The organism is Quisquiliibacterium transsilvanicum, assembly GCF_014202215.1.
Classification (GTDB): Bacteria; Pseudomonadota; Gammaproteobacteria; order Burkholderiales; family Burkholderiaceae_E; genus Quisquiliibacterium; species Quisquiliibacterium transsilvanicum.
In genome coordinates, this window is record NZ_JACHGB010000001.1 from 569,944 (window position 1) to 684,844 (window position 114,901).

Here is a 114,901-nt window from a genome sequence, read left to right on the forward strand (position 1 = left end):
CCGCGCTGCCGGGTCGCCGAAAGCTCGATGGCCTGGCGAGTGGCCAGCGCCGTCGAGCGCGCCTCGTCGACCTCGTTGCGCCGCTCGCGCACCGCGGCCTCGACCTCGGGCAGCTGCTCGCCGAGAGCGAGCGCCTGCCGCGCGAGCTCCTCCGCGCGGTCCTCGGCGCCCGCCAGCGACGCGCGCGCGAGCCCGGCGTCGGCGCGTGCCTGCTCGCGGTCCTCGTGCGCCTGCCGGATCTGCGCATCGAGCGCGGCAATCCGCTCGCCGAGCTGCCCCTGAGACTCCACCACGTAGCGGATCTCGGACTCCAGGCGGGCGACCTCGGCGTTGGCGTCATAAAAGCGCCCCTGGGCGGCATGCACCTCGTCGCCGGCGGCGTAGTGGGCGGCGCGCATCGTCTCCAGCTGCGACTCCAGCGAGCGCTGCTCGGCCAGACGGGCGTCGAGCTCCAGCTGCGCCTGCGCGCCCTGCGCCGCGACCTTGCCCTGCAGCGCCAGCGCCTCGTCGCGCCGCACCAGCCAGAGCATCCGCTGGCGCGCCTCGCGGTCGGCCTCCAGGCTGCGGTAGCGCTGCGCAACTTCGGCCTGCCGCTCCAGCTTCTCGAGCTGTGCGTTGAGCTCGCGCAGGATGTCTTCGACGCGGATCAGGTTCTCGCGGGTATCGGAGAGACGATTCTCGGTCTCGCGGCGGCGCTCCTTGTAGCGCGAAATGCCGGCGGCCTCCTCGAGGAACACCCGCAGGTCCTCGGGGCGGGCCTCGATGATCCGCGAGATCATCCCCTGGCCGATGATCGCGTAGGCGCGCGGCCCCAGCCCGGTGCCGAGGAAGATGTCGTGGACGTCCTTGCGGCGCACCACCTGGTTGTTGATGAGGTAGCTGGACTGGCCCTCGCGGGTGAGCACCCGCTTGACCGAGAGTTCGGCGAAGCTGCCCCAGCTGCCGCCGATGCGCCCGAGGGAGTTGTCGAAGACGAGTTCGACCGAGGCGCGCGATGCCGGCTTGCGCTCGGACGAGCCGCTGAAGATCACGTCCTGCATCGACTCGCCGCGCAGCTCAGAGGCGCGCGACTCGCCAAGCACCCAGCGCACCGCGTCCATGATGTTGGACTTGCCGCAGCCGTTGGGGCCGACCACACCCACCAGCTGGCTCGGAACCTCGAACGAGGTCGGGTCGGCGAAGGACTTGAAGCCAGCGAGCTTGAACTGTTTGAGCCGCACGCGGGGAACCTCGGGACGACGATCGGGCAGGCAGAAACGCGAAAAGCCATGACCGAGGCCGCGTGGGCGCCCCGGTCAGGGCTTCGGGGTCCCTATAATATCACCCGCTCCCGAGCGCCCCGCCGGCCTGCCAGGCCCGAGACGCTTCCGATTCCAGGCCATGCCCGCCGGCCGGGCGCCGGCCCCCCGACTTCTGCCGCCCGCCATGCCTTCGCTTCCGTCAAAGACCATCGAAACCTTCCCGAATCCGAACCCGGAGCGGGACTATCGCGTCCACATCGAGGTGCCCGAGTTCACCTGCCTGTGCCCGCTGACCGGCCAGCCGGACTTCGCCACCATCACCATCGATTACATACCCGACAAGCGCAACCTCGAGCTCAAGAGCCTCAAGCTCTACATGTGGTCCTTCCGTGACGAGGGCGCTTTCCACGAGGCGGTCACCAACCGCATCCTGGGCGACCTGGCCGGAGCGACCAAGCCGCGCTTCATGAGGCTCACTGCGAAGTGGTACGTGCGCGGCGGCATCTTCACCACGGTCGTGGCCGAGCACCGCAAGCGCGGCTGGAAGCCTGCGCCCCGGGTCGAGCTCGACGCCATGGAAGGCGGTAGGAGCATTCGTGGCTGAGCGCTCGCGCCCCATCAAACCTCCGGTCGGAACCGCGCCTTGAACCCGCTCCTCGAAAAACTTCAGCCCTACCCCTTCGAGCGCATGGCAGCGCTGCTCGCGGGCGTGCAGCCCGATGCCGGCCATGCGCCGGTGAACCTCTCCATCGGCGAACCGAAGCACCCGACCCCGCCGGTGATCACCGACGCGATGGCCGCTGCCTTCGGGGGGCTGGCCAGCTACCCCGCCACCGCGGGCGGGCCCGAGCTGCGCGCGGCAATCGCCGGCTGGCTGCGCCGCCGCTATCGCCTCGATGCGTTCGACCCGCAGACCCAGGTGCTGCCGGTGAACGGCTCGCGCGAAGCGCTGTTCGCCTTTGCGCAGACGGTGATCGACCCGCGCGCGGGCGCAGTGGTCGTCTGCCCCAACCCCTTCTATCAGATCTACGAGGGCGCCGCGCTGCTGGCCGGCGCCAGCGTCCACTACGTCGAGCAGTCGCCCGAGAAGGGCCTGCGCTGCGACTGGGGCGCGGTCCCCGATGAGGTCTGGGCGCGCACCCAGCTGCTCTACGTGTGCTCGCCCGGCAATCCCACCGGGACGGTGATGCCGCTGGACGAATGGCGGCTGCTGTTCGCGCTCGCCGACCGTCACGGCTTCGCGATCGCCGCCGACGAGTGCTACTCGGAGATCTACCTCGACGAGAACGCTCCGCCGCTGGGCTCGCTGGAGGCTGCGCAGGCGCTGGGCCGGCACGACTACCGCGGACTGGTGGCCTTCTCCAGCCTCTCCAAGCGCTCGAACGCGCCCGGGATGCGCTCGGGCTTCGTCGCTGGCGACGCGCGCCTGATCGGCGCGTTCCGCCTGTATCGCACTTACCACGGCAGCGCGATGAGCCCCACGGTGCAGGCGGCCTCGCTGGCCGCCTGGAACGACGAGGCGCATGTCGCGGAGAACCGCAGGCTGTACTGCGAGAAATTCGATGCGCTCGCGCCGCTGCTCGAGGGCGTGCTGGACACCGCACGCCCGCAGGCGGGCTTCTACTTCTGGGCGAAAGTTCCGGGCGGCGACGACCAGGCCTTCGTGCGGGAGCTCTACCGCCGCTTCAACGTGCTGGCGCTGCCGGGCAGTTTCCTCGCGCGCGAGGTCGACGGGCGCAACCCGGGCAGCGGCTTCATCCGCCTCGCCCTCGTCGAGCCACTGGCCCGCTGCCTTGAGGCGGCCGGACGCATTCGCAGCTTCGTCCAGGCCACGGAGCGCGCCGGCGCATGAGCCCTCCCGACGCCACCGCACCCGGCCGCGCCCGTGGCGGATCGCGCGCCCTGGCGCCGACCGTTGCCCCGGCCCGCGCGTTCATCGGCCGCCGGGCCGCCGCGACGCGCGCGCGTGTGAACATCGGCGCCGACGACCTGCCGCGGGGCGGATGAGCCCGCGCGGGCTCATGCATACCCCGGGAGAGCGCACATGGTGATGGATCGGCTGTTTTCGTTGATGGCGGAGAAGAAGGCTTCGGACATCTTCCTTGCCCCCGGGTCCCCGATCCACATCAAGATCAACGGGATGAGCATCCCGGTGAACCAGCAGAAGCTGGACGCCGACGGAGTCGAGCGCCTGCTGCAGGAGATCCTCACCGAGCGCCAGTGGCAAGAGTTCCTCGAGCGGCGCGAGCTCAACGCCGGCTATGGCCTGCGCGGCGTGGGCAGCTTCCGGATCAACGTGTTCCGCCAGCGCGGCGCGCCGGCCTGCGTGGTGCGCTACATCCCGAGCGACATTCCGGCGCTGGAGAGCCTGAACCTGCCGCCGCTGCTCTCCGAGCTCGTGATGGAGAAGCGCGGCCTGATCCTGGTGGTGGGGTCCACCGGCTCGGGCAAGTCGACCACGCTCGCGTCGATGCTCGACCACCGCAACGAGAAGCGCTCCGGGCACATCCTCACTTTCGAGGATCCGATCGAGTTCGTCTTCCGCAACAAGCGCTCCATCGTCAACCAGCGCCAGATCGGCACGGACACCGACTCGCTCGGGGTCGGCCTGAAGAACGCGATGCGCCAGGCCCCCGACTGCATCCTGATCGGCGAGATCCGCGACGTCGAGACGATGTCCGCCGCGATCGCCTATGCGCAGTCCGGCCACCTGGTGCTGTCGACCCTGCATGCGAACAACGCGAACAACGCGCTCAACCGGATCATCAGCTTCTACCAGCCCGAGAACCGGCGGGTGATGATGTCCGACCTCGCCGCCACGCTGCGGGCGATCGTCTCGCAGCGGCTGGTGCGCAACGCTCAGGGCGCGCGCATCCCTGCGGTCGAACTGCTGCTGAACACCCGTCACGTTGCCGAACTGATCGAGCAGGGCCAGCTCACCGAAGTGAAGGACGCGATGGAGAAGAGCCTTGCGCCCGGCTCGCAGACTTTCGAACAGGCGCTGGTGAGGCTGGTGCGCGCGCGGGTGATCTCGCGCGAGGACGCCATCACGAACGCCGACTCCCCCACCAACCTGCTGTGGCTGCTCGAGAACGACGGCGGCAGCGACCCGGCCCCCGCGTCCGGCGCCGCGCCGGCAGCGCTTCCCACGCTGCCCGGTGCACGCCCCGAGCGCGAGCCGGACAGCGCAAGCTTCTCCGAGTTCCTGCTGAACATCTGATGGTCGACACCACCCTGTACGGAATCGAGAACTGCGACCAGGTCAGGCGCGCCCGCCAGTGGCTGCGCAAGCGCGGCGTGCAGGTGCGCTTCCATGATTTCCGCCGCGACGGCCTCGACCGCGCAACGCTCGAGCGCTGGCTGTCCCACCTGCCCTGGGACGCGCTGCTCAACCGGCGCGGACTCGCCTGGCGCAAGCTCGAGCCTGCGCGTCGCGCCCAGGTGGTCGACCAGCCCAGCGCCATCGAAGCGCTGCTCGCCGAGCCGCTGCTCGTCAAGCGCCCCGTCCTCGAGGCGGGTGAGCGGCTGCTGGTGGGCTTTTCCGATCCCGTCTACCTCAACACCTTCGGCGAACCGAACCCATGACCAGCGCAGTGCGCGACCTGACCGAAGCGCTGATCCGGCGCCCCTCCTTGACCCCGGACGACGCCGGCTGCCAGGCGCTGCTGATCCGGCGCCTCGAGCCGCTGGGCTTCGCCTGCGAGACGGTCGAGAGCGGCGGCGTCACCAACCTGTGGGCCATCCGCCGCGGCGGCGTCGCCGGGCCGACCGTGGTGTTCGCGGGCCATACCGACGTGGTCCCGACCGGTCCGCTGGAGCAGTGGACCTCGCCGCCCTTCGAGCCCGCCGAGCGCGACGGCCGCCTCTACGGCAGGGGCGCCGCCGACATGAAGAGTTCGATCGCGGCCTTCGTGGTGGCGGTCGAGGAGGCGATCGGCGCGTCAACGGTGCCCGCGGGCGCCATCGCGCTGCTGATCACCTCCGACGAGGAAGGCCCGGCCACCGACGGCACCGTCAGGCTGGTCGAACTGCTGCGCGCCCGCGGCGAGCGCCTGGACTGCTGCATCGTCGGTGAGCCCACCTCGGTCGCCACGCTGGGCGACACCATCAAGAACGGACGCCGCGGCTCGATGTCCGCGCGGCTCACGGTGCGCGGCGTCCAGGGGCATATCGCCTATCCGCACCTGGCGCGCAATCCGGTGCATCTGTTCGCACCGGCGCTCGCCGAGCTTGCGTCGATCGAATGGGACCGCGGCAACGAGTACTTCCCGCCAACCAGCTGGCAGGTGTCGAACCTTCATGCCGGAACCGGCGCCACCAACGTCATCCCCGGTGAGCTTGCGGTCGACTTCAACTTCCGCTTCTCCACCGCAAGCACCGTGGAGGGGCTGCAGCAGCGCGTGCACGAGCTGCTCGAGCGCCACGGCCTCGACTACGCGATCCAGTGGTCCGTGTCCGGGCTGCCCTTCCTCACCCCGCGCGGCAGCCTGTCCGACGCGCTGTGCGCAGCGATCGAGACCGAGACCGGAGTGAAGACCGAGCTGTCGACCACCGGCGGCACTTCGGACGGGCGCTTCATCGCGGCGGTCTGCCCGCAGGTCGTCGAGTTCGGACCGGTCAACGACACGATCCACAAGATCGACGAGAACATCCTGGTCGCTGCGCTGGAACCTCTGAAAAACGTCTACCGGCGCACCCTCGAGCGCCTGCTGGGGAGCTGACGATGGCCTTGCGAAAACCGCCCGCCCCCGAGCTTGGCGGCCCCGTGCCGCCGACGGTGCGCCTGGTGCCCGGCCCGCTGCAGGCGGCCCGCGAGCTGTTGACCATCCGCGACTGCCTGCGCTATGCGTGCACCCGCTTCGAGGCGGCCGGCATCGCCTACGGCCAGGGCACCGACAACGCCTGGGACGAAGCCGTCTGGCTGCTGCTGTGGTGCCTGCACCTGCCGCCCGACCGGCTCGAACCTTTCCTGGACGCGCGGCTGACGACGCGCGAGCGGCGGCTGGTGCTGGAGCTGATCGACCGGCGCTGCCGCGAGCGCGTGCCCACCGCCTACCTGATCGGCGAGGCCTGGCTGCGCGGGCTGCGCTTCCGCGCCGACCCGCGGGCCCTGGTGCCGCGTTCGCTGATCGCCGAGGCGCTCGAGGAGAGCCTCAACGACTGGCTGCCGCCCGAGGGCCCGTCCGCCGTGCTCGACCTCTGCACCGGCGGCGGCAGCATCGCGGTGTTCGCGGCGCTGCGCTTCCCGGAAGCCAGCATCGACGCTGCCGACCTGTCCGGAGACGCGCTCTCGCTGGCCGCCGAGAACCTGGAGCTGTACGGACTCGCCGGGCGCGTCGACCTGCTGAAGGGCGACCTCTTCGCACCGGCCGCGGGGCGCCGCTACGACCTGGTGCTGTGCAACCCGCCTTACGTAAACGCGCAATCGATGGACAGCCTGCCGCCCGAGTTCCTGGCCGAGCCCGGCGGTGCGCTGGCCGGCGGCGAGGACGGCATGGACCTGGTGCGGCGCATCGTCGCCGCCGCGCCCGGGCACCTGAATCCCGGCGGCCTGCTGCTGCTCGAGATCGGCCACGAGGCGGCGCACTTCGAGGCGGCGTTTCCCACGCTGGAATTCGCCTGGCTTCCAGTGACCGCGAGCGAGGACCAGCTGGTGCTGGTCTCGCGCGAGCAGATCGAAAGCGCGGGGATCGCCGCGCAGCCCGGTTCCGGAAGCGCGGCGCGACGCAGGCGCGGCTGAGCAGCAGGGCCGGAGGGCTCCATTACAATCGGCCGGATCGAATTCGATTCCGACAGGAGCCCTCCCCATGAATTCCCCCTTCAGCCGCATCGGCGTCGTCGGCGCAGGCGCCATGGGGCGCGGCATCGTCCAGCTGTACGCCCAATGCGGCCATGCGGTCGTGCTGTACGACGCGCACGAGCCGGCGGTGGACGCCGCCATCGCCCACCTGCGCGACACCTTCGGCAAGCTCGCCGAAAAGGGCCGCATCACGCCCGAGCAGGCGGCGGCCGCAATGGGTCACATCGCGCCGGCCGCATCGCTACAGGACTTTGCCGGCTGCGACCTGATCATCGAGGCGATCGTCGAGCGGCTCGACGTCAAGCGCGAGATGTTCATCGCGCTCGAGGAGATCGTCGGCCCGGACTGCGTGCTGGCGAGCAACACCTCGTCGCTGTCGATCACCGCGATCGCGGCGGCCTGCGAGCATCCGGGGCGCGTGGCCGGCTACCACTTCTTCAATCCGGTGCCGCTGATGAAGGTGGTCGAGGTGGTCCAGGGGCCGCGCACCGCCTCCGCGGTCGTCGATCGCCTGGTCGAATTGTCACGGATCGCCGGGCACACGCCGGTGGTCTGCCAGGACACCCCCGGCTTCATCGTCAACCACGCCGGCCGGGGCTTCGGCCCGGAGTCGCTGCGCGTGCTGCACGAGGGCGTCGCCGAGGTTCCGGTCGTCGACCGGCTGCTGCGCGAACAGGTCGACATCGGCGGCCAGGGCTTCAAGCTCGGCCCCTTCGAGCTGATGGACCTCACCGGGCTGGACATCTCCCATCCGGTGATGGAGTCGATCTACCACCAGTACTACGAGGAGCCGCGCTACAAGCCTTCGGTGATCGGCGCGCAGCGCGTCGCCGCCGGGATGTACGGCCGCAAGACCGGCGAAGGCTTCTACCGCCACGCCGGCGGTGCGCAGCAGACTCCGGCCGAGCCGCCCACCCCTGCGCTGCCCGCGGGCCTGCGGGTCTGGGTGGCGCCGGGCGGGATGCGCGATGCGGTGCGCGAACTGGTCTCGGGCCTGGGCGCTGCGCTCGATGACGGCACCGCGCCCGCCGCCGATTCGCTGATCCTGGTCACCCCGATGGGACTGGACGCCAGCACCGCTGCGCAGGGGCTGGATGCCACGCGCGTCGTCGCACTCGACACCCTGTTCCCGTTCGGCCTGCGCGCCTGCAAGCGGCGCGCCATCATGACCACTCCCGCCACGCTGGCCGCGGTGCGCGAGGCGGCGCATGCGCTGTTCGCGGCCGACGGCGCGAAGGTGGGCGTGCTGCGCGACAGCGCCGGCTTCGTCGCGCAGCGGGTGGTGGCGATGATCGTCGCGATCGGCTGCGACATCGCGCAGCAGCGCGTCGCCTCCCCCGCCGACATCGACGTCGCGGTGCGCCTCGGCCTGGGCTACCCGATGGGCCCGCTGGCCATGGGCGACGCGATCGGCCCGCGCCGCATTGTCGAGATCCTCGCCGGAATGCACCGCGTCACCGGCGAGCCGCGCTACCGCCCGGGGCTCTGGCTGCAGCGCCGCGCGCAGCTCGGCCTGTCGCTGCTGCACGAGGACTGAGCCGATGGCCGCCCGCCTGCTCGTCGAACGCCAGGGGCCGGTGCTGGTCCTGACGATCTCCAACCCCGAGGCACGCAACGCCCTGCACCCGGATATGTACGCCACCGGCGTGCGCGCATTGCAGGAAATCGAAGGCGAACCGTCGGTGCGCGCGGTGGTGATCGTCGGCGAAGGACGCTTCTTCTGCGCGGGCGGCAACCTCAACCGCCTGCTCGAGAACCGCCGGAAGGATCCTTCGGTCCAGTTCGACTCGATCGAGAATTTCCATGGCTTCGTGCGCGCGATCCGCGCCAGCGACCGCCCGGTGATCGCGGCGGTCGAGGGCGCTGCCGCCGGCGGCGGCTTCTCGCTTGCGCTCGCCTGCGACCAGATCGTCGCCGCCGAGGATGCGCGCTTCACGATGTCCTACGTGCGCATCGGGCTCACCCCCGACGGCGGCGGCTCCTTTTTCCTGGGCAGCCGCCTGCCCTACCCGCTGGCCTTCGAGCTGTTGTCCACCGCCGCCCCGATCGACGCCGCCCGCCTGCATTCGCTGGGCCTGGTCAACCGGGTGGTCGCGCCGGGGCAGGCGCTGGCCGCGGCGCTGGAGCATGCTCGCGCGCTGGCCACCGGCCCGGCGGGCGCGCTCGCCCGCATCAAGCGGCTGGCGGACTCCGCTCGCCTGAACCGGCTCGACACCCACCTGGAACACGAGCGCGACAACTTCGTCGAGAGCCTGTTCCATGCCGACGCTGCCGAAGGCATCACCGCATTCCTGGAGAAGCGCGCGCCCCGTTTCGGCGACACGCACTGATCCCAAGCCATACCAGTACAGGAGAGATCCCTTGTCCGAGAACACCCAGAATTTCGTCGGCTCGATGGAAGTGCCCGAGCGGCACCGCTTCGACACCGCCGCCCTCGAGCGCTTCCTCGGCGACAAGCTGCCCGGCTTCAAGGGCCCGCTGAGCGTCGAGCTGTTCAAGGGCGGCCAGTCCAACCCCACCTACCGACTGATCACCCCGGGGCGCAGCTACGTGATGCGCGCCAAGCCGGGCCCGGTGGCAAAGCTGCTGCCGTCGGCGCATGCGATCGAGCGCGAATTCAAGGTGCTCAAGGCCCTCGGCCCCACCGACGTTCCGGTGCCCGAGGTCTACTGCCTGTGCGAGGACGAGGAGGTGATCGGCCGCGCCTTCTACGTGATGCAGTGTCTGGAGGGCCGGGTGCTGTGGGATCAGGGCCTGCCCGACATGACGAAGCAGGAGCGCTTCGCGCACTACGACGAGATGAATCGCGTGATCTCGGCGCTGCACAACGTCGACTACAAGGCGGTGGGCCTCGAGGATTTCGGTCGCCCGGGCAACTACTTCGGCCGCCAGATCGGCCGCTGGAGCAAGCAGTACCAGATCTCCGAGACCGAGCCGATTCCGGAGATGCACCGCCTGATCGAATGGCTGCCCGCAAGCATCCCCCCGGGAGAGGACACCACGATCGTCCACGGCGACTATCGCCTGGACAACATGATGTTCGCGAAGGACCAGCCGAAGGTGATCGGCGTGCTCGACTGGGAGCTCTCGACGCTCGGCCATCCGCTGGCCGACTTCTCCTACCACTGCATGAGCTGGCACATTCCGCCCGAGCAGTTCCGCGGCATCGCCGGGCTCGACCTCGAGGCGCTGGGCATTCCGGACGAGCAGACCTACGTGCGCATGTACTGTGAGCGCACCGGCCGGAATCCGGACCGGATCCTCGAACACTGGAACTTCTATTTGGCGTACAACATGTTCCGGCTCGCGGCCATCCTGCAGGGCATCGTCAAGCGGGTGGTCGACGGCACCGCGTCCAACGCGGACGCGCCTGCCACGGCGGAGCGCGTGCGGCCGCTGGCCGAGCGGGCCTGGAGCTACGCGCAGCGCGCCGGCGCCAAGTGATCGCGGCGGTTCGGCACGGCAGTTGACACGGTTTCGATCAACGGACAACCAGAGAGCGAAGGAGACAAGGATGGATTTCGAATACACCCCAAAGGTCAGGCAGATGCGCGAGCGGCTGATCGGGTTCATGGACGAGTACATCGTCCCGAACGAAGACCGCTATCACCAGGAAATCGAGGACAACCGCGCCAAGGGCAACGCCTGGGTGCCGACCAAGGTCATCGAGGAGCTCAAGCCGAAGGCCCGCGCCGCCGGCCTGTGGAACCTGTTCCTGCCGCATTCCGCACGGGTGCCGGAAGGCCTGTCCAACCTCGAGTACGCGCCGCTGTGCGAGATCATGGGCCGCGTGCCCTTCGCCTCCGAAGTCTTCAACTGCTCGGCGCCCGACACCGGCAACATGGAGACCCTCGAGCGCTACGCCTCCGAGGAGATCAAGCGCAAGTGGCTCGACCCGCTGCTGGCCGGCGAGATCCGCTCCGCCTTCGCGATGACCGAGCCGCTGGTGGCCTCGTCGGACGCCACCAACATCGAGTCGAGCATCCGCCGAGAGGGTGACGAATACGTCCTCAACGGCCGCAAGTGGTGGACCTCCGGCGCGATGGACCCGCGCTGCAAGATCCACATCTTCATGGGCAAGACCAACCCCGAGGCCGGCCGCCACGAGCAGCAGTCGATGATCGCGCTGCCCGCGGACACCCCCGGGATCACGGTCAAGCGCTCGCTGAGCGTGTTCGGCTACGACGACGCGCCCCACGGCCACGCCGAGGTGATCTACGAGAACGTGCGCGTGCCGGTCGGCAACATCCTGCTCGGCGAGGGCCGCGGCTTCGAGATCGCCCAGGGCCGCCTCGGACCGGGCCGGATCCACCACTGCATGCGCTCGATCGGGGCCGCAGAGCGCGCGCTGGAGCTGATGTGCAAGCGGCTGTCCTCGCGGGTGGCCTTCGGCAAGGCGGTGTCGACGCAGTCGGTCTGGCACGAGCGCATCGCCGAGGCGCGCTGCATGATCGACCAGACCCGCCTGATGACGCTGAAGGCCGCCTACATGATGGACACCGTCGGCAACAAGGTGGCCAAGGCCGAGATCGCGATGATCAAGGTGATCGCCCCCAACATGGCGACGCAGATCATCGACTGGGCGATCCAGGCCCACGGCGGCGGCGGCGTCTGCCAGGACTTCCCGCTGGCCAGCCTGTACTGCCACCAGCGCACGCTGCGCATCGCCGACGGTCCGGACGAGGTGCATCGCAACGCGATCGCCAAGATCGAGCTGGCCAAGCATCTGGCCATCCCGGGCGGCGTCGACAAGGTCGAGATGCCGATCACGCGCGGCTCCTGAGCCTGCGCACCGGGGCGGCACGGATCACCGTGACGCCCCGGGGCCGCGCCGGACGCAGCTCCGGCGCGGCCCCTCTGCCCATTCCGGCCTGCCGTTCGAGCCGGCGCAAGCGTTCCGCCGCCGACGGTGCGGGAGTCCCTCGATGATCGATCTGTACACCTGGCCGACACCGAACGGGCACAAGGTCCACATCATGCTCGAGGAGTGCCGCCTGCCCTACGCGGTGCACCCGGTGGACATCGGCGCAGGCGGGCAGTTCGCGCCCGACTTCCTCGCGATCAGCCCCAACAACAAGATTCCGGCCCTCGTCGATGGCGACGGCCCCGGAGGCGCACCGATCGCGCTGTTCGAGTCCGGCGCCATCCTGCTCTACCTGGCGGGCAAGACCGGCCGCTTCCTGCCCCGCTCGGACCGGGGACGCTTCGAGGTCCTGCAGTGGCTGATGTGGCAGGTCGGCGGTTTCGGGCCCATGCTCGGCCAGGCGCATCATTTCCGCCTCTACGCCCCTGAGCGGGTGCAGTACGCCTACGACCGCTACACTAGCGAAGCCCGGCGCCTGTATGGGGTGCTCGAGCGGCAACTGGAGAAGACCGGCGCCTTCGTCGCCGGCAGGCAGTACACGATCGCCGACATGGCGATCTGGCCCTGGGCGCGCTCGCATGCCAGCCAGGGCATCGACCTGGCGGAGCATCCCGGCGTGCAGCGCTGGCACGATGCGATCGCGGCTCGCCCGGCGGTCCGGCGAGCAGTGGAGGTGCTGGCCGAGCGCCGCCGCGCCGCGATCGACGACCAGGCGCGCAACGCGCTGTTCGGCGCGGCGCAGTACGCGAAGCGCTGATCCGCCGATGCAGCCGGCCAGCTACGCCGCGCGGCGCACCCGCCTGGACGGCCTCGCGATCTCGCTGATCCTCGTCTGCTGCGCGATCTGGGGCGTCAACCAGGTGGTGGTGAAGCTCACGCTGCCGGACGTGCCGCCGCTGATGCAGGCCGGGCTGCGCTCGGCGATCGCCGCCGCGCTGCTCTGGGCCCTGGCGGCGCACCGGGGAATCGTGCTGCTCTCGCGTGACGGCACAGGCTGGCCCGGCATCGCCGCTGGCGTCTTGTTTGGCCTGGAATTCGTCTGCCTCTACATCGGGCTGCAGTACACCAGCGCCTCGCGCCTGGTGGTCTTCCTCTACCTGGCGCCCTTCGTTGTCGCGATCGGCATGCCGTTCATCTCGCCCGCCGAATGCCCCACCCGCCGGCAGGTCGTGGGGCTGTGCGCGGCCTTCGTCTCGGTGGCCTTCGCGTTCAGGGAGGGCCTGGCGGCGAGCGCCCCGCAGCAGTGGCTCGGCGACGGCCTGGCGATGCTCGCGGGCCTGCTCTGGGGCGCGACCACGCTGACGATCCGCGCGACCTCGCTTGCGCAGACGAGCCCAGAGCGCACCCTCTTCTACCAACTGGCGGTGTCCGCCCCGGTGCTGCTGGCGGGCGCCGGCCTCAGCGGCGAAACAATGGCGTGGCCACCCGGCACGCTCGCGCTGGGATCGATCGTCTTCCAGTCGGCGGTGGTCGCGTTTGCCAGCTACCTGGGCTGGTTCTGGCTGATCAGGCACTACCCGGCGACCCGGGTGTCGTCCTTCACCTTCCTGACCCCGGTGTTCGGGCTCGGCTTCGGCGTGCTGCTGCTGGGTGAGGAACTCACGCCCGGCCTGGCGGTGGCGCTGGCCGGCGTGGCGATCGGGATCTGGCTGGTGAACCGGCGCTGAGCCGCGCGCCGCTCAGATCAGGCGAAGGAGGAAACGCCGCTTCAGCGGGAATGGATCCGCTCGTGGGCCGTCACTGAAGCGGTTCGTTGGAGCCCTTGGGCATCGGGAATGAGAAGACCTCGATGCCTTCCTCGGAGAGCTCGGCGGCTTCCTCGCGGGTGGCCACGCCGCGGATGCCGCGGTTGGGGGCGTCGTGATGGTGGATGCGACGCGCTTCCTCGGCAAAGCGTTCGCCGACGTCATCAGTGTTCTCGCGGATGTGACGGGCCATCCGCAGCCACATCGCCTGCAGCTTCTCCGGGCTCAGCGCCGCCGCGGCGGGCGAGTCGGGCTCCGGCCTGGCGGCGGACGAGGAGAGGTTCAGCCGCGGCGCGCTGGGCAGGCGCCGCACCGACTGGTCGCCGCATACCGGGCACTCCACCAGCCCACGCTCGAGCTGCGATTCATAGGCCTCCGCGGACGCGAACCAGCCTTCGAAACGATGATCCTGCGCGCAGCTGAGATTGAATACTTTCATCGACACTTCCGGGACTCGAACGGTCGATTGTATCGGCTATCGCCTGCCCGCGCCGGCGCGGCACCGGCGCCGCGCGCCCAGGGGCTAGAATTGCCGGTTCCCAACCGCCACGATGCGCTGCGCCCGCGCCGCGCGCCCTCGCCCATGACTTCCCGCCTGCAGCCGGACCGCCGCCCCGGAGCGCCGCGTCGATGAAGGACGCCCGCCCGATTCCGATCGCGGAGGCCATCGCGCGGCTCGACGACTTCGACGCGATCCTCGACGCGCGCAGTCCAGGCGAGCACGCCGAGGACCACCTTCCTGGCGCCCTGAGCACGCCGGTGCTCTCCGACGACGAGCGGGTCCGGGTCGGAACGATGCACAAGCAGCAGGGAGCCTTCGAGGCCAAGCGGGTCGGCGCCGCGCTGGTGTCGCGCAACATCGCCGCCATCCTCGAGGGACCGCTGGCCGACGTCTCGCGCGCCTGGCGCCCGCTGATCTACTGCTGGCGGGGCGGCAATCGCTCCGGAGCGCTGGCCACGGTGCTGGCCCGCGTGGGCTGGCAGGTTTCGGTGCTCGAGGGGGGCTACCGCGAGTTCCGGCGCCAGGTGATTGCCGACCTGGCCGCCTGGCCCGCCGGGCTGCGCTTCGTGGTGGTTGCAGGCCGCACCGGCAGCGGCAAGAGCCTCTTGCTCGAGCGCCTCGCCGCTGATGGCGCCCAGGTGCTCGACCTGGAGCAGCTGGCCCGTCACCGCGGCTCGGTGCTGGGACATCTCCCCGACGAGCGGCAGCCTTCACAGAAGCGCTTCGAGACGCTGCTGTGGGAGCGGCTGCGCCGCTTCGACCCGCAACGTCCGGTGTTCGTGGAATCCGAGAGCCGCAAGGTCGGGCAGTGCCAGGTGCCGGAGCAGCTGATCCTGCGAATGCGCGCATCGTCCTGCGTGATCATCGAGGCGCAGGACGCGGTGCGCGCCCGGCTTCTGGTCCGGGAATACGGGCACTTCATCGCCGATCCGGCGCTGCTCGCCGCCCGCCTTGCCGCGCTGGCGACGCTGCACGGGAAGGCGCGGATCGAGGAATGGATGGCCCTGGCGCAGGCCGGCCAGTGGCCCGAGTTCGTGACCGCGCTGCTCCGCGAGCACTACGACCCCGCCTACGACCGCTCGATCAGGCGCAACTTCGCTCGGGTGGACGAAGCGCCCCGCGTGGTCCTGCCCGGCGCCGACGACGCCGCGCTGGGCGTCGCGGCGGCGGAGCTTGCCGCGCTGGGCGAGACCCTGCGCGGCGACTGACGCTGCGCCGGGCGGGAAGCTGCGCGAGGGCCGAGCCTGCGCTTCCGGGCGCCGGCACTCGTGCCGGCATTCGGCGCCGCGGCTCGGTCAGCGCACCGGGTCAGCGCACCGGGTCAGCGCGCCGGGCCAGCGCGCCGGGCCAGCGCTCGGTCAGCGCTCGGTCAGCGCTCGGTCAGCGCTCGGTCAGCGCTCGGTCAGCGCTCGGTCGGCGTCGCCCAGGCGCTCGGGATGCCGCTCGACCTTCGAGCGCGCCTTGACCGAGGCGATGTAGTCAGCCACGTCCTGCTGGCCCACCATCTGCTCGACCTGCTGCCCATACGCGGCGCGCCGCTGCGCGAGCAGTGCTTGCGAGGCTTCGGTCACCGCGGCGATCTGGTAGATCGCATGCCCTTCCGCGCCGAGCTCGGCGATCGCATAGGCCGGCAGCTTGTCCGTCGTGGCGCGGAAGACCGGGTCGAGCGCAGCAGGCGGCAGATCGCCCGGGGCCGCCCTCGACACCTTGATCGCCTGACCGAAGCCGGCAGCCGGCGCGCCCGCCCGAAGCTCTTCCAGGCGGGCCTTCGCCGCCGCCGCTGCGAGCGTGCGGGATTCCGCCGCAACGACGCGCGCGCGAACCTCCGCCTCCACTGCCTCGAAAGGCTTGCGACGGGCCGGACGGTGCTCGAGGATGCGCGCCGACACCAGGGTGCTCGCGCCAACGTCGACCGCCTCGGTGTTCTGCTTGCGCGCAACCGAATCCGCAGAGAAGACCGCAGCCAGCAACTTCGGGTTCGCGAGCAGCCGCGCCACCTCGGATGCGCCGCCCTTCCCTTCGTCGACCACGCCAACACGGGTGAGGCTTTCCACGGTACGGACCTGGAGCCCGTAGCGTGCGGCCGCCGGTTCCAGGCTGTCCGACTGCTCGTAGACCATGTTCGTGAAGCCCTCGGCAGCTTCGGCGAACAGACGGCCCGCCTGCTGACGACGCAGGTCGGACTCGATCTCTGCACGAACCTCTTCGAAAGGCTTCACCGCGCCCGGCCGGATGCCGGTCAGCTTGATCACGTGGAAGCCGAACTCGGACTCGACCACGTCGGAAAGCCCGCCCTCTGCCAGCACGAACGCCGCATCGGCGAAGGGCTTGACCATCATCTCGCGACCGAAGTAGCCGAGATCTCCACCCTCGCGCGCGGAGCCGGGATCCTGTGAGTGCTCGCGGGCCAGCGCAGCGAAGTCCGCGCCGGAACGCGCCTGCCGCAGCAGATCCTCCGCCCGGGACCGCGCGGCCTTGCGAGCCGCATCGTCCGCCCCCGGCGCCGTCTGCACCAGGATATGGCTGGCGCGCCGCTGCTCGGGCACGCCGTAGCGGGCCTTGTTCTGCTCGTAGTAGGTGCGGACGTCGTCGGCGCCAAGCTTCACCTGGGCCTCGACGTCGCGGGCGCTCAGCACCAGGAAGGCAACTTTGGCCGACTCGGGCGTCTCGAAGGCCTGTCCACTCTCCTCGTAGTGCTTGCGCAGCTGCTCCGGGGTCGGCGACACCTTCCCGGCGAAGTCCGCCGGACGGAAGCGCAGCTCGCGCACCTCGCGCACCTGCTCCTGCAGCGCGACCAGGCGATCGAGCACCGCCGAAGGCATGAAAGCCGAGCGGGCGGCCGCCTCGGGCATCGCCTGGACGGCAAGGTCGCGGCGCATTTCGGCCTCGAACGCCGCCTCGTTCATCCCCTGCGCGCGCAGCACCGAACGATAGCGCTCGATGTCGAAACTGCCGTCAGCCTGCACCAGACCCGGGATGCCGCGGATCGCCTCGCGCAGCCGCGCGTCGCCGACAGTGATGCGCTTGTCGACCGCGTCGGTCAGCAGCGCTCGCTGGGCGATCAGGCCGTCGAGGATCTCTTCGCGCACCTCGGGGGTTTCGAACATCTTCGGGTCGAGCTGCTCGCCGAGCGTGGCCCGCAACTGCTCGATCTGGCGGCGCATCGCGTCGTCATACTCGGCGCGGCTGATGCCGCTGCCCGCGACCGACGCGACCGAGTCGTCCTCAGCGAGGAACCGGTCGTATCCGGAAACGCCAAAGAAAGCGAATGCCGGGAAGATGAGCAGCAACAGGATGAACTGAAGTACGCGCTGGTGTTTTCGTATGGAATCGAACATGGCGTGGCCTAAAAAAAACCCCAAGCAGGCAGCCTGCTTGGGGTTTTTCGTTTTGGCGGAGTGGACGGGACTCGAACCCGCGACCCCCGGCGTGACAGGCCGGTATTCTAACCGACTGAACTACCACTCCTGAATCAACCGCATACGCTCGACAGCTTGGTGGGTGCTGAGAGGATCGAACTCCCGACCTACGCCTTGTAAGGGCGCCGCTCTACCGGCTGAGCTAAGCACCCGTAGAACTCACCGTCATGCGTTGTCACATGCGAGAAACGAAGTATACACACTTATTTATCGTTTACGCAAATCGACCGAAAATTTTTCAGCGGGCGTTGATCGCGTCCTTCAGGCCCTTGCCCGGACGGAACTTGGGCACCTTGGCGGCCTTGATCTTGATGGCGTCGCCAGTACGCGGATTGCGGCCGCTGCGGGCGGCGCGCTTGCCGACCACGAAGGTACCGAAACCGACGAGCGTGACCGAACCACCCTCCTTGAGCGTTGCCCGAACGGCGCCGACGAAGGCGTCCAGGGCACGGCCCGCGGCAGCCTTGGAGATCTCTGCCTCCTCGGCGATGTGGTCGATCAGATCGGTTTTGTTCACAAGAATCCCCTCAGATCAAGCAATTGAATAGTTGGAAGAATGACGCGGAGCGGATGCCGCGCATTTGGCGCCCAGGGCAGCGGAAAAACCCGGGCGGCCCGCTGGAAGCGGGGCCCGAACAAGGCTTGAAATAATCGCCGCCGGCGACCAAAGAAACATTTAATCGCCCGGAAAGCCTTGTGTCAAGCCGCTTTCCGGGCGCCGACCCCGCCCGGGTCAATGCGCTACGACGTCGCTCCCGCCCTCTGACGGCGCTGCAGCGACCGGCGCCGCAGCCGCGGCCGGGGCGACCTCGGGGAGCGGCGGCGGCAGGCGCTCGAGCGCGAGTTCGAGCACCCTGTCGATCCACTTGACCGGGACGATCTCCAGGCGGTTCTTCACGTTGTCGGGGATGTCCGCCAGGTCCTTGACGTTCTCCTCGGGGATCAGCACCGTCTTGATCCCGCCGCGGTGGGCCGCCAGCAGCTTCTCCTTGAGCCCACCGATGGCAAGTACCTCGCCGCGCAGCGTGATTTCGCCGGTCATCGCGACGTCGGCACGCACCGGCACGTCGGCGAGCACCGACACCAGCGCAGTGGTCATGGCGATGCCCGCGCTCGGCCCGTCCTTGGGCGTGGCGCCCTCGGGAACGTGAATGTGGATGTCACGCTTCTCGTGGAAGTCGGGCGGGATTCCGAGCCGGCTGGCGCGGCGGCGCACCACGGTCATCGCGGCCTTGATCGACTCCTGCATCACGTCGCCGAGCTTGCCGGTGAAGGTGGTCTTGCCCTTGCCGGGCACGGCCACCGCCTCGATCGTGAGGAGCTCGCCACCGACCTCGGTCCAGGCGAGGCCGGTGACCTGGCCGACCTGGTTCTCCTTTTCGGCAACACCGAAACTGAAGCGGCGAACCCCGAGGTACTTGTCCAGATTCTTCGAGGTGACCGAGACCTTCTTCTCCTGCTTGCCGAGCAGCAGGGTCTTGACCACCTTGCGGCAGATCTTGGAGAGCTCGCGCTCGAGCGCGCGCACGCCAGCCTCCCGCGTGTAGTAGCGGACGATGTCGCGGATCGCGCTCTCGGCCACCGACAGCTCCTCCGCCTTGAGTCCGTTGTTCTTGATCTGCTTGGGCAGCAGATAGCGCTGGGCGATGTTGAGCTTCTCGTCCTCGGTGTAGCCGGACAGGCGGATCACCTCCATCCGGTCGAGCAGCGCCGCCGGGATGTTCAGCGTGTTGGCCGTGGCCACGAACATCACGTCGGAGAGGTCGTACTCCACCTCGACGTAATGGTCGGTGAAGGTGGCGTTCTGCTCGGGATCGAGCACCTCGAGCAGCGCGCTGGCCGGGTCGCCGCGGAAGTCCGTCCCCATCTTGTCGACCTCGTCGAGCAGGAACAGGGGATTGCGCACGCCCACCTTGGCGAGGTTCTGCAGGATCTTGCCGGGCATCGAGCCGATATAGGTGCGCCGGTGGCCGCGGATCTCGGCCTCGTCACGCACCCCGCCCAGCGCCATGCGGATGAACTTGCGGTTCGTGGCCCGGGCGATCGACTGGCCGAGCGAGGTCTTGCCGACCCCGGGAGGCCCGACCAGGCAGAGGATGGGCGCCTTCAGCTTGTCGACGCGCTGCTGGACCGCAAGGTATTCGAGGATCCGCTCCTTGACCTTCTCCAGCCCGTAGTGGTCCTCGTCGAGCACCTGCTCGGCGTTGGCCAGGTCGTTGTTGATCTTGCTCTTCTTCTTCCAGGGCAGGTTGATCAGCGTATCGATGAAATTGCGCACCACCGTGGCCTCGGCGGACATCGGCGACATCAGCTTGAGCTTCTTCAGCTCGCCGTCGGCCTTCTTGCGCGCCTCCTTGGGCATGTGCGCAGCGGCGATGCGCTTCTCGAGCTCCTCGAGGTCGGCGCCCTCCTCGCCCTCGCCGAGCTCCTTCTGGATCGCCTTGACCTGTTCGTTCAGGTAGTACTCGCGCTGGCTCTTCTCCATCTGGCGCTTGACGCGCCCGCGGATGCGCTTCTCGACCTGGAGAATGTCCAGCTCGGTCTCGATCTGCCCGAGCAGCTTCTCGAGGCGCTCGCCGACGTCCTGCGTCTCGAGGATGTCCTGCTTCTGCTCGAGCTTGATCGGCAGGTGGGCGGCGATGGTATCGGCGAGCCGGCCGGCGTCTTCGATGCCGCCGAGCGAAGCCAGGATCTCGGGCGGGATCTTCTTGTTCAGCTTCACATACTGGTCGAACTGCGCCAGGATCGCGCGGCGCAGCGCCTCGGTCTCGGGCGAGGCTTCGCCGTCCGCCTCGAGCTCGACCAGTTCGCACGCGAAGTGGGTCTCGGTTTCGTCGATCCGGGAGATGCGGGCGCGGCGGCCGCCTTCGACCAGCACCTTGACGGTGCCGTCGGGCAGCTTGAGCATCTGGAGGATGTTGGAGACGCAGCCGATTTCGTAGATGTCGGTCGCCGAAGGCTCGTCCTTCGATGCGTTCTTCTGCGCGACCAGCATGATGCTCTTGCCTACTTCCATGGCGGCCTCGAGGGCTTTGATGGATTTCGGACGGCCGACGAACAGCGGGATCACCATGTGGGGGAACACCACCACGTCGCGCAGCGGAAGCAGGGGCAGCGTCTGGGTGGAGGGTGTCAGGACTTCAGGCATCGGGATCTCCGGGAGATGGTCCCTCGAAGATGCGGGCACGTGGCCCGCAATTCAAGCCGGGAACGGGACCGGGGGACGCTGGCATGTTCAGGATAACGCCGATCGCCAGGGATCGCCCGCCGGCCGAGAACGGCGCAGGGGCTTTCCGGACGGGCGGCGGGAATGAGGCTGCAGCGGCGGCGGCCGAGCCGCCAGTGCTGCGGCCGGCGCAGCGCGGCGGCGCCAGGAGGAACCGGGAGCCGCGCGGCCTCAGTTGCTGCCGGACACCTTGGGGGAGTCGGCGTAGATGATCAGGGGCTTGCCGTCGCCGAGGATGGCGTTCTCGTCGAGCACCACCTTCTGGACGTTCTTCAGGCCAGGCAGCTCGAACATGCTGTCGAGCAGCGCCTGCTCGAGGATGGAGCGCAGGCCGCGCGCGCCGGTCTTGCGCTTGAGCGCCTTGCGGGCGATGGCCTGGAGCGCTGCCGGACGGATCTCCAGGTCGACGCCTTCCATCGCAAACAGCTTGTGGTACTGCTTGATCAGCGCGTTCTTGGGCTCGACCAGGATCTCGACCAGCGCCACCTCGCTCAACTCGTCGAGCGTGGCCACCACAGGCAGGCGACCGACCAGTTCGGGGATGAGGCCGAACTTGATCAGGTCCTCGGGCTCGACCTCGCGCAAGACATCGCCCACCGGACGCTCGGAGGCCGACCGGACTTCGGCGCCAAAGCCGATTCCGGAGCGCTCCGAACGGCTGCGGATGACCTTGTCGAGGCCGTCGAAGGCGCCGCCGCAGATGAACAGGATGTTCGTGGTGTCGATCTGCACGAAGTCCTGGTTGGGATGCTTGCGCCCGCCCTGTGGCGGCACCGAGGCAACGGTGCCCTCGATCAGCTTGAGCAGCGCCTGCTGCACGCCCTCACCCGACACGTCGCGAGTGATGGACGGGTTGTCCGACTTGCGCGAGATCTTGTCGATCTCGTCGATGTAGACGATGCCGCTCTGCGCCCGCTCGACCTCGTAGTTGCAGCTCTGCAGCAGCTTCTGGATGATGTTCTCGACGTCCTCGCCCACGTAACCCGCTTCGGTGAGCGTGGTGGCGTCGGCGATCACGAAAGGAACGTTCAGCAGCCGTGCCAGCGTCTGGGCGAGCAGCGTCTTGCCGGAGCCCGTGGGGCCGACCAGCAGGATGTTGCTCTTCGAGAGCTCGACCTCGTCCTTGCCACTTTTGTGGCGCAGGCGCTTGTAGTGGTTGTAGACAGCGACGGCCAGGATCTTCTTGGCCTTGCCCTGGCCGATCACGTACTGATCGAGGATTGCGGCGATCTCGGCCGGCGACGGCAGACCGGCGTTGGGCGAAGCGCCCTCGGCATCGGACTGCTGCTCGTCGCGGATGATGTCGTTGCACAACTCGATGCATTCATCGCAGATGAACACCGACGGACCGGCGATGAGCTTGCGCACCTCATGCTGGCTCTTGCCGCAAAAGGAGCAGTACAGAAGCTTCTCGCTGGATCCCTTCTTCTCGGACATGCTTTCTCCGGAAACGGCGCGGGGCGCCGTGCGCCCCGCCCCGCTCGACGCCGTGCGCGTCAGGCGCCTTCAGTACGGCGGGTCAGGACCTTGTCTATCAGTCCGTAGCTTACCGCATCTTCCGGGGCCATGAAGTTGTCCCGGTCGGTGTCGGCGGCGATGCGCTCCACCGGCTGGCCGGTGTTCTCCGAGAGGATCTTGTTGAGCCGCTCGCGCAGGTACAGGATCTCGCGAGCCTGGATCTCGATGTCGGCGGCCTGGCCGTGGGCTCCACCGGAAGGCTGGTGGATCATGATCCGCGCGTTGGGCAGCGCGAAACGCTTGCCCTTGGCGCCGGCCGCCAGCAGAAAGGCGCCCATGCTGGCCGCCATGCCCATGCACAGCGTGCTGACGTCGGGCTTGATGAACTGCATGGTGTCGTACATGGCCAGACCTGACGACACCGACCCGCCGGGCGAGTTGATGTAGAAGGAGATGTCCTTGTCGGGATTCTCCGACTCCAGGAACAGCATCTGCGCGACCACCAGGTTGGCCACCTGGTCCATCACCGGGCCGACCAGGAACACCACCCGCTCGCGAAGCAGGCGCGAGTAGATGTCGTAGGCGCGCTCGCCGCGGCCGCTCTGCTCGATCACGATCGGCACCATGCCCAGGCCCTGCGGCTCCTGGCGCTGCGACAGGTGGGCGTTGACCATGTCCTCGACGATGCTGTTGAAGGTCATCGACTCGCTCCTTTAGGTTGGGTCGGCGGGGTTCAGCCCGCGCTCATCAGGTCGTCGAAGCTCAGGGTCTGGTCGGTGACCTTCGCGTTGGCCAGCGTCCAGTCGACCACGTTCTGCTCGACCACCAGCGCCTCGACTTCGGCGAGGCGGTTGCGATCGCTGAAGTAGTAGCGGATCACTTCGGCCGGGTTCTCGTAGGACTGGGCGAATTCCTCGATCTGCTTGCGGATCTGGTCGGGCTTGGCCTGCAGGCCCTGCGCCTTGACGATCTCGCTGACGATCAGACCCAGGCGCACGCGCTTCTCGGCCTGCTCCTTGAACGCGTCCGGCGGCACCGGGATGTTCTTGGTGTCGATGCCGCGCTGCTGGAGGTCGGCGATCGCGCGCTCGAGGAGCGCCTGGCCTTCGGATTCCACCAGCGCCTTGGGCAGCTCGATCGCGGCGATCGCGGGCAGCGCATCCATCACGGCCGACTTGGTGCGGGCGCGCAGGCGCTGCGCGACTTCGCGCTCGAGGTTGGCGCGCACGTCGGCCCGCATCTTCTCGACGCTGCCGTCGGCGATGCCGAACTGTTTGGCGAACTCCTCGTCGACCGCCGGCAGCACCTGCTGCTCGATCTTCTTGACGGTGACCTCGAACTGCGCGGTCTTGCCGGCGAGTTCTGCGGCGCCGTACTCGTCGGGGAACTTGACGTCGAAGCTGCGGCTCTCGCCGGCCTTCGCGCCGCGCACACCGGCCTCGAAGTCGGGGAGCATGCGGCCCTGGCCGATCTGGAACTGGAAGTCGGAGGCGGCGCCGCCTTCGAAGGGCACGCCGTCGACGCTGCCCTTGAAGTCGAGCGTCATCCGATCTTCGTCCTGCGCGGCACGATCGGCAGTCTCCCATCCGGCACGCTGCTTGCGCAGGATGTCGATGGTGCGGTCGACCTCGGCGTCGCCCACTTCGCAGGCCGAGCGCTCGACCTCGAGCGCGGCCACGTCGCCGAGCACCACGTCGGGGTAGACCTCGAAGGTGGCGGCGAAGCCGAGTTCGCCTTCGGCGGCGTCCTCGCGGCGCTCGATCGAGGGCTGGCCCGCGACGCGCAGCGAATGCTCGGCCACCGCGTCGGAGAAGGCACGCGAAACCGCGTCGCCCAGCACCTCGGCATGCACCTGCGGGCCGTAGGACTGCTCGATCATCTTCATCGGCACCTTGCCGGGGCGGAAGCCCGCCATCTTCACCGTGCGCGAGAGCTTGCGCAGGCGGTCTGCGACCTCCTTGTCGACGTCGGCCACGGCCACCGCCATGGCAAGACGTCGTTCGAGGGTGCCGGTCGTTTCGAGTTGGGTAGCCATCGTTGAAAGAAATCCGTTGTCGAGGGGTGTTCGTGTGCGATCCGTGCCGCTTCCCGCACCGAAAGCGCCACCCGCGTGGTGCGGCCGAAAGGACTCGAACCTTCACGCCTTGCAGCGCCAGGACCTAAACCTGGTGCGTCTACCAATTCCGCCACGGCCGCGAAACCCATCATTGTATCGGAACCGCGGGCCGTACCCGATACCAGGCCACGTAGAGCGCTGGCACGAAGAGCAGCGTGAGCACGGTGGCGACGATCAGCCCGCCCATGATGGCCACTGCCATCGGCCCCCAGAGCACGTCACTTGACAGCGGGATCATCGCCAGCACTGCGGCGGCGGCGGTCAGACAGATCGGCCGGAAGCGCCGGACCGCGGACTCGCGCACCGCATCCCACTGCGTGCTGCCCGCCTCGAGGTCCTGGCGGATCTGGTCGACCAGGATCACCGTGTTGCGCATGATCATCCCGCCCAGCGCGATGGTGCCGAGCATCGCGACGAAGCCGAAGGGACGCCCGGACAGCAGCAGCGCCGCGGCCACGCCGATGATGCCCAGCGGCGCGGTCAGCAGCACCATGATGGTCAGCGAGAAGCGGCGCAGCTGGATCATCAGCAGTGCCACCACCAGCGCCAGCATCAGCGGCATGCCTGCGGCGATCGAGCCCTGTGCCTTGGCGTTGTCCTCGGCGGGCCCGCCGACTTCGATCCGATAGCCGTCCGGGAGCCGCGCGCGGATCGGCGCCAGCGTGGGATCGATCCGTTTGGCAAGGTCGGGGGCCTGCGCGCCCTCCACCGCGTCGGCCCGCACCGTCAGCGTGGGCGTGCGGCTGCGCCGCCAGAGGATCGGCTCCTCCATCACTTCTGCGAGGGTGGCGACCTGCGACAGCGGCACCGTGCGGCCCGCCGCGGTGCGCAGCGGCAGGTTGGCCAGATCGGCCGGACTGCTGCGCTCGCCCTCGGGCGCGCGCAGCACCACTTCGATCAGCCGGTCGTCCTCGCGGAACACGCCGAGCGTGGTCCCCGACACCGCCGCGCCCAGCGTGCGCGCGACCTGCGCGCTGGACAGCCCGATCGCGCGCGCCTTCGCCTGGTCGATCTCGATCCGCAGCGCGGGGGCGCGCTCGCCCCAGTCGGCATGCGGATCGATGGTGTCCGGGTCTGCGCGGATCGCATCGGCCACCTGCGCGCCGATCCGCTTGAGTTCGGCGGGATCCGGACCCATCACCCGGAACTGCACCGGATAGGCGACCGGCGGACCCAGCGGCGTGCGGAAGGCGCGCGAGCGGACCTCCGGGAAGTCCTCCGCGAGCAGCGTGCGCAGCCTCGCCAGGGCCCGGTCGCGCCCGGCGACGTCATGCGTGAGGATGACGAACTGCGCGAAATTGGACCGGAACAGCTGCTGGTCCAGCGACAGGTAGTAGCGCGGCGAGCCATTGCCAACGTAGCCGACGTAGGTGGCGATGTCCTCGTCGTCGGCCAGCCGCGCCTCCAGGCGGCGCGCCACCGCCTCGGTGGCCCGGTAGCTCGAGCCCTCGGGCAGCCACATCTCGACCAGGAGCTCGGTGCGATTGGACGAGGGGAAGAACTGCTTCTCGGTGGCGGCCATTCCCGCCGCCCCGAGCGCCAGCGAGGCCACGGTTGCCGCGATCGTCAGCCAGCGGTGCCGCATGCACCACTCGATCGTCGCGCGCAGCCGCCGGTAGAAGCGGCTGTCGAAAAGCTCATGTCCGCCGCGCTGCTCCTTGAGCAGCCAGGTGCCGATGAAGGGCGTGGCGCCGACCGCAGCGACCCAGGAGACGAGCAGCGCGATGGTCACCACCGCGAAGATCGCGAAGGTGTACTCGCCAGTGTTGGAGCGCGCGGTGGCGATCGGCAGGAAGCCGGAGGCGGTGATCAGGGTGCCGGTCAGCATCGGGAAGGCGGTGCTGGTGTATGCGTAGGTGGCGGCGGAGAACTTGTCGAGGCCCTCCTCGATCTTGCGGGCCATCATCTCCACCGCGATCATCGCGTCGTCGACCAGCAGCCCGAGCGCGATCACCAGCGCTCCGGTGGACACGCGGTGCAGGGCGATGCCGGTCCAGGCCATGATCGCGAAGGTGGCCGCCAGCACCAGCGGGATGGTGAGCGCCACCACCGCCCCTGCGCGCAGCCCCAGGCTCAGGAAGCTCACCGCAAGCACGATCGCGACCGCCTCGAGCAGCACCTTCATGAACAGGTCGACCGCACTTTCGACGATCTTCGGCTGGTCCGAAACCTTGGCGAACTCGACGCCCAGCGGCAGCCGCGCCAGCATCCCCGCCATCGCCGCATCGAGGTTGCGGCCCAGCGCCAGCACGTCGCCGTCGGCGGTCATCGCGACGCCCAGGCCGATCGCCGGCCGGCCGCCGAAGCGCATCGTCTGGACCGGCGGATCCTGGTCGCCGCGCCACACCCGGGCGACGTCGCCCAGCGCCAGCGCGCGCCCGCCGACGTCCAGCCGCAGCGCGCGCACCTCCTCGACACTGTCGAACTGGCCGGTGACCCGCAGCGGCACCGCCCGGCTCTCGCCCTCGACGCTGCCCGCGGGCGCCACCAGGTTCTGCGCCTGCAGCTGCGCCGCGATGGCCGCGGCATCGATGCCCAGCCGGGCCAGCGACTGCGGCGAGATCTCGACGAAGATGCGCTCGTCCTGGAGGCCGAACAGCTCGATCTTCTGCACGTCGGCCACCCGCAGCAGCTCCTGGCGCACGTCCTCGACCAGCGTGCGCAGCTCGCTCAGAGGGATGCCGTCGCCGGTGAACGCGTAAATGGTGCCGAAGACGTCGCCGAACTCGTCGTTGAAGAAGGGCCCGACCACTTCCGCCGGCAGCGCGGCTCGGATGTCACCGACTTTCTTGCGCACCTGGTACCAGATCTGCGACACCTCCTTCGAGGGCGCGGTGTCCTGCAGCTCCAGGACGATCAGCGACTCACCGGCCTTGGAGTAGCTGCGGGTCCACTTGAAATGCGGCACCTCCTGCAGCTTCTTCTCGATGCGGTCGGTGACCTGGCGGTCGACCTGCTCGGCGGTGGCCCCCGGCCAGAGCGTGCGCACCACCATTGCGCGGAATGCGAAGTCCGGATCCTCGCGCCGGCCGAGCTCGAAGTACGACAGCGCCCCGGCGACGGCCACCACGAGCAGGAAGAACAGGGTCAGCTGCGGCTGCCGGATCGCGGCCGCGGAGAGGTTGAAGCCCTTCATTGCGCGGCCCGCGCGGCGGGCAGGCGAACCTTCTGGCCGGCCACCAGCAGGTTGGCGCCGGCCACCACCACCCGGTCGCCCGGCGCGAGGCCGTCGACGATGTGCACGGTGTCGCCGTCCAGCCCCGCGGTGGTCACCGGCACCTGGCGCACTGTCGAGGAGGCGGGATCGACCAGCCAGACGCGCGGCTGGCCGTCGAGCGTGTGCAGCGCCGACACCGGCAGCACGAAGACCCTGCCCTCCCCCTCGCGAACGCTGGCCGCGACCGCGCTCATTCCGAGCGCCAGGCCGGAGGTGTCGCCCTGCAGCTCGAGGCGCATCGGATAGGTGCGCGACGCGGGATCGGCCACCGGGGACAGCTCGCGAACCCGCGCGTTCAGGACAAGGTCGCCCGCTGCCGGCACGCGCACCTGCCAGCGCGCCGCGCCGCGCGCAGTGGCCAGGTCGCGCTCGGGCACGTCCACCCTGGCTTCGATCTCGCCTGCACGGGCGATCCGCAGCACCGGCTGGCCCGCGGCCACCACCTGGCCCGCCTCTGCGTCCACGGCGGCGACGACCCCCGCAGCCGACGCGCGCAGCAGCTCGTAGGACACCGCGTTCTGCGCCTGGCGCAACTGCGCCTGCGCGGCCTCGACCCGCGCCTGCGCCGAGTCCCGTCCGGCCAGGAAGCGCTCCAGCCCCGCCTGGCTGAGGTAGCCGCGGCCGTGCAGTTCCTGCTGGCGGTTCAGCTCGCCCTGCGCCAGGCGCGCGTCGGTGCGGGCCGCGGACAGTGCCGCCTGCGCGCCCGCGAGCGCCGGGGCAGTGTCGGAGGAGTCCAGGCGCGCGAGCGGCTGGCCGGCATCGACCCGGTCGCCCACCGAGACCAGGCGCTGCGCGATCTTGCCGCCGATCCGGAACGCGTGGACGACCTCCACGCGGGGACGCAGCTCGCCCGGCAGGCGCAGTTCCGCGCCGACCTGCTGCGGCTGCGCAATGCTCGTGCGCACCAGCCGCACCGGCTCCGCAGCCGGGGGTTCGGGTCGCTTGCAGGCGGCCAGCGCCAGAGGCAGGAGGAACAGGAGGAGGCGTGAAGGGCGCATGGGACGTCGCCCGCCTTGGCGGGCATTATTAATGACTTTCCGGTCATTAAAGCATGAATTCCTGCGCCGGGACGCGCCGGGCCCGCCCTTGCCTACAATCCGACGCATGCACGCCACGTCCGCGCCCGGCCTCGTCACCGGCATCGATCACTACGAGAATTTCCCGGTCGCTTCGGTGCTGGTGCCGCGCCCGCTGCGCCCCGCGCTGATCGCTCTCTACCGCTTCGCGCGCTTCGCGGACGACGTCGCCGACGAGGGGGAAGCGCCGCCGCTGGCGCGCCTCGCCGAACTCGACCGGCTCGAGGCTGCGCTGCGCGGCGCGGCCGACCCAGATCATCCGGTCGTCGCCGCCCTGCGGCCGCACCTCGAGGAACGCAGGCTGTCGGTCGACGACTGCCGCGCGCTGCTGTCGGCGTTCCGGCAGGACGTCACCGTCACCCGCTACCGCGACTTCGCCGAGCTGCTCGACTACTGCCGGCGCTCCGCGGATCCGGTCGGCCACCTGGTCCTCGAGCTTTTCGGCTGCCGAACGCCGCAGACCGAGCCGCAGTCGGATGCGATCTGCAGCGCGCTGCAGCTCGTCAATTTCCTGCAGGACGTGGGGCCGGACTGGCGGCGCGGCCGACTCTACCTGCCGCTGGAGTCGCTGGCGCGCGAAGGGCTGGACGCGCAGGACGTCGGCGCCGCAGTGGGCGCCGGCGCGGCCGGGCCCGCGCTGCGTCGCTGCATCGCTGCCGAGGCGCGGCGGGCCGGCGCGCTGCTAGAATCCGGCGCGCCGCTGCTGCGCCAGGTGCCCCGGCGCCTGGCCTGGGAGCTGCGCGCGACGCTGGCCGGCGCGCGCCGGATCCTCGAGCTGCTCGAGGCCGGCGGACACGACCCGATCGCCTGCCGGCCGCGGCTGCGCTGGCAGGATGCCCCCGCCCTCCTCCGCCTGATGCACAGCCCGCCCCGAGTCCGATGAGCCCAGACGAGTACTGCCAGGACAAGGCCGCGCGCAGCGGGTCCAGCTTCTACTACAGCTTCGTCTTCCTGCCCCGGCCAAGGCGCAGCGCGATCACCGCGCTGTACGCCTTCTGCCGCGAGGTGGACGACGTGGTCGACGAAAGCACCGACGCCGGCCTGGCCCGCACCCGCCTCGCCTGGTGGCGCCAGGAGCTGGCACGCCTCTATGCCGGCGCGCCCCAGCACCCGGTGACCCGGGCGCTGCAGCCGCACCTCCAGCGCTATTCGATCGACCGCGGCCGGCTGGAGGAGATCGTCGACGGGATGGAGATGGACCTCGAGCAGGACCGCTACCTGGACTTCGAGGGGCTGCGCCTGTACTGCCATCGCGTCGCCGGCGTGGTGGGCACGCTGTCGGCGGGCATCTTCGCCGACGGCGACCAGGGCTGCCGCGACTACGCCGAGTCCCTCGGCCTGGCGCTGCAGCTCACCAACATCATCCGCGACGTCGGCGACGACGCCCGGCGCGGGCGCATCTACCTGCCGATCGACGACCTGCGGCGCTTCGGCGTCGGCGCCCACGAAATCCTCGCGGCGCGCAGCAGCGAGGCCTTCGTCGAGCTGATGCGCTTCCAGTCACAGCGGGCGCGCTCGCACTACCGGGCGGCCTTCGATGCGCTGCCGCCCGCTGCGGTGCGCGCCCAGCGGCCCGGGCTGATCATGGCCGCGGTCTACGCAACGCTGCTCGACGAGATCGAGGACGACGGCTTCCAGGTGCTGCGGCACCGGGTCGCCCTGCCGCCGTCCCGTAAGCTGTGGATCGCCTGGCGGACCTGGCTGCGCCGCGGCCCGCCGAAGATCCGCGGCACATGAGGGTCGGCATCGTCGGCGCCGGCTGGGCGGGGCTCGCCGCGGCGCTGACGCTCGCCGAGCGGGGCGTCGAGGTGAGCCTCTACGACGCTGCGCCGGCGGCCGGGGGGCGCGCGCGCAGCGTGCCCCTGGACACCCGGCTTGGCCGCTTCACGGTCGACAACGGCCAGCACCTGATCGTCGGCGCCTACCGCGAGAGCCTGGCGCTCGCGGCATCGCTCGGCAGCGACCGCCTGTTGCGGCGCGTGCCGCTCGCGCTGTCCTCTCCCTCGGGACTGTCGCTGCGCGCCGCACGGCTGCCGGCGCCGCTGCACCTCGGCTGGGCGCTGCTGTGCGCCCGCGGCCTGGGCGCCGGCGGGCGCGTGGCCGCAGTGCGGCTGATGGCCGGCCTGCGCCAGGCCGACTGGCGCACCCGCCCCGGGGAGACGGTCGCAGGCCTGCTCGATCGTTTCCGCCAGCCGCCCGGGCTGGCCGGGCGGCTCTGGGCGCCGCTGTGCATCGGCGCGCTCAACACGCTGCCGGACGCGGCATGCGCGGCGGCCTTCGCTGCGGTGCTGCGCGACACGCTCGGGGGCGCGCGCCAGGACTCCGACTTCGTGATCGCGGATGCGCCACTGGGCCGGCTGCTGCCTGAGCCCGCCCTCGAGCGCCTCGCCGCGCAGGGCGCGACGATCAGCCTGCGCACGCCGGTGCGCAGGCTGGTCCGGGATGCCGGCGGCTGGCGGATTGGCGGCGAACGCTTCAGCCGGCTGCTGCTGGCGCTGCCTCCATGGTCGGCGGCCGCCCTGCTGGAGGCCTCCGGACTGCCCGCCGGCCGCCTGATCGAATTCGAGCCCGAGCCGATCGCCACCGCCTGGGCGCTGTGGCGCGCCGAAGCGGCCCCGCAGCTGCCGGGCTGGAGCCTGCTCGACGAGGACGCTTCGAGTGGTCACCATGGGCAATGGCTGTTCGACCGCGGCGTCGTGCAGGCTGAGGACGCAGCCCAGCGCGGCGACGGCCGCGCCCGTCTGGCAGGCATCGTCATCAGCGCCGCCAGCCGGCTCGACCGCCTGCCCTCCGCAACACTGGCGGAGGGTCTTGCCGCGCAGCTGCGCGCGGCCTTCGGCGGCCCGCCACCCGATGACATCAGGGTCGTGACCGAGCGCCGGGCGACCTTCCGCTGCACCCCGCAGCGCCCCCGGTTGGACCCCGGCTGCCTGCAGCACGCTGCTCCCGGCCTGTGGCTGGCCGGCGACTGGCTCTGGGACGACTACCCCGCGACGCTGGAAGCCGCGGTGCGCAGCGGCATCGAAACGGCCCGGCGGATTGCCGGATCGGCCGGACCCGCCCGCTGATTTCCGGCCCGCCGGTCGCTGCGAACGGTGCGCCCGGCGGCGCCGAGTCCCCGGCGCTGCCCGGCCTCAGCCCCAGGCAGCTTCGATCGCCTGGTCGACGCGATCGAGCGCCACGGTTTCCACCCCTTCCACCGGACGCTTGGGCGCGTTCGCCCTGGGGATCAGCAGCTTCGAGAAGCCCAGCTTCCCCGCCTCGCGCAGCCGCTCCTGGCCGCGCGGCGCCGGTCGGATCTCGCCGGCCAGGCCGACCTCTCCGAACACCGCCAGCCCGCGCGGCAGCGGCCGGCTCTTGAGCGACGAGACGATGGCGAGCAGCACCGCGAGGTCGGCCGCCGGCTCGCCGATCCGCACACCGCCCACGGCGTTGATGAAGACGTCGTGGTCGTAGAGGGCGACGCCCGCGTGGCGGTGCAGCACCGCCAGCAGCATTGCCAGCCGGTTCTGCTCCAGCCCCACTGAAAGCCTGCGCGGGTTCGGCACGTGGGCCGTGTCGACCAGCGCCTGCACCTCGACCAGCAGGGGCCGGCTGCCCTCCTGGGTGACCAGCACGCAGGCGCCCGGCACCTCCTGCGCATGCTGCGAAAGGAACAGCGCCGACGGATTGGAGACGCCGCGCAGCCCGCGGTCGGTCATTGCGAACACGCCCAGCTCGTTGACCGCGCCGAACCTGTTCTTGAAGGCCCGCACCAGCCGGAACGAGGAATGCGTGTCGCCCTCGAAGTAGAGCACCGTGTCGACCATGTGCTCCAGCACCCTCGGGCCGGCCAGCGTGCCTTCCTTGGTCACGTGGCCGATCATCACCACCGACACGCCGGTCTGCTTGGACAGGCGGGTGAGCTGCGCGGCGCACTCGCGCACCTGGGCCACCGAGCCCGGCGCGGACTGCAGCTGCTCCGAGTACAGGGTCTGGATCGAATCGACCACGACCACCGCCGGGCGCCGCGCCTCGATCGATGCGCAGATGCGCTCCAGCGAGATTTCGGCGAGCAGCGGCAGGCGCGCCACCTCCAGACCCAGCCGGCGGGCCCGCAGCGCCACCTGGGCTGCCGACTCCTCGCCGCTCACGTAGAGCACGTCATGGCTGGCGCTCAGGTGAGCGAGCGACTGCAGCAGCAGCGTCGACTTGCCGATCCCCGGATCGCCGCCGATCAGCACCACCGAGCCCTCGACCAGCCCGCCGCCCAAGGCGCGGTCGAACTCGTCGACGCCGGTCGACATCCGGTCCAGTTCCTCGGCCGCCACCTCGCCGAGCATCTGCACGTCCTGGGTGGGCGCCAGCGCGGCGTAGCGGTTGCGGGCCGGCGCGCGGTCCGGCTCGACGCCCTCGACCAGGGTGTTCCAGGCATGACAGGCCGGGCACTGGCCCAGCCACTTGGGGCTGATGCCGCCGCATTCGCTGCAGACGTAGCGGGAGCGAAGCTTCGCCATCAGGCCGCCGCCTCGACGCGCACCCGCGCAGCCAGCGCGCACATCAGCTCGTAGCCGATCGTTCCAGAGGCCTCTGCGACCTCGTCGATCGGCACCGTCGCGCCCCAGAGCTCCACCTCGGCGCCAATGTCGGCCCCGGGCACTGGCGTCAGGTCCACGGTAAGCATGTCCATCGCCACCCGGCCGACCAGCCTGGTGCGTACCCCGGCCACCGCCACCGGCGTGCCGTTGGGAGCGTGCCTTGGATAGCCATCGGCATAGCCGCAGGCGACCACGCCGATGCGCATCGGCCCGGGCGCGGTGAAAGTGGAGCCGTAGCCCACCGTGTCGCCGGCCTGCAGCCGCTGGACGCCGATCAGCCGCGAGGCGAGCGTCATCGCTGGACGCAGGCCCAGCGACGCCGCGCTGCGCCCGGCGAAGGGACTGGCGCCATAAAGGATGACGCCGGGCCGAACCCAGTCGCAGCGCGCGGCCGGGATGTCGATCAGCGCCGCGGAGTTGGCCAGCGAGCGCTCGCCCGCCAGGCCCCGCGACGCAGCGAGAAAGCATTGCAGCGCGCGCTCGGCGCCGCCGCGGACGTCGGCATCGGCGAAGTGCGCCATCGTCGCGACGGTGGGAACCGAGGCAAGCGCGCTCAGCCGCGCATGGGCCAGGCGGAACTCCGCTGGCGGAAAACCGAGGCGGTTCATTCCGCTGTTGAGCTTCAGGTGCACCGGAATCCTGCCCGCGCCGCGCCAGGCCTCCAGCCAGCGCAGCTGCGCTTCGGAGTGCACCGCAAGCGCCAGGCCAAGGGCCGCTGCCGCATCGAGGTCGGCTGGCTCGAAGGCCCCCTCGAGCATCAGGACCGGTCCGCGCCAGCCGGCGTCGCGCAGGCGCTGCGCGTGCTCGAACTCGATCAGCGCCAGACCGTCCGCGGCTGAAAACCCCCGCAGGGCGCTCTCGATGCCGTGGCCGTACGCGTTTGCCTTGACCACCGCCCAGACGCGGGCGCCTGCGGCCCAGCTGCGCGCCCGGGCAAGGTTATGCTGCATTGCAGCAGAAGAAATCGTGGCCTGGGTGGGTCGCGTCATGCCTGAGATCCGGATCGACGCAGAACTATACCCGGTCGGGACGCCACGCCCGCGGGTGCGGTTACGCGCATCGGAGCTCCAGCGCCGCGCGCCGGTGCGCCTCGGGAACACCCGCAGCCCGCGCCCGGATTCGCGTCGCTGCCTTCATGGTATAAACCGTGCGCCCCGGCATGCGTCGGGTCCGGCTGGGGACAGATGAAACGCGGCTTCTACACGATCATGGCGGCGCAGTTCTTTTCGTCGCTCGCCGACAACGCGCTGCTCATCGCCGCGATCGCGCTGCTCATCGAACTGGCGGCGCCGGAGTGGATGAAACCGCTCCTGAAGCTGTTCTTCACGATCTCCTACGTGCTCCTCGCGCCCTTCGTCGGCGCCTTCTCGGACGCGATGCCCAAAGGCAGGGTGATGTTCATCACCAACTCGATCAAGGTCGTCGGCTGCCTGCTGATGTTCTTCACGATCCACCCGCTGCTGGCCTATGCCGTGGTTGGCTTCGGCGCCGCCGCGTACTCACCGGCCAAGTACGGGATTCTCACCGAGCTGCTGCCGCCCGAGAAACTGGTGGCGGCGAACGGCTGGATCGAGGGGACCACGGTCGGGTCGATCATCCTCGGCACCGTCCTCGGCGGGGCGCTGATCAGCCCGACGGTCTCGGGCGCCCTCCTCGCCCTCGACCTGCCGCTGGTCGACACCGGGATCGACACTCCGGCCGAGGCCGCCATCCTGGTCATCTCGGTGTTCTACGTGGTGGCAGCGCTCTTCAACCTGCGCATCCCTGACACCGGGGCCCGCTACCCGGACCAGACTCGCAACCCGCTCGGGCTGCTGGTGGACTTCGCGCGCTGCTTCAAGGTGCTCTGGCGCGACCGCCTCGGGCAGATCTCGCTGGCGGTGACCACGCTGTTCTGGGGGGCGGGCGCCACGCTGCAGTTCATCGTCCTCGAATGGGCGAAGACCGCGCTCGGGATGCCCTTGAACAAGGCCGCGATCCTGCAGGGCGTGGTCGCGCTCGGCATCGCCCTGGGCGCGGTGGGCGCGGCCCGGCTGATCCCGCTCAAGGGTTCGCTGAGGGTGCTGCCGGTGGGCGTGGGGATGGGCCTGCTGGTGCCGCTGATGACCCTGGTGTCCACCGAGACCGCCGCCTGGCCGCTGCTGATCCTGATCGGCGCGCTGGCAGGGTTCTTCGTCGTGCCGATGAACGCGCTGCTGCAGCATCGCGGGCACGTGCTGATGAGCGCCGGCCACTCGATCGCGGTGCAGAACTTCAACGAGAACCTGATGATCCTGGCGATGCTCGGGCTCTACGCGCTGCTGATCCGGCTCGAGCTGCACATCAACTGGATCGTGCTGCTTTTCGGGCTGTTCGTCGCCGGGGCGATGCTGCTGGTGATCGGCCGCCACAACGCCAACCAGCGCGAGTTCGACTCGATCGCGCTGATCGGCAAGCCGCGCCACTGACTGCCGCCGGCGCTGACCGGCGCCCTGCGACGACCAGCAGCGGCTGGCGTCAGCCTTCGGCGGCGAAGACCGAGCGGGCCAGGCAGAGGTCCGCCCAGGCCAGCGCCTTGTCCTCCGGCTTTCGCAGCAGGTAGGACGGGTGCCAGGTGACCACCGCGGGGATTTCCCGCGCCCCGGCGCGCAGCGCATGGACCCGGCCGCGCAGGCTGCCGACCGCGGCATCGGTGTCCAGCAGGACATGCGCGGCGACCCGACCCAGCAGCAGGATCAGGTCGGGCTGGACCAGTTCGATCTGCCGGCGCAGGTAGGGCAGACAGCTCGCCGCTTCCTCGGGCGACGGATTGCGGTTGCCCGGCGGCCGGCACTTGACCACGTTGGCGATGAACACGTTGCGCGCGCGATTCAGCCCGACCGACGCCAGCATCACATCCAGCAGGCGGCCGGCCTGGCCCACGAAGGGTTCGCCGCTGGCGTCCTCCTCGGCCCCGGGCGCCTCGCCCACCACCAGCCAGCGGGCATCCTGCGGCCCCGCACCGAACACCGTCCGGGTGCGCGTCTCGCACAGCCCGCAGGCCCGGCACTGCTCGACGGCAGCCTGCAGCCCGGTCCAGTCGAGCGCAGCGACTTCCGCCGCGCCGGCGGACGGCGACAGCGCGGCGCCAGCCGGCCGGCCGGCGCCAGGAGAAGGCTGGCGCGCCGGATCGAGATGGGCAGCCGATTCAGCCGATCGCCGCGCCGCCACGGGCTCCATTGAAGCCTGGGGCGCGGCGGATCTCGGAATCGCCGGCGCGGGCAGCGCGCCGGCGCCCGCAGCGTCCGGCCGCGGATCGATCGCGCTGTGCGCGCCGCCCTCCACGCCCTCCACGCCCTCCACGCCCTCCACGCCCGCCACGCCCGCCGCGCCCGCTGCGCCCGGCGCCGCCCTTGGCAGCCAGAGCGGCCCCAGATCCAGCGCCTTCCAGGCGCGCAGCCGTGCCTCATCCACGGCCGAGCTCCCGGCGCAGCACCAGCGCGTCCTCGCGCGCGCCGTCGGCCGCGGGGTAGTAGCCGCGGCGCAGCCCGACCTGGGCGAAACCGCGCGCCGCGTAGAGCGCGCGCGCAGCGGCGTTGGACGGCCTGACTTCCAGCAGGATCGAGCGCGCCCCGCGCGCACGGGCATCGCCGCACAGCCAGTCGAGCATGGCCCGGCCGTGGCGGCGGCCCTGGAAAGCGGCGTCCACGCTGATGTTCAACAGGTGGATCTCGTCGGGCAGCCACATCACGATCGCGTAGCCGACGATGCCGGCAGGCGCTCCTGCGGCCGATTCGAACACCCAGGCGTCATGGCCGGCCTTCAGAGAGTCACTGAAATTGCCCCGGGTCCAGGGAAAGGGATAGACCGCGGTCTCGATCTCCATGACCCGCTCCAGGTCGACGACCGTCATCGCGCGCGCGCGCAGCGCGGCAGCGCTTGCCTGCAGCGCGCTCACCGGGAATCGCGCGCCTGCCTCAGGCGCTGCTGTTCGGCGACGTCCAGCGCCACCTTGTCGCGAACGTAGAGCGGCGCGGCCTCGCTGGCCGGCACCGCCCGGCCCTGGGCAAAGCGAAGCGCGGCGACCTCGGCGACCGCGTCCGCGCGCGGCCAGGCATCGTCGATCACCCGCAAGCCGCGGCCGCGCAGGGCTTCACCGAGCTCGGGATGACGACTGGCGGTATCGCCGATCGCAACCGCACCCCCGGGGTCCGCGCGTTCGCCGCCGCGCTCCAGGCAGTCGAGCAGGTGGCCGAGCGCTGCCGCCGGCGGCAGCACCCGGACCGGATCCAGGGGCCGGGGATCGCCGTCCACCATGCGGTACGCGCTGCAGTACACCTCGTTCATCCGGGCATCGATCGCAGCAAGCGCCAGGGACGCACCGGACTGCTGGGCAAGCGCCTCGAGCGAGGACACCGGAACCAGCGGCAGGTCGAGAGCGAAGCCCAGCCCCTGCGCAATTCCGCAGCCGATGCGCAGGCCGGTGAAGGTGCCGGGTCCGGAGTCGAAGCCGATCGCATCGAGGTCTGCGAAACCGAGCCCGGCCTCGCTGAGCAGGCGGCGCGCCATCACGAGCACGAGCCGGGAATGATCCTGGCCGGCGTGCTCGCCGAGGAACGCGCGGCGCACGCCACCCGGCGCCCGCTGGCGAAGCGCGACCGAACACCATGCGGTGGAAGTCGAGAGCGCGAGCAGGCAGCGCGGCTCGGCGCCGGGGGCGTGCTCGGGCGGCGCGCCGGCGCGCGGATCTTGGAAGGGCTGGTCGGACACCCCGGCATTCTAGTCCAGCGGGCCCGGCGGATAAGCCGTCCGCCGAGGGCTTGCCGGGCAGCCGAAGGGCAGCCACAGGGCAGCCACAGGGCAGACGTAGTGCGGCCGCGTGGCAGCCGCGGGGTAGTTGCCGGTCGCGCCACCGTTCGCGGAGCACGCCCGCCGGATCAGTCGCGCCGCTCGCGCCGATGCTCCCTGAGCATCCGCCGGAGCTGCTCACGGTCCTCCGGCGCCATCCGGCGACGCTCCTCGCGGTCGACCTGATCCGGCCCGCGCCGGTAGTCGTCGCGCGCGAAGCGGTCGGGCGCGCGCCGATAGTCATCGCGCTCGACGCGGTCCGGCCCGCGCCGGTAAGCGTCGCGTTCGAATGAACGCCCCGAACGTTCGCGATCCTCGCGGGCCTGCCGCCGCAACTCATGCCGCAACTCCTCGCGCTCGGCGCGATCCAGCCGCGGTCCTGCCTGGACCGGCGCCGGCGCCGCGGCGAACGCGGCCACAGCAACGAGACCGCAGGCCAGCGCCCGCGCCACGGCTGACTTGGAGAGGAGTCTGTAGCGGATGCCCATGCCCTGCATTCTAGGCAAGCCCCGGTCCCGGGTCGTGCCCGCGCGGGTAAATCCTGTAACAAAAGGTGACCCCGGCCACGCCGGCCGCGCGGCGCTCGCCCGCGCCTCGGTATCATCGCTGCATGTCCACGTCCGGCAAACACCTCCTGGTCGTCGACGACGACCCCAAGCTGCGCGAGCTGCTGCGCCGATATCTCGCCGAGAACCAGTTCGAGGTCAGCCTCGCGCAGGACGGTCCCGCAATGAACCGGCTGCTGCAGCGCCAGCCGGTCGACCTGATCGTCCTCGATCTGATGCTGCCCGGCGAGGACGGGCTGTCGATCGTCCGGCGCCTGCGCGGCGGCGGCGACACCACCCCGGTGATCATGCTGACCGCCAAGGGCGACGACGTCGACCGCATCGTCGGGCTGGAGATGGGCGCCGACGACTACATCGCCAAGCCCTTCAACCCGCGCGAGCTGCTCGCCCGGATCCACGCGGTGCTGCGCCGCCAGCCCGCCGCCGACCTGCCGGGCGCGCCCAGCGCGGACGCCGCCGAGGTCGAGTTCGGCGAGTTCAGGCTGAACCTTGCCCAGCGCACCCTGCATCGCAAGGACGAGCAGATGCCGCTGACCAGCGGCGAGTTCGCGGTGCTCAAGGTGTTCGCCCGGCACCCGAGGGTGCCGCTGTCGCGCGAGAAGCTGATGATGCTCGCGCGCGGCCGCGAGTACTCCGCGTTCGACCGCAGCCTCGACGTGCAGATCTCCCGGCTGCGCAAGCTGATCGAGGCCGATCCGCAGCATCCGCGCTACCTCCAGACGGTCTGGGGGGTGGGCTACGTGTTCATCCCGGACGAGCGCTGAGGCAGCGTCCGCCAAAGCCCGCGCAGATGCGGATCAGCCTCTTCTGGCGCACCTTCCTGCTGATCGGCGGGCTGATCGTCTTCAGCCTGGCCGCCAGCCTGCAATTTGTGCGCTCGTTCGAGCGGGTGCCGCCCGAGCAGCGGCTGGCCTGGGAGATCTCCTCGGTCGTCAACCTGACGCGCTCGGCGCTGATCAGCTCGCAGGGCGAGCGGCGCTGGCAGCTGCTCGACGAGCTGGCCCGGGAAGAGGACGTGCGCGTGGCTCCGCTGGAGCCGGGCGACCGCGTCGCCCCGCTCCCGGGGCAGGACGAAGCGGAACGGCTGCGCCTGCGGCTCCAGGGCATCCTCGGCCCCGGCACCCGGATCGCCGGCGCGGTCAACGACGAGCCTGGCCTGTGGGTGAGCTTCGACATCGACGACGATCGCTACTGGCTGGCGATGGGCCTGGAGCGCTGGACCCGGCAGTTCGGGCCGCCCTGGTGGCTGATCGCGTCGCTGGCCATCCTGGTGTCCATCCTGGGGGCGATGGCGATCAGCCGCCTGGTCAACCGGCCGCTGGCGGCCCTGGCCACGGCCATCGGCCGGATCAGCTCGGGTGCGCCCGCGCCGCCGCTGCCCGAGGACGGCCCCTCCGAGATCGCCTCGCTCAACCGCCACTTCAACCGGATGGCGAGCGACCTGGCCGAGCTCGAGGCGGACCGGGCGCTTGCGCTGGCCGGCATCTCGCACGACCTGCGCACTCCGCTCACGCGCCTGCGCATGGAGATCGAGCTGTCGCGAATGGAGGAGGCGGAGAAGCAGTCGATGAGCGGCGACATCGAGCGCATCGACGCGATCGTCGGCAAGTTCGTCGAGTACGCGCGCAGCGGTTCCGGCGATCGCGGTGCGGACGCAGTGGTCGAGGTGGACGTCGCAGCGGCGATCGACGGGCTGCGCAGCTCCTGGCTGCCGCGGATCGAGGCCGGCGAAATGGAGCTGGAGGTGCGCGTGCCGGCCGGACTGCGCTGGCGCGGCGACCCGCTCGACCTGGCCCGCATCGTCTCCAACCTGGTGGAGAACGCCGCGCGCCACGGCCGCAGCGGCGAGGAGACCGCACAGATCTCGATCGCCGCCCGCCGCGAGGCGCAGACGCTGCGCCTGGAGGTTGCCGACCACGGGCCAGGGGTGCCGCCCGACCAGCTCGAGCGCCTGCTGCGTCCCTTCGCCAGGATCGGCGACGAGCGCAGCGACCGCGGCGGCAGCGGACTGGGGCTGGCGATCGTCCAGCGGCTGGCCCATCGGCATGGCGGGCGCTGCATCCTGCGCAACCGTGACGGCGGCGGCCTGGCCGCCACCGTCCTGCTGCCCGATGCGCAATAGCGGAACTCAATCGCCCTGATTGCCTCCTTCAACTGTTCGACAGCGCCGTCGCTCACTAGAATGGACCGCACCCGGCCTGCGGCCGGTCGATTCCGGACCAAACGAGAGACAGGAGACACAGAGATGCCGAGCCTCAAGGGAACCAGGACCCACCAGAACCTCAAGGACGCGTTCGCCGGCGAGAGCCAGGCCAACCGGCGCTACCTCTACTTCGCGAACAAGGCGGACATCGAAGGCCAGCCCGAGGTGGCTGCGCTGTTCCGCTCCACCGCCGAAGGCGAGACCGGTCATGCGCACGGTCACCTGGACTACCTGGCGGAGGTCGGCGACCCCGCAACCGACCTGCCGATCGGCAGCTCGGAGAAGAACCTGAGGTCGGCGGTGGCCGGCGAGACCCACGAGTACACCGACATGTACCCGGGGATGGCCAAGTCGGCACGCGATGAAGGCTTCGACGAGATCGCCGACTGGTTCGAGACGCTGGCCAAGGCCGAGCGCTCACACGCGAACAAGTTCGCCAGGGCCCTCGAAACACTGGGCTGACGCGGCGGGCGGGCCGCCTGCCGCGCAGCGCTCCCGCCCTCACCGGCCGAGCGCAGGCGCGGTCCGCAGCGGCCGGCGCCGCTGCGCGGCGGCGTGCCGCCACGCTCGGCCCGCGCGGCGGGGCCGCCCAGCTCCCCAGCCCCCAGCCCCTCGCCACCGTTCGCCGAGACGCCGACATGACCGCAAGAGAAGGTTCGCTCGAAGCCCCCACCCGGCATCCGCTCGACTGGAAGAACCCCGAGTTCTACGACGAGAAGTCCTGCTTCGACGAGATGGAGCGGGTCTTCGACATCTGCCACGGCTGCCGCCGCTGCGTCAGCCTGTGCAACGCATTCCCCACGCTGTTCGACCTGGTCGACGAGAGCTCGACCATGGAGGTCGACGGCGTCGACCGCACGGACTACTGGAAGGTCGTCGACCAGTGCTACCTGTGCGACGTCTGCTACATGACGAAGTGCCCATACGTGCCTCCGCACCCGTGGAACCTCGACTTCCCGCACCTGATGCTGCGCGGCAAGGCGATCCAGTTCAGGCAGGGCACGCCCACGCAGTTCCGCGACAAGGCGCTCTCTTCCACCGACCGCAACGGCAAGCTGGCCACCATCCCGATCGTGGTCCAGGTGGTCAACAAGGCCAAGGAATCGCCCCCGCTGCGCAAGCTTGGCGAGCACATGGTGGGCGTTCACAGGACCGCCTGGCTGCCCGATTTCGCGAGCAGGCCGTTCCCGCGCAGCGCGGCCGCATCCAGCGCGCACCCGGTGGTGAACGGTGCGCGCTCCCCAGGCAAGGTGGCGGTGTTCGCAACCTGCTACGTCAACTACAACGAGCCCGGCATCGGCCACGACCTGCTCAAGGTGCTGGACCACAACGCGATCCCCTACGCACTGGTCGAGAAGGAGGCCTGCTGCGGCATGCCCAAGCTCGAGCTCGGCGACCTGGACTCGGTCGCCGCGCTCAAGGAAAAGAACATCCCGAAACTGGCGGCGCTGGCGCGCGACGGCTGGGCCATCGTCGCCCCCATCCCCTCGTGCAACCTGATGTTCAAGCAGGAGCTGCCGCTGATGTTCCCGGACGATCCGGATGTCCGGGCGGTGCGGGACGCGATGTTCGATCCCTTCGAGTACCTCGTGCTGCGCCTGAAGGACGGCCTGCTGAAGACCGATTTCGCCAGAGGGCTGGGCAAGGTCTCGTACCACGTCGCCTGCCACCTGCGCGTGCAGAACGTCGGGCAGAAGACCCGCGAGATGCTGGAGCTGGTGCCCGGCACGCAGGTCCACACGGTTGAGCGCTGCTCCGGCCATGCGGGCACCTGGGGCGTGAAGAAGGAATTCCACGAGACCGCGCTGAAGATCGGCCGGCCGGTGTTCCGGAAGATGGGCGAGCATGCTGCGGGCGGAGCGCCGGATTTCATCGCCTCGGACTGCCAGCTGGGCGGCCACCACATCCAGCAGGGAATGGGGCTCGCCGGCGCGGACGTCAAGGGCAGGCTGCAGCACCCGATCAGCCTGCTGCGAATGGCCTACGGAATCGACTGAACACGGAGACAGGCAGATGCCGCAGATCGAACGCGATTCACTGATGACCCTGGAGGCCTACGCCAGGGCGCGGTCCGAGTTCCGCAGGAAGGTGCTCGAACACAAGAAACACAGGGCCGTTCACGTCGGCCCGCACGTCACGCTGCTGTTCGAGGACGAGCTCACCGTGCGCTACCAGGTGCAGGAGATGCTGCGCATCGAAAAGATCTTCGAAGAGGACGGCATCCTCCAGGAACTCGAGGCCTACAACCCGCTGATTCCCGATGGCCGCAACTTCAAGGCCACGATGATGATCGAGTACGAGGACGCCGCGGTGCGCCGGACGGAGCTCGGCCGCCTGAAGGGCATCGAAGACCGCGTCTGGGTGCAGGTCGAGGGCGCGCCGAAGGTGTACGCAATCGCCGACGAGGACCTGGAGCGCGAGAACGAGGAGAAGACCTCGGCGGTGCACTTCCTGCGCTTCGAGCTCACCGAGGACATGGCCAGATCGCTGAAGTACGGCGTGTCACTGTCGATCGGGGTCGACCACCCCAACTACACCGCGGCGGTGGAGCCGGTGCCGGCCGCGACCCGCGCCGCGCTGGCCGCCGACCTCGGCTGAGCGATCGCGCCCCCTCCCCGCGCGCCAAAGCCGCCCCGGTGCCCGGCCTCTACGGCTTCGACGCGTACTCCCCGGGCGAGGTTGCCCGGCGGGTGGAGAACGTCGGCGTCGCCAAGGCGCGGCTGCCGCTGCTGCAGACCGCGCTGCTGGGTGTGCTCGCCGGCGCCTTCATCGGCCTGGGCGCGCTGGTCTTCACGCTGGTTGCGTCCGACGCCACCCTCGGCTTCGCCGCGTCGCGCCTGCTGGGCGGCCTGTGCTTCTCGCTGGGCCTGATCCTGGTCTCGGTGGCCGGCGCCGAACTCTTCACCGGCAACAACCTGCTCGCGATGGCCTGGGCGGACCGGCGCATCACCAGCTTCGAACTGCTGCGCAACTGGGCCGTGGTCTGCATCGCCAACTTCGCCGGCGCCGCGGGCCTGGCGGTGCTGGTCTGGCTGTCCGGCCACGCGGCGATGAACGCAGGCGCGGTCGGCGATACCGCGGTGCGGATCGCCGCGGCCAAGGCCGCCCTGCCCTGGCACCAGGCCTTCTTCCTCGGCGTGCTCTGCAACGTGCTGGTCTGCATGGCCGTGTGGATGGCAATGGCCGCACGCAGCGTCGCGGACAAGGTGCTGGCCATCGTGTTCCCGATCACCGCGTTCGTCGCTGCGGGCTTCGAGCACAGCATCGCCAACATGTACTTCATCCCGCTGGGGATGCTGTTGGTGGAGTCTGGCGCAGTGGCCACACCCGCGGCGAACGCGCCCGGCTGCGCGGGCCTGTTCGGCAACCTGGCGCCGGTGATCGCAGGCAACCTGGTCGGCGGCAGCGTGCTGGTGGCGCTGGTCTATCACCTGATCTACCGGAAGGCGGCGCCTTCCAGCGAGCTTCCGCAGCCACCCCGCTGACTGCGCCGGCTTACCAGCCGGCCGCAAGCAGCCCAGCCACCTCCGGATGCCGCCTCGCCCAGGCCCGCACGTAGGAACACATCGGCGCCACCTTCAGCCCCTCGCGCTGCGCATGCGCGAACACCTCGCGCACCAGCTCGCCCGCGATGCCCTGGCCCTCCAGGATCGGCGCCACCTCGGTATGGACGACGAGCATGGTGTCGCCGTCCATCCGGTAATCGGCGCGGCACAGGCGCCCCTCGACCTCCGCCTCGAAACGCGAGGCGGCGGGGTTGTGGACGACCCGCACCGTCACCGTCGCCTCGCCGGCTTCAGGCGGGTTCCGGCACGCTGGGCAGGCCCGACAGCGCCATCGCCAGCTCGCTCTCGTCGTAGGTCTGGTCGGTAAGCTTGCCGGCCGCGTAGTCGGTGTAGGCCTGCATGTCGAAGTGGCCGTGCCCGCAGAGGTTGAACAGGATGGTCTCGGCGCGGCCCTCGCGCTTGCAGCGCAGCGCCTCCTCGATCGCGCCCTTCACCGCATGGTTGGCCTCGGGCGCCGGCAGGATGCCTTCGCAGCGCGCGAACTGGATGCCCGCGGCGAAGCATTCCACCTGGTTGTAGGCGACTGCTTCGATCAGCCCGAGCTCCTTCAGGTGCGACACCAGCGGCGCCATGCCGTGATAGCGCAGACCGCCTGCGTGGAAGCCCGGCGGCGTGAAGGTGGAGCCCAGCGTGTGCATCTTGGTGAGCGGCGTCATGTGGCCGGTGTCGCCAAAGTCGTAGGCGTACCTGCCGCGGGTCAGCGACGGGCAGGCCGCCGGCTCGACAGCGACGATGCGGGGCTTCGCGCCGCCGCGCAGCCCTGCGCCGATGAAGGGGAAGGAGATGCCGGCGAAGTTGGAGCCGCCACCAGTGCAGCCCACCACCACGTCCGGCCAGGCATCGGCCATCTGCAGCTGCTCCATGGCCTCCAGGCCGACGATGCTCTGGTGCAGCAGCACGTGGTTGAGCACCGAGCCCAGCGCGTACTTGGTGTCGTCGCGCTGCGCGGCGATCTCCACGGCCTCGGAGATGGCGATGCCGAGGCTGCCCCGATGCGTCGGGTCCTTCGCCAGGACGGCGCGGCCGAACTCGGTCTCCATCGACGGCGACGCGATGCACCTGGCGCCGTAGGACTCCATCAGCGCCCGGCGGTAGGGCTTCTGGTCGTACGAGACGCGCACCTGGAACACGGTGACGTCGATACCCATCAGCGCGCCTGCGAAGGCCAGCGAGGACCCCCACTGACCGGCGCCGGTCTCGGTGGTGAGCCGCTTGATGCCGGCTTCCTTGTTGTAGAAGGCCTGGGGGATCGCGGTATTCGGCTTGTGGCTGCCGGCCGGGCTCACGCCCTCGTACTTGTAGAAGATGCGCGCCGGGGTGTCGAGCAGCTTCTCCAGCGCGCGCGCCCGGTACATCGGCGTGGGACGCCACAGACGGAAGATGTCACGCACCGGCTCGGGGATGTCGATCTCCCGCTCGGTGCTCACCTCCTGCATGATGAGCTCCATCGGAAACAGCGGCGCCAGGTCGGCCGGGCCCACCGGCTGCATGGTTCCCGGATGCAGCACGGGAGGCAGCGCCTTCGGAAGGTCGGCCTGGATGTTGTACCAGCGCCTGGGAATCCGGCTCTCGTCGAGCAGGTACTTCAGCTGTTCGCCCACTGGAAGTCTCCTCTGTGATGGGTCTGGTCGGATGCGCGCACGGCGGAGCGCAGACCGGGGTGCGGAGACTATAGCAAGCGGCGGCGGGGACGGCCGCCCCGCGCGGTCACTCGCCGTCACTCGCCGTCACTCACGGTCAATCGCCGTCGAAGTCCCAGAGCAGATGCGCATCCAGGCGCAGCCGCGCCAGCGCCTCCAGCGCGTCGATCCGCGCGGTCTGTTCCGCCAGCGCTGCATCGAGCACCGTCCGGCGCGCGAGCAGAAGATCGGTCAGCGTGCCCTCGCCCAGCTCGAAGGCGCGCGCGGAAACGCGCGCCGCGGCCTCGGAGCGCTCGCGCGCGTCGGCCAGCGCGCGCCAGGCGCGCCCGCCGGCCTCGGCCGCCTCGTACGAGGACAGCGCGGCGGCCAGCACGCGGCGCTCGGTCGCCGCCGCGCGGGCCTCGCCCTCGTCGGCAAGCGCGAGCGCCTCGCGTTCCGCCGCCGCCCGCCCCCCGCCGGCCAGCGGGATGCTGACGAAAACGCCCAGGATCCGGTCGGCACGGGCGCGATCGGTGGAACCGCGCAGCCCGATCGACGGGTCCGGCGTGCGCTCGGCGCGCGCCCGGCCTGCCTGCGCGCGGCGAATCCCGGCCTCGGCCCTCTGCAGCGCGATCTCGTGGTTCACCGACATGATCCGCTCGACCCACCAGGGACGCTCGTGCTCCGCTGGCGTCGGGCGCGTGTCGGCGGAGTCGATGGCGGGCATGGCCACGCGGGTCAGCTGCGGGAAGTTGCGCTCGAGCGAGATGCGCGCCGCATCCACCCGGTGGCGGGCCAGCTGGAGCTGCCCGTCGGCCAGCGCCAGCGCCGCCTGCGCCTGCAGCTCCTCCAGGCGGGCGGCATCGCCGGCGCGGATGCGCCGGCCCACCACGTCCACGATCTCGGCCAGCACCTCGGCCTGGCGGGCCGCCTGGGCCGCGCCCGCGCGCTGGCGCAGCAGGTCGAACCAGCCTGCCAGCAGCAGACGGCTCGTCTCGTGGCGCGCGTCGAGCGCAGACATGCGGCCGCGCTCGGCGAGGCGGTCGCCGAGCGCGAAATCCGCTTCACGCTTGGCGGGCAGGCGCAGCGGGCGGGCGATCGCAACCGACCAGTCCACCTCCGGCGCGCCGTCCGCCCCAGGCGCGCGGCGCTGCCCGCCGGCCTCGAGCTGCGTTTCGTAAGGGCCGACCCGAAGCCGCTCTCCGGTGGCGCGGTCGCGCTCGAAGCCCGCGTCGGACGCGCGCACCAGCGGGTGCGTCAGCACCGCATCGCGCACCACCGCCTCCGGCGGCATCAGCGCGCCCTGCCACACTGCCTCACCCGCCGCCCATGCCGCCGCAGGCGCGGCGGCGAGGGCGATCGAGAACATCAGGTTCATGCGTTTCATCAGGTTCTCCCCAGGCGTCGCTGCGCGAGCCATCGCCACGCCACCGGCAGCACGACCAGCGTCACCGCGGTGGCGCTCACCAGCCCGCCGACCACCACCACGGCCAGCGGCCGTTGCACCTCGGAACCCGGACCGGTGGCCAGCAGCAGGGGCACCAGTCCCGACCCCGTGATCGTGGCGGTCATCAGCACCGGGCGCAGACGCTCGAGCGCGCCCGCGCTAGCTGCTTCGCGCGGCGGCGCCCCTTCGGCGAGCCGCCGGTCGAAGGTCTCGACCATCACCACGCCATTGAGCACCGCGATGCCCAGCAGCGCGATGAAGCCGACCGAGGCCGGCACCGACAGGTACTCGCCGAAGCCCAGCAGCGAGAAGACCGCGCCGGCCACCGCGAAGGGCACCAGCCCGACGATCAGCACTGCCGTGGCCACGCTGCCGAAGGACAGCCAGAGCACGAAGAGCACCAGCGCCACCACGGCCGGCACCACCAGCGCCAGGCGCGCCGAGGCACGCTGCTGGTTCTCGAACTGCCCGCCCCAGACCAGCCGGTAGCCTTCGGGCAGCTTCACCGCGGCATCGACGGCGACCCGGGCGTCCGCGACAAAGCCGACCAGATCGCGCCCGCGCACGTTGGACTGAACAGTGACGTAGCGCTGGCCGAACTCGCGGTCAATCTTCACCGGGCCCTCGCTGTGCAGGATGCGGGCAAGACCGGACAGCGGCGCCACGGTGTCCGGGTCGAACGCGAGCTGCAGGTCGGCGAGATTGCGCGGGTCCTCGCGCAGATGCCCCGGGCCGCGCAGCAGCACCGGCGTGCGCCGTCCGGCCTCGACCACCAGCCCCACCGGCTCGCCCTCCACTTCCATCCGCATCGTGCGCTGCAGCTGTTCGGCGGACACGCCCAGCCGGGCCGCGGCGAGGCGATCGACCACGACGCGCAGCGTCAGCACGCCCTCGTTCCTGAGCGCGAAGACGTCCTCGGCCCCGTCGACCCCGCGCAGCGCGGCGGCGATCGAGTCCGACAGGCGGCCCAGCGTCTCGAGGTCGGGGCCGAAGACCTTGACCGCGAGGTCGCCGCGTACGCCGCTGAGCATCTCCGACACCCGCATCTCGATCGGCTGCGTGAAGCTCGCCGCGATCCCGGGGAAGTCGGCCAGCACCTCGCGCAGCCGGTCGAGCACCCAGGCCTTGTCCGCCTGGCGCCATTGCTCACGCGGCACCAGCATCACGAAGCTGTCGGTCTGGTTCAGTCCCATCGGGTCCAGGCCCAGCTCGTCGCTGCCGGTGCGGGCCACCACGCCACGCACCTCCGGCACCCGCTCCATCAGCGCCCGCTGCACCTTCAGGTCCAGGTCGACCGACGCCTCCAGCGAGATCGACGGCAGCTTCTCCAACTGCACGATCACGTCACCCTCGTCCAGCGTGGGCACGAAGCTGCGCCCAAGCAGCGGCAGCGCGGCGATGGCGGCGAGCAGCAGCACCGCGGCGCCGCCCGCCACCCAGCGTGGTCGGGCGAACGCCCAATCGAGCACCCGCGCGTACGCCGGCAGCAGCCGCTCCATCAGCCAGGCGCGGCCGCTCGGCGCCCGCGCGAAGGCCAGGCTGGCCATCACCGGCACGGCAGTCAGCGACAGCACCAGCGAGGCGGCCAGCGCGAACACGATCGCCAGCGCCACCGGCGAGAACATCTTGCCCTCGTAGCCCTCGAGCGTGAGCAGCGGCACGAAGACCAGCGCGATGATCCCCACGCCGGTGGCCACCGGCCGTGCCACCTCGCCCACCGCCTCGCCGATGGTCTCGATCGTCGGCCGTCCGGCAGGCGCGGCCTGCAGGCGCGACACCGCGTGCTCGACCACCACCACCGCGCCATCGACCAGCATGCCGATGGCGATCGCCAGGCCGCCCAGGCTCATCAGGTTCGCCGACATTCCCGCCCAGCGCATGGCGACGAAAGCGGCCAGCGCCGCCAGCGGCAGTGTGGCCGCCACCACCAGCGCGGCGCGCACGTTGCCCAGGAACGCGAACAGCAGCACGACCACCAGCACCGCGGCCTCGAGCAGCGCGCGGGTGACCGTGGAGACCGCGCGGTCGACGAGGTCGCCGCGATCGTAGAAGGGCACCAGCCGCGTGCCGGCCGGCAGCGCCGCCTCGATCTCCGCGAGCCGCGCGCGCACCCGCCCGACGATCGCGCGCGCATCCGCGCCGCGCAGCGACAGCACCAGGCCCTGGACCGTTTCGCCCTTGCCGTCGTGGCTCACCGCGCCGTAGCGGGTGAGGCTGCCGATGCGCAGGTCGGCGACGTCCCCCACGCGCACCGGAACGCCGCCCCGGGTGGCGATGCCGATCGCGGCCAGGTCGTCCAGCCCCAGCACGCCCGCCTCGACGCGCACCTGCATCGTCTCGCTGCCCTCGCGGACCCGGCCGGCGCCGTCGTTGCGGGAATTGGCGCGCAAGGCGTCGGCCAGCTCGACGAGGCTCACGCCGCGCGCGTTCATGTCCATCGGCCGCGGGCTGACCTCGAAGCTGCGCACCTCGCCGCCCAGCGAGTTGACCTCGGCCACGCCTTCGATCGTGCGCAGTCTGGGCCGCACCACCCAGTCGAGCAGGCTGCGCCGCTCGGCCAGCGACAGCGCGGGGTTCTCCACGGTGAACATGAAGACTTCGCCGAGCGGAGTGGTCGCGGGCGCCAGCCCCCCTGACACGCCCTCGGGAAGGTCTGGCAGCACGCGTGCCAGGCGCTCGGCCACCTGGTTGCGCGCCCAGTAGACGTCGGTGCCGTCGGCGAAATCCACCGTGACATCGGTCAGCGCGTACTTGGCCACCGAGCGCAGCATCCGCTGACCGGGGATGCCCAGCAGCTCCTGCTCGATGGGCACGGTGATCCGCGACTCCACCTCCTCGGGCGTCATCCCGGGCGCCTTGAGCACCACCTTGACCTGCGGCACCGACACGTCGGGAAATGCGTCGACCGGCAGCTGCCGCCAGGCGGAGATGCCCGCCCAGGCAAGCAGCAGCATCGCCAGCACCACGATCGGGCGCCGGCGCAGGCTGGCCCGGGACATCCGCGCCAGCAGGCCGGTGTCGGCTTCGGCCTGCCCCTGGGGGGCTGGCGCGCCGCTCACGGCCGGCTCCCCGGCGCGGTTTCGCCGGCCGGCGCGCCCAGACCCGTCACTGCGCCCTTGAGCGCCGCGACGTTGCCGGCCGCGACGCGCGCCTTCGCGTCAAGCGGCCCGCGCACCACCTGGCTCTCGCCCTCGCCCGCCTGCAGCTCGATCTCGACCGGCACCAGACTGCCGCCGCGCTCGACCAGGACCCAGTGAGCCTCGCCCAGGCGGAACACCGCGCTGCGCGGGACCCGCCAGCCGCTGCGGCCGGTGTCGAGCCGCACCTCGACGGACTGCCCCAGCAGCCAGGGCATCGCGCCGGCCGCCAGCCGGGCGCGCACGTCGACGGTCTGAGCCATCGACACGGCGCCCGGCGCGGGGCCCAGGGTGCCGATCTGGCGGCCGGAGGTGTCGCGCACCGGGCTGCCGGCGCGCAGCCGCAGCGCCTCGGCCGCCGGCAGGCGGATCTCGAGTGCAAGCCGGTCGGTGCGGACCACCCGCGCCACCGCGGCGCCGGCCTCGAGCCGCTGGCCGGCGGCCACCGGCAGTTCTGCCACGACCCCGGACACCGGCGCACGCAGCGTGAGTTCCATCGGCATTGCGGCGCCGGCCGGCAGCGCCCCCAGCGCCCGCTCGTCCAGGCCGAACAGCCGCAGGTGCGCGCGCTCCGCGTCCAGGTCCGCCCGCGTCTGCTCGGCCTCGGCATCCGCCTGGCGGGCCCGTGCGGGGGCCACCACGCCCTCGTCGACCAGCGCGCGCTGGCGAACCGCTTCGCGCTGCGCCAGCAGCGAGCGCGAACGGGCCTTGCGCCAGTCGGCGATGGCCTGCGCCACCTCCGGGCTCTGGACGATGGCAAGCGGCTGTCCCGCAGACACGCGCTGGTTCGCCTCGACCTTCAGTGCGGCGAGCAGGCCGGTGACGGGAGTGGCGATCCACTGTGCCTCGGACGGCGGGGCGACCACCGTGGCGGGCCAGGTCCGCGAGCCGGCCTCGGCGGGCTCAGGCGTCGCCCATTCGACACCGAGGGCCTTGCGCTGCGCGTCGGTGAGGCGGATCGGCCGCGGCGCATCGTCGGCGGCAGTGACCCGGGAGGGCGTGGAGGAAAGCGCGAGCATGGCCGCGGTCAGCGCGGCCGCCGCGAGGCGTCTGGAGGACATCGGTGCCCCTGATTCTGGTCGTGGCGTGGGAACGCGCCGCGACCCTTGCGGGCACGCGACGCTCAGCAGCGGACGGGGACGGCCGGCGGCGCAGCGGCCGGATAGGCGAGGACCGCGAACGGCCGCTGCGCGGGCCGGGCCTCGGCCAGCATGGGCAAGGGCTCGTGCGAGCGCTGCGTCGCAGGCGGTGCGCGCACCGGCAGCAGCGCCGCATCGACGAAGACCGGCTTCGGCTGGTCGCGCCGCCATTCCACCGGCATCTCGAAGGCCGGCGACTCGCCGGCCGAGTCGATCGCAGGGCGCTGCGCAAGCGCAAGCTCATGGAACGCCGGCGCAGCCGCTGCGGAGTCGCGCTGCCCGCCTGTAGCCGCATGCTGCCCGGCCCTGAGCGCATGCTGCCCGGTCGTTTCCGCGAACTGCCCGGCGGCCGATGGCAGGTGCATATGCAGGCCGCCCGCCGCGCTCGCCGACGCGTGCGTATGCAGGTAGGGCGCCAGCAGCTGCAGCAGGACGAGCAGCGCCAGCAGGCCATGACGAAAGCAGATCATTTCGGAACGATTGTCTCACCTGCGGCGCCTCGCGCGAACGGCCGCCGTCGCGCCGCCCACGATCAGGCGGCCGGACTCGCCCACAAAAGCGCCACCGCCTGCGCCTCGATGCCTTCCATGCGCCCGACGAAACCCAGGCGCTCGCTGGTCTTGGCCTTCACGTTGACCCGGTCGGCGGTGACGTCCAGCGCCGCCGCGATGCGCGCGACCATCGCCGGGATGTGGGGCGCCATCTTCGGCGCCTGCGCGACGATGGTCGCGTCCACGTTGCCGACCTCGAAGCCGGCAGCCCGCACCCGCGCGCGCGCCTCGCGCAGCAGCGCGATGCTGTCGGCGCCCCGGAAGCGCTCGTCGGTGTCGGGGAAGTGCCGGCCGATGTCGCCCAGCCCCGCAGCGCCGAGGATGGCATCGGTGATCGCATGCAGCAGCACGTCGGCGTCGGAATGTCCGAGCAGGCCCGCCGTATGCGGGATGTCCACGCCGCCGATCACCAGCCGGCGCCCCGGCGCGAGCGCATGCACGTCGTAGCCCTGCCCCACCCTGATCCCGATCATCCCGCCTCCTCGTCCGCCGGCCGCGCGTCGCCGAGCAGCGCCGCCATCATGTCCAGGTCGTCGCGCGTAGTCACCTTGAAATTGCGGCGCTCGCCCGCCACCAGCAGCACCGGCTCGCGCTGTGCCTCCATCGCGGCCGCCTCGTCGGTGACTTCGGGGTGCCGCTCCAGCGCAGCGCGCAGCGGCCCGAAGCGGAACATCTGCGGCGTCTGCGCCAGCCACAGCCCCTCGCGCGGAACGGTCGCCGCCACTTCTCCGCCCGCGCCGGCCCGCTTGACGGTGTCGGCCACCGGCAGCGCCAGCAGCCCGCCGGCCGGATGCCCGTCGAGCCGATCGCGCAGCCTGGCCAGCGCCGAGTCGCTCAGGCCCGGCCGGGCAGCATCGTGGACCAGCACCCAGTCGTGCCCGCCGCAGCCCGGGTCACGATCGAGCGCGAGCAGCCCGGCCAGCACCGAGTCGCGGCGCGTCGCGCCACCCACCGCCACCACCCTGAGCCGCTCGCGCGCCCCGCCGGCCAGCGCCGCGCAGGCCCGGGCGGCGCGCTCGTCCCCGGGGGCGACCACCACCAGCACCTGCTCGATCCAGGCGGCGCGCAGCAGCGGACGCAGCGACCACGCAAGCAGGCTCGTGCCCGCGATCTCCAGGTACTGCTTGGGCACGTCGGCGCCGAGGCGCGCACCGACGCCGGCCGCCGGGACCACTGCGAAGAAGCGGGGCCGCGGGCCGTCCGGATGGGAAGTGGAAGGGCTCATCGGCTAAAATTCTAGCCTTTGCCGCCTGGCAGCCCGCATTGACCTCCGCAGTCGCCCCACCGGTCCGCCCCGCCCCGCTGGCTGAAGTCCTCGCCCGGAACATCAAGACCCCGAAACCCGGCGCGGTCCACACGCTGCCGCGCGCCACCGGATCCTCCGATGCCCTGCTGATCGCGCACCTGGCGCGCGCCGGGCTGCCGGCGCCGACGGCGCCCGCCGGAGCGCCGCCGGATCCTGCCCAGCAGCCCGCCCGTGCGCTGGCCGTCATCGCCGCCAGCGCACCCGACGCGCAGCGCCTGGCCGACGAGATCGCCTTCTTCGCGCCCGGCCTCACCGCCCGGCTGCTGCCCGACTGGGAGACGCTGCCCTACGACAACTTCTCGCCGCACCAGGACCTGATCTCCGAGCGGCTGGACACCCTGTTCCTGCTGCAGCAGGGCCGCTGCGACGTGGTCGTCGCCACCGCCACCACCGCGCTGCACCGGCTCGCTCCGCCGTCCTTCCTGGCCTCGCACACCTTCTTCTTCGACAAGGGGCAGCGGCTCGACGAGGCGGCGCTGCGCACCCAGCTCGCAGTGGCCGGCTACGACCACGTCACCCAGGTGGTGCGCCCCGGCGAGTACAGCGTGCGCGGCGGCCTGATCGACCTCTATCCGATGGGCGCAACGCTGCCCTACCGGCTGGATATGTTCGGTGACGAGATCGATTCGATCCGCACCTTCGACCCGGACAGCCAGCGCAGCCTCTTCCCGATCGACCGGGTGCGCCTGCTGCCCGGACGCGAGTTCCCGCTCGACGAGCAGGCGCGCGCGGCCTTCCGCGGCCGCTGGCGAGAGCGCTTCGAGGGCGATCCGTCCAAGGCCGGCGTCTACCGCGACGTCGGCAACGGGATCGCCAGCGCCGGCATCGAGTACTGGCTGCCGCTGTTCTTCGAAGCCACCGCCACCGTCTTCGACTATCTCCCCGCAGGCTCGCTGGTGCTCACCCATGGCGACGTCGACGGCGCGGCGCGCCGCTTCGGCGAGGAGGCCGTCCAGCGCCACCGCTTCCTGGCGCATGACCGCGAGCGGCCTCTGCTGCGCCCCGACGAGCTCTTCCTCGACTCGGAGCGCTTCTTCGTCGAGGCCGCCCGCTTCGGGCGCTGGTCGATGGCCTCGCCGCTGGCGGCCGAGGCCCTGGCGGCCGATACGCTGGCAGTTGAAACGCGGGTGGCCGAGGCGCAGGCCGCCACCCCCGCTCCCGCAGCCAGCGAGCCTGCCGCCGGGCGCACGCGCCTGGGCCAGTTCCTGCCATCGCTGGCGGTGAACCGCCGGGCCGAGCAGCCGCTGGCCCTCCTCGAGCAGTGGCTTGCGCAGCCTCCGCTGCGCAAGCTGATCCTGGCGGAGTCGGCGGGCCGGCGCGAGACGCTGGTCCAGCTCTTCGAGGAGCACCGGCTGCTCGACGGCGGCGCGGGCCAGCTCCCGCAGGTCGACGACTGGGCGGGCTTCGTCGACGGCGGACACGAGATCGCGATCGGCATCGGGCCGCTGCACGAGGGCTTCGCGCTGCCGGAAGCAGGCATCGCGGTGGCGACCGAGGCGGAGCTCTTCGCCGGCGTTGCCCGGCGCGGCGCGCGCGGCCGGCGCGAGGCGCAGACCAACGTCGACGCGATCATCCGCGATCTCTCCGAGCTCAAGGTGGGCGACCCCGTGGTCCACGCGCAGCACGGCATCGGCCGCTACGAGGGCCTGGTCACGATGGACCTCGGCGACGGGCCCACCGAGTTCCTGCACCTGATCTACGCGAACAAGGCCACGCTCTACGTGCCGGTCTCGCAGCTGCACGTGATCGGCCGCTACAGCGGCGCCAGCCCCGACGAGGCGCCGCTGCACACGCTGGGTTCGGGCCAGTGGGAGAAGGCGCGTCGGCGCGCCGCCCAGCAGGCGCGCGACACCGCCGCCGAGCTGCTCAACATCTACGCGCGCCGCGCGGCGCGGCAGGGACACGGCTTCCAGTTCAAGACCCACGACTACGAGGCCTTCGCCGAAGGCTTCGGCTTCGAGGAGACCCCCGACCAGCTCGCGGCGATCCATGCGGTGGTCCAGGACATGGTGTCCGGCCGCCCGATGGACCGGCTGGTGTGCGGCGACGTCGGCTTCGGCAAGACCGAGGTCGCACTGCGCGCGGCCTTCGTCGCGATCGCCGACGGCCAGCAGGTGGCGGTCCTCGCGCCCACCACGCTGCTGGCCGAGCAGCACTTCCAGACCTTCAGCGACCGCTTCGGCGGCTGGCCGGTGCGGCTGGCCGAGCTGTCGCGCTTCCGCTCCGGCAAGGAGGTGAAGGCGGCGATCGAGGGCATCAACGCAGGCCAGATCGACATCGTCATCGGCACCCACAAGCTGCTGTCGGGCGACGTCAAGTTCCCGCGGCTGGGTCTGGTCATCATCGACGAGGAGCACCGCTTCGGAGTGCGCCAGAAGGAGGCGCTCAAGAGCCTGCGTGCCGAGGTCGACGTGCTCACGCTCACTGCCACGCCGATCCCGCGCACGCTGGCGATGAGCCTGGAGTCGATCCGCGACTTCTCGGTGATCGCCACCGCGCCGCAGCGCCGGCTGGCGATCAAGACCTTCGTGCGCAAGGAGAGCGACGGCACGATCCGCGAGGCGCTGCTGCGCGAGCTCAAGCGCGGCGGCCAGTGCTACTTCCTGCACAACGAGGTCGACACCATCGGCAACCGCCGCCAGATGCTCGAGAAGCTGGTGCCCGAGGCGCGCATCGGCGTGGCGCACGGCCAGATGCCCGAGCGCGAGCTGGAGCGGGTGATGCGCGACTTCCACCAGCAGCGCTACAACGTGCTGCTGTGCACGACCATCATCGAAACCGGCATCGACGTGCCCAGCGCCAACACCATCGTGATGCACCGCGCCGACCGCTTCGGTCTGGCGCAGCTGCACCAGCTGCGCGGCCGGGTCGGCCGCTCGCACCACCAGGCCTACGCCTACCTGCTCATCCCCGACGAGGGCGCGATCACCAAGGACGCGACCAAGCGGCTGGAGGCCATCCAGTCGATGGAGGAGCTCGGCTCCGGCTTCTACCTGGCGATGCACGACCTCGAGATCCGCGGTGCGGGCGAGGTGCTCGGCGACTCGCAATCCGGCGACATGCAGGAAGTGGGCTTCGCGCTCTACAACGAGATGCTCAACGAGGCGGTGCGCGCGCTGAAGGCGGGCCACGAGCCGGACCTCTCCGCGCCGCTGGCCGCGACCACCGAGATCAACCTGCACATGCCGGCGCTGCTGCCGACCGACTACTGCGCCGACGTGCACGAGCGCCTCACGCTCTACAAGCGGCTGGCCAACTGCGACACCGTCGACGCGCTGGACACGATGCAGGAGGAACTCGTCGACCGCTTCGGCAAGCTGCCCGAAGCCGCCCGCGCACTGGTGGATACGCACCGGCTGCGCATCCTGTCGAAGCCGCTGGGCATTTCGCGCATCGACGCTTCCGGCGAGGCGATCGCGATCCAGTTCGTGCCCAAGCCGCCGATCGAGCCCGAGAAGATCATCCGCTTCATCCAGAGCCGGCGCGACGCCAGGCTCGCCGGCCCGGACCGCCTGCGCCTCACCGTGAACTCCACCGACCTCGCCTCGCGCATGCAGCGCATCCGCGAGGTGTTCAAGGCCCTCTCATGAATCTCGTCGTCCAGCACCCAGAACTCTCCGACGCCACCGTGCAGGCCCTCGGCGCGCAGCTTGCCGCGCCGGCCGCGCGCCGCGCCGACGGCTTCGCCCGCTGGAGCGGGGTCGGACTCGACCGCGAGGCGGTGCGCGCGCTCGGCGAGGCCCATGGTGTCGACGCCGGGCTGGTGCCGGCCGGTCAGCGCCTGGCGGACTTCCGCCTGATGGCCTTCGACATGGATTCGACGCTGATCACCATCGAGTGCATCGACGAGATCGCCGACTTCATCGGCAGGAAGCCCGAGGTGGCCGCGATCACCGAGGCAGCGATGCGCGGCGAGATCAAGGACTTCAAGGAGAGCCTGCGGCGCCGCGTGGCGCTGCTGGAGGGGCTGGAGGAGTCGGCGCTGCAGCGGGTCTACGACGAACGCCTGGAGCTGACGCCCGGCGCGCCGGCGCTGCTCGACGCCGCCAGGTCGGCGGGGCTGAAACTGCTGCTGGTTTCCGGCGGCTTCACCTTCTTCACCGACCGCCTGCGCGATCGCCTCGGGCTCGACTTCGCCCGCTCGAACACGCTGGAGGTGGTGGACGGCCGGCTCACCGGACGCGTGCTCGGCGAGATCGTCGACGCCGCGGGCAAGCGTGAGGCGGTGCTCGAGGCCTGCCGCGCGATCGGCTGCAGCCCCGCGCAGGCCGTGGTGCTGGGCGACGGCGCCAACGACCTCGAGATGATGGGCGTGGCCGGCGTGTCGGTGGCCTACCGGGCCAAGCCCGTGGTGCGCGCGCAGACCACGTACGCGCTCAACCACTGCGGGCTCGACGCGGTGGTGCGGCTGTTCTCGGACGCGCCGGGGTGGTGAGCCCGACGCGCACCCGGTCGCGGGCGCGCGGACCGGCGATTGCCGGGCGACCCGCCAGCACGGCCGCCGTCCTGCGTCCCCTGGGTCGATGACCCGCCCGGTCGCCCTCGCCCTGGCCGGCGGCTGCGCGCTGGCCGCCGGCATGGGCATCGGCCGCTTCGCCTACACGCCGCTGCTGCCGGCGATGCAGCGCGAACTGGAGCTCAGCCTCGCGGCCGCAGGCTACGTCGCGTCGGCCAATTTCCTCGGCTACCTGCTGGGCGCGCTGCTGGCGATTCGCGTGGCGCGCGAGCATCGCAGCTTCTGGTTCCTCTGCGCGCTGGCCGCCAGCGTGGCCACCACCATCGCCATGGCGCCGGCCGAATCCCCATGGGCGCTCGGTTCGATCCGGATCCTGGCGGGCGCCGCCTCCGCCTACATCATGATCCACGGCTCGGCGATCGCGCTCGATGCGCTGGCGCGCGCCGGCAAGCCGATGCTGTTCAGCCTGCTCGCCGCTGGCGTCGGCATCGGCATCACGATCACCGCGCTGATGGTGGAAGCGATGTCGCGCGCGGACGCGAGCGCCGCCACGATGTGGCTGGCGCTCGGCGGGCTGGCCGCACTGCTCGCCCTTCCCGCCACCCTGCTGCGCGACCCGCCGCTGCAGCACCCGCGGCCGGTCGCAGCGGCAGCGCCAGCGGACGCGGCCGCCGCGGCCGCTGCAGCCCCTGCGGCCGCCGCGACCCCCGGAATGGCGGGCCTGCCGGCGCCCAACGAGCGTCGCGCACTCGCCTGGCTCACCACCGCCTACGGACTGCTCGGCTTCGGCTACGTGATCACCGCCACCTTCATCGTGGTGATCGTGCGCGGCACCCCTGAATGGCGCGCCTGGGAGATGGCGGTCTGGATGTGCGTGGGCCTGGCCGGCGCGCCTTCCAACTACGTCTGGATGAAGATCGCACAGCGGATCGACCCCTACCGCGCGATGATCGCAGCCTTCCTGCTCGAAGCCATCGGCGTGATGGCCGCAGTGGCCGGCGGCAGCCTGCCGATGGTGATGCTGGGCGCAGTGCTGCTGGGCGGCACCTTCATGGCGATCACCGCCGTCGGCCTGAGCACCGGCCGCCTGCTCGCCCGCGGCGAGAGCGGCCCCACCCTGGGCCGCATGACCGCCGCCTTCGGCCTCGGCCAGATCGTGGGCCCCGGCCTGGGCGGCTGGCTCGCCGAACGCACCGGGAGCTTCCTCGCCCCGTCGATGCTCGCCTCCGCCACCCTGGTGGCCTGCGCCCTGATGGTCGCCAAGGCCCGCAGCGAAGCCCGCGCCGGCACGGCCTCCGCATGACAGCGCCCGCGGGCCCGTTCCACTCGACCCACCGAGCGGAGCGGAGCAGACCAGATCAGCCCGCAGCCTTCGCCAGCGCCTGATCGACGTCCGCCAGGATGTCGTCCACGTGCTCGATCCCGATCGACAGGCGCACCAGCTCCGGCGTCACCCCCGCCTTCGCAAGCTCATCGGGCGACAGCTGCCGGTGCGTCGTGCTCCCAGGATGCGTCGCAAGCGAACGCGTATCGCCGATGTTGACCAGTCGCAGCACCAGCTGCAGCGCGTCCAGGAAGCGCTCGCCGCCGGCGCGACCGGCCTTTACCCCGAAGGAGAGCACGCCCGAGGCACCCTTGGGCAGGTAGCGCTGCGCAAGCTCGCGCTGCGGGCTCGAGGCCAGGCCCGGATAGACCACCCAGCTCACCGCCGGATGCTTCTCCAGGTGCTGCGCCACCGCCAGCGCGTTGGCCGAGATCCGGTCCATGCGCAGCGGCAGCGTCTCCAGCCCCTGCAGGATCAGGAAGGCGTTGAACGGCGACAGCGCGGCCCCGGTGTTGCGCAGCGGCACGACGCGCGCGCGCGATGTATGCGGCTGCACCCAGCGCCTCGACGTAGTTGACGCCGTGGTAGGAGGGATCCGGCTCGTTCAGGCGGCGGAACCTGGCCTTGTGCTCGCCCCACGGGAACTTGCCCGAGTCGACGATCAGCCCACCGATCGAGTTGCCGTGGCCGCCGATGTACTTGGTCAGCGAGTGCACGACGATGTCGGCGCCGTGCTCGATCGGACGCAGCAGGTAGGGCGACGGCACCGTGTTGTCGACGATCAGCGGCACTCCGTGCGCATGCGCGACCTTCGCGATCGCGGCGATGTCGGCCACCGACGCCGACGGATTGCCGACGCTTTCCACGAACACCGCCTTGGTGCGCTCGTCGATCAGCGCAGCGAACGAGGCCGGGTCGTCGCCGTTGGCGAAGCGGGTGGTGATGCCGAACTGCGGCAGGGTATGGGCGAACAGGTTGTAGGTGCCGCCGTAGAGCCGCGTGGCCGAGACGATGTTGTCGCCGGCCTCCGCGATGGTCTGGATCGCGTAGGTGATCGCCGACTGCCCTGAGGCCAGCGCCAGGCCGCCAATGCCGCCCTCCATCGCCGCGACGCGCTTCTCGAGCACGTCGGTGGTCGGGTTCATGATCCGCGTGTAGATGTTGCCGGCCACCTTCAGGTCGAAGAGGTCGGCGCCGTGCTGCGCGGAATCGAACGCGTAGGAAGTGGTCTGGTAGATGGGCACGGCCACGGACTTGGTGGTCGGCTCGGGCGTGTAGCCCGCGTGCACCGCGAGGGTTTCCAGCTTCATCGGGAGCTCCTGGGGAATGAGCCCGCAAGGATGACATGCAGAGGCGGCCGCGCAAGCATTGCCGGGCCGGTTCTTTGCTTATTGCGCAGGCCCCGCCAGGGCTCAGCCCGCCATCCGCCCGCTCAGGTCGTGCGCATCGCTCGCAGTAATTTCGACGTCGACGAACTGTCCGGCGCCGAGCTTGCCGCTGCCGGTGAAGCGCACCACGCCGTCGATCTCCGGCGCATCCATCGCGGTACGCCCGACGGCGACGACGCCATCGTCGGTCTGCTCGAAGCCGTCGACCAGCACGCGCATCGTCCGCCCCACAAACCGCTCCAGGCGCCGGGTGCTGATCCGCGCCTGGACCTCCATGAAGCGCGCGCGGCGCTCTTCGCGCACCTCGTCAGGCACGGCACCGGGCAGCGCATTGGCGGCGGCGCCCTCCACCGGCGAATACGCAAAGCAGCCGACCCGGTCGAGCTGGGCTTCCTCGAGGAAGTCCAGCAGGTACTGGAACTCCTCCTCGGTCTCGCCGGGAAAGCCGGCGATGAAGGTGCTGCGGATGGTCAGGTCGGGGCAGATGTCGCGCCAAGCGCGGATGCGCTCGATGTTGCGCTCGCCGGAGGCCGGGCGCTTCATCAGCTTCAGGATGCGCGGATGCGCATGCTGGAAGGGAACGTCCAGGTAGGGCAGCACCTTGCCCTCGGCCATCAGCGGCAGCACCTCGTCGACATGCGGATAGGGGTAGACGTAGTGCAGCCGAACCCAGGCGCCGAGCTGCGAGAGCTCCTGCACCAGCTCGGTCATCCGCGTGCGCACCGGGCGGCCGCGCACCGTGCCCTCCGCGTACCGGAGATCGACGCCATAGGCGCTGGTGTCCTGCGAGATCACCAGCAGCTCGCGCACGCCGACCTTCACCAGCGCCTCGGCCTCGCGGACCACTTCGCCGATCGGCCGGCTCACCAGGTCGCCGCGCATCGCCGGGATGATGCAGAAGCTGCAACGGTGGTTGCAGCCCTCGGAAATCTTCAGGTAGGCGTAGTGCCTGGGAGTGAGCTTGACGCCGGCCTCGGGCACCAGCGAAGTGAAGGGATCGTGCGGCCTGGGCAGGTGCCTGTGCACGTGCTCCATGACCTCCGCGGCCGCGTGGGGACCGGTGACCGCGAGCACTTTCGGATGCACCTGCTCGATCAGGTTGCCGCCGCCAGCAGCGCTGCGCGCACCAAGACAGCCGGTGACGATCACCTTGCCATTCTCGGCCAGTGCCTCGCCGATCGCATCCAGCGACTCGGCGACCGCCTCGTCGATGAATCCGCAGGTGTTGACGACGACGAGGTCGGAGTTCTCGTAGGTGCCGGAAACCTCGTAGCCCTCGGCGCGCAGTTGCGTGAGGATGCGCTCGGAGTCGACCAGCGCCTTCGGGCAGCCGAGGGAGACAAACCCCACCGTCGGCGGCCGCTGGGGAGCGGCCTTCGGCTTGCGGGGACGGGACGGGCGGGGGGTTTCGGCTTGGCTCATGGCGCGGCGGATTCTAGCAGCCGGGCCCGAAACCTGCCCGCCGCCGTGGGCCGACCGGCCCGACTACTTGCGGCGCTCGTCGTCGGCGCCCGGCGCCGGGAACGGGAATGACTGGAACACTGTGCGGGCCTGCTGCTGCATCTGGTCCTGCATCTGCACGAACAGATTCTTGCTCTGCTCGATGTAGTTCCCCATCATCGTCTGGATCATGGGGGTCTGCACCGCCATGAACTGCGCCCACAACTCGGGGCTGGGCAGGCCCTTGTTGTCGTAGAAGGCCTTGGACTGGTCCTGCATCCGGTCCTGGATCTCGACGAAGGCCTGCATGGTCTTCTCGAGGTAGGAGCCCATCATCCCCTGCATGGCGTGGCCGTAGAAGCGGATGATCTGCGACAGCATCGGCGAGGTGAACAGCGGCGCGCCGCCGGCCTCTTCTTCCAGGATGATCTGCAGCAGGATGCTGCGGGTGAGGTCGTCGCCGGATTTCGCGTCGAGAACCTGGAACTCCTCGCTCTCGAGCACCAACTGCTTGACGTCGGCCAGCGTGATGTAGGCGCTGGTCCGCGTGTCGTAGAGCCGGCGGTTGGGGTACTTCTTGATCAGCCGGATGTTGCTCGCCATCTGCGGGTGCTCCAGGAATAGGGGAAAAGAACGCATCGCACTGCCGGGCAGGCGCGGCGGGCGCCTCGCGCCCGCGCGGCTGCTCCAACCCCTAGCCCATGTGCAGGCCGCCGTTGCAGGAGAAGTCCGCGCCGGTCGTGAAACCGGCGTCTTCGGTGGTGAGCCAGCCGACAATGGAGCCGATCTCCTCGGCCTTGCCCAGGCGCTTGACCGGGATGGTCTGGATGATCTTCTCGCGCACGTCCTCGCGCACCGCCATCACCATGTCGGTACCGATGTAACCCGGAGACACCGTGTTCACGGTCACGGCCTTGTTCGCCACTTCCTGCGCGAGCGCCATCGTGAACCCGTGCATGCCGGCCTTGGCCGCCGAGTAGTTGGTCTGCCCGAACTGGCCCTTCTCGCCGTTGACCGACGAGATGTTGATGATCCGGCCCCAGCCCTGGTCGAGCATCCCGTCGATGACCTGCTTGGTGACGTTGAAGAGCGAGTTCAGGTTGGTGCTGATGACGGCATTCCAGTCGTCGAGGCTCATTCGGCGGAAGGTGCCGTCGCGAGTGATGCCGGCGTTGTTGACCAGGATGTCGACCGTGCCATGCTCGGCCTTCACCTTGTCGAATGCCTGCCTGGTGGACTCCCAGTCGGCGACGTTGCCCACCGAAGCGATGAAGTTGTAGCCGTCCGCCTTCTGCTCGCCCAGCCACTTGTCGAAGTCGCGCGTCGGGCCGCATCCGGCGATCACGGTGTAGCCCATGTCATGGAATCTCCGGCAGATCGCGGTACCGATCCCGCCCATTCCGCCCGTCACGTATGCAACTTTTTTCTTTGACATGCTTGTCTCCATTGAAGTTCTTGTACCCCCCAGCGGGGCTTGGTCGCGCGCCCTCAGGGCGCCTTGGTCTTCACGTAACTGCCGGGGGCAGGCTCGATCGGCGGGTGATCGGGCGAGCCCACGGCCCTGGGCGCCGGCTTCAGCGGACCCTGATAGGCCCCCAGCCAGCGGGTCCATTCGTTCCACCAGCTGCCGGGCTTCTCCTCTGCCTGCGCAAGCCAGTCATCCGGTTCGAGCTGGGGCGAGGGTCCGAGCCAGTAGCTGCGCTTGTTCTTGCTGGCGGGATTGATGGCCCCCGCGATGTGGCCGCTGGCGCCGAGCACGAAGCGCACGTTGCCGGCCAGAAGGCGCGCACCGCCGTAGGCCGCAACCCAGGGCACGATGTGGTCCTCGCGCGCGCCGAACACGAAGCTTGGCAGCTCGATGCGCCGCAGATCGATGGGCTCGCCCGCGCAGACCAGCCGGTCCGGGATGCGCAGCTCGTTCTGCAGGTACATGTGGCGCAGGAACCAGCAGAACATCGGCCCCGGCAGGTTGGTGCTGTCGGAGTTCCAGTAGAGCAGATCGAAGGCGGGCGGCTGCTCGCCCTTCAGGTAGTTGTTGACGTAATAGTTCCAGACCAGGTCGTTGGGCCGCAGGAACGAGAAGGTGGTGGCGAGCTCGCTGCCGGGGAGGATGCCGCCTGCCGCGATGGCCTTTTCCTTCATTGCAACCGCGGACTCGTCGACGAACACTCCCAGCACGCCAGGCTCGGCGAAATCGAGCAGCGTGGTCATCAGTGTCATCGAGGCGACCGGCCTCTCGCCGCGGCGCGCGAGCGCCGCCAGCGCGGTGGCGAGGATGGTGCCGCCGACGCAGAAACCCAGCGTGTTGATCGAATCGGCGCCGGTGATCTCGCGGACCACGCGGATCGCCTCGAAGATGCCGGACTCGATGTAGTCGTCCCAGCCGAGCTGCCCCTGCTCGGGACCGACGTTGCGCCAGGACAGCATGAAGACGGTGTGCCCGTTCGAGATCGCGTGAGCGACCAGCGAGTTGTCGGGCTGCAGGTCCATGATGTAGAACTTGTTGACGCTGGGCGGCACCATCAGCAGCGGACGGGTGCCGACGGTGGGCGTGGTGGGCTCGTACTGGATCAGCTGGATCAGTTCGTTCTGGAAGACCACCGAGCCCGGAGTGGTGGCCACGTTGCGGCCGACCTCGAAGGCGTTCTCGTCGGTCTGCGAAATGCGCCCCTTCCCGATGTCCCCGAGCAGGTTCTGCAGTCCGGCCTTGAGGCTCTCGCCGCGGGTTTCGACGAGCTTGCGCTGCGCCTCCGGGTTGGTCGCCAGGAAGTTGGCCGGCGACAACATGTCGACCCACTGCTGGACGGCGAAACGAACGCGGTCGCGGCCGCGCGCATCGCCCTCCATGGCCTCGGCCAGCTTGCGCATGAAATCGGCATTGAGAAGGTACAGCGCCGCGGTCCAGGCGAAGGGATTGTTCTCGCGCCAGCTCTCGTGGGAGAAGCGCTTGTCGGCAAGGCGCGGGGCAGCCTGGCCGCCGGCAGTCTGCAGCAGTTCCTGCCAGCGCTCGACGTATTCCTGCTGCAGTGCCGCGAGCCGCTCCGGCGGGATGGCAAGCTTGGGCATCTGGCCCAGCAGACTGCCGAACGCGGCCGAAGCGCCGTCGCCGAAAGGGGTCGAGCCCGCTGCGCCCGAGCCTCTTGCGCCCGAGCCTCTTGCGCCGGAGCCTCCTGCGTGCGGGCGTTCCGCACTGGCGCGGGCTGCGCCCGCCTTCGCTGCCGGGGCATCCGCGGCGCCGGCCCTGGCTGCACCAGCGCCTTGCGCGCTGCCCCTGGCGCCGACCGGATCGGCACCGACCTGTGCGGACCCGCGCCCGGCACGCGGAGCCGCGGCCGACTGCCTGCGCGCCGCAGGCTGCGCTGCGCCGGCCTTCGCGTGCGGCACCGCTTTCGCGCCCGCCTTGCCGCGCGCCTTCGCCGCGGGCTTGGCGTCCGGTGCCGCCACACGCTTGCTGTCGTCCGCCCGCGCCGCAGCCGTCTGGCCTGCCGCCGGGCTCCGGGGCGGTTTCCTGCCGTTCGCCGTTGCCATCCCTGTCCCCTACACTTCTGCCTGCGAATCGATGGAGCCAACAGCTCGAGCCGCCGGATCTTGTGAATTCATTGTGCCCCGCAGACCGGATTTGTCAAATCCGCGAATGCCCTCGAAACCCGGCTGTAACACTCAAGAATTCAGCACACCTGGAACCCGCACGTGTACATCGTCGCAATCGCCTGGATCTACGTCACGCTGATGGTGTCCGTCATGCAGCCGACGGTGTTCCGCGGTGTGGTCACCTTCCTCGCAACCGGGCTCGGCCCGCTCGCGCTGCTGCTCTGGCTGGTCGGGACGCCTGCGCGCCGGCGCCGTCAGGCACTGCAGGAACCGGCGGCCGCCGATGCGCCCGCAGCCGCAGCGCACGAGGAGCCCGAGGAGCCCGAGGAGCCCGAGGAGCCCGAGGAGCCCGAGGATGCGCCGCCGGCGCAGCCCGACGATGCGCCGCGCCGGCCCCGGGACTCAGCCAAGCCAGGCGACTGAGGCCATGCGCCCGGTGACGCGGTCGCGGCGATAGGAATAGAAGCGCCCGGAGTCGCACGCGGTGCATGCGCCGCCGCCATGCACCGACTGCACGCCGCAGCCAGCCAGCCAAATGCGCGCAAGCGCGTAGAGGTCCGCCTGCCACTTGCCCGGCCTGGCGCCCGCAGCGAACGCTTGCGCCGCGGCCGCGTCCTGCGCGACGAAGACCTGGCGCACCTCGTCGCCCACCTCGAAGCAGCAGGGCCCGATCGCCGGCCCGAGCCACGCGATCCAGCGGCGATCCCCGCTGCGGCGCGCGAGCGCCTCGACGGTACGCTCCAGCACCCCGTGCGCGAGCCCGCGCCAGCCCGCATGCGCGACGCCGGCCACGCTGCCGCTCACGTTGCACAGCAGGACCGGCAGGCAGTCTGCGGTCAGCACCGCCAGCACCGTGCCGGGCCGCGCGGTCACGGCGGCGTCCGCCTGCGGCACGCGCTGCGCGCCAGGCGCCGGCGCATCCGCATCGAGCACCGTCGTGCCATGCACCTGGTCGAGCCAGCGCGGCTCCCCGGGCAGCCGCTGCCGCAGGAGCGCACGATTGCGGGCCACGTCACCCGGGTCGTCGCCGCAGTGCCCGCCAAGGTTCCAGCCGCCGGGAAGTCCGCCCGCCCGGCCCCAGCCGTCGCGGCTGACGCCGCCGCTGCGCAGCGTGACGAAGCCGTGCACGCCGGGCGGCGCCGGCCAGTCGGGCAGCAGCAGATGGGCGGGCGCCGGATCAGCCGGCCGCGATGCGTTGGTCGAGCTCATTGCAGAGGATCCCGAAATCGATGCCTGCCAGCGCGGCAAGCGCGCGCATGTCGTCCGGCGGAACGCTGGTCCAGCGCACCCGCCCGCGGCCGGCCGGATGATCCAGCCCCAGCCGCCAGGCGTGCAGCGCCTGCCGCCCGATGCCGATCGCCGGCCCGCCGTAGACCGCGTCGCCAAGCAGCGGATGACCGAGATGGCGCAGGTGTACCCGGATCTGATGGGTGCGGCCGGTCTCGAGCCGGCACTCGACCAGCGACGCCTGCTGCCCCTCGACCTGGAAGCTGCCGATCCGCTGCACGTGGGTGCGGGCAGGCCGCCCTGCGGGCGGTTCGACCACGGCCATCCTGACGCGGGTCTGCGGGTCCCTGCCGATCGGCGCATCGACCTGGGCCTGCGCTGCGGGCACGCCCTTGACGAAGGCGAAGTAGCGCCGCGACATCGAGCGGTCCGCGAGCTGGGCGGAGAAAGAGGCCAGCGCGAGCTCCGATTTCGCGACCACCAGCAGTCCGCTGGTGTCCTTGTCGAGCCGATGGACGATTCCCGCCCGCGGCAGCGCGGCGAGGGCTGGCCGATGATGCAGCAAGCCATTGAGCAGCGTGCCGCGCCAGTTCCCTGCGGCCGGGTGCATCACGAGACCGGCGGGCTTGTCGATCACCAGCAGGTGCTCGTCCTCGTCGACGAAGGTCAGCGGCACCGGATCAGGCTCGAAGGCGCGGTCCGCCTCGCGCGGCAGCGGCTGCACCAGCAGGCGCTCATGCCCGAGCAGGCGGGTCTTGGCAGTGAGCGCACGCTCCTCGCACCAGACGGCGCCCAGTGCGATCCATTGCTGGATCCTGGTACGCGAGACCCCGGGGAAGACCGCCGGGAGCACCCGCGCCAGGTGGCGGTCGACCCGCTCGCCCGCGCCGTCGCGCGCCGCGAAAGCGTGCACGGGCAGATCCTCGCCTCCCCCGGCTTCGGGCTCGGGCGCGTCAGCGGTCCGCCAGTCATCGGCGGACCCTTCGATATAATCGGTCGGTTTCAAGAACGGCTCTCGATGGCCGGTCCGCGGCCGCTGGCGGCGGCGGTCGTCGACGGGGGCGACAGGCGGTGCATGCGATGAAGAGTGGGTCGTGGTTCTGGAGGATGATCGCCGCGGCGATCGCGGCGCTGGTGGTGGCGGGGTGCAGCACGGCCGAGCCGCCGGATCCCACGCTGGGCTGGACGCCGGAAAGATTATATGAAGACGCCCGCGACGACATGGAGGGCGGGCGCTGGGACGCTGCGATCAAGACGCTCGAGAAGGTCGAGGCGCGCTATCCCTTCGGCCGCTGGGCCCAGCAGGCGCAGATCGACACCGCCTACTCGCACTACCGCCAGGGCGACCGCGCGCTGGCGCTGGCGGCCACCGACCGCTTCCTCAAGCTCCACCCCGACCACGCATCGCTCGACTACGTCTACTACCTGCGCGGGCTGATCAACTTCAACGAGCAGCAGGGCTGGATCGCGCGGCTGGGCGGCCAGGACCTCTCCGAGCGCGACCTGAAGGCTGCGCGCGATGCCTTCGACGCGTTCAAGGAAGTGGTCACCCGCTTCCCGACCAGCCGCTACGCGGCGGACTCGGAAGCTCGGATGAAGTACCTGGTCAACGCCATGGCCAGCGGCGAAGTCCATGTCGCGCGCTACTACTTCGAGCGCGGCGCATACGTGGCGGCGGCCAACCGCGCCCAGGCCGCGGTGCGCAGCTACCCGCAGGCTCCCGCGATCGAGGAAGCCCTCTACATCCTGATGACCTCGCAGGACAAGCTCGGGCTTGCCGATCTGCGCGACGACACGCGCCGCATCATGCAGCGCAACTTCCCGAACAGCGCCTGGCTGACCGGCAAGGGACCTGGAAGCGACAAGCGCTGGTGGCAGATCTGGCGCTGAGCGCCGGACCCTGCGGAAGCCTCAACCGGGAACGACCGTCGGCGCCTCAGCCAGGTCGATCCCCTCGATGAAGCCGAGCACCTCGTCTGGCGCGCGCGTGCGCCTGAACGGCGGGAGACTGCGCAGCAGCGTCCTCCCGTAGGACTTCTCCGCAAGCCGCGCGTCGCAGACCACCAGCACGCCCCGGTCCTCCTCCGAGCGGATCAGCCGTCCCGCCCCCTGCTTCAGCGCCATCGCCGCCGCGGGCAGCTGCAGCGTCCGGAACGGATCGGCGCCCGCACGGCGTGCAGCGTCGATCCGCGCGCGCAGCACAGGATCGTCCGGGGGCGCGAACGGGAGCTTGTCGATGATCACCAGGGACAGCTGGCGGCCGGGGACGTCCACCCCCTCCCAGAAGCTCGCGCTGCCGATCAGCACCGGCGCTCGTGCGACGCGGAAGCGATCGAGCAGCTCGGCGCGCGATGCGCGGCCCTGCACCAGGAGTTCGAGCGCACTGCCGTCGGACGACTGCGCTGTGTCCAGCAGCCCGGCGAGCTGGTCCACCATGCGCAGCGTGGTGCACAGCACGAAGGCGCGTCCGCCGTTGGCGGCCAGCAGCGGACGGATCGCCGACGCCACGCGGGCTGCGAAGTCCGCACCGGCGGGCAGCCCGATCCCCTGGGGGACGTACAGCAGTGCCTGGTTCGCGTAGTCGAAGGGACTCTCCCACACCAGCTGCCGCGCCTCTTCCAGCCCCATGGCCGAGACGAAGTGGCCGAACGCGCCGCCCACCGCCAGCGTCGCCGACAGGAAGACCCAGGCCCGCGGCCGAGCGGACAGATGCCTGCGGAACACCGGCGCCACCGACAGCGGCGTGGCGTGCAGCGTCACGCTGGCGCCATGGACCTCGACCCAGGTCACCGTGGGGCCCTCGATCGTGCCCCCGGCGGCGGCGGGCTGCCCATCGACGGCCGGGGCGTCCGGGACTGGGTCGGGACTCGCAGCGCCGGCAGTTGCGGCCTCAGCGTTCGCGGCGTTCGCGGCGTCGGCAGTCACGGCGCCGGCCGCCGCATCGAGCCAGGCCTGCAGCTGCGAGCACAGTTCGGTGGCGCGCAGCGCGCAGCGCTGGACCTCCTTGCCGCGTTCCGCGGCCCGCTCCAGCGCAGCACCCGCGGCAGCGATCGCGCGCGAACAGCCGTCGATCGCCTGGACGAAGGGCGCGTGGCCGAGCGCTTCCCGCCCTTCCATCCGGCCGACCGTGCCCGCGTGCAGCCGCAGTTCGCGCAGCGCCTGCTCGATGCCGCGCGACAGGGCAGTCCAGTCGGCGCCGTCACGCGCCTCCGCGAGCCCGGCGCGCAGCAGGTCGCGCGCGAAGTCCAGGATCCGCCGGGTCGACACCGACATGCCGAAGAAGGCGGTGGCCACGGCGGGCAGCTGGTGGGCCTCGTCGAAGATCAGCGCGTCGGCAGTCGGCAGCAGGTCGGCCACGCCCTCGTCGCGCAGCGCGAGGTCGGCGCAAAACAGATGATGGTTGACCACGACCACCTCGGCGCGCTGCGCCGCCTGGCGCGCCTTGAAAACGAAGCAGCGCGCCAGCTCGGGGCAATCCTGGCCCAGGCAGTTCTCGCGGGTCGAAGTGGCCATCGTCCAGGCCGGCGCCTCCTCGGCAACCCCGGGGAAGTCCGATCGATCGCCGGACTGGCTGACCACCGCGAAACGCTGGATCCGGTGCAGATCGGCGATGTCCTCGCGGCGCGCGAAGCGGCCCTCGGAGAGGTTGCGCTGCAGGTGATGCCAGCAGACGTAGTTCGCGCGCCCCTTGAGCAGCGCAGTGTCGACGCGCACGTCGAGCAGGCGGGCAAGCTCCGGCAGGTCGCGATGGAAGAGCTGGTCCTGCAGGTTGCGGGTGCCGGTGGAGATCAGCACCCTGGCGCCCGACAGCAGCGCGGGCACCAGGTAGGAGAAGGTCTTGCCGGTGCCGGTGCCAGCCTCGGCCACCAGCGCGGAACGCGCGTCGATCGCCTGCGCCACCGCATCGGCGAGGCCCAGCTGCCCGTCGCGCACCACGTAGCCCGCGTGCTCGCGGGCAAGCGGGCCCTGCGCGCCCAGCGCGTTGGCGACTGCGCCGGCGAGACCGTCGGCCGCGTCTGGAATTCCGCTCAAGGGACCGGGGAGCGCGTCAGGCCTGGACGTCCGGCACCAGCTGCATCTGCAGCAGCATGATCGAGTCCTTGATCTGGAGCTTGCGCTTCTTGAGGCGACGCAGCTGGAGCTCGTCGAACCGGGTCTGCTGTCCGATGGCGTCGATCATGGCGTCGAGCCCGCGATGCTCGAGCTGGAGCTCGGCGATGCGCCGCTTGATCGATTCCTTATCCGTCATGGTCGAGTGAAAGCTCCCGGGAGAACCCGCTGCAGGCAGGCCGCTGCGTCAGCTCGGAATGATAGACCGCCGGATGCCCGCCGTCCAAGTCCGCGGGCGCCGCCGCCACGCAACGTCAGATGCGCGCCGCGCGGAGCGCCGCTCAGGCAGGGTCCGCCGCGGACTCCCGGCGCGGCGCATCGAGATATTCGCGCGACTGCATCTCGACGATCCGGCTGACGGTGCGATGGAATTCGCCGGCCATCGCGCCTGCGGTGTAGAGCTCCTCGGGCGGGCATTCCGCCGAGATCAGCAGCTTCACCCGCTGGTCGTAGAAGACGTCGACCAGCCAGACGAAGCGCCGCGCCTCCGAGGCCATTGCCGCGCTCATTCTCGGCACCCCTGACAGGATCACGGTGTGGAAGCGCTGCGCAATCTCCAGATAGTCGTTCTGCGAGCGCGGGCCGCCGCACAGCGTGCGGAAGTCGAACCACACCACGCCGCCCGAGCGTCGCAGCGCGCGGATCTCCCGGTTCTCGATCGACAGCGCCGGATCTTCGTCGTGCGCGCCGGCCAGCGAAGCGAACGCATCGCGCAGCTCACGGTCCGTGTCCGGCCCTGGCGGTGTCAGGTAGGCGCGCACCTGCTCCATGGTGCGCCGGCGGTAGTCGATGCCGGCATCCACGCTGAGCACGTCGAGACTGGACTTGAGCAGCGCGATCGCCGGCAGGATCCGGTCCCGGTGCAGGCCGTCCGGGTAGAGCCGATCGGGCTCGTAGTTCGAGGTCATCACGAAGGTCACGCCGTGCTCGAACAGGCCGCGCAGCAGCCGCTCGAGGATCATCGCGTCGGCGATGTCGGAGACGTGGAACTCGTCGAAGCAGACGAGGCGGTAGCGGCGGGCGAGCCGCCGGGCCACCTCGTCCAGCGGATTGGCCACCCCCTTGAGCGTGTCCAGCTCGCGGTGCACGCCGCGCATGAACTCGTGGAAGTGCAGCCGCGTCTTGCGCACCACCGGGACCGCATCGTAGAAGCAGTCCATCAGAAAGCTCTTGCCGCGCCCCACTCCGCCGTGCATCCAGACGCCGCGCGGCACCTCCGGCCGGTTGATCAGCTTCTTCAGGCGATTGGAACGCCGCGCCTTGAACGCGACGAGCTCGTCGTACATCTGCTGCAGGCGGCCGATGGCCGCGAGCTGGGCGTCGTCCGCCGTGTGCCCGCGATCCGCCAGCGCCTGTCGATATGCCTCGGTGACCTTCAAGACGCGCCCTACATGTTCAGGGCGCGCTTGTCGCTGGCGGCGAGCGCGGCCTCGCGGATCACCTCCGACAGCGACGGATGCGGATGGCAGATCCTGCCGATGTCCTCGGCCGAGGCGCGGAACTCCATCGCCACTGCCGCCTCGGCGATCAGGTCCGAGGCGTTGGAGGAGACGATGTGGACGCCGAGGATCTCGTCGGTCTTCGCGTCGGCCAGCACCTTCACGAAGCCTTCCTCCAGCGCCATCCCGAGCGCCCGGCCGTTGGCCGCGAACGGAAACTGCCCGGTCTTGTAGGCCACGCCGTCGGCCTTCAGCTGCTGCTCGGTGCGGCCGACCCAGGCGATCTCGGGCGAGGTGTAGACCACCCAGGGGATGCAGTTGTAGTCGATGTGCGGTTTCTGTCCGGCGATCAGTTCGGCCACCATCACGCCCTCGTCCTCGCCCTTGTGCGCGAGCATCGGCCCGCGCACCACGTCGCCGATCGCGAAGATGCCTGGCTGCTTCGTGCGGCACTGGTCGTCGACTTCGATGAAGCCGCGCGCATCCGGCTGCAGCCCCACGGTGTCGAGCCCCAGCCCGTCGGTGTTGGGAACCCGTCCGACCGACACGATCAGCCGGTCCACCTCGAGGGTCTGCGCGCCGCCCTGGTCGTCGGTCCAGGCCACCGAGACGCCCTTGCTGCCGGCCTTCACCTCGCCGAGCTTGGCCCCCATGCGGATATCAAGACCCTGTCTGGTGAAGATCTTCCAGCACTCCTTTGCAACCGCATCGTCGCAGGCGGCAAGGAAGGTCGGCATCGCCTCGAGCACCGTGACCTGAGAGCCGAGCCGGCGCCACACCGAACCGAGCTCCAGTCCGATCACGCCCGCGCCGATCACGCCGAGGCGCTCGGGCACGGATTCGAAGGCAAGCGCGCCCTCGTTGTCGCAGATCAGACGGTTGTCGACCTCGATACCCGGCAGGTGCCGCGCCTTGGAGCCGGTGGCAACGATGACGTTCTTCGCCTCGTTGACGTCCACCCCGCCATCGCCGTCCACCTCGATCTTCCAGAACCCGTCGGCAGCCCCGGCGAAGCGGCCGTGGCCCTTGAGCCAGGCGATCTTGTTCTTGCGGAACAGGAACTCGATGCCCTTGGTCATCTTGTGGACGATGCGGTCCTTGCGGGCCAGCATCTTGGGCACGTTCACCGACACGCCGCTGGCAGAGATGCCGTGCTCGCCGAGATGGTGCGCCGCGTTCTCGAACTGCTCGGAGGACGCGAGCAGCGCCTTCGAGGGGATGCAGCCCACGTTCAGGCAGGTGCCTCCCAGGGCGAGCTCGCCGCCGGGAGTCTTCCACTTCTCCACGCAGGCGACCTTGAAGCCGAGTTGCGCCGCGCGGATGGCGGCGATGTAGCCGGCCGGGCCCGCGCCGATGACGATGACGTCGTAACGTTCAGCCATGGTGTGTCTCCCTCGCCGTCTTCAGAGATCGAGCAGGAGACGCGCCGGATCCTCGAGCGCCTCCTTGATCGAGACCAGGAAGAGCACCGCCTCGCGCCCGTCGATGATGCGATGGTCGTAGGAGAGTGCCAGGTAGTTCATCGGCCGGATGACGATCTGCCCGTTCTCGACCACCGCGCGGTCCTTGGTCGCATGCACGCCGAGGATCGCCGACTGCGGCGGGTTGATGATCGGCGTCGACAGCATCGACCCGAACACCCCGCCATTGGAGATCGAGAAGGTGCCGCCGGTGAGGTCCTCGAGCGCCAGCTTGCCTTCGCCCGCGCGCTTTCCGTATTCGGCGATCTGCTTCTCGATCTGCGCGAAATTCATCTGGTCGGCATTGCGAACCACCGGCACCACCAGGCCCCGCGGCGACCCCACCGCAACGCCGATGTCGAAGTAGCCGTGATAGACGATGTCGGTGCCGTCGACCGACGCATTGACCACCGGGTATTTCTTCAGCGCATGCACCGCGGCCTTGACGAAGAAGGACATGAAGCCGAGCCGTGCGCCGTGCTCCTTCTCGAAGCGCTCCTGGTACTTCTTGCGCAGATCCATCACCGGCTGCATGTTCACTTCGTTGAACGTGGTGAGGATGGCGTTGGTGGCCTGCGATTGCAGCAGGCGCTCCGCGACCCGCTGGCGCAGCCGTGACATCGGCACCCGCTGCTCCGGCCGGCCCTCGAGCAGCGCAGCCGCGTCGACCGGCGGCCTGACCTGCGGCAGCGAGCTGGCCGGCGCTGCGACCGCCGGAATGGCGGGCGCCGGCGGCGGCACCGCCGCGGGACGCGCCCCGCCCTCGATGGCGGCGAGCACGTCGCCCTTGGTGATCCGCCCGTCTCGTCCGGTGCCGGCAACCTCGGCGGTGCCGAGGCTGTGTTCCGTCATCAGCTTGGCCGCGGCCGGCATCGCCACGTTGCCCTTCAGCCCGGAAGGCGCCGGCGCAGGCGCCGCCCGCGAACCGGGCGCCTGCACCTCGGTGATCGGCGCCGCCGGGATGCCCTCGGGCACGGGTCCGGGCACCGCCACCGCGCCCGCCTTGGCCTCGGTGTCGATCACCGCGATGACCTCCCCCGCCACCACGGTGGCCCCGTCGCCCTTGATGACCTGGGTGATCACGCCGGCCACGGGGGCCGGCAGCTCGAGCACGACCTTGTCGGTCTCGATGTCGATCAGGTTCTCGTCGCGGGCGACCGCATCGCCCGGCTGCTTGTGCCACTGCAGGAGCGTCGCTTCGGCGACCGATTCCGACAGTTGCGGCACTTTCACTTCAATCAAAGCCATTTGCTGCTCCGGATCTCTTGTCTTGTTCGGCCGGGCCGGCCTTCAGGCCGCGCCCCGGTCCTGGATGCCTTGTGCCGCCCGTCAGGCCTTCTTGGCCCGGCCGGTGCGCGCCTCGCCGAGCGCCGCTGCGATCAGCTCCTTCTGCTGGGCGTAGTGCTTGTCGTAGTAGCCCACCGCCGGCGACGCCGACGCCGCGCGCCCCGCGTACACCAGCCGCTGGCCCTCGCGCAGCGCCTCGGAGATGTGGTGCTGCACGTAGAACCAGGCGCCCTGGTTCTGCGGCTCGTCCTGGCACCAGACGATCTGGGTAGCGTGCGCGTACCGCTTCATCTCGGCCTCGAAGGCCTTGTGCGGGAACGGATACAGCTGCTCGACGCGTACCAGCGCGACGTCGTCGAGCTCGCGCTCGCGGCGCGCGCCCAGCAGGTCGTAATAGACCTTGCCGGTGCAGAAGACCACGCGCTTGACCTTCCTGGCATCGACCGCCGGGTCGGTCTCGCCGATCACGGTGTGGAAGCCGCCGCGGGAGAACTCTTCGAGCGTCGAGGTGGCCTCCTTGTTCCGCAGCAGCGACTTCGGCGTCATGATGACCAGCGGCTTGCGGAACAGGCGGATCATCTGCCGGCGCAGCAGATGGAAGATCTGTGCCGGGGTGGTCGGCTGGCAGACCTGCATGTTGTGCTCCGCGCACAGCTGCAGGAAACGCTCGATGCGCGCCGACGAGTGCTCGGGGCCCTGCCCCTCGTAGCCGTGCGGCAGCATCATCGTGAGACCGCAGACCCGGCCCCATTTCGTCTCGCCCGAGGAGATGAACTGGTCGATGACCACCTGGGCGCCATTGACGAAATCGCCGAACTGCGCTTCCCAGATCACCAGGGTGTTGGGCTCGGCGGTGGCGTAGCCGTACTCGAAGCCGAGCACCGCCTCCTCCGACAGCACCGAGTCGATCACGGTGAACGGCCCCTGGTTGTCGGCGACGTGCTCGAGCGGGATGTAGCTGCCGGCATCCCAGCGCTCGCGGGCCTGCTCATGGAGCACCGCGTGACGGTGCGTGAAGGTGCCGCGCCCCGAGTCCTGACCGGACAGGCGCACGCCGAATCCCGACGAAAGCAGCGAAGCGAACGCCAGATGCTCACCCATGCCCCAGTCGAGCGGCAGGTCGCCCGCCACCATCGACCGGCGGTCGGCGATCACCTTCTGCACCAGCGGATGCAGCCGGAAGCCTTCGGGCACCGTGGTGATGCGCTCGCCGATGCGGCGCAGCTCGGTCTTGGGCACGGCGGTATCGGCAGAGTCGGTCCAGCGCCGGTTCAGGAACGGCATCCAGTCGACCGCGAACTTGCTCTTGAAGTTCGACAACACCGGATCGGCGGTGTGACGCCCCTCGTCCATCGCCGCGCGGAAGCGCTGCACCTGCTCGTCGCCGTACTCCGGCGCCACCACGCCCTGCGTGGCGAGGCGATCCGCATACAGCTTGCGCGTGCCCGGATGCTGGCCGATCTTCTTGTACATCAGCGGCTGCGTGACCGCCGGAGTGTCCTGCTCGTTGTGGCCCAGCTTGCGGAAGCAGACGATGTCCACCACGATGTCCTTGCCGAACTCGCGCCGGAAGTCGAGCGCGATCTGCGTGGCGAAGACCACGGCCTCCGGATCGTCGCCATTCACGTGCAGCACCGGCGCCTCGATCATCTTGACCACGTCCGAGCAGTAGGACGTCGAGCGGGTGTCGCGCGGATCGGAGGTGGTGAAGCCGATCTGGTTGTTGATCACGATGTGCACCGTGCCGAAGGTGCCGTAGCCGCGCGTCTGAGCGAGGTTCAGCGTCTCCATCACCACGCCCTGCCCCGCGAAGGCCGCGTCGCCATGCACCAGCACCGGCAGGACCTGGTCGCCAGCCTCGTCGCCGCGACGGTCCATGCGCGCCTTGCAGGAGCCCTCCACCACCGGGTTGACGATTTCCAGGTGCGAAGGATTGAAGGCGAGCGACAGGTGCACCGGTCCGCCCGGAGTGGAGATGTCGCTGGAGAAACCCTGGTGGTACTTGACGTCCCCCGAGGGCAGGTCCTCCGCGTGACGACCTTCGAATTCGGCGAACAGGTCCTTGGGCATCTTGCCCAGCGTGTTGACCAGCACATTGAGGCGGCCGCGGTGGGCCATGCCGATCACGATCTCCTGCACGCCCTGCTCGCCGGCGCGCTGGATCAGCGCATCCATCGCCGCGATGAAGCTCTCGCCGCCCTCGAGCGAGAAGCGCTTCTGGCCGACGTAGCGGGTGTGCAGGTACTTCTCGAGCCCTTCAGCCGCGGTGAGCCGGTCGAGGATGCGCTTGCGCTGCTCGGCGGAGAAGGCGGGGCGCGACCGGGTGCTCTCGAGACGCTCCTGGATCCAGCGCTTCTGCGCCGGATCGGAGATGTACATGAATTCGGCGCCGATCGTGCCGCAGTAGGTCTCGCGCAGCGCCTGCAGGATGTCGCGCAGCGGCGCCTGCTCGAAGCCGAAGTAGGTGTTGGCCGCCGAGTAGATGTTCGCGTGGTCGCCTTCGGTGAAATCGTAGAACGCGGGTTCCAGCTCGGGGATCGCGGGCCGCTCCTGACGCTTGAGCGGATCCACGTCGGCCCAGCGTGCGCCGAGGAAGCGGTAGGCCGCCACCAGCTGCTGCACGTAGACCTGCTTGCGCGCCGTGCTGGCGTCGCCGCCCATCACGCGCGGCTGCAGCGTGCCTTCCTTGGCGCGTTCAGCGAAGGACTGGACGATCGGCGCGTGCGCGATGTCGCGGGTCTGCGGGTTGCCGTCGGCCGCGGGCACGGCCTGGAGGCTGTCGAACCACTCCCGCCAGCGTTCGGGCACCGACCCCGGGTTGTGGAGGTAGCTCTCGTACAGCTCCTCGACGTACGGCGCGTTTCCGCCGAACAGATAGGAGTTCGACAGGAAGGCTCTCATCATGGCGCTTCACCTTTCAAAACGAGTTTCTCGTCAAAGATGCGCGGTGGCAGCGGGATGCGGCGACCGGCGGCTGCCCGCCGGTTTCCGGGGGTCAGCGTGCGTCCTGCAGGGGGGCGTGAGTCAGGTCATAGGCAGGCTTTGGCGAATCACGCGAGCATATCACCGCACCTCCCGCGGCGCCGCGCCCCGGGCGATGCGGCGCGACGGTGAAAACGGCACAGAAACAGTGCATCTCGCACCGGTATTGCTTCTGCGCCGCCCCCCACCGCGCTAGACTTACACGGCACCCGTCTTGAAGACCGTCGTGCCTGCGCTGCGCGCGCGGGCGACCCGGAGGAGTCCAGTTGCAACCGACCGATATCCGCAATCCCGACTATTTCCACAAGGTCGTCGATTGCCAATGGGCCTGCCCGGCCCACACCCCCGTTCCCGAGTACATCCGGATGATCGCCGCAGGGCGCTACACCGACGCGTACATGGTGAACTGGAAGTCCAACGTCTTTCCCGGCATCCTGGGCCGCACCTGCGATCGCCCCTGCGAGCCCGCGTGCCGTCGGGGTCGCGTCGAAGAAGCACAGGCGCAGCGCCCCGAGCCCGTGGCCATCTGCCGCCTCAAGCGCGTGGCCGCCGACTACAAGGACGACGACATCTCCGCCCGGATGCCGCGCCCCGCCGCCCGTAGTAACGGCAGGCGCGTGGCATGCGTCGGCGCAGGCCCGTCCTCGCTGACCGTGGCGCGCGACCTGGCACCGCTCGGCTACGAGGTCACGGTCTTCGACCAGGACCCCAAGGCAGGCGGCTTCATCCGCTCGCAGATTCCCCGCTTCCGGCTCCCCGAGGAAGTCATCGACGAGGAGACCGGCTACATCTTCGATCTCGGCGTCGAGTTCCGCGGCGGCGTGCGCATCGACTCGATGAAGGCGCTGCTGGCCGAGGGCTTCGACGCTGTGTTCGTGGGCTCGGGCGCGCCGCGCGGCCGCGACCTCGACCTGCCCGGCCGCCAGGAGGCCGCAGCGCACATCCACGTCGGGATCGACTGGCTGTCGTCGGTTTCCTTCGGCCACATCACCTCGATCGGCAAGCGCGTCATCGTGCTGGGCGGCGGCAACACCGCGATGGACTGCTGCCGCACCTCCAGGCGGCTGGGCGGCGAGGACGTGAAGGTCATCGTGCGCTCCGGCTTCGAGGAGATGAAGGCCTCCCCCTGGGAGAAGGAGGACGCCATCCACGAGGGCATCCCCATCCTGAATTTCATGGTCCCCAAGAGCTTCGTCCACGACCAGGGCCGGCTCACCGGGATGACCTTCGAGAAGGTCAAGGCCGTCTACGACGACAAGGGCCGCCGCAGCCTGGTGCCCACCGGTGACCCGGACGAGCTCGTCGAATGCGACCACGTCCTGATCGCCGTCGGCCAGGAGAACGCCTTTCCCTGGATCGAGAAGGATTGCGGCATCGCCTTCGACAAATGGGGCATGCCGGTCCTCGACGAGAACACCCTGCAGTCGACGCGCCAGAATGTCTTCTTCGGCGGCGACGCGGCACTGGGCCCGAAGAACATCATCTGGGCGGTGGCCCATGGCCATGATGCGGCGGTGTCCATCGACAAGATGCTGAACGGCGAGGACGTGCGCGAGCGCCCCGCCCCCGGCGTCACCCTGATGTCCCAGAAGATGGGCATCCACGAGTGGAGCTACGACAACGAGGTGGCGCCCGACGCGCGCCACAAGGTGCCGTGGCGCGACGTCAACCAGTCGCTGCGCAACATCAAGGTGGAGGTGGAGCTTGGCTTCGATCCGGCCACCGCGTGGAAGGAGGCGCAGCGCTGCCTGAACTGCGACGTGCAGACAGTGTTCAACGAACGCCAGTGCATCGAGTGCGATGCCTGCGTCGACATCTGCCCCACCGACTGCATCACCTTCACTGACAACGGCGTGGAGGCCGATCTGCGCACCCGCCTGCGCGCGCCGTCGACCAACACCGAGCAGGAGCTCTACGTCTCGGACGGCCTGAAGACGGGCCGCGTCATGGTCAAGGACGAGGATGTCTGCCTGCACTGCGGACTCTGCGCCGAGCGCTGCCCGACCGGCGCCTGGGACATGCAGAAGTTCCTGCTCACGATGACCCACGCCGGCCCCGGTTGCCGGGCACCTCAGCGGGAGGCCGCATGAGCACCACCACCACCCGGCGCATCGAGGCCGTCAACGACTTCGTCGTCAAGTTCGCAAACGTCAACGGCTCCGGCTCCGCCTCCGCCAATGAGCTCTTCGCCAAGAGCTTCATGCGGATGGGCGTGCCGGTCAGTCCGCGCAACATCTTCCCGTCGAACATCCAGGGGCTGCCCACCTGGTACGAGGTGCGCGTCACCGAAAAGGGCTACCTCGGGCGGCGCGGCGGCGTCGATCTCATGGTCGCCATGAACCCGCAGACCTGGGACAAGGACGTCGCCGAGATCGAGCCCGGCGGCTACCTGTTCTACGACAGCACGCGGCCGATGCCCGCATCGAAGTTCCGTCCCGACATCCACGTGATCGGCGTGCCGCTCACCGAAATGTGCAACGCGGCGTTCACCGACGCGCGCGAGCGGCAGCTGCTCAAGAACATCATGTACGTGGGCGCGCTGGCGGCGCTGCTGGGCATCGATGCCGAGGTTCTCCCGGAGCTGCTCGGCGAGCAGTACCGCGGCAAGGAAAAGCTGATGAAGCCCAACCTTGACGCCTTCCGCAAGGGCTGGCACTACGCCACCGAACACTTCGACGACGCGGTGGGCCTGCGCGTGCGCCGCGCCGCCAACGTCGGCGACCGCATCTTCATCGACGGCAACGCGGCCGCGGCGCTGGGCGCCGTGTACGGCGGCGCCACCGTCTGCGCCTGGTATCCGATCACGCCTTCCTCATCCGTGGCCGAGGCCTTCGAGAAATACTGCTCGAAGCTGCGCGTCGACAAGGAGACCGGGCGGCACAAGTACGCAATCGTGCAGGCCGAGGACGAGCTCGCCTCGATCGGCATGGTGATCGGCGCGGGCTGGAACGGCGCCCGCTCGTTCACCGCCACTTCGGGCCCTGGCGTGTCGCTGATGACCGAGTTCATCGGCCTGGCCTATTTCGCCGAGATCCCCGCGACCATCATCAACGTGCAGCGCGGCGGACCGTCGACCGGCATGCCGACCCGCACGCAGCAGGCCGACCTGACCGCCTGCGCCTACGCGTCGCATGGCGACACCAAGCACGTGCTGCTGTTCCCCGAAGACCCGTACGAGTGCTTCGAGTTCACCGCGCAGGCGCTCGACCTCGCCGACCGGCTGCAGACGCCGGTGTTCCTGATGACCGACCTGGACATCGGGATGAACCAGCGCCTCACCGCCCCCTTCCAGTGGGACGACGCGCGCCGCTTCGACCGCGGCAAGGTGATGACGGAAGAGGAGCTCGAGGCAGGCCGTGACTTCGGCCGCTATCTCGACGTGGACGGCGACGGCATCCCCTTCCGCACCCTGCCGGGCACGCACCCGACCAAGGGCTCCTTCTTCACGCGCGGCACCACCAGGGACGCCTACGCCCGCTACTCCGAGGCAGGCCCCGACTACCTCTACAACGTCAACCGCCTGCTGAAGAAGTTCGACACCGCGCGCGCCCTCGTGCCGCAGCCGATCGAACGCAAGGCCGCGCAGAAGACCCGCTTCGGCGCGATCTTCTACGGCTCCACCAGCCCCGCGATGGAGGAAGCCAGCGACGTGCTAGAAGCCCAGGGTCTCCATGTCGACACCCTGCGCCTGCGCGCCTTCCCATTCCCCGAATCGGTGCGCCGCTTCATCGATGAGCACGACGTGGTCTACGTGATCGAGCAGAACCGGGACGCGCAGCTGCGCTCGATGCTGGTCAACGAACTCGAAGCCGCGCCCGCCCAGCTGGTGCCGGTGCTGCATTTCGACGGCACGCCGATCACCGCCCGCTTCATCGTCCGCGAGATCGCCGACCGCGTGAAGGGCAGCAACGTCGAGCCGCTCAAACGCGGCAAGGTCGCCTGAAGGACCGCACGATGACATTCCTCGCAAAACCCAAGCTGCACCACCCCACCCTTCCCGCCAACCGCCTGGGCTACACCCGGCGCGACTACGAGGGCAAGATCTCCACGCTGTGCGCCGGCTGCGGGCACGACTCGATCTCCGCGGCCATCATCCAGGCCTGCTGGGAGCTCGACGTCGAACCGCACCGGGTCGCCAAGCTGTCCGGCATCGGCTGCTCTTCCAAGACACCCGACTACTTCCTCGGCAGCTCGCACGGCTTCAACACGGTGCACGGCCGCATGCCGTCGGTGCTGACCGGCGCCAACCTGGCAAACCGCGACCTGATCTATCTCGGCGTCTCCGGCGACGGCGATTCCGCGTCGATCGGCCTCGGGCAGTTCGCGCACGTGATGCGCCGCGGCGTGAACATGACCTACATCGTCGAGAACAACGGCGTGTACGGGCTCACCAAGGGGCAGTTCTCGGCCACCGCCGACCAGGGCTCGAAGTCCAAGCGCGGCGTCGTGAACACCGACTCCCCGATCGACATGGTCTCGCTAGCGCTGCAGCTGGGCGCGAGCTTCGTCGGGCGCAGCTTCTCCGGCGACAAGGAGCAGCTCGTGCCGCTGATCAAGGCCGCGCTGGCACACCCGGGAGCTGCCTTCATCGACGTGCTCAGCCCCTGCGTGGCCTTCAACAACCACGCCGGCAGCACCAAGAGCTACGACTACGTCCGCGAGCACAACGAGGCGGTCAATCGCATCGACTTCATGCCGCGCCGCTCGGAGATCACCACCGATTACGCGCCCGGCTCGGTCACCGAGGTCGTCCAGCACGACGGCTCCGTGCTGCGCCTGCGCAAGATCGCGGAGGACTACGACGCGTCCGACCGCATCGGCGCGATGAACTTCGTCCAGGGCCACCAGGCCCGCGGCGAGATCGTCACCGGCCTGCTCTACCTCGATCCCGAGGCGGACGACCTGCACGCCCACCTCAACACCGTCGACCAGCCGCTCAACCGCCTGGACGAGGCCGCGCTGTGCCCTGGCGCGGCGATGCTCGAGCGCCTGAACGCCTCGCTGCGCTGACCGCGAACGGGGCCGGCGCCAAATGCGATCGCCGGCCCCCGTCTCTCCCGACCCCGGGTCGCCAACCTCTTGTGCCCGGTTCGCGCCGGGAGACGCTCGATGAAATCACGCATGCACGCCGGGCGTGCCTGGGCGCTCGGAGCCCTCGCCATTGCGCCCGCGAGCGCCCACGCCGCCGGTTCCGCGGCCGCTGCCGAGGCCTTCGCCTGGCTGGCGCTGATCCTCGTCGCCGCGCGCCTGGGCACCCTGCTCGAGCGCTGGCGGCAGCCCTCCGTGCTGGGCGAGATCCTGATCGGCGTGGTCATCGCCAACGTTGCGCTGGTCGGGCTCCCGGACATCTCCAGCAGCGAGGCGCTGCCCTTCGTCGACTTCCTGGCGCAGCTCGGCGCGGTGATCCTGCTGTTCCAGATCGGCCTGGAAACCAACATCCAGTCGATGCGCCGGGTCGGCGGGCGCGCCTTCGCGGTCGCCAGCCTGGGCGTGGTGGTGCCGTTCGTCCTCGGCACCTTCCTGGTCGGCCCGCTGCTGATGCCAGGCATGAGCGAGGCCGCCTACCTGTTCCTCGGCGCCGCGCTCACCGCGACCTCGGTGGGCATCACCGGCCGCGTGTTCCGCGACATGAACTGCATCCTCAAGCCCGAGGCGCAGATCGTCCTGGGGGCGGCGGTGATCGACGACGTGCTCGGCCTGATCGTCCTCTCCGTGGTCTCCGCCATCGCGACCCAGGGCAGTGTGTCCGCCGCCAGCGTCGCCATCCTGAGCGCGCAGGCCCTGGCCTTCCTCGTGGCGTCGGTCCTGCTGGGGCAGATGGCTGCGGGACACCTGAGCCGGATGTTCGCAGCCATCCACACGGGGGCCGGAACCAAGCTCGCGGTTGCGCTCGGCTTCTGCCTTCTGATGGCCTGGCTTGCGCATCTGATCGGCCTGGCGCCGATCGTCGGCGCGTTCGCCGCCGGCCTGGTGCTCGACGAGGTGCAGTTCCGTCACTTCGACGACCCGACGATCAAGACCGAGCTGCTCGAGGCGACCGCACATGCCGCCCCCGACACGAGGGAGTCGGTGCGCCGCGTCGTCGACGCCCACGCCCACAAGCACCTCGAGCACATGCTCGAGCCGGTGGGGCACCTGCTGGTGCCGGTGTTCTTCGTGGTCGCCGGCATGCAGGTGAAGCTGCAGCACCTGACCGACCCGCGGATCCTGCTGCTGGCGCTGGCGCTGACCGTCGCTGCGGTGGCCGGCAAGGTCGTCGCCGGAGTCGTCGCCGGACCGGTGAACCGCTGGGTGGTCGGCTGGGGCATGGTGCCCCGCGGCGAGGTCGGCCTGATCTTCGCGTTCGTCGGCAAGCAGCTCGGGGTGGTCGACGACCAGATGTTCTCGGTGATCGTGCTGATGGTGATGTTCACCACGCTGATCACGCCGCCGATCCTGGGCCTCCTGCTTCGGCCGAAGCGCTGACGGCGCGCCGGGACGCAAAAAAGCCGCCTTCGGGCGGCTTTTTTGCGTCCCGGGCCCGGCAGCAGCCGGCCCCGGCTTCCAGCGCATCAGCGCTGCGCGATGGGCACCACCTCGCGGCGCGTCGAGCCCGTGAACAGCTGGCGCGGACGGCCGATCTTCTGGTCCGGCTCGCCGATCATCTCGCCCCACTGCGCGATCCAGCCCACGGTGCGGGCCAGCGCGAAGATGCAGGTGAACATCTCGGTCGGGATGCCGAGCGCCCTCTGCACGATGCCCGAGTAGAAATCGACGTTCGGGTAGAGCTTGCGCTGCACGAAGTACTCGTCCTCGAGGGCGATCTGCTCGAGCTTCATCGCCAGCGCAAACAGCGGGTCGTTTTCCAGGCCCAGCTCGCCCAGCACTTCGTAGCAGGTCTCGCGCATCAGCTTGGCGCGCGGATCGTAGTTCTTGTAGACCCGGTGGCCGAAGCCCATCAGCTTCACGCCGGAGTTCTTGTCCTTCACGTTCGCGATGAAGTCGCCGATCTTCTCGATGCCGCCCTGCTGCTGGATCTCGCCGAGCATCACCAGGCAGGCCTCGTTGGCGCCGCCGTGCGCCGGACCCCAGAGGGTGGCAATGCCCGCAGCGATGCAGGCGAAGGGGTTCGCTCCCGACGAGCCCGCCAGCCGCACCGTGGAGGTGGAGGCGTTCTGCTCGTGGTCCGCGTGCAGGATCAGGATGCGGTCGAGCGCGCGCTCCAGCACCGGATTGACCTGGTACTCCTCGCAGGGCGTGCCGAACATCATCCGCATGAAATTGCCCGCATACGACAGGTCGTTGCGCGGATACATGAACGGCTGGCCGACCGAATACTTGTAGGCCATCGCCACCATGGTCGGCATCTTGGCGATCAGGCGGATCGCCGAGACGAAGCGGTGCTCGGGGTTCTGGATGTCGAGCGAGTCGTGATAGAAAGCCGACAGCGCCCCCACGCAGCCCACCAGGATCGCCATCGGGTGCGCGTCACGGCGGAAGCCGGCGAAGAAGCGCGTCATCTGCTCGTGGATCATCGTGTGCTTGAGCACACGATTCTCGAAGTCCTTGCGCTGCGCTTCGTTCGGCAGATCGCCGTTGAGCAGCAGGTAGCAGGTCTCGAGGTAGTCGCAGTTCACCGCAAGCTGCTCGATCGGGAAGCCGCGGTACAGCAGCTCGCCCTTGTCGCCATCGATGTAGGTGATCTTCGACTCGCAGGCGGCGGTCGACAGAAAGCCCGGGTCGAAGGTGAACTTGCCGGACGCGCCATACAGCTTCCGGATGTCGACCACGTCCGGTCCCATCGTGCCCTTGTGGATGGGCAGCTCGACGGACGGGGTGCCGTCGGAGAAGGACAGCGTGGCTTTGTGCTGTGTGGTCATCGGTCGGATTCCTGTAGTGCTCTCAATAATGTTCGGGTCAGGCCTCGCGCAGCCCCTGCAGCACGTGCAGCGCGCCGGGCGACAGCTCGCCGGGCTCCGGCTCCCGCCGCGCGAGGATCAGGTCCATCAGCTCGTTGTCCGAAAGGTCGAGCAGTTCGTGCAGCCCGGAGACATCCTCGTCCGCCAGCGACTCCTCGTGCGCGTCGAGGAAGCGGGTCAGCACGAGGTCGTTTTCCAGCAGACCGCGGCGCGAGCGCCAGCGCAGGCGCCGACGCCGCGCCGGATCGGCCTGGTGCGAATCGCCGGGCGTCGGATCGTCCATGGTTAGCTCCCCCGCGCGCGATCAGACCGCGCGCCGGACCATCAGTTCCTTGATCTTGCCGATCGCCCGCGTGGGGTTGAGCCCCTTCGGACAAACGTCGACGCAGTTCATGATGGTGTGGCAGCGGAACAGCCGGTACGGATCCTCGAGGTCATCGAGGCGGGCGCTGGTGGCCTCGTCCCTGCTGTCGGCGATGAAGCGGTAGGCCTGCAGCAGGCCGGCGGGGCCGACGAACTTGTCGGGGTTCCACCAGAACGACGGGCAGGAGGTCGAGCAGCAGGCGCACAGGATGCACTCGTAGAGCCCGTCGAGCTCCTCGCGCTCCTCGGGGCTCTGCAGGCGCTCCTTCTCGGGCGGCGGCGTGTCGTTGATCAGATAGGGCTTGATCGAGTCGTACTGCTTGAAGAACTGCGTCATGTCCACGATGAGGTCGCGGATCACCGGCAGCCCGGGCAGCGGCCGCAGCACGATCGGCTCCTTCAGCTCGCGAAGGTTGGTCGTGCAGGCCAGGCCGTTCTTGCCGTTGATGTTCATCGCGTCCGACCCGCACACGCCCTCGCGGCAGGAACGCCGGAACGCGATGGAATCGTCGGTCGACTGCTTGATGCGCATCAGCGCGTCCAGCAGCATCTTGTCGGTGGGCAGAAGCTCCACCTCGAGGCTCTGCATGTACGGCTTGGCATCCTTGTCCGGATCGTAGCGGTAGATCGAGAATTTCACGACCCGCTTGCTCGCGGTCGGCGCCGCCACCTGTTTCTCTGCCACTGCGCTCATTGCTGCTCCCGTGCGCTTCTTGCGTTGGTCTGTGCTTCGCGGGCTGGCCGCATCAGAAGGTCCGCGCCTTCGGCTGGAAGGTCTCAACCGTCAGCGCCTTCAGGTTCACCGGCTTGTAGTCGAGCCGGTTGCCCTCCGAGTACCACAGGCTGTGCTTCATCCAGGTGGCGTCGTCGCGATCCGGATGGTCACGGTGCGCATGCGCTCCGCGGCTCTCCTTGCGCGCCTCGGCCGACACGATGGTCGCCTTGGCCACCTCTACGAGGTTCGCCACTTCGAGGGCCTCGACGCGCGCGGTGTTGAACACCTTCGACTTGTCCTTCAGGTGGATGTTGTCGTTGCGCTTGGAAATCTCGAGGATCCGGTCGACACCCTGCTTGAGCAGGTCGGAGGTGCGGAACACGCCGCAGTGCGCCTGCATCGTGCGCCGGATGTCGTTGGCGACGTCCTGCGTGCCTTCGCCCGAGGTCGATCCGTCGAGCCGGGCCAGGCGCGCCAGCGTTGCATCGCCCGCGTCCCTGGGCAGCGGACGGTGCGTGCCCTGCTTGAGGCCGTGGCTGACGATGTGGTTGCCGGCCGCGCGGCCGAACACCAGCAGGTCGAGCAGCGAGTTGGTGCCCAGCCGGTTGGCGCCGTGCACCGACACGCAGGCGCACTCGCCGATCGCGTAGAGGCCGCTGACCACGGCGTTCGGGTTGCCGTCCTTCGGCACCACCACCTGGCCGTGGTAGTTGGTCGGGATGCCGCCCATCTGGTAGTGAATGGTGGGGACGACCGGGATCGGGTCCTTGATCGGATCGACGTTGGCGAACTTGATGGCGATCTCGCGGATCGACGGCAGCCGCTTCATGATCGTCTCGGCGCCGAGGTGATCGAGCTTGAGCAGCACGTAGTCGCCGTCCGGCCCCGCGCCGCGCCCTTCCTTGATCTCCTGGTCCATCGAACGCGAGACGAAGTCGCGCGGCGCCAGGTCCTTGAGCGTGGGCGCATAGCGCTCCATGAAACGCTCACCGTGCTTGTTCAGCAGGATGCCGCCCTCACCGCGCACGCCTTCGGTGATCAGCACGCCGGCACCCGCGACGCCGGTCGGGTGGAACTGCCAGAACTCCATGTCCTCGAGCGGAATTCCCGAACGCGCCGCCATCCCGAGCCCGTCGCCGGTGTTGATGAACGCGTTGGTCGACGCCCCGAAAATCCGGCCCGCGCCGCCGGTGGCGAACACCGTGACCTTGGCCTCGAGGACCATCACGTCGCCCGTTTCCATCTCCAGCGCGATCACGCCGCAGCAGTTGCCCTCGGCGTCACGGATGATGTCGAGCGCCATCCACTCGACGAAGAACTGGGTGCGCGCGCGCACGTTGCGCTGATAGAGCGTGTGCAGCAGCGCATGCCCGGTGCGGTCGGCCGCTGCGCAGGCGCGCTGCACCGGCTTCTCGCCGAAGTTGGCGGTGTGGCCGCCGAAGGGGCGCTGATAGATGGTGCCGTCCGGGTTGCGGTCGAAGGGCATGCCGAAGTGCTCGAGCTCGTACACCACCTTCGGCGCCTCGCGGCACATGAACTCGATGGCGTCCTGGTCGCCCAGGTAGTCCGAACCCTTGACGGTGTCGAACATGTGCCAGTACCAGTTGTCTTCGCTCATGTTGCCCAGCGACGCACCGATGCCGCCCTGCGCGGCCACCGTGTGCGAGCGGGTCGGGAAGACCTTCGAGAGCACCGCCACGCTGTAGCCGGCCTCGGCCAGCTGCAGCGAGCAGCGCATGCCGGCGCCGCCGGCGCCGATGATGACAGCGTCGAACTTGCGCCGCGGCAGGTTGTTCGCCAGATGGTTCAGCACGTCGGCCATCTCAGACGCTCCAGAGAATGTTCACCGCCCACAGCGCGTAGGCGACCAGCGCGACGATCGTGCACACCTGCAGAAACAGGCGCACTCCCGTCGGCTTGATGTAGTCCATGAAAATGTCGCGCACGCCGATCCAGGCGTGCCAGAACAGGGAGAGCAGCGCCAGCAGCGTGAGCACCCGCATCCAGCCCGATGCGAACAGCCCCGCCCAGGTGCCGTAGCTGAGTTCGGGCTGTGCGAGCAGCACCACGCCCAGCACCACCGTGTACACCGCCAGCACGATCGCGGTGATGCGCTGCGCCAGCCAGTCCTTGAGCCCGTAGTGGGCCCCCACAACGATCCGTTTCGTCGTCATCTCAGAACACCCCGAAAAGCTTCAGCGCCACCACCAGCGTCAGCACCAGGCTCACGCCCAGCACGACGGAAGCGGAGGTCCTGGCCTGCTCCTTCTCGACGCCGACGTGCAGGTCGAGGATCAGGTAGCGGATGCCTGCGCAGAAGTGGTGCAGGTAGGCCCAGGCCAGCGCCAGCAGCACCAGCTTGGCGAACCAGTGCGAGGAGATCGCCCGGTAGTTCTCGTAGCTGATCTCCGAGGTCAGGCTCTGCTGGAACAGGTAGAGCAGGAACGGCAGCCCCACCAGGAACAGCAGCGCGCCGCTGACGCGATGAAGGATCGAGACGAACCCCGCCAGCGGCAGCCGATACTGCGAAAGCTGCGAGACGTGGATGTTGCGGAACTCAGGCCGGGCACGCGGGCCCGGTTTGCCGGCCAGATCAGCCATGGGCACCCCTGCAAAAAGACGAGAAACGAAGTTCCCGAACGGTCATCGAAAACGAAATTTGTTTAGCCTGTTTATTTTGACCGATTTTCCGCGACGCACCAACCCGATGCATGATCGGCGGGAGCGCCTCGCCTCTTTTCGGATCGCCGCTCATCCGAGCTCGTTGCGATAGTGATGCCGATGCGTGACGTAGAGCCCGCGCCTCATCTCCACCGGCCGGTCCTCGTAGGTGTAGGTGACCCGCTCGACCAGCAGCAGGGGCTCGCCCGCCGCCACCGCCAGGGCCTTCGCGGTTGCCTCGTCCGCCGCCACCGCCTTCACGCGCTCGGTGGCGCGGATCATGCGCGTACCGAACTCGGCCTCGAACAGCGCATAGAGCGGCCCGGTGTAGGCGCTGAGCCGCTCGAACGTGAGCCCGCGGAACTGCGCACCCGGCAGCCAGATCTCGTCCAGCACCGTCGGCTGCCCCTGGAAGGAGAGCAGGCGGCGGATCTGCACCACCGCCTCACCCGCGCGCAGCTGCAGCGCGCGCGCCACGTCGCCCGGGGCACGCAGGCGCCGGCACTCGAGGATGCGGCTGTCCATGACCCCGGCCTCGCCGGCCTGGTCGGGCCGCAGCCGCAGGAAGCGGAACTGCGCGCGCGCCTCCTGGTGCGTGGCGACGAAGGTGCCCCTGCCCTGGCGGCGCACCACCAGGTTCTCGGCCGCGAGCTCATCGATGGCCTTGCGCACCGTGCCCTGGCTGACGCCGAACCGGGCCGCCAGCTCGGTTTCGCTCGGAATGAGCTCGCCCGGCTTCCACTCGCCGCCCTGCAGGCTGCGGGTGATCAGGCCCTTGATCTGGCGATAGAGCGGGCTGAAGGTGGGGCCTTCGCGTTCGACGCGCTCTCCCCTGCTCGATGCGTTCATGACGCGATTGCACCACAAGCCTGCGCCACTTTCAATAACTTATATCTTATATAAGACATAAGAGTAATTTGACAAGCGCGGACCCCGCGCAATACACTGCCGCGCAACCGCGGACCCACGACGGTCGCCGCCGGTTCCGCCCACCCGTCTGCTTTCGAGGAAACGCATCATGACCAAACCCGTCAAGCGCGTCGCAGTGACCGGCGCCGCCGGCCAGATCGGCTACAGCCTGCTGTTCCGCATCGCCAACGGCGACATGCTCGGCAAGGACCAGCCGGTGATCCTGCAGCTGCTCGACATCACCGCCGCCCTGCCCGCCGTCCGCGGCGTCGTCATGGAGCTGGAGGACTGCGCGTTCCCGCTGCTGCAGGGCGTGGTCGTGACCGACGATCCCAAGGCCGCCTTCAAGGATGCGGACTATGCGATGCTGGTCGGCGCCCGCCCGCGCAGCAAGGGCATGGAGCGCAAGGATCTGCTCGAGGCCAACGGCGCGATCTTCACCGTTCAGGGCCGCGCTCTCGACGAAGCCGCCAGCCGCGACGTGCGCGTCCTGGTGGTGGGCAACCCCGCCAACACCAACGCCTACATCGCGATGAAGTCGGCCCCGGGCCTGCCCAAGAAGAACTTCACCGCCATGCTGCGCCTGGACCACAACCGCGCGCTGTCGCAGATCTCCTCGCGCACCGGCAAGCCGGTCGACCAGATCGAGAAGCTGGCTGTGTGGGGCAACCACTCGCCGACCATGTACCCCGACTACCGCTTCGCCACCATCGGCGGCCAGTCGGTCAAGGCCATGATCAATGACGAGGCCTGGAACCGCGACACCTTCATCCCGACCGTGGGCAAGCGCGGCGGCGCCATCATCGAGGCACGCGGCCTGTCGTCGGCCGCCTCGGCCGCCAACGCCGCGATCGACCACATGCGCGACTGGGCGCTTGGCACCAGCGGCAAATGGGTGACCATGGGGATTCCGTCCGACGGCTCGTACGGCATCCCCGAGGACGTGATGTATGGCTTCCCCGTCACCTGCGCCAACGGCGAGTACACGATGGTCAAGGGCCTGGAGATCGACGAGTTCAGCCGCTCGCGCATGGACCTCACGCTCAAGGAACTGTTCGAGGAGCGCGACGGCGTCGCGCACCTGCTCGGCTGAGACCTTGCAGGCCGCGGCGGCGTACCCGCGTCGGGGCCACACCAGGCCCGGCCGGAAGCGCCGCCGGCACCCCTTTCTGGAGAACCCGATGACCCCTGGACAGAAGTTTCGCGCAGCGCTCGCCGAAGAGAAGCCGCTGCAGATCCCCGGCGCGATCAACGCCAACCACGCACTGCTTGCCAAGCATGTGGGCTACCGCGCCATCTACCTGTCAGGCGGCGGCGTCGCCGCCGGCTCGCTGGGCCTGCCCGACCTGGGCATCTCCGGCCTGGACGACGTCCTGACCGACGTGCGCCGGATCACCGACGTCTGCGACCTGCCGCTGCTGGTCGACGTAGACACCGGCTTCGGCTCTTCCGCGTTCAACGTCGCGCGCACCACCCGGTCGCTGATCAAGTTCGGCGCGGCAGCGATGCACATCGAGGACCAGGTCGGCGCCAAGCGCTGCGGCCATCGTCCGAACAAGGAGATCGTCAGCAAGGAGGAGATGGTCGACCGCATCAAGGCGGCAGTCGACGCCCGCACCGACGAGAGCTTCTTCATCATGGCGCGTACCGACGCGCTGGCGGTCGAGGGCCTGGACCGCGCGATCGAGCGCGCGGTGGCCTGTGTCGAGGCGGGCGCCGACGGCATCTTCCCCGAAGCGATGACCGAGCTGCCGATGTACAAGCAGTTCGCCGCTGCGGTGGGCGTGCCGGTGCTGGCCAACATCACCGAGTTCGGCTCAACGCCGCTGTTCACCGTGCAGCAGCTCGCCGAGGTGGACGTCGCGATGGTGCTCTACCCGCTGTCGGCGTTCCGTGCGATGAACAAGGCCGCCCAGAACGTCTACGAGACCCTGCGCCGCGACGGCACCCAGGCGGCAGTCGTGCCGGCCATGCAGACCCGCAAGGAGCTGTACGACTCGATCGGCTACTGGGACTTCGAGAAGAAGCTCGACGAGCTCTTCGCCCGGAAGGCCTGAGCGCCACGCCGCCTGAGCGCGCCGCGCGATCCGCCGCCTGAGCGCGCCGCGCGAACCACCACCCATCAACACGACACTCCCGGGGAGACGCACCGAATGAGCACCGAGACGCAACAGGCCACCGGCCCGAAACCCAAGAAATCCGTGGCGCTGTCCGGCGTGACCGCCGGCAACACCGCGCTGTGCACCGTCGGCCGCACCGGCAACGACCTGCACTACCGCGGCTATGACATCCTCGACATCGCCGACGCGGCCGAGTTCGAGGAAATCGCCTACCTGCTGGTCCACGGCAAGCTGCCGAACAAGGCCGAGCTGGCCGGCTACAAGGCGAAGCTGAAGGCGATGCGCGGCCTGCCGGCCAACGTCATGGACGTGCTCGAGTGCCTGCCGGCCGCCTCGCACCCGATGGACGTGATGCGCACCGGCGTCTCCGCGCTGGGCTGCAACCTTCCCGAAAAGGACGACCACAACGCGCCCGGCGCGCGCGACATCGCCGACCGCCTGATGGCTTCGCTCGGTTCGATGCTGCTGTACTGGTACCACTTCAGCCACAACGGCAAGCGCATCGACGTCGAGACCGACGACGATTCCATCGGCGGCCACTTCCTGCATCTGCTGCACGGCACCAAGCCGTCGGATCTGTGGGTCAAGTCGATGCACACCTCGCTGGTCCTGTACGCCGAGCACGAGTTCAACGCTTCGACGTTCACCGGCCGCGTCATTGCGGGCACGGGGTCGGACATGCACTCGGCGATCACCGGCGCGATCGGCGCGCTGCGCGGTCCGAAGCACGGCGGCGCCAACGAGGTGGCCTTCGAGATCCAGAAGCGCTACGAGAACGCGGACGAGGCCGAGGCCGACATCCGCCGTCGCGTCGAGAACAAGGAAGTGGTGATCGGCTTCGGCCACCCCGTCTACACGATCGCCGACCCGCGCAACAAGGTCATCAAGGAAGTGGCGCGCAAGCTGTCCAAGGAAGCCGGCGACATGAAGATGTTCGACATCGCCGACCGCCTCGAGGCGGTGATGTGGGAGATCAAGAAGATGTTCCCCAACCTCGACTGGTTCAGCGCCGTCAGCTACCACATGATGGGCGTTCCCACCGCGATGTTCACGCCGCTGTTCGTCATCGCCCGCACCTCGGGCTGGGCGGCGCACATCATCGAGCAGCGCATCGACAACAAGATCATCCGCCCAAGTGCCAACTACACGGGGCCGGAGAACCTGAAGTTCGTGCCGCTGTCCAAGCGCAAGTAAGCCTCGTCATCGACGCCATGGCGACAGCCGCCGCCGGCCAGGCGTGCCCCGCCTGGCGCACGCCGCGCCCGGGGCTCGCGTCCCTGCTCGGCGGCGCCTTTGCGCTGGGAGCGCTGCTGGCGGGCTGCACTGCCACAGCGCCTGCGCCGCAGGCCACTCCCGCGGCGGGGGCTGCAGCGCAGCCCGAGCCGGTGGCCGAGCCGCCAGCGGCCGCGGAGGCGCTGCCACCGGCCCCCGCGGTGCTGGTCGTGGCCGCGTATCGCTGCGAGCTGCAGCGCAGCGTGTTCGTCCGGCAGCTGAGTCCCGAGGTCTCCACGATCGTGATCGGCTGGCTCGGACGCAACTACACGCTCGCCGCAAGGCCGACGAGCACCGGGGCGCTGCGCTACGAGGACCCGAAGACCGGCCTCACCTGGCTGGCGATCAGCGGCAAGTCGATGCTGCTCGACTCGCGCAGCGGCCGGCAGCTCGCCAACGAATGCAGGCCCTGATCTCACCGCCGCACCGATCGCCCGCGATGGCCAAACGACACCCCACCCCGCGCAGCCGCGCGACGACCCGATGGAGGGAGCGGCATGCGCCGATCGCCCTTGCCCTGGTCGCCGGCATCCTGATGATGGCGCAGGCGGCGGGCGCTTCGGCGCAGGCGTCCGAGCATCCGCGCCGCGCGCCCGGGCTGTGGGAGGTGCGCAGCGCGGGCGCACACGCATCCGGCCTGCCGCCCACCCGCTTCTGTGTGGGCGAGGACACCGACAACGAGAGTTCGCAGCTCGACCGCAGCGTCGGCAAGCGCGGCGCCTGCACGCTCGGCCCGTTCCGCCGCGCGGGCAGCTCCTGGGTGGCGGAGTCGGTCTGCCGCCAGGGGCGGACTTCCGTCACGAGCCGGTCGGTCGCATCCGGCGACTTCGAATCCGCCTACCGGATCGACACCGTCGTCCAGTACGATCCTCCGCTGGGCGGCGTGCGCCGCGACGACAAGGATGCGGTGGTCGCAAGCCGGCTCGGCGCCTGCGAGCCGGGCCAGAAGCCCGGAGACATGGTCATGCCCGGCATGGGCACCCTGAACATGTTCGACGGGAGCTTCCGCGCCGAGCCGCCACAGCGGTCCAGAAGCAGGCGCAGCGAGCCATGATGCAGCCGCAGGAACGTTCCCAGCCCCGTCCCCCAAGACTTTTCCCCAGAGGCCCTCAATGAGCAACAACGCGTTCAATACCCTCAAGGACTTCGAACTGAAGTCCGGCAAGACGGCGAAGTTCCACTCGCTGCCGGCGCTCGCGCGCAAGTTCCCGTCCGTCAAGCGACTGCCGGTGTCGATCCGGATCGTCCTCGAGGCGGTGCTGCGCAACTGCGACGGCAAGAAGGTCACGCCCGAGCACGTCGAGCAGCTCGCGAACTGGAAGCCCAACGCAGATCGCGTCGACGAAATCCCCTTCGTCGTGGCCCGCGTGGTGCTGCAGGACTTCACCGGGGTGCCGCTGCTGGCCGACCTGGCCGCGATGCGCAACGTCGCCGGCGGCCTCGGCAAGAAGCCCAAGACCATCGAGCCGCTGGTGCCGGTGGACCTGGTGGTCGACCACTCCGTGATGATCGACCACTTCGGCACCAAGAAGGCCCTGGCCGAGAACATGAAGCTGGAGTTCGAGCGCAACAACGAGCGCTACCAGTTCATGAAATGGGGCATGCAGGCCTTCGACACCTTCGGCGTCGTGCCCCCCGGCTTCGGCATCGTCCACCAGGTCAATCTGGAGTACCTGGCGCGCGGCGTGCACAAGGGCCGTGACGGCGTGCTTTACCCCGACACGCTGGTGGGCACCGACAGCCACACCACGATGATCAACGGGATCGGCGTGGTCGGCTGGGGCGTGGGCGGCATCGAGGCCGAGGCCGGGATGCTCGGCCAGCCCGTCTACTTCCTGACGCCTGACGTGATCGGCGTCGAGCTCAAGGGCCGTCTGCGCGAAGGGGTCACCGCCACCGACCTGGTGCTGACCGTCACCGAGATGCTGCGCAAGGAAGGCGTGGTCGGCAAGTTCGTCGAGTTCTTCGGCGAAGGAACCCGCAGCCTGGCGCTGCCCGACCGCGCGACCATCGCCAACATGGCGCCGGAATACGGCGCGACGATGGGCTTCTTCCCTGTCGACGAGCGCACCATCGACTACTTCGAGGGCACCGGCCGCACGAAGGCGGAGATCGACGCGTTCGAGTCCTACTTCCGCGCGCAGAAGCTGTTCGGCGTGCCCAAGGCCGGCGAGATCGACTACACCAAGGTGCTGGCCCTCGACCTCGATTCGGTCGCGCCCTCGCTGGCCGGCCCCAAGCGCCCGCAGGACCGGATCGAGATCAGCGACGTCGCCGGCAGCTTCGCCGACCTGTTCTCCAAGCCGGTCGCCAGCAACGGCTTCAACCAGCCGGCCGAGAAACTCGACCAGGCCTTCACCACCTCCGACGGCGTGGAACTGCACAACGGCGACGTGCTGATCGCCGCGATCACTTCCTGCACCAACACCTCGAACCCCGGCGTGCTGCTGGCCGCCGGCCTGCTCGCCAAGAAGGCGGTCGAAGCGGGCCTCAAGGTGCGCAAGCACGTCAAGACTTCGCTGGCCCCTGGCTCGCGCGTGGTCACCGAGTACCTCGAGACGGCGGGCCTGCTCCCCTATCTGGAGAAGCTCGGCTTCGCGGTGGCCGCCTACGGCTGCACCACCTGCATCGGCAACGCCGGCGACCTGACCCCCGAGATCAACGAGGCCATCCTCAAGAACGACCTGATCTGCGCCGCGGTGCTGTCCGGCAACCGCAACTTCGAGGCCCGGATCCATCCGAACCTCAAGGCCAACTTCCTGGCCTCGCCGCCGCTGGTGGTGGCCTACGCGCTGGCTGGCAACGTCCGCGTCGACCTGATGACCCAGCCGGTGGGCAAGGGCAAGGGCGGCCGTGACGTCTACCTCGGCGAAATCTGGCCGACCAGCGACGAGATCTATGCGCTGATGAAGCACGCGATGAACCCGAAGGTGTTCAAGGCCAACTACGCGCAGGTCAAGGACAACCCCGGCAAGCTCTGGGAGAAGGTCAAGGGCACCAAGGGCGACATCTACGACTGGCCGACCTCGACCTATATCGCCAAGCCGCCGTTCTTCGACGACTTCACGATGGAGCCGCCTGCGGCTGCGGGCGGCATCCACGGCGCGCGGGCGCTGGGCGTGTTCGGCGACTCGATCACCACCGACCACATCTCGCCGGCCGGCTCGATCAAGGCCACCTCGCCCGCGGGCAAGTGGCTGATCGAGAACGGCGTGCAGCCGATCGACTTCAACAGCTACGGCTCGCGCCGCGGCAACCATGAAGTCATGATGCGCGGCACCTTCGCCAACGTCCGGATCAAGAACCTGATGATCCCGCCGACGGCAGACGGTTCGCGCGTCGAGGGCGGCGACACGATCCACCAGCCGAGCGGCGAGGGAATGTCGATCTACGACGCAGCCATGCGCTACGTCGCGGCCGGCGTGCCCACCGTCGTCTTCGGCGGCGAGGAATACGGCACCGGCTCCTCGCGCGACTGGGCTGCCAAGGGCACCCAGCTGCTCGGCGTCAAGGCCGTGATCGCCCGCAGCTTCGAGCGCATCCACCGCTCCAACCTGGTGGGGATGGGCGTGCTGCCGCTGCAGTTCAAGGACACCGACAGCGTCGACAGCCTGGCCATCACCGGCAAGGAGACCTTCGACATCGAAGGGATCGAGGGCGACATCAAGCCCCAGCAGGACGTGACCCTTGTGATCCACCGCGCCGACGGCAGCACGCAGCGCGTTGCGGTCCTGCTGCGCATCGACACGCCGATCGAGGTGGACTACTACCGCCACGGCGGCATCCTGCCCTTCGTGCTGCGGCAGCTGATCGCGGCCTGACGCGGCACAGGCCGCCGCCGCACGGTCAGGCCCGTGCGGCGTGCCGACCCGGCGGGGGCGGCGCGGGGGTGGGCTTCGGCCCGCCTTCCGCGCCGCCCCCTGCCGTTTGAGCGGGCCCCTGCGGCGCCTCCGCCATTCGAACCGGCCGCTGCGCCGCCCGCCGGGCGGCGCCACAGCCGCCCGCCCAGCGATGCGCGCGCGCAGTCTTTCGGATTAAACTCCGACGAGACTTTCCCACCCGCCGACCCTCCGCCCCGACCTTGCTGCGCCCAGCCGATCACCCGCCCGCCGCCGCGATGGGCGCCCTGCCCCGGGCGCTGATCGTAGCCGCGGTGGCTTTCATGTCGTGCCTGCTGGCCGGAATCCTCAGCCTGGGCAACCCCGCGGGGCTGGTGATCTGGCCCGGCGCAGCGGTGGCAATGGCAGCCGGCTGGCGTTTTGGCATGCGCTGGACGCTCCCGGCCGCGCTGGGCGCCGCCGCCTGGGCGGTCTTTCACCAGGCGAGCGCCCCCTTGGCGATCGCCGCCTTCGCCGCCTCCTGTGCCGGCCCCGCACTCGCAATTCACGCGATCCGCCGACTGGCCGCCTGGAAGCCCGCCGATCATCGGCTGGAGGCGGTGTTCCGCTTCGTCGTCGCCGTCGCGTTTCTGGCCGCACCGATCGATGCGCTGCTGGCCGCCGCGGGCGCGAGCATCGCCAACGTGCTGCCGGGGACCGGCGGCGCGGGCTACTTCGCCGGCTGGTGGCTGATCGATGCCCTCGGCATGATGCTGCTCACGCCGGCGTTCCTCGCCTGCTGCGAGGGCGGCGTGGCCGAACCCGAGCCTGGCGCTGCCGACTCCCTGCACGTCGACTCCGGCGCCCTGCTGCTGACCCTGGGCGTGGCCGCCGCCAGCCTGGCGCTGCACCACTTCGGTTCCGCCCCCCACGGGTCCGCCCTGCTCTTCTTCTGGTTCCCGATCGTCGCCTGGACCGCGGTGCGCCTGGGCGAGCGAGCCACGGCGCTGACCCTGCTCGTCACCGCGCTGCCCTTGCTGGTGGTGCGCACGCTGCAGGGGCAGGCGGGCGGCACGGAACTGCCGCTCGAGGGTTCGCTGCTCGTTCTCTGCGCCACGCTGGTGGGGCTGCTGATGCAGGCCGTCGCCGCGGACCGCCGCTTCGCGCTCGCAAGGGTTGCGGAGCAGGCCCGCCAGGACCTCACCACCGGCCTGCTCAACGACCGCGGCCTGCTGGCCGAGCTCGGCACCTGCCTGGTCGCGGCGGACCGGCCCAACTACGGGCTGGTGGGCGTGCACATCGGCAACTTCGACACCATCCACGACCTGTGCGGCCCGATCCAGGCGCTCCAGCTGGAGCAGAGCGCCGCCATGCTGCTCAGCCGGCAGCCCGGCGGCGTACGGGCCGCCCGGCTCTCCTCCGGCCGTTTCGCGCTGCTGGTGCCCGCGGACACCGTCGCGCAGGTGCGCAGCCTGGCGCGCGAGATCTACTCCCAGCTTAATGGCCAGGTCTACAAGGCGGACCATGGCAGCATCAGGCTGCAGGCCAGCGTAGGCGGGCTGCTGCTCGACCGGCAGGTGCTGATCGACGCGGAGGACTGCCTGCTGTCGCTCTCGGACGCGATGGCGATCGCCGCCAGCGTGCGCGACCCGCAGCTCTTCGTCGAGCCGCTCTCGCAGACGATGATCGACGCGCGCCGTGCCCATCAGGGCAAGATCGAGCACATCCGCTCGGCGATCCGCGAGCAGCGCCTCGAGGTGCATGCGCAACCCATCGTCGACCCCGAAGCGCCGCTGGGCATGCTCTCCTTCGAGATCCTGACCCGGCTGCGCAATCTCGACGGCGCGATGATCCGGCCGCCGGAATTCCTGCCGCTCGCGGTCCAGGCCCAGATGACCGTGGAACTCGATCGCGGGGTGATCCAGAAGGTGTTCGCCTGGCTGGCAGCGCATCCGGTGGAACTGGCCCGCACCCACAAATGCTCGATCAACCTCTCCGGCCTGACCATGAGCGACGGCTCCGTTCCCGCCTTCATCCGCGAGCAGCGCGCCCTGCATGCGATCCCCGCCGAAAAGATCGTCTTCGAGATCACCGAGAGCGAGGCGATCCGCAATCCGGGAGCGGCGTCGCGGCTGGTCGACGACCTCAAGGCCGACGGCTTCGGGATCGCACTGGACGACTTCGGCACGGGACTTGCCACCTTCGAGTACCTGAAGCGTTTCCCGATCGACTACCTGAAGATCGACGGCTCCTTCATCCGCAACCTCATCAGCAACCCGATCGACGAGGAGATCGTCCTGTCGACGGTTCGGGTGGCGCGCAGGCTCAAGGTCCGGCCGATCGCCGAGCACGTCCACAACCAGGAAATCTACGACCGGCTGCGAACGCTCGGCGTCGAGTACGTCCAGGGCGAGCTGATCGGCACGCCGGTGCCGCTGGAGACGCTGTTCCAGGCCGAGCGGATGTGGACATCCTCCGGCCCGGACACCCGCTCCGCCCCTGCCGCGAGCGCCTGGCCGGCGCCGGACCAGCAGCTGACCAGCAGCTGACCGGCGTCTGAGGAGCGCCTGGCCTGCATCGTGCGGGGCCTGAGCAGGCGCTGACCCGGGCCCGATCAGCGCAGCAGCAGGTCTCCGAAGCGCGTGCGCAGGCTTGCGCCACCCTGGTCGGTGTCCGCAGCCACCGCGATGGCGCGCAAGCGCGGCAGTCCGGGCCCGTGCTCGTCTCCGAAGGCGCGCCGGAAATCGGCAGCCAGGTCACGCTCCTCGTCCCACCAGACCCCCGTGCGCACGCTCGAGCGCGCCACGATCATCCTGACCCTGGAGGTGTAGGGCGAGTCGATCAGGGTTCCAGCCGGCGCCCTGGGGTCGAGCAGGTAGCACAGAGTGGCGGCGGGCAGGTCCTCGCCGTGCAGCGCGCGGGCAGCGCCCAGCAGCAGGCGCTGGCCAAGCGGCACCCGGTCGAGCGGGTAGTCGAACATCAGGTAGACCCGGGCGGCGTAGTCGTCACCGGCCTTGCCGCCAAAGCGCTCGCGGGAGGCCGGGCCATCGGTCTTCCAGCGCCAACGCAGGAAACGCGCCCGCGCCGCGCCCCCGTCCAGGGGATGCAGGAGGCTCGAGCCGGATGCGCTGGAGCGGATCTCGAGCACGGTGACCCCCGCGTCCTCGACCAGCGCATGCGCGTTCGGCGGAATGCCGCGCAGCGCCTGCGCGGACCAGGGCGCCGGCGGGCTGTCGCCCGGGTGCTGGCTGGAGAAGAGCGCCGGAACGGACGCGGGAATGGACCCGGGCGACGCGCTGGTGCCGGTGCGGGCGCTGGCGCTGGCGCTGGCGCTGGCGCTGGTGCTGGTGCTGGTGCTGGTGTCGGTCGCCAGGGCAAGGGCCGGCGGCATCGCCAGAGTCAGCGCGGCAGCGTGCACGCCGCGCCCGAGCAGGGCCCTGCGCGCCGGCCAGTGCCCCTCAGGCCTGCGCATCACACGCTCCCCGCCATCGCAGCCAGTCCTCGTGGCGGTCCACGTCCCATAGCGTGCGAAGTTCAGTCCAACGGATGCCCGCCGCGCGCAGCCGCGCCCGGGTCTGCTCCATCACTTCCGCGCCGCCCCAGGCGAGCCCCTGGAACAGCGCCGGGCATTCGCGCGCCAGCCCGACCAGGACATAGCCGCCGTCCTCGGCGGGTGCGAACACCGCGTCGTTCCGGCGCAGCGCGGCCAGCGCCTCGAGCAGGTCGGCAGCCTGCAACGCCGGGCAGTCGCTGCCCAGGAGCACCGGCAGGCGGCCATCCTGTAGCGCGCGCGCGAGCGCCGAATGCATGCGAGCGCCGAGATCCTCTCCCTGCTGGCGGCCCAGGCGCAGTCCGAGGCTGCGGGCGAGCGCTGCGCACTCGCCGTCGGCATCCTCACCGTCGATGCAGAGCTCCACGCTGCCTGCGCCGAACTCCGGATGGCCGAGCAGCGACGCAGCGACCCCGGCGGTGGCGCGCAGCAGCGCGCGGTGCGCCTCGAGCGCAGCCTCGTCGCCGATCGCGGCAGCCAGGCGCGTCTTGACCCGGCCGCGCAGCGGCGCCCGCGCGAAGACGATCACCGCAGCGGGGCGTGATCCCCTCGCCAGCGGTGCTCCCGGTGCTCCCGGTGCTCCCGGTGCTCCCGGTGCTCCCGGTGCTCCCGGTGCTCCCGGTGCTCCCGGTGCTCCCGGTGCTCCCGGTGCTCCCGGCGCAGCCGCGTCGTCGCTGCGCGCTGCCGCGCCGCGCTCAGCGGGTGCGGCCATAGTAGAGCTGGTGCAGCGTCGCGGGCGAGGCACCGAAAAAGTACATCGCACGGAGCAGCCACATCTGCGCAATGGTGCGCAGCACGCCGCGCTTCTCCCAGCGCCGTGCCGACACCAGCACGTGGCAGCGCAGCGCGGCCGGCCTGCCCTCCGTCGCGCGCAGGCGCCGGGAGAGCTCGATGTCCTCCATCAGCGGAAGCGGCGCGTAGCCTGCGCAGCGCGCCCATGCCTCGCGCGTGACGAAGATCGCCTGGTCGCCGGTGCAGATGCCGGTGACGCGCGAGCGGAGGTTCATCATCCCCCCCACCAGGCGCAGCAGCGGACGCGCGCTGCGCAGGCGCACGTCGAAGCGCCCCCAGCGGGCGCCCGAGGCCAGTGCGGCCTGCATCTGCGTACGCCAGCCGGCCGGCAGGACCGTGTCCGCGTGCACGAAGATCAGCACGCCTGCGCCGGGCTCGGCGGCTGCGCCCGCGTTCATCTGGCTGGCGCGGCCCCGTTCCGCGCGCAGCACCCGCGCGCCGGCCTGGGCCGCGATCCGGGGGCTTGCATCCGAGCTGCCGCCATCGACCACCACCACGCGCGCGCCCTCGGCGAGCAGCGGAGCGAGGCAGGCGGCGATGGCGGCTTCCTCGTCGAGCGCAGGGACGACCGCGACCACGTCGCTCGACCGGAGCGAGGGAACAGCATGCTGCCTGGGGTCAGCCTCGACCGCGGACGCGAAGTCGTTCATGCCATCTCCGACGATGCCTGGGCCGCCATCATCACACCTGCGCGTGCCCAGTGGGAAAGCGCGCCATGAAGCGCCGGTCGATGCCGTCCTTCCAGCGCCAGGCCCAGTCGCCCGCGAAGCCCAGCGGGCCCCAGGCGCCGATGGCGCTGCCGTCGCATCGGTTGAGGAGCGCCAGGGTCCAGCGGCGTGGAACATAGCGCTGCAGCGGCGCTTGACCAGGGCCGGTGTCCGCCGCATCCCCCGCGCCGGCGGACGCCACGGCTCCGCCGGAAGAACCCGATTCCAGGGCCCGCGCCAGGTTGGCGGCCAGCACCGGGCCCTGGCGCAGCGCATGCACCCCCGAGCGCGGCATGGTGCGGTCGACGAAGCCCGCGCAGTCGCCGGCCGCGAAGACCGAGGAATGCGAGGTGGAACGCAGGTCGGAGCGCACCGCGAGTCCGCCGTGCGGCGCCAGTGCCACCGCGTCCCGCTGCGCGGCGCGAACCAGCCAGTCCGCGCTGCGCGCCCCGGTGGCGACGACGACGAGGTCCGCCAGCACCGACGTGCCGTCCTCGAATCGCACCGCACCGGCACCCGCGCCGCAATAGCGCAGGCCCGAGCGAACCTCCACGCCCCGCGCCGCCAGCGAGCTGAGGGCGATGCGCGCAGCCACCCGGGACATCCCCGGCAGCAGTTCCCCGCTCGCCGTCGCCAGCGTGACCCGCGAGCCCCGCAGCGCGTTGTCCGTGCCGGCCAGATGGGCGAGCGCGAACGCGATCTCGACGGCCGCAGCGCCGCCGCCGGCCACCATCAGAGTGCGTGGCCCCGGCCGCGCCGAGCAGGCGCCGCGCCAGGCGTTCCAGCGCTCGACGAATTCGGCGAAGGGCTTGGCGCCGAACACTGCAAGGCCGCCGCCTGCGCCGACGTCGTCGTCGATGTGTCCGGGATCGTTCTCGGAGCCTACGTTCACCGAAGCCAGGTCGAAACGATGGCTGCCGCGCTCTCCGATGGCGTGCCCGGAGACGAAGTCGATGTCGACGATCCGGTCGCGGATCCATTCGATGCCGTGCCGGGCGCAGATTTCGGCCAGGTCGATCGAGCATTCGTCGAAGGAATATTGCCCGGCCAGCCAGCCCGGCATCATCCCGGAGTAGAGCAGCCGCGGCGACGAGGCGACCAGGGCCAGCGAAGCCCGCCCCTGCACCGCGGCGGCGAGCAGCGGCCCCGCGACGAGGTGCGCATGCCCGCCACCAAGCAGCAGTACGCGCTTCACCGAACCTGCGCCTGTTCCATCCACATGCTCCTGTCCGGCAGCCGCGCGATCCGCAGCTGCCCGGGTTCAAACCACCGAATCCCAGGGCGCCGACAGCCGCACGGCGCCGCTGACGATGCCAACCATCGAATACGTCTGCGGGAAGTTGCCCCATAGCTCGCCGGTGCCCGGAGCGATGTCTTCCGACAGCAGCCCCACATGGTTGCGGCTGGCGAGCATCGCCTCGAAGATCTCCCGCGCCTGCGCGGTGCGGCCGATGCGCGCCAGCGCGTCGATCCGCCAGAAGGCGCAGACGTTGAACGCAGTCTCCGGGCGGCCGAAGTCGTCCGGAGCCTCATAGCGGCGCATGTGGGGCCCATCGCAGAGTACCGACTCCAGGACATCCACGGTGCTGACGAAGCGCGGATCCTTCGAGTCGAGGAAGCCCACCTCGGCCATCAGCAGAACGCTGGCGTCGAGATCGTGGCCGCCGAAGCTCTGCGTGAAGGCCTTGCGCCGCTCGCTCCAGGCGGATGCAAGGATGCGCGCCTTGATCGCCGCAGCCCGTTCGGACCACAACCGCACCCGCGACTGCATCGACAGCACCGCAGCGATCTTGGCCAGGCGGTCGCAGGCGGCCCAGCACATCAGCGCCGAAGACGTGTGCACCTCGGCGCGGGTGCGCAGCTCCCACATGCCCGCGTCGGGCTGGTCATGCAGACGCCAGGCACATTCGCCGACCGCCTCGAGGGCGTCGAAGTCGCTCGCATCCGCTCGGCGGAACAGACGGTGGTCGTGGAACGCTTGCGCCGCGCCGAGGACGATGTTGCCGTAGACATCGTGCTGCGAGTGCTCCCAGGCCTGATTTCCGACGCGCACGGGCCCCATGCCGCGATAGCCCGAGACCGACGGAATCGTCGACTCGACCAGTTCGCGCTCCAGCCCGATGCCGTAGAGAGGCTGAACGTGCCCGCCGTCGGCGCCGCGGATCACGTTGTACAGCCAGTGCATGTAGGCCTCCATGGTGCCGACCTCGGCCAGGCTGTTGAGCGCGCGCACGACAAAGAAGGCGTCGCGCAGCCAGCAATAGCGGTAGTCCCAGTTGCGTTGGCTGCCCGGAGCCTCCGGAATGCTGGTGGTCACCGCGGCGACGATCGCGCCAGTTTCCTCGTACTGGCAAAGCTTCAGCGTGATGGCCGCGCGGATCACCGCGTCCTGCCATTCGAAGGGCAAGGCCAGGCGACGAGTCCATTGCCGCCAGTGCGCAGCAGTGAGTTCCTCGAACTCGCGCGCGGTCTCCTCGATTCCGCCGGACAGGGTCTCGTCCGGCCCGAGCAGCAGGCTGACCGGCTGCCCCAGCGAGAACCAGGTCTCGCCGATGACGTAGGTGAGCGGCGCGTTGGTGGTGCACCGCAAGGTGCCCCAGCCGGCTGAAAACCGCAGGTGGTTGCTGCCGCGCGCGGTCTCGGGCGCCCGCGAGCCCCATTCGTTGCGCGGGCGCACGACGAAACGCACCCGCACCCGACCGTTGAGGGGCCGCACGCGCCGCACGAGCTGCGCCGGCCGGAAGATGCGGTCGCGGGTGTAAAAGCGCGGCGCAAAGTCGGTCACCTCGACGCCATTGCCGGTGCTGTCGTAGAGCCGGGTGCGCAGGATCGCCGTTCCAGGATCGTAGGCCTGCTCGCTCCGTGCAAAACCCTCGAGTTCGACCCCGAAGGTTCCTTCCTGGCCGATGCCTTCGGCTGAATCGAGCAGCGCGTGAAAGACCGGATCGCCGTCGAATCGCGGCATGCAGCACCAGACGATGCGGGCCCGCCGGTCAACGAGGGCGCCGAAAGAGCAGTTGCCGATGAGCGCCAGATCGAGACCGGCGCGATCGCCTGCTCCGGATGGGTGTCCGACGACTTGCAGCATGACTTCCTCGAGAGTGGTGCCATCCCCGCTGCCGGGGCGGTCATGCGACGGTGGCTGTTTCCGGTCCGTGGGCGTCTCCGGCACGGGACGGGGCTATACTCGAAACACCCTGCCGGCGGCCAGTCCCGCTGGGTCCGGACCCTCGGCGCCGAGTTTACTTCAGGTCGCTGCAGCGCCCTGCTGCACGCATCCCGGCCTGTCTGCGTGGCGTGTCAAGCCCATCGGCGCGATGCAACCGCGACCCGACGATGAGAACCACACTCAGGCTCCAGCTCCGCTTCCTCCTGCCGCTCGCACTGGTGCTGGTTGCGGCCGCCTACCTGACGCTGCCCCTGGTCGACCGGCTGACTGTCCGGTGGTTCGCCCGCGACCTCGACCTTCGGGGCGACCTGATCGCCAACGCCCTCTCCGATCCGCTCGAGAATGCCCTGGCCACTGGTGACACGGCCAGCGTCGATGCCCTCTTCGAGCGTACTGTCCTCGATGAGCGCCTCCTGGCGCTGGGACTGTGTCCGCCGGACAACCGGCTGTCGCAGCCCACCCGCGCCTTTCCGGCCGAACTGGATTGCGCGCAGGCGGCGCGCCTCGGCGAGGCCAGGAGGCCGTTGTTCAAAGCCGCCACAGGCGCGGTGCACGTCCGGGTCCAGCCCCTGCGTAGCGCCGCTCCACAGGCCCCGCGCCTGCTCCTGGTTCACGACTTCAGCTTCGTCGAGCATCGCAGCAAAGACACCCGAGGCTACCTGCTGGTGCTGATCGTTGCGATGGGCGCTGCGATGGCGCTGATCACCGTGGTGGTGGCGCAGCTGAGCTGGCGGGGATGGGTTGCGGGCGCACGGGCGGTGCTGCGCGGCGAGGGGCTGCTGCGGCCGCTCTCGCCGCCGCCCCCGGAGTTCGCGCCGATCGCCGTCGAGTTGCGCGCGCGGTTGCGCGGCCTCGAGGACGAGTACCGTCGGGCGCGCGGGCCGGAAAGTGCCTGGAACGCGGAGCGCCTGCGTCGACTGCTGGCCACCGAGCTTCACGACCAGGAGATCATCGTCGTATCCAACCGCGAGCCCTACCTGCACGAGCGGGACGGTGATCGAATCGTGGTGCGGCGCCCCGCCAGCGGACTGGTCACCGCCATCGAACCGGTAATGCGCGCCTGCTCCGGAACGTGGATCGCGCACGGCAGCGGCAGCGCGGACCGCGAGTCGGTGGATGACCACGATCGGGTAAGGGTGCCGCCCGGCGAGGAGGACTACACGCTGCGCCGCCTCTGGCTCACCGAGGACGAGGAGCAGGGCTACTACTATGGCTTCGCCAACGAAGGCGTCTGGCCGCTGTGCCACGCGGCGCACGTGCGCCCGGTGTTCCGCGAGTCCGACTGGCGCCGCTACCGGGCGGTGAACCGCCGCTTCGCCGAGGCGGTGGTGGTCGAGGCGCGCAGCGAGGACCCGGTGGTGCTGATGCAGGACTATCACTTCGCGCTGCTGCCGGCCATGCTGCGCGAGCTGCTTCCGCGCGCCACCATCATCACCTTCTGGCATATCCCCTGGCCGAGCCCAGAGTCCTTCGGCATCTGCCCCTGGAGCCAGGAACTGCTGCGCGGCATGCTCGGCAGCACCATCCTGGGCTTCCACACGAAGCACCACTGCCGCAATTTCATGGAGACGGTCGACCGCCAGCTCGAGGCCCGCATCGAACATGAGCACGACACGATCAGCCACGAGGGCAAGGAGACGCTGATCGAGAGCTATCCGATCTCGATCGAATGGCCCTCCCCCGAGGTCTGCGCCGCCTGGCCGGCGGCGAAGCTCTGCCGGGAGCGCGTCTTCGCGCGCTTCGGGCTCCGCTCCGACGCCCGGCTCGCCGCCGGCGTGGACCGCTTCGACTACACCAAGGGCATCCTCGAGCGACTGCATGCGGTCGAGCGCATGCTGGAGAAGTACCCGGAATGGACCGGGCGCTTCGGCTTCGTGCAGATCGCCGCGCCGACGCGCTCGGCGCTCGAGGAGTACCGCGCCTTCCAGGCGCGCATCGAGTCGGTCACCGAACGGATCAACACACGCTTCGGGCGCGAGGACTACCGCCCGGTGCACCTGGTGGCCGAGCATCACGACCAGGACGCACTCATCGAGCTGTACCGCGCCGCCGACGCCTGCGTGGTCACCAGCCTGCACGACGGCATGAACCTCGTGAGCAAGGAGTTCGTGGCCGCGCGCGACGACGAGCGCGGCGTGCTGGTGCTCAGCCGCTATGCAGGTGCAGCACGCGAAATGACCGAAGCCCTCATCGTGAACCCGTATCACGTCGAGGAGACGGCCGACGCGCTGCAACGGGCGATCACCATGCCCGCCGAAGAGCAGCGGGTCCGGATGGCAAGCCTGCGCGACACGGTCCGCGAATACAACGTCTATCGCTGGGCCGGCCGGATGCTGAGCGACGCCGCGCGGGTGCGCGTGCGCGAGCGCATTGCCGACCGGGTCGCGCAGTCGAGGGAGCCCTGAGATGCGGCACGCACTCTCCGAGGAAGCATTGCTGGACCTGGCGCAGACGATGCGGGGGCTGCCGCTGCTGGCCTTCGACTTCGACGGCACCCTGGCGGAGATCGTCGCGCTTCCCGGCGATGCGCGGATCGACCCCGCACTGGCGGCCATCCTCGAGCGCCTTGCACAGCGGTTGCCCGTGGCGATCGTCACCGGGCGCTCGGTCGGCGACGTGGCTCCGCGACTGGGCTTCGAGCCCGCCTACATCATCGGCAACCACGGCGCAGAGGATCCGGCGGGAGAGCTGCCCTCCGGAACCCTCGCCCACCTCGACCGCTTGCGCGATCGGCTGCGCGCTTCCGCCGGGTCCTGGCACTCCGCCGGCGTGAGCCTCGAGGACAAGCGACATTCGCTGGCATTGCACTACCGGCGCGCGCCGGACCGAGAGGCCGCACGCCGCGTAGCCGAGGAGCTGATATCAGACCTGCCCGAGGGCCTGCGCAGCTTCGGAGGCAAGTGCGTGGTGAACGTCGTGCCCCGCGACGCCCCGGACAAGGGGCGCGCCGTGCTCGCGCTGATGCGCCGGGCGCAGGCGGACGCGGTGGTCTACGTCGGCGACGACGTCAACGACGAAGCGGTGTTCGAACGCGCACAGGCCGGCTGGTTCACCGTGCGCGTGGGGCGAGACGATCCGCACTCGGCTGCCATGTATGCACTGGACGGACACGGGGAGGTCGCCGAGCTGCTCAGTGCGGCGCTGCAGCTGGCCGTCGAGGCGAGCGGCGACCCTACTGCCTGACCGCCTCGATCTGGATCAGCAGCCGCACCGCGTCGGGCACGCCCATGTCGATTCCCCAGTTCATCCCCCACTGGCTGCGCCGGATCGTGGTCTCGAAGTCGCCGCCGCAGATCCTCGCCTTGAGCATCGGATTGTCGTAGCAGTTGAAGCGCTGCGCCTCCAGCGTGACCGGCACGGCCTTGCCGAGCATCGTCAGCGTGCCCGCCACCGAGCGCACGCGTTCCCCGTCGAAGGTGAACTGGTTGCCGACGAACACCGCCTGCCGCGCGCGCCCGACATCGAGAAAGTCCGGGCTCTTCAGATGCTGGTCGAAGTCCGGAATTCCGGAGCTGACCGACGCGGTATCGATCCTGATGACAGCCTCCCCGGTGCGCGCCACCGGGTCGATCAGCACATGGCCTTCCGTGCGGTCGAAGCGCGCGCGCACCGTCGAGGTTCCGAAGTGCAGCACCTCGAAATTCACGAAGGTGTGCATGGGATCGAGCACATAGCGCCCGGGTGCCGAGGATACGGCTCCGGCGGCCAGGAGCGTGGCCGCAGCGGCGAATGCAGCATTGACGGCACGATGGGTCATGGGTGCTCCTTTGAAGGGTTCACGGAATCACGGCAAGTCGCCGCCGCGACTTGGCTACTGCCGGCTGGCGGGCGCAGACCACCGGATGTCCTCGAGAACGAAGGAGGGAATCCTGCTCCTCTCCCACAGTCCTTCGAGATCGCGATGCATCAGGTTCTGCTCGGGACGCATGAACAGGAACACGTTGACTGCGTCCTCGGTGACCCGGCGCTGCGCCTCGCCGAGCCAGCGGTGAATTTCTTCGTCGCTGCGCGCACTCCGGACCTTGCGCCAGATGTCCTTGAACGCGGCGTTGTCATAGGCGAAGTAGTAATCGTCGCGTGCATAGATGTCCAGGTCCATCGGCTCGACGTGCATGATCAGGGTCAGGGCGTAGCGGCGCCCGCCGAACACCTCCTTCATCCAGCGCGTCCAGTCGTACTCGACCAGCTCCACGCGGAAGCCGACCGCTTCGAGGTCCGAAGCGATCATCAGTCCGCCGTAGCGGCCATAGTCGGTCGGCGGCACCACCAGTTCCACCTCGAAGCCGCGCGGCACCCTGGCCTCGTCGAGCAGTTGCCGTGCGCGGCGCGGGTCATGCGGATAGCGGTGCACGAGGTCGACGTAGGCAGGATGCGATGGCGGGAAATGGCTGCCGATCAGTGCCGGGGAGAATTGCGGTCCGTACAGCGTTCGCACCCGCTCGCGATCGATCGCATGCGACAGCGCCCGGCGCACGCGCAGGTCATCGAAGGGCGGCCGGCCGTTGTTGATCGCGAGGATCATCTTGCTCTCGAGCCTGCGCGCGCTCAGCCGGTAGTCGGGCCGGATCATGAAGCGCTCGCCGAGCCGGGTGACGCTGAGCAGCCCGTCGACCAGTCCTTCCGACAGCATGTTCGCGGTCTCGGACGTCGTGTGCATGAAGACGAACTCGGCGCGCGCCAGCGCGGGGCTCCGGCCCCAGTAGCTCGCGTTGCGGACCAGCCGCACCAGGCTGCCCGGGATCCAGGCATCGAATCGGAACGGGCCTGTGCCCACCGGGCGCTGGGCATTGCCTGAGGCGCTGTCGGGATGGATCATCACCGCGGCGGGCAGCGCGAGCGCGAACGGCAGCAGCGCATCGGGATCCGAAAGCCTGATACGCAGCTGGTACGGCGAATCGACCTCGATCGCGCGGATCTTCGCGAACCAGGCCTTCTGGGGATTGGCCGAACCGGGTGCAACGATCCGCCGCAGGCTCGATGCCGCGCTATGCGCGTCGAACACCTTGCCATCGTGGTAACGGACGTTCCTGCGCAGGCGGAACAGGTAGCTCAGACCGTCCTCCGAACGGACCCAGTCGATCGCGAGCCGAGGCTGCAGCCGGCCCTCGCCGTCGATGACGGTCAGTCCCTCCAGGACGTTCGCGTAGACGATCTCCCCGGCCGAGGCCGACGACGTCATCGTCGGATCGAGCACCGGCGGCTCGAGCTGCACGCCGACGCGCAGATCGTCGCGCACGGCCAGGGCCGGCGCGACCGCGAACAGCATGACGAGCGCAAGCAGCAGCGCTCCGAGTTGGCGCGAGGTACGCGAGGTACGCGAAGGACGCGAGGAACGCGAGGAACGCGCACCGACACCGACGCGGCAGGCGATCCCGTTCATTCAAGACTCCGAGGGCAGATCATGATTCCGCGGTGGCGAGCCGCACCAGGTTGCGCCCATCCGCTTTTGCCGCGTACAAGGAGGCATCGGCCCGCCGCATCGCCTGCTGGATCAGCTGCTCGAGCTGCTCGGGGTCGTCGAGCGCGTCGCCGCGCGGCACCGGGATCACGGTCAGCCCGATGCTGACCGTCAGCGACAGCGGGCGCCCCGCGCCAAGCATCATCGGCGCGCCTTCGATGCGCGCGCGCAAGGCGTCGCAGACGCGTTGCGCGTCGTCCAGCGTTCGGACTGGCAGCAACGCGACGAACTCCTCGCCGCCGAAGCGCGCCAGGATGTCGTCGGCCCGCAATCCGGAGGACGCATGTGCGGCGACATGGACCAGCGCCCGGTCCCCGACCTCATGCCCATGCGTGTCGTTGACCCGCTTGAAGTGATCCACGTCGACGATCGCCAGGCACAGCGGCTGGGCGCCGCGCGCGAGCAGCCGCTGAGCGGCGGCGGCGAAGTGACGCCGGTTGGCCAGGCCAGTCAGCGGGTCATGCTCGGCAAGGAAGGCGAGTTCCTCGTGCGCCTTCTGCATCCGCGCCTCCTGCGCCTGGATGCGCTCGACGTAGCCGCGCATCGTCTCGGCGAGCTCGACGATCTCGTCCCTGCCGACCACGCGCAGGTCCTGCGGATCGACGTCGCCGCGCGACAGCGCCTGGCGCATGCGCTGGATCCGGCGCACGACGTGAACTTCGAAGTACAGCCCGGACAGGATCACCGCCGCCAGCAGCAGCGCCGCAAACACTGCGAGGTTGCGTCGCTGCAAGGCCGCATCCTCCTGCAGTCGCCTGCCCTGGGCGCTCAGCTCGCTGCGAACGCTGGCCGCGTCATAGCCCATCAGCACCGAGAGCGTCCCCGCGATCTCGCGGTTCTCGAGCGACCGCTGCCGGATCGCCGCGAGGTCGGCCGCGTCGGCGGCGCCATCGATCCGCCTGCGCAACAGGCGGTCGAGCTCGGCGACGTTGTCCTCCAACTGGCGTCCAGCGCCCCTCACCTTCGCCACGAACTCCGCGTCCGTCGAGCCGGACAGCAGCGGCTCGGTCAGTTTGCCGATCCAGCGGAACCGGTCGGTCAGCTCGACCAGCGCCGCACGCCGGTCGCCGTGGTTCTCCGACTGCACCAGGATCAGGCCGAGCGACACCAGCGACTCGGTCTGCTGCGCCAGCCGCACCGAACTCATCAGGCGCTCGAGGTCGCTTCGCGTCAGCCGCTCGACCTGGTCGTGCAGGCGTCCGAAGGCCTGCCCGATCAGCAGCAGGATGCAGAACGCCATGAGCGCCACCAGCGAGGTGATGACGACGGTCCTGGCGGTCAGGCCGGACAGGCGGCGGCGCGCTCTACTCATCCGTGGGCTGATCCGTGGGGACGCGGGTTTAGACGAAGACCGGAGGCGCGGTTTGAACGCGGAGAACGAAGCTCGCGTCGTGCGCCAGGAGACCGGCGGTCCAGGACCAGCACTATAAGGGCGCAGACAATGAGCCCGATCCGCCTGCGCATGCAGCGCGCGGCAATTCCGGAACGCGCTCCGGAAATGAACAAGGGGTTGGCCCCTTGTGAGAGCCAACCCCTTGATTTTACTGGTCGGGACGGAGTGATTCGAACACTCGACCCCTTGCACCCCATGCAAGTGCGCTACCAGGCTGCGCTACGCCCCGAAGCAAAAAATTATAGCAGGTTTTCTCGCAGGAATCTTTCCTCCGCGTGCCGGGCGTGAACCGTCAGGCGCGCTGCGCTTCCGACGCGCCGCCAGCCCCGCCCTGCGCGTCCCCGTCCGGCGCCAGCAGTTCGAGCGCCTCGACGAGCGCGCGCCGGATGTCCTCGACTTCGTGCTCGGTCACCTCGTAGGTGACCGGGAGCGGCTCGGCGAGGACGGTGGCGGCGTCGCGGCCCTTGCCGAGCACCTCGCCCAGCCGGTTGCGCGCACCGCTGATCGTGAAGCCCTGCTCGTAGAGAAGCTCTCGGATGCGGCGCACCAGCAGCACCTCGTGGTGCTGGTAGTAGCGACGATTGCCGCGCCGCTTCATCGGGCGCAGCTGCGTGAACTCCTGCTCCCAATAGCGGAGCACATGGGGCTTCACGCCGCAGAGCTCGCTGACCTCGCCGATCGTGAAGTAGCGCTTGGCCGGTATCGGCGGCAGGACGATCTTGGCGTCGGGTTTGGGCTGCATGGGAACTGGAGGCTTTCCTGTGAAATGCGCCCGGCAGGCCGAACGCGGGAAGCGCGAGCGCGGCTCAGGCCGTCTCGCCCTCGATCTGGTTCTTCAGCTTCTGGCTGGCATGGAAGGTCACGACTCGGCGCGCGGAGATGGGAATTTCCTCGCCCGTCTTGGGATTGCGCCCCGGACGCTGCGGCTTGTCGCGCAACTGGAAATTGCCGAAGCCCGAGAGCTTGACGCTCTCGCCGCGCTCAAGGGCGCCGCGAATCTCGTCGAAGAAGGTCTCGACCATGTCCTTGGCCTCCCGCTTGTTCAGGCCGACGCGCTCGAACAGCATCTCGGCGAGCTCGGCCTTGGTCAGCGTGAACGGCTCCTCCGCAATCTCGGCCTCGGTCAGCGGCGCCCTGGACGGGCCGGATTCGAGCGGGAGAAAGGTCATGGGCTGGCCAGGTGCGGTCATGTCCGGGGCGGGCTTGTCAGGCACCGGAGCGCAGCCGTGCGCCGAGGCTGCGGCCCACCCGGTCGACGATCGCTGCGATCAGGTCGTTGACTTCGGCATCGTTCAGGGTGCGCTGAGTATCTTGCATCCACAAACGGATGGCAAGGCTTTTTTCCTTATTTTCCAATCCCTTACCGCGATATTCGTCGAACAGGATGACGTTCCTGAGCAGCCCTCCGGAGGCGCATTCGACGCGCGCGGCTTCCACTTCGTCGAGCAGGCGCTGGGCCGGGATCGACTGGTCGACGACCAGCGCGAGGTCGCGCACCACCGGCGGGAACTTCGACACTGGCTCGAAGGACGGGACCGGCCGCGAGACCAGCGCGTCCATCTCGACTTCGAACAGCACCGGCGCCTGCGGCAGCTCGAGCGCCTGCTGCACCGCCGGGTGCAGGGTTCCGAGCCAGCCCACCGGGCGGCCGTCGAGCGTCAGGCGCGCACTGCGCCCCGGATGCAGCGCCGGATGCTCGGCACGCTCCCAGCGCGGCGCCAGGCTGCCGAACAGCGCCAGGACGTCCGCCTTGACGTCGAAGAAATCGACCGCGCGGGCCGGCATCCCCCA

96 protein-coding genes, 4 tRNA genes and 1 pseudogene (2 of these 101 running past the window's edge) are annotated in these 114,901 nt (G+C 69.9%); 42 read left to right on the forward strand and 59 right to left on the reverse strand.

What is annotated here, in order from left to right:
• Nucleotides 1-1,220: the 5' end (the start) of a chromosome segregation protein SMC gene (gene smc / locus HNQ70_RS02575; protein ID WP_183963934.1), read on the reverse strand. It extends 2,296 nt beyond the left edge of the window; the window shows 1,220 of its 3,516 coding nt (coding positions 1-1,220); its start codon is at nt 1,218-1,220; its stop codon lies off the left edge, out of view.
• Between the two features lie 205 nt (nt 1,221-1,425).
• On the opposite strand from smc, the gene queF reads away from it, so the two are divergent.
• The 13 genes from queF to HNQ70_RS02640 all read left to right on the forward strand — a co-directional run bounded on the left by queF (nt 1,426) and on the right by HNQ70_RS02640 (nt 13,572).
• Nucleotides 1,426-1,845 carry a preQ(1) synthase gene (gene queF / locus HNQ70_RS02580; RefSeq protein WP_183963936.1) on the forward strand — a complete coding sequence of 140 codons (420 nt, stop codon included), beginning with the start codon at nt 1,426-1,428 and terminating at the stop codon, nt 1,843-1,845.
• 39 nt (nt 1,846-1,884) lie between these two features.
• Nucleotides 1,885-3,093, forward strand: coding sequence for a succinyldiaminopimelate transaminase (dapC, locus tag HNQ70_RS02585; RefSeq protein ID WP_183963938.1), 1,209 nt, complete (start codon nt 1,885-1,887; stop codon nt 3,091-3,093).
• On the forward strand, nt 3,090-3,248 hold the full coding sequence (locus tag HNQ70_RS02590) for a hypothetical protein (RefSeq protein ID WP_183963940.1): 159 nt from the start codon (nt 3,090-3,092) through the stop codon (nt 3,246-3,248). Before dapC ends, HNQ70_RS02590 begins: the two co-directional genes overlap by 4 nt.
• A 37-nt stretch (nt 3,249-3,285) precedes the next feature.
• A complete protein-coding gene (locus tag HNQ70_RS02595; RefSeq protein ID WP_183963942.1) occupies nt 3,286-4,461 on the forward strand; it encodes a PilT/PilU family type 4a pilus ATPase in 1,176 nt (391 codons plus the stop codon).
• Nucleotides 4,461-4,826 carry an arsenate reductase gene (locus tag HNQ70_RS02600; protein WP_183963944.1) on the forward strand — a complete coding sequence of 122 codons (366 nt, stop codon included), beginning with the start codon at nt 4,461-4,463 and terminating at the stop codon, nt 4,824-4,826. Before HNQ70_RS02595 ends, HNQ70_RS02600 begins: the two co-directional genes overlap by 1 nt.
• Nucleotides 4,823-5,962, forward strand: coding sequence for a succinyl-diaminopimelate desuccinylase (gene dapE / locus HNQ70_RS02605; protein ID WP_183963946.1), 1,140 nt, complete (start codon nt 4,823-4,825; stop codon nt 5,960-5,962). The genes HNQ70_RS02600 and dapE overlap by 4 nt, the downstream gene beginning before the upstream one ends.
• A 2-nt stretch (nt 5,963-5,964) precedes the next feature.
• A complete protein-coding gene (gene prmB / locus HNQ70_RS02610) occupies nt 5,965-6,981 on the forward strand; it encodes a 50S ribosomal protein L3 N(5)-glutamine methyltransferase (RefSeq protein WP_183963948.1) in 1,017 nt (338 codons plus the stop codon).
• Nucleotides 6,982-7,048: 67 nt separating this feature from the next.
• Nucleotides 7,049-8,578, forward strand: a complete 1,530-nt coding sequence (locus HNQ70_RS02615) for a 3-hydroxyacyl-CoA dehydrogenase (protein ID WP_183963950.1) — start codon at nt 7,049-7,051, stop codon at nt 8,576-8,578.
• A 4-nt stretch (nt 8,579-8,582) separates the two neighbouring features.
• Nucleotides 8,583-9,371: an oxepin-CoA hydrolase, alternative type gene (locus HNQ70_RS02620; protein WP_183963952.1), complete on the forward strand. Its 789-nt coding sequence runs from the start codon at nt 8,583-8,585 to the stop codon at nt 9,369-9,371.
• 64 nt (nt 9,372-9,435) lie between these two features.
• A complete protein-coding gene (locus HNQ70_RS02625) occupies nt 9,436-10,485 on the forward strand; it encodes a phosphotransferase (protein WP_246434636.1) in 1,050 nt (349 codons plus the stop codon).
• 70 nt (nt 10,486-10,555) lie between these two features.
• Complete coding sequence (locus tag HNQ70_RS02630) at nt 10,556-11,824, forward strand: acyl-CoA dehydrogenase family protein (RefSeq protein ID WP_183963956.1); 1,269 nt, start codon at nt 10,556-10,558, stop codon at nt 11,822-11,824.
• A 142-nt stretch (nt 11,825-11,966) separates the two neighbouring features.
• Complete coding sequence (locus tag HNQ70_RS02635) at nt 11,967-12,662, forward strand: glutathione S-transferase N-terminal domain-containing protein (RefSeq protein ID WP_183963957.1); 696 nt, start codon at nt 11,967-11,969, stop codon at nt 12,660-12,662.
• A 7-nt stretch (nt 12,663-12,669) separates the two neighbouring features.
• Nucleotides 12,670-13,572 carry a DMT family transporter gene (locus HNQ70_RS02640; RefSeq protein ID WP_183963958.1) on the forward strand — a complete coding sequence of 301 codons (903 nt, stop codon included), beginning with the start codon at nt 12,670-12,672 and terminating at the stop codon, nt 13,570-13,572.
• 70 nt (nt 13,573-13,642) lie between these two features.
• Here the strand turns inward: HNQ70_RS02640 and HNQ70_RS02645 are convergent, their stop codons facing one another.
• On the reverse strand, nt 13,643-14,089 hold the full coding sequence (locus tag HNQ70_RS02645) for a DUF1178 family protein (RefSeq protein WP_183963959.1): 447 nt from the start codon (nt 14,087-14,089) through the stop codon (nt 13,643-13,645).
• A 191-nt stretch (nt 14,090-14,280) separates the two neighbouring features.
• Between HNQ70_RS02645 and mnmH the strand changes: the two genes are divergently transcribed.
• A complete protein-coding gene (mnmH, locus tag HNQ70_RS02650) occupies nt 14,281-15,360 on the forward strand; it encodes a tRNA 2-selenouridine(34) synthase MnmH (protein ID WP_183963960.1) in 1,080 nt (359 codons plus the stop codon).
• Between the two features lie 183 nt (nt 15,361-15,543).
• Here mnmH and HNQ70_RS02655 read toward each other — a convergent pair whose 3' ends face one another.
• The 11 genes from HNQ70_RS02655 to HNQ70_RS02705 all read right to left on the reverse strand — a co-directional run bounded on the left by HNQ70_RS02655 (nt 15,544) and on the right by HNQ70_RS02705 (nt 28,586).
• A complete protein-coding gene (locus tag HNQ70_RS02655; RefSeq protein ID WP_183963962.1) occupies nt 15,544-17,490 on the reverse strand; it encodes a SurA N-terminal domain-containing protein in 1,947 nt (648 codons plus the stop codon).
• Nucleotides 17,491-17,543: 53 nt separating this feature from the next.
• A tRNA-Asp gene (locus HNQ70_RS02660) sits at nt 17,544-17,620 on the reverse strand.
• Nucleotides 17,621-17,647: 27 nt separating this feature from the next.
• Nucleotides 17,648-17,723, reverse strand: a tRNA-Val gene (locus HNQ70_RS02665).
• A gap of 86 nt (nt 17,724-17,809) precedes the next feature.
• Nucleotides 17,810-18,088 (reverse strand): HU family DNA-binding protein, encoded by a 279-nt coding sequence (locus tag HNQ70_RS02670; protein ID WP_183963964.1) that lies wholly within the window; start codon nt 18,086-18,088, stop codon nt 17,810-17,812.
• A 216-nt stretch (nt 18,089-18,304) separates the two neighbouring features.
• Nucleotides 18,305-20,719: an endopeptidase La gene (gene lon, locus HNQ70_RS02675; RefSeq protein WP_183963965.1), complete on the reverse strand. Its 2,415-nt coding sequence runs from the start codon at nt 20,717-20,719 to the stop codon at nt 18,305-18,307.
• Between the two features lie 249 nt (nt 20,720-20,968).
• Nucleotides 20,969-22,234: an ATP-dependent Clp protease ATP-binding subunit ClpX gene (clpX, locus tag HNQ70_RS02680; protein WP_183963967.1), complete on the reverse strand. Its 1,266-nt coding sequence runs from the start codon at nt 22,232-22,234 to the stop codon at nt 20,969-20,971.
• 59 nt (nt 22,235-22,293) lie between these two features.
• Nucleotides 22,294-22,929 (reverse strand): ATP-dependent Clp endopeptidase proteolytic subunit ClpP, encoded by a 636-nt coding sequence (gene clpP / locus HNQ70_RS02685; protein ID WP_246434639.1) that lies wholly within the window; start codon nt 22,927-22,929, stop codon nt 22,294-22,296.
• A gap of 59 nt (nt 22,930-22,988) precedes the next feature.
• Nucleotides 22,989-24,290, reverse strand: a complete 1,302-nt coding sequence (gene tig, locus HNQ70_RS02690) for a trigger factor (RefSeq protein ID WP_183963971.1) — start codon at nt 24,288-24,290, stop codon at nt 22,989-22,991.
• A 76-nt stretch (nt 24,291-24,366) separates the two neighbouring features.
• Nucleotides 24,367-24,451 (reverse strand) — tRNA-Leu (locus tag HNQ70_RS02695).
• 8 nt (nt 24,452-24,459) lie between these two features.
• Nucleotides 24,460-27,507, reverse strand: coding sequence for an efflux RND transporter permease subunit (locus HNQ70_RS02700; RefSeq protein ID WP_183963973.1), 3,048 nt, complete (start codon nt 27,505-27,507; stop codon nt 24,460-24,462).
• Nucleotides 27,504-28,586 carry an efflux RND transporter periplasmic adaptor subunit gene (locus HNQ70_RS02705; protein WP_183963975.1) on the reverse strand — a complete coding sequence of 361 codons (1,083 nt, stop codon included), beginning with the start codon at nt 28,584-28,586 and terminating at the stop codon, nt 27,504-27,506. The genes HNQ70_RS02700 and HNQ70_RS02705 overlap by 4 nt, the downstream gene beginning before the upstream one ends.
• A gap of 106 nt (nt 28,587-28,692) precedes the next feature.
• Here HNQ70_RS02705 and hpnC point away from each other — a divergent pair, with 106 nt between their 5' ends.
• From hpnC to hpnE, 3 genes are read left to right on the forward strand one after another with little or no spacing between them, the layout of a single operon-like run.
• Nucleotides 28,693-29,547, forward strand: a complete 855-nt coding sequence (hpnC, locus tag HNQ70_RS02710) for a squalene synthase HpnC (protein ID WP_183963977.1) — start codon at nt 28,693-28,695, stop codon at nt 29,545-29,547.
• The gene (gene hpnD, locus HNQ70_RS02715) at nt 29,544-30,401 is read left to right on the forward strand and encodes a presqualene diphosphate synthase HpnD (RefSeq protein ID WP_183963979.1); all 858 of its coding nucleotides are present in this window, start codon (nt 29,544-29,546) and stop codon (nt 30,399-30,401) included. Before hpnC ends, hpnD begins: the two co-directional genes overlap by 4 nt.
• Complete coding sequence (hpnE, locus tag HNQ70_RS02720) at nt 30,398-31,732, forward strand: hydroxysqualene dehydroxylase HpnE (protein ID WP_183963981.1); 1,335 nt, start codon at nt 30,398-30,400, stop codon at nt 31,730-31,732. Before hpnD ends, hpnE begins: the two co-directional genes overlap by 4 nt.
• A 66-nt stretch (nt 31,733-31,798) precedes the next feature.
• Here hpnE and radA read toward each other — a convergent pair whose 3' ends face one another.
• The gene (radA, locus tag HNQ70_RS02725) at nt 31,799-33,160 is read right to left on the reverse strand and encodes a DNA repair protein RadA (RefSeq protein ID WP_183963983.1); all 1,362 of its coding nucleotides are present in this window, start codon (nt 33,158-33,160) and stop codon (nt 31,799-31,801) included.
• Nucleotides 33,160-34,230 (reverse strand): alanine racemase, encoded by a 1,071-nt coding sequence (gene alr, locus HNQ70_RS02730; RefSeq protein WP_183963985.1) that lies wholly within the window; start codon nt 34,228-34,230, stop codon nt 33,160-33,162. The genes radA and alr overlap by 1 nt, the downstream gene beginning before the upstream one ends.
• A gap of 195 nt (nt 34,231-34,425) precedes the next feature.
• Here alr and lplT point away from each other — a divergent pair, with 195 nt between their 5' ends.
• Nucleotides 34,426-35,688, forward strand: coding sequence for a lysophospholipid transporter LplT (gene lplT, locus HNQ70_RS02735; protein WP_183963987.1), 1,263 nt, complete (start codon nt 34,426-34,428; stop codon nt 35,686-35,688).
• Between the two features lie 49 nt (nt 35,689-35,737).
• Here the strand turns inward: lplT and HNQ70_RS02740 are convergent, their stop codons facing one another.
• The 4 genes from HNQ70_RS02740 to HNQ70_RS02755 form a co-directional block, all read right to left on the reverse strand.
• Nucleotides 35,738-36,673, reverse strand: coding sequence for a uracil-DNA glycosylase (locus HNQ70_RS02740; protein ID WP_343060603.1), 936 nt, complete (start codon nt 36,671-36,673; stop codon nt 35,738-35,740).
• A complete protein-coding gene (gene rimI, locus HNQ70_RS02745; RefSeq protein WP_343060604.1) occupies nt 36,666-37,157 on the reverse strand; it encodes a ribosomal protein S18-alanine N-acetyltransferase in 492 nt (163 codons plus the stop codon). The genes HNQ70_RS02740 and rimI overlap by 8 nt, the downstream gene beginning before the upstream one ends.
• Nucleotides 37,154-37,969 (reverse strand): tRNA (adenosine(37)-N6)-threonylcarbamoyltransferase complex dimerization subunit type 1 TsaB, encoded by an 816-nt coding sequence (gene tsaB / locus HNQ70_RS02750; RefSeq protein WP_183963989.1) that lies wholly within the window; start codon nt 37,967-37,969, stop codon nt 37,154-37,156. Before tsaB ends, rimI begins: the two co-directional genes overlap by 4 nt.
• 167 nt (nt 37,970-38,136) lie before the next feature.
• Nucleotides 38,137-38,499: a hypothetical protein gene (locus HNQ70_RS02755; protein ID WP_183963991.1), complete on the reverse strand. Its 363-nt coding sequence runs from the start codon at nt 38,497-38,499 to the stop codon at nt 38,137-38,139.
• A 158-nt stretch (nt 38,500-38,657) separates the two neighbouring features.
• Here HNQ70_RS02755 and ompR point away from each other — a divergent pair, with 158 nt between their 5' ends.
• The 6 genes from ompR to HNQ70_RS02785 all read left to right on the forward strand — a co-directional run bounded on the left by ompR (nt 38,658) and on the right by HNQ70_RS02785 (nt 44,301).
• Nucleotides 38,658-39,377, forward strand: coding sequence for an osmolarity response regulator transcription factor OmpR (gene ompR / locus HNQ70_RS02760; RefSeq protein ID WP_183963993.1), 720 nt, complete (start codon nt 38,658-38,660; stop codon nt 39,375-39,377).
• A gap of 26 nt (nt 39,378-39,403) precedes the next feature.
• Nucleotides 39,404-40,735, forward strand: coding sequence for an ATP-binding protein (locus tag HNQ70_RS02765; RefSeq protein ID WP_183963995.1), 1,332 nt, complete (start codon nt 39,404-39,406; stop codon nt 40,733-40,735).
• Between the two features lie 123 nt (nt 40,736-40,858).
• Nucleotides 40,859-41,278 carry a rubrerythrin family protein gene (locus HNQ70_RS02770; protein ID WP_183963997.1) on the forward strand — a complete coding sequence of 140 codons (420 nt, stop codon included), beginning with the start codon at nt 40,859-40,861 and terminating at the stop codon, nt 41,276-41,278.
• Between the two features lie 176 nt (nt 41,279-41,454).
• A complete protein-coding gene (locus HNQ70_RS02775) occupies nt 41,455-42,813 on the forward strand; it encodes a heterodisulfide reductase-related iron-sulfur binding cluster (RefSeq protein WP_183963998.1) in 1,359 nt (452 codons plus the stop codon).
• Nucleotides 42,814-42,829: 16 nt separating this feature from the next.
• On the forward strand, nt 42,830-43,414 hold the full coding sequence (locus tag HNQ70_RS02780) for a DUF3501 family protein (protein WP_183964000.1): 585 nt from the start codon (nt 42,830-42,832) through the stop codon (nt 43,412-43,414).
• Nucleotides 43,415-43,452: 38 nt separating this feature from the next.
• Nucleotides 43,453-44,301, forward strand: a complete 849-nt coding sequence (locus tag HNQ70_RS02785; protein WP_183964002.1) for a formate/nitrite transporter family protein — start codon at nt 43,453-43,455, stop codon at nt 44,299-44,301.
• A 10-nt stretch (nt 44,302-44,311) separates the two neighbouring features.
• On the opposite strand, the gene HNQ70_RS02790 is transcribed toward HNQ70_RS02785, so the two are convergent.
• The 8 genes from HNQ70_RS02790 to ispD form a co-directional block, all read right to left on the reverse strand.
• Nucleotides 44,312-44,596: an N-acetyltransferase gene (locus tag HNQ70_RS02790; protein WP_183964004.1), complete on the reverse strand. Its 285-nt coding sequence runs from the start codon at nt 44,594-44,596 to the stop codon at nt 44,312-44,314.
• A gap of 16 nt (nt 44,597-44,612) precedes the next feature.
• A complete protein-coding gene (locus HNQ70_RS02795) occupies nt 44,613-45,983 on the reverse strand; it encodes a TrpB-like pyridoxal phosphate-dependent enzyme (protein ID WP_183964006.1) in 1,371 nt (456 codons plus the stop codon).
• A gap of 136 nt (nt 45,984-46,119) precedes the next feature.
• A complete protein-coding gene (locus HNQ70_RS02800; RefSeq protein WP_183964008.1) occupies nt 46,120-47,388 on the reverse strand; it encodes a TolC family protein in 1,269 nt (422 codons plus the stop codon).
• Complete coding sequence (locus HNQ70_RS02805) at nt 47,388-50,507, reverse strand: efflux RND transporter permease subunit (protein ID WP_343060606.1); 3,120 nt, start codon at nt 50,505-50,507, stop codon at nt 47,388-47,390. The genes HNQ70_RS02800 and HNQ70_RS02805 overlap by 1 nt, the downstream gene beginning before the upstream one ends.
• Nucleotides 50,504-51,646, reverse strand: a complete 1,143-nt coding sequence (locus tag HNQ70_RS02810) for an efflux RND transporter periplasmic adaptor subunit (RefSeq protein ID WP_183964010.1) — start codon at nt 51,644-51,646, stop codon at nt 50,504-50,506. The genes HNQ70_RS02805 and HNQ70_RS02810 overlap by 4 nt, the downstream gene beginning before the upstream one ends.
• A gap of 62 nt (nt 51,647-51,708) precedes the next feature.
• Complete coding sequence (locus HNQ70_RS02815) at nt 51,709-52,194, reverse strand: hypothetical protein (protein ID WP_183964011.1); 486 nt, start codon at nt 52,192-52,194, stop codon at nt 51,709-51,711.
• Nucleotides 52,195-52,256: 62 nt separating this feature from the next.
• Nucleotides 52,257-52,748, reverse strand: a complete 492-nt coding sequence (gene ispF / locus HNQ70_RS02820) for a 2-C-methyl-D-erythritol 2,4-cyclodiphosphate synthase (RefSeq protein ID WP_183964013.1) — start codon at nt 52,746-52,748, stop codon at nt 52,257-52,259.
• Nucleotides 52,745-53,500, reverse strand: coding sequence for a 2-C-methyl-D-erythritol 4-phosphate cytidylyltransferase (ispD, locus tag HNQ70_RS02825; RefSeq protein WP_183964015.1), 756 nt, complete (start codon nt 53,498-53,500; stop codon nt 52,745-52,747). The genes ispF and ispD overlap by 4 nt, the downstream gene beginning before the upstream one ends.
• A 77-nt stretch (nt 53,501-53,577) precedes the next feature.
• On the opposite strand from ispD, the gene mfd reads away from it, so the two are divergent.
• The 3 genes from mfd (at nt 53,578) to HNQ70_RS02840 (ending at nt 59,340) form a co-directional block, all read left to right on the forward strand.
• Nucleotides 53,578-57,171: a transcription-repair coupling factor gene (mfd, locus tag HNQ70_RS02830; RefSeq protein WP_183964308.1), complete on the forward strand. Its 3,594-nt coding sequence runs from the start codon at nt 53,578-53,580 to the stop codon at nt 57,169-57,171.
• Nucleotides 57,168-58,016 (forward strand): phosphoserine phosphatase SerB, encoded by an 849-nt coding sequence (gene serB / locus HNQ70_RS02835; RefSeq protein WP_183964017.1) that lies wholly within the window; start codon nt 57,168-57,170, stop codon nt 58,014-58,016. The genes mfd and serB overlap by 4 nt, the downstream gene beginning before the upstream one ends.
• A gap of 88 nt (nt 58,017-58,104) precedes the next feature.
• Nucleotides 58,105-59,340: a YbfB/YjiJ family MFS transporter gene (locus tag HNQ70_RS02840; RefSeq protein WP_183964019.1), complete on the forward strand. Its 1,236-nt coding sequence runs from the start codon at nt 58,105-58,107 to the stop codon at nt 59,338-59,340.
• A 55-nt stretch (nt 59,341-59,395) separates the two neighbouring features.
• Here HNQ70_RS02840 and HNQ70_RS02845 read toward each other — a convergent pair.
• From HNQ70_RS02845 to HNQ70_RS02865, 5 genes and pseudogenes are all read right to left on the reverse strand, one after another.
• A pseudogene (locus tag HNQ70_RS02845) lies at nt 59,396-60,671 on the reverse strand (O-acetylhomoserine aminocarboxypropyltransferase/cysteine synthase family protein).
• A 102-nt stretch (nt 60,672-60,773) separates the two neighbouring features.
• Entirely contained in the window at nt 60,774-62,171 is a 1,398-nt protein-coding gene (gene rimO / locus HNQ70_RS02850) for a 30S ribosomal protein S12 methylthiotransferase RimO (protein ID WP_183964020.1), read from the reverse strand.
• 63 nt (nt 62,172-62,234) lie between these two features.
• Nucleotides 62,235-62,792: a polyhydroxyalkanoate synthesis repressor PhaR gene (gene phaR, locus HNQ70_RS02855; RefSeq protein WP_183964022.1), complete on the reverse strand. Its 558-nt coding sequence runs from the start codon at nt 62,790-62,792 to the stop codon at nt 62,235-62,237.
• A 91-nt stretch (nt 62,793-62,883) separates the two neighbouring features.
• Nucleotides 62,884-63,624 carry an acetoacetyl-CoA reductase gene (phbB, locus tag HNQ70_RS02860; RefSeq protein ID WP_183964024.1) on the reverse strand — a complete coding sequence of 247 codons (741 nt, stop codon included), beginning with the start codon at nt 63,622-63,624 and terminating at the stop codon, nt 62,884-62,886.
• A gap of 53 nt (nt 63,625-63,677) precedes the next feature.
• Nucleotides 63,678-65,255: a PHA/PHB synthase family protein gene (locus HNQ70_RS02865; protein ID WP_246434560.1), complete on the reverse strand. Its 1,578-nt coding sequence runs from the start codon at nt 65,253-65,255 to the stop codon at nt 63,678-63,680.
• Between the two features lie 624 nt (nt 65,256-65,879).
• On the opposite strand from HNQ70_RS02865, the gene HNQ70_RS19880 reads away from it, so the two are divergent.
• Nucleotides 65,880-66,203 (forward strand): hypothetical protein, encoded by a 324-nt coding sequence (locus HNQ70_RS19880; RefSeq protein ID WP_221302632.1) that lies wholly within the window; start codon nt 65,880-65,882, stop codon nt 66,201-66,203.
• Here the strand turns inward: HNQ70_RS19880 and pgeF are convergent.
• Both pgeF and HNQ70_RS02880 read right to left on the reverse strand, forming a co-directional pair.
• The gene (gene pgeF / locus HNQ70_RS02875) at nt 66,183-66,989 is read right to left on the reverse strand and encodes a peptidoglycan editing factor PgeF (protein ID WP_183964028.1); all 807 of its coding nucleotides are present in this window, start codon (nt 66,987-66,989) and stop codon (nt 66,183-66,185) included. The genes HNQ70_RS19880 and pgeF overlap by 21 nt on opposite strands.
• Nucleotides 66,958-67,920 (reverse strand): RluA family pseudouridine synthase, encoded by a 963-nt coding sequence (locus HNQ70_RS02880; RefSeq protein ID WP_183964030.1) that lies wholly within the window; start codon nt 67,918-67,920, stop codon nt 66,958-66,960. Before HNQ70_RS02880 ends, pgeF begins: the two co-directional genes overlap by 32 nt.
• A 167-nt stretch (nt 67,921-68,087) precedes the next feature.
• On the opposite strand from HNQ70_RS02880, the gene HNQ70_RS02885 reads away from it, so the two are divergent.
• Nucleotides 68,088-68,897 carry an outer membrane protein assembly factor BamD gene (locus HNQ70_RS02885; RefSeq protein WP_183964032.1) on the forward strand — a complete coding sequence of 270 codons (810 nt, stop codon included), beginning with the start codon at nt 68,088-68,090 and terminating at the stop codon, nt 68,895-68,897.
• A gap of 21 nt (nt 68,898-68,918) precedes the next feature.
• Here the strand turns inward: HNQ70_RS02885 and yoaA are convergent, their stop codons facing one another.
• The 6 genes from yoaA to HNQ70_RS02915 all read right to left on the reverse strand — a co-directional run bounded on the left by yoaA (nt 68,919) and on the right by HNQ70_RS02915 (nt 78,204).
• Nucleotides 68,919-71,039, reverse strand: coding sequence for a DNA repair helicase YoaA (yoaA, locus tag HNQ70_RS02890; RefSeq protein ID WP_183964034.1), 2,121 nt, complete (start codon nt 71,037-71,039; stop codon nt 68,919-68,921).
• Nucleotides 71,040-71,055: 16 nt separating this feature from the next.
• Entirely contained in the window at nt 71,056-71,256 is a 201-nt protein-coding gene (locus HNQ70_RS02895) for a YdcH family protein (RefSeq protein ID WP_183964036.1), read from the reverse strand.
• Between the two features lie 142 nt (nt 71,257-71,398).
• Entirely contained in the window at nt 71,399-72,496 is a 1,098-nt protein-coding gene (gene zapE, locus HNQ70_RS02900; protein WP_183964038.1) for a cell division protein ZapE, read from the reverse strand.
• Nucleotides 72,497-72,504: 8 nt separating this feature from the next.
• A complete protein-coding gene (lpdA, locus tag HNQ70_RS02905; RefSeq protein WP_183964040.1) occupies nt 72,505-73,938 on the reverse strand; it encodes a dihydrolipoyl dehydrogenase in 1,434 nt (477 codons plus the stop codon).
• A 21-nt stretch (nt 73,939-73,959) separates the two neighbouring features.
• Nucleotides 73,960-75,264, reverse strand: coding sequence for a 2-oxoglutarate dehydrogenase complex dihydrolipoyllysine-residue succinyltransferase (gene odhB, locus HNQ70_RS02910; protein WP_183964042.1), 1,305 nt, complete (start codon nt 75,262-75,264; stop codon nt 73,960-73,962).
• A gap of 81 nt (nt 75,265-75,345) precedes the next feature.
• Entirely contained in the window at nt 75,346-78,204 is a 2,859-nt protein-coding gene (locus HNQ70_RS02915; RefSeq protein ID WP_183964310.1) for a 2-oxoglutarate dehydrogenase E1 component, read from the reverse strand.
• Between the two features lie 347 nt (nt 78,205-78,551).
• Here HNQ70_RS02915 and HNQ70_RS02920 point away from each other — a divergent pair, with 347 nt between their 5' ends.
• From HNQ70_RS02920 to HNQ70_RS02935, 4 genes are all read left to right on the forward strand, one after another.
• A complete protein-coding gene (locus tag HNQ70_RS02920; protein ID WP_183964044.1) occupies nt 78,552-80,375 on the forward strand; it encodes an FAD-dependent oxidoreductase in 1,824 nt (607 codons plus the stop codon).
• Nucleotides 80,372-82,228, forward strand: coding sequence for a 2-oxoacid:acceptor oxidoreductase subunit alpha (locus HNQ70_RS02925; protein ID WP_183964046.1), 1,857 nt, complete (start codon nt 80,372-80,374; stop codon nt 82,226-82,228). Before HNQ70_RS02920 ends, HNQ70_RS02925 begins: the two co-directional genes overlap by 4 nt.
• Nucleotides 82,229-82,239: 11 nt before the next feature.
• Nucleotides 82,240-83,295: a 2-oxoacid:ferredoxin oxidoreductase subunit beta gene (locus tag HNQ70_RS02930; protein WP_183964048.1), complete on the forward strand. Its 1,056-nt coding sequence runs from the start codon at nt 82,240-82,242 to the stop codon at nt 83,293-83,295.
• Between the two features lie 99 nt (nt 83,296-83,394).
• Entirely contained in the window at nt 83,395-84,750 is a 1,356-nt protein-coding gene (locus HNQ70_RS02935) for a cation:proton antiporter (protein ID WP_221302598.1), read from the forward strand.
• Between the two features lie 86 nt (nt 84,751-84,836).
• Here the strand turns inward: HNQ70_RS02935 and gltA are convergent, their stop codons facing one another.
• From gltA to HNQ70_RS02970, 7 genes are all read right to left on the reverse strand, one after another.
• Nucleotides 84,837-86,144, reverse strand: a complete 1,308-nt coding sequence (gene gltA, locus HNQ70_RS02940; protein WP_183964050.1) for a citrate synthase — start codon at nt 86,142-86,144, stop codon at nt 84,837-84,839.
• Nucleotides 86,145-86,181: 37 nt separating this feature from the next.
• Nucleotides 86,182-86,466: a succinate dehydrogenase assembly factor 2 gene (locus tag HNQ70_RS02945; RefSeq protein WP_183964052.1), complete on the reverse strand. Its 285-nt coding sequence runs from the start codon at nt 86,464-86,466 to the stop codon at nt 86,182-86,184.
• Between the two features lie 21 nt (nt 86,467-86,487).
• Complete coding sequence (locus tag HNQ70_RS02950; RefSeq protein ID WP_183964054.1) at nt 86,488-87,240, reverse strand: succinate dehydrogenase iron-sulfur subunit; 753 nt, start codon at nt 87,238-87,240, stop codon at nt 86,488-86,490.
• A gap of 52 nt (nt 87,241-87,292) precedes the next feature.
• Entirely contained in the window at nt 87,293-89,083 is a 1,791-nt protein-coding gene (gene sdhA, locus HNQ70_RS02955; protein WP_183964056.1) for a succinate dehydrogenase flavoprotein subunit, read from the reverse strand.
• A gap of 1 nt (nt 89,084) precedes the next feature.
• Nucleotides 89,085-89,435 (reverse strand): succinate dehydrogenase, hydrophobic membrane anchor protein, encoded by a 351-nt coding sequence (gene sdhD, locus HNQ70_RS02960; RefSeq protein WP_183964058.1) that lies wholly within the window; start codon nt 89,433-89,435, stop codon nt 89,085-89,087.
• Between the two features lies 1 nt (nt 89,436).
• Complete coding sequence (gene sdhC, locus HNQ70_RS02965; RefSeq protein WP_183964060.1) at nt 89,437-89,862, reverse strand: succinate dehydrogenase, cytochrome b556 subunit; 426 nt, start codon at nt 89,860-89,862, stop codon at nt 89,437-89,439.
• Nucleotides 89,863-90,012: 150 nt separating this feature from the next.
• A complete protein-coding gene (locus HNQ70_RS02970) occupies nt 90,013-90,771 on the reverse strand; it encodes a GntR family transcriptional regulator (RefSeq protein ID WP_183964062.1) in 759 nt (252 codons plus the stop codon).
• A gap of 169 nt (nt 90,772-90,940) precedes the next feature.
• Here HNQ70_RS02970 and HNQ70_RS02975 point away from each other — a divergent pair, with 169 nt between their 5' ends.
• From HNQ70_RS02975 to HNQ70_RS03005, 7 genes are all read left to right on the forward strand, one after another.
• A complete protein-coding gene (locus HNQ70_RS02975) occupies nt 90,941-91,924 on the forward strand; it encodes a malate dehydrogenase (RefSeq protein WP_183964064.1) in 984 nt (327 codons plus the stop codon).
• An 88-nt stretch (nt 91,925-92,012) separates the two neighbouring features.
• The gene (gene prpB / locus HNQ70_RS02980) at nt 92,013-92,888 is read left to right on the forward strand and encodes a methylisocitrate lyase (RefSeq protein WP_183964066.1); all 876 of its coding nucleotides are present in this window, start codon (nt 92,013-92,015) and stop codon (nt 92,886-92,888) included.
• A 96-nt stretch (nt 92,889-92,984) separates the two neighbouring features.
• Nucleotides 92,985-94,145, forward strand: a complete 1,161-nt coding sequence (gene prpC, locus HNQ70_RS02985) for a bifunctional 2-methylcitrate synthase/citrate synthase (RefSeq protein WP_183964068.1) — start codon at nt 92,985-92,987, stop codon at nt 94,143-94,145.
• 17 nt (nt 94,146-94,162) lie between these two features.
• Nucleotides 94,163-94,636, forward strand: coding sequence for an MliC family protein (locus tag HNQ70_RS02990; RefSeq protein WP_183964070.1), 474 nt, complete (start codon nt 94,163-94,165; stop codon nt 94,634-94,636).
• A 26-nt stretch (nt 94,637-94,662) separates the two neighbouring features.
• On the forward strand, nt 94,663-95,277 hold the full coding sequence (locus HNQ70_RS02995) for a DUF3617 domain-containing protein (protein WP_183964072.1): 615 nt from the start codon (nt 94,663-94,665) through the stop codon (nt 95,275-95,277).
• A 58-nt stretch (nt 95,278-95,335) separates the two neighbouring features.
• Nucleotides 95,336-98,044, forward strand: a complete 2,709-nt coding sequence (gene acnA, locus HNQ70_RS03000) for an aconitate hydratase AcnA (RefSeq protein ID WP_183964074.1) — start codon at nt 95,336-95,338, stop codon at nt 98,042-98,044.
• A gap of 296 nt (nt 98,045-98,340) precedes the next feature.
• Nucleotides 98,341-100,590 (forward strand): sensor domain-containing phosphodiesterase, encoded by a 2,250-nt coding sequence (locus HNQ70_RS03005; RefSeq protein WP_183964076.1) that lies wholly within the window; start codon nt 98,341-98,343, stop codon nt 100,588-100,590.
• Between the two features lie 65 nt (nt 100,591-100,655).
• Here the strand turns inward: HNQ70_RS03005 and HNQ70_RS03010 are convergent, their stop codons facing one another.
• The 5 genes from HNQ70_RS03010 to HNQ70_RS03035 form a co-directional block, all read right to left on the reverse strand.
• A complete protein-coding gene (locus tag HNQ70_RS03010) occupies nt 100,656-101,513 on the reverse strand; it encodes a DUF3047 domain-containing protein (protein WP_183964078.1) in 858 nt (285 codons plus the stop codon).
• Complete coding sequence (locus HNQ70_RS03015) at nt 101,500-102,120, reverse strand: TIGR04282 family arsenosugar biosynthesis glycosyltransferase (RefSeq protein WP_183964080.1); 621 nt, start codon at nt 102,118-102,120, stop codon at nt 101,500-101,502. Before HNQ70_RS03015 ends, HNQ70_RS03010 begins: the two co-directional genes overlap by 14 nt.
• Before the next feature lie 166 nt (nt 102,121-102,286).
• Complete coding sequence (locus HNQ70_RS03025) at nt 102,287-103,033, reverse strand: TIGR04283 family arsenosugar biosynthesis glycosyltransferase (protein ID WP_183964082.1); 747 nt, start codon at nt 103,031-103,033, stop codon at nt 102,287-102,289.
• A 31-nt stretch (nt 103,034-103,064) separates the two neighbouring features.
• Nucleotides 103,065-104,285, reverse strand: coding sequence for an FAD-dependent oxidoreductase (locus HNQ70_RS20060; protein WP_183964084.1), 1,221 nt, complete (start codon nt 104,283-104,285; stop codon nt 103,065-103,067).
• Nucleotides 104,286-104,351: 66 nt separating this feature from the next.
• On the reverse strand, nt 104,352-106,178 hold the full coding sequence (locus HNQ70_RS03035; protein ID WP_183964086.1) for a glycoside hydrolase family 15 protein: 1,827 nt from the start codon (nt 106,176-106,178) through the stop codon (nt 104,352-104,354).
• A 248-nt stretch (nt 106,179-106,426) separates the two neighbouring features.
• Between HNQ70_RS03035 and HNQ70_RS03040 the strand changes: the two genes are divergently transcribed.
• Nucleotides 106,427-108,664: an alpha,alpha-trehalose-phosphate synthase (UDP-forming) gene (locus HNQ70_RS03040; RefSeq protein ID WP_183964088.1), complete on the forward strand. Its 2,238-nt coding sequence runs from the start codon at nt 106,427-106,429 to the stop codon at nt 108,662-108,664.
• 1 nt (nt 108,665) lies between these two features.
• A complete protein-coding gene (gene otsB / locus HNQ70_RS03045) occupies nt 108,666-109,442 on the forward strand; it encodes a trehalose-phosphatase (RefSeq protein ID WP_183964090.1) in 777 nt (258 codons plus the stop codon).
• Here the strand turns inward: otsB and HNQ70_RS03050 are convergent.
• The 7 genes from HNQ70_RS03050 to pheT all read right to left on the reverse strand — a co-directional run.
• Nucleotides 109,432-110,016: a YceI family protein gene (locus tag HNQ70_RS03050; protein WP_183964092.1), complete on the reverse strand. Its 585-nt coding sequence runs from the start codon at nt 110,014-110,016 to the stop codon at nt 109,432-109,434. The genes otsB and HNQ70_RS03050 overlap by 11 nt on opposite strands.
• A gap of 54 nt (nt 110,017-110,070) precedes the next feature.
• The gene (locus HNQ70_RS03055) at nt 110,071-111,639 is read right to left on the reverse strand and encodes an ABC transporter substrate-binding protein (RefSeq protein WP_183964094.1); all 1,569 of its coding nucleotides are present in this window, start codon (nt 111,637-111,639) and stop codon (nt 110,071-110,073) included.
• A gap of 19 nt (nt 111,640-111,658) precedes the next feature.
• Entirely contained in the window at nt 111,659-113,029 is a 1,371-nt protein-coding gene (locus HNQ70_RS03060; RefSeq protein WP_183964096.1) for a GGDEF domain-containing protein, read from the reverse strand.
• Between the two features lie 233 nt (nt 113,030-113,262).
• Nucleotides 113,263-113,339, reverse strand: a tRNA-Pro gene (locus HNQ70_RS03065).
• A gap of 63 nt (nt 113,340-113,402) precedes the next feature.
• Nucleotides 113,403-113,852, reverse strand: a complete 450-nt coding sequence (locus HNQ70_RS03070; RefSeq protein WP_183964099.1) for a MerR family transcriptional regulator — start codon at nt 113,850-113,852, stop codon at nt 113,403-113,405.
• Between the two features lie 64 nt (nt 113,853-113,916).
• Nucleotides 113,917-114,279, reverse strand: a complete 363-nt coding sequence (locus tag HNQ70_RS03075; RefSeq protein WP_246434565.1) for an integration host factor subunit alpha — start codon at nt 114,277-114,279, stop codon at nt 113,917-113,919.
• Between the two features lie 37 nt (nt 114,280-114,316).
• Nucleotides 114,317-114,901, reverse strand: partial view of a phenylalanine--tRNA ligase subunit beta gene (pheT, locus tag HNQ70_RS03080; protein WP_183964101.1) — the final stretch only. Its footprint extends 1,821 nt past the window's final position; 585 of the gene's 2,406 nt are visible here — the last part of the coding sequence; its start codon lies off the right edge, out of view — the gene reads right to left on this strand; it ends in the stop codon at nt 114,317-114,319.

Excerpts from the sequence above, each read along its gene's own strand:
- queF (WP_183963936.1), top strand. The coding sequence starts at position 1,426 with ATGCCTTCGCTTCCGTCAAAGACCATCGAAACCTTCCCGAATCCGAAC.
- HNQ70_RS02590 (WP_183963940.1), top strand. The coding sequence starts at position 3,090 with ATGAGCCCTCCCGACGCCACCGCACCCGGCCGCGCCCGTGGCGGATCG.
- HNQ70_RS02595 (WP_183963942.1), top strand. The coding sequence starts at position 3,286 with ATGGTGATGGATCGGCTGTTTTCGTTGATGGCGGAGAAGAAGGCTTCG.
- HNQ70_RS02600 (WP_183963944.1), top strand. The coding sequence starts at position 4,461 with ATGGTCGACACCACCCTGTACGGAATCGAGAACTGCGACCAGGTCAGG.
- dapE (WP_183963946.1), top strand. The coding sequence starts at position 4,823 with ATGACCAGCGCAGTGCGCGACCTGACCGAAGCGCTGATCCGGCGCCCC.
- prmB (WP_183963948.1), top strand. The coding sequence starts at position 5,965 with ATGGCCTTGCGAAAACCGCCCGCCCCCGAGCTTGGCGGCCCCGTGCCG.
- HNQ70_RS02615 (WP_183963950.1), top strand. The coding sequence starts at position 7,049 with ATGAATTCCCCCTTCAGCCGCATCGGCGTCGTCGGCGCAGGCGCCATG.
- HNQ70_RS02620 (WP_183963952.1), top strand. The coding sequence starts at position 8,583 with ATGGCCGCCCGCCTGCTCGTCGAACGCCAGGGGCCGGTGCTGGTCCTG.
- HNQ70_RS02625 (WP_246434636.1), top strand. The coding sequence starts at position 9,436 with ATGGAAGTGCCCGAGCGGCACCGCTTCGACACCGCCGCCCTCGAGCGC.
- HNQ70_RS02630 (WP_183963956.1), top strand. The coding sequence starts at position 10,556 with ATGGATTTCGAATACACCCCAAAGGTCAGGCAGATGCGCGAGCGGCTG.
- HNQ70_RS02635 (WP_183963957.1), top strand. The coding sequence starts at position 11,967 with ATGATCGATCTGTACACCTGGCCGACACCGAACGGGCACAAGGTCCAC.
- HNQ70_RS02640 (WP_183963958.1), top strand. The coding sequence starts at position 12,670 with ATGCAGCCGGCCAGCTACGCCGCGCGGCGCACCCGCCTGGACGGCCTC.
- HNQ70_RS02645 (WP_183963959.1), bottom strand. The coding sequence starts at position 14,089 with ATGAAAGTATTCAATCTCAGCTGCGCGCAGGATCATCGTTTCGAAGGC.
- mnmH (WP_183963960.1), top strand. The coding sequence starts at position 14,281 with ATGAAGGACGCCCGCCCGATTCCGATCGCGGAGGCCATCGCGCGGCTC.
- HNQ70_RS02655 (WP_183963962.1), bottom strand. The coding sequence starts at position 17,490 with ATGTTCGATTCCATACGAAAACACCAGCGCGTACTTCAGTTCATCCTG.
- lon (WP_183963965.1), bottom strand. The coding sequence starts at position 20,719 with ATGCCTGAAGTCCTGACACCCTCCACCCAGACGCTGCCCCTGCTTCCG.
- clpX (WP_183963967.1), bottom strand. The coding sequence starts at position 22,234 with ATGTCCGAGAAGAAGGGATCCAGCGAGAAGCTTCTGTACTGCTCCTTT.
- clpP (WP_246434639.1), bottom strand. The coding sequence starts at position 22,929 with ATGGTCAACGCCCACCTGTCGCAGCGCCAGGAGCCGCAGGGCCTGGGC.
- tig (WP_183963971.1), bottom strand. The coding sequence starts at position 24,290 with ATGGCTACCCAACTCGAAACGACCGGCACCCTCGAACGACGTCTTGCC.
- HNQ70_RS02700 (WP_183963973.1), bottom strand. The coding sequence starts at position 27,507 with ATGAAGGGCTTCAACCTCTCCGCGGCCGCGATCCGGCAGCCGCAGCTG.
- HNQ70_RS02705 (WP_183963975.1), bottom strand. The coding sequence starts at position 28,586 with ATGCGCCCTTCACGCCTCCTCCTGTTCCTCCTGCCTCTGGCGCTGGCC.
- hpnC (WP_183963977.1), top strand. The coding sequence starts at position 28,693 with ATGCACGCCACGTCCGCGCCCGGCCTCGTCACCGGCATCGATCACTAC.
- hpnD (WP_183963979.1), top strand. The coding sequence starts at position 29,544 with ATGAGCCCAGACGAGTACTGCCAGGACAAGGCCGCGCGCAGCGGGTCC.
- hpnE (WP_183963981.1), top strand. The coding sequence starts at position 30,398 with ATGAGGGTCGGCATCGTCGGCGCCGGCTGGGCGGGGCTCGCCGCGGCG.
- radA (WP_183963983.1), bottom strand. The coding sequence starts at position 33,160 with ATGGCGAAGCTTCGCTCCCGCTACGTCTGCAGCGAATGCGGCGGCATC.
- alr (WP_183963985.1), bottom strand. The coding sequence starts at position 34,230 with ATGACGCGACCCACCCAGGCCACGATTTCTTCTGCTGCAATGCAGCAT.
- lplT (WP_183963987.1), top strand. The coding sequence starts at position 34,426 with ATGAAACGCGGCTTCTACACGATCATGGCGGCGCAGTTCTTTTCGTCG.
- ompR (WP_183963993.1), top strand. The coding sequence starts at position 38,658 with ATGTCCACGTCCGGCAAACACCTCCTGGTCGTCGACGACGACCCCAAG.
- HNQ70_RS02765 (WP_183963995.1), top strand. The coding sequence starts at position 39,404 with ATGCGGATCAGCCTCTTCTGGCGCACCTTCCTGCTGATCGGCGGGCTG.
- HNQ70_RS02770 (WP_183963997.1), top strand. The coding sequence starts at position 40,859 with ATGCCGAGCCTCAAGGGAACCAGGACCCACCAGAACCTCAAGGACGCG.
- HNQ70_RS02775 (WP_183963998.1), top strand. The coding sequence starts at position 41,455 with ATGACCGCAAGAGAAGGTTCGCTCGAAGCCCCCACCCGGCATCCGCTC.
- HNQ70_RS02780 (WP_183964000.1), top strand. The coding sequence starts at position 42,830 with ATGCCGCAGATCGAACGCGATTCACTGATGACCCTGGAGGCCTACGCC.
- HNQ70_RS02800 (WP_183964008.1), bottom strand. The coding sequence starts at position 47,388 with ATGAAACGCATGAACCTGATGTTCTCGATCGCCCTCGCCGCCGCGCCT.
- HNQ70_RS02810 (WP_183964010.1), bottom strand. The coding sequence starts at position 51,646 with ATGTCCTCCAGACGCCTCGCGGCGGCCGCGCTGACCGCGGCCATGCTC.
- HNQ70_RS02815 (WP_183964011.1), bottom strand. The coding sequence starts at position 52,194 with ATGATCTGCTTTCGTCATGGCCTGCTGGCGCTGCTCGTCCTGCTGCAG.
- ispF (WP_183964013.1), bottom strand. The coding sequence starts at position 52,748 with ATGATCGGGATCAGGGTGGGGCAGGGCTACGACGTGCATGCGCTCGCG.
- ispD (WP_183964015.1), bottom strand. The coding sequence starts at position 53,500 with ATGAGCCCTTCCACTTCCCATCCGGACGGCCCGCGGCCCCGCTTCTTC.
- serB (WP_183964017.1), top strand. The coding sequence starts at position 57,168 with ATGAATCTCGTCGTCCAGCACCCAGAACTCTCCGACGCCACCGTGCAG.
- HNQ70_RS02840 (WP_183964019.1), top strand. The coding sequence starts at position 58,105 with ATGACCCGCCCGGTCGCCCTCGCCCTGGCCGGCGGCTGCGCGCTGGCC.
- rimO (WP_183964020.1), bottom strand. The coding sequence starts at position 62,171 with ATGAGCCAAGCCGAAACCCCCCGCCCGTCCCGTCCCCGCAAGCCGAAG.
- phaR (WP_183964022.1), bottom strand. The coding sequence starts at position 62,792 with ATGGCGAGCAACATCCGGCTGATCAAGAAGTACCCCAACCGCCGGCTC.
- phbB (WP_183964024.1), bottom strand. The coding sequence starts at position 63,624 with ATGTCAAAGAAAAAAGTTGCATACGTGACGGGCGGAATGGGCGGGATC.
- HNQ70_RS02865 (WP_246434560.1), bottom strand. The coding sequence starts at position 65,255 with ATGCCCAAGCTTGCCATCCCGCCGGAGCGGCTCGCGGCACTGCAGCAG.
- pgeF (WP_183964028.1), bottom strand. The coding sequence starts at position 66,989 with ATGAGCTCGACCAACGCATCGCGGCCGGCTGATCCGGCGCCCGCCCAT.
- HNQ70_RS02885 (WP_183964032.1), top strand. The coding sequence starts at position 68,088 with ATGAAGAGTGGGTCGTGGTTCTGGAGGATGATCGCCGCGGCGATCGCG.
- HNQ70_RS02895 (WP_183964036.1), bottom strand. The coding sequence starts at position 71,256 with ATGACGGATAAGGAATCGATCAAGCGGCGCATCGCCGAGCTCCAGCTC.
- lpdA (WP_183964040.1), bottom strand. The coding sequence starts at position 73,938 with ATGGCTGAACGTTACGACGTCATCGTCATCGGCGCGGGCCCGGCCGGC.
- odhB (WP_183964042.1), bottom strand. The coding sequence starts at position 75,264 with ATGGCTTTGATTGAAGTGAAAGTGCCGCAACTGTCGGAATCGGTCGCC.
- HNQ70_RS02915 (WP_183964310.1), bottom strand. The coding sequence starts at position 78,204 with ATGAGAGCCTTCCTGTCGAACTCCTATCTGTTCGGCGGAAACGCGCCG.
- HNQ70_RS02925 (WP_183964046.1), top strand. The coding sequence starts at position 80,372 with ATGAGCACCACCACCACCCGGCGCATCGAGGCCGTCAACGACTTCGTC.
- HNQ70_RS02930 (WP_183964048.1), top strand. The coding sequence starts at position 82,240 with ATGACATTCCTCGCAAAACCCAAGCTGCACCACCCCACCCTTCCCGCC.
- HNQ70_RS02935 (WP_221302598.1), top strand. The coding sequence starts at position 83,395 with ATGAAATCACGCATGCACGCCGGGCGTGCCTGGGCGCTCGGAGCCCTC.
- gltA (WP_183964050.1), bottom strand. The coding sequence starts at position 86,144 with ATGACCACACAGCACAAAGCCACGCTGTCCTTCTCCGACGGCACCCCG.
- HNQ70_RS02945 (WP_183964052.1), bottom strand. The coding sequence starts at position 86,466 with ATGGACGATCCGACGCCCGGCGATTCGCACCAGGCCGATCCGGCGCGG.
- HNQ70_RS02950 (WP_183964054.1), bottom strand. The coding sequence starts at position 87,240 with ATGAGCGCAGTGGCAGAGAAACAGGTGGCGGCGCCGACCGCGAGCAAG.
- sdhA (WP_183964056.1), bottom strand. The coding sequence starts at position 89,083 with ATGGCCGACGTGCTGAACCATCTGGCGAACAACCTGCCGCGGCGCAAG.
- sdhD (WP_183964058.1), bottom strand. The coding sequence starts at position 89,435 with ATGACGACGAAACGGATCGTTGTGGGGGCCCACTACGGGCTCAAGGAC.
- sdhC (WP_183964060.1), bottom strand. The coding sequence starts at position 89,862 with ATGGCTGATCTGGCCGGCAAACCGGGCCCGCGTGCCCGGCCTGAGTTC.
- HNQ70_RS02970 (WP_183964062.1), bottom strand. The coding sequence starts at position 90,771 with ATGAACGCATCGAGCAGGGGAGAGCGCGTCGAACGCGAAGGCCCCACC.
- HNQ70_RS02975 (WP_183964064.1), top strand. The coding sequence starts at position 90,941 with ATGACCAAACCCGTCAAGCGCGTCGCAGTGACCGGCGCCGCCGGCCAG.
- prpB (WP_183964066.1), top strand. The coding sequence starts at position 92,013 with ATGACCCCTGGACAGAAGTTTCGCGCAGCGCTCGCCGAAGAGAAGCCG.
- prpC (WP_183964068.1), top strand. The coding sequence starts at position 92,985 with ATGAGCACCGAGACGCAACAGGCCACCGGCCCGAAACCCAAGAAATCC.
- HNQ70_RS02990 (WP_183964070.1), top strand. The coding sequence starts at position 94,163 with ATGGCGACAGCCGCCGCCGGCCAGGCGTGCCCCGCCTGGCGCACGCCG.
- HNQ70_RS02995 (WP_183964072.1), top strand. The coding sequence starts at position 94,663 with ATGGCCAAACGACACCCCACCCCGCGCAGCCGCGCGACGACCCGATGG.
- acnA (WP_183964074.1), top strand. The coding sequence starts at position 95,336 with ATGAGCAACAACGCGTTCAATACCCTCAAGGACTTCGAACTGAAGTCC.
- HNQ70_RS03005 (WP_183964076.1), top strand. The coding sequence starts at position 98,341 with ATGGGCGCCCTGCCCCGGGCGCTGATCGTAGCCGCGGTGGCTTTCATG.
- HNQ70_RS03010 (WP_183964078.1), bottom strand. The coding sequence starts at position 101,513 with ATGCGCAGGCCTGAGGGGCACTGGCCGGCGCGCAGGGCCCTGCTCGGG.
- HNQ70_RS03025 (WP_183964082.1), bottom strand. The coding sequence starts at position 103,033 with ATGAACGACTTCGCGTCCGCGGTCGAGGCTGACCCCAGGCAGCATGCT.
- HNQ70_RS03035 (WP_183964086.1), bottom strand. The coding sequence starts at position 106,178 with ATGCTGCAAGTCGTCGGACACCCATCCGGAGCAGGCGATCGCGCCGGT.
- HNQ70_RS03040 (WP_183964088.1), top strand. The coding sequence starts at position 106,427 with ATGAGAACCACACTCAGGCTCCAGCTCCGCTTCCTCCTGCCGCTCGCA.
- otsB (WP_183964090.1), top strand. The coding sequence starts at position 108,666 with ATGCGGCACGCACTCTCCGAGGAAGCATTGCTGGACCTGGCGCAGACG.
- HNQ70_RS03050 (WP_183964092.1), bottom strand. The coding sequence starts at position 110,016 with ATGACCCATCGTGCCGTCAATGCTGCATTCGCCGCTGCGGCCACGCTC.
- HNQ70_RS03055 (WP_183964094.1), bottom strand. The coding sequence starts at position 111,639 with ATGAACGGGATCGCCTGCCGCGTCGGTGTCGGTGCGCGTTCCTCGCGT.
- HNQ70_RS03060 (WP_183964096.1), bottom strand. The coding sequence starts at position 113,029 with ATGAGTAGAGCGCGCCGCCGCCTGTCCGGCCTGACCGCCAGGACCGTC.
- HNQ70_RS03070 (WP_183964099.1), bottom strand. The coding sequence starts at position 113,852 with ATGCAGCCCAAACCCGACGCCAAGATCGTCCTGCCGCCGATACCGGCC.
- HNQ70_RS03075 (WP_246434565.1), bottom strand. The coding sequence starts at position 114,279 with ATGACCTTTCTCCCGCTCGAATCCGGCCCGTCCAGGGCGCCGCTGACC.